We start from the raw sequence: 93,381 nt of genomic DNA on the forward strand, positions 1-93,381 counted from the left end.
ATCGCCGATGGTAGTGTGGAGTTTCTCCATGTGAGAGTAGGTCATCGTCAAGCTCCTATCCCAAGACCCCTGGTCAGCATCGCTGGCCGGGGGTTTTGCTTTTGCGCGCGGAAAGATGGCTGGCAGCGGCGAAGGGCGCAGGAATAGGGTTCGCTCCTACGAGAGCGGCCGGGCATGCTTGCTGTTGCTGGAGTATCGTGGAGAGGGGCACCCTGGCAGGTTTCTCCAGGATATTCGAGGCCCGGACTGGGCACCGAAGATGTGCTTTCGTCGTCTACAATAGCTGCAAATTTTCCCTGAGTTTCTACATGCCCGATATCGAAGGACATGCCTTGCGGGATCTCCCTCTGGATGAGCTGATGGCTTGCCATGAGTGCGACCTGCTGATGCGACGCGAGCCCGTTCCCCTCGGGCACCGATCGGTTTGCCCACGCTGCGGATACGAACTGGAAATCCATCGGCCCCATATGGTCCGGCGTGCCCTGGCGTTGGTGCTGACGGCGCTGATCCTGTATATCCCGGCGAATTTCCTGCCGATCATGCACATCACTATCCTGGGGCAGACCAGCAAGGATACCGTCTGGAGCGGCGTCGTCGGTCTCTATCACTCGAACATGGCCGGTGTCGCCGTCCTGGTGTTCCTGTGCAGCATGGTGATTCCACTAGCCAAGCTGCTGTGCCAGCTGTTCGTGCTGGTGTCCATCCGCTACAAGGCGCTGCGCGAGCACGGCATGCTGTTGCTGCGCGGCTACCAGCACCTGCGTGAGTGGGGGATGCTCGAGGTCTACCTGATGGGCATCCTCGTATCCATCGTCAAATTGATCGGCATGGCGGAGCTGCATGTCAGCATCGGCTTGGCCTGTTTCGTTGGCCTGCTGTTCACCCAAATCTGGCTGGAAGTCACCATGTCCCACCATCAGGTCTGGGGCGAGCTGTCTGGGGAGTTCGACGATGCGAGCCATTGATGCCGGGATCGTGGTTTGTGGCGAGTGCCACCAGATCAACCGGCGCGAGGAAAACGAGGAGACCCATTGCAGCCGCTGTGGCGCAGTGGTGCACGAGCGCAGGCCCAACAGCATCGTCCGCACCTGGGCGTTGCTGATCACTGCGGCGATCCTTTATATCCCCGCCAACCTGCTACCGATCATGACGGTGAACTTCCTCGGCAACGGCATGCCGGCGACCATCATGGAAGGCGTGGTCGAGCTGATCAACGCGGATATGGTGCCCATTGCCGCCGTGGTGTTCCTCGCCAGTATTCTCGTGCCTACCTTCAAGCTCGTTGGCATCGCGTTGCTACTGTATTCAGTACAGCGGCGACAGCCGCTTTCCGCCCTGCAACGGAATGTGATGTACCGCTTCATCGAGTGGATCGGCCGCTGGTCGATGCTCGACATCTTCGTCATCGCGATCCTGGTGACGCTGGTGAACTTCGGCAACCTGGCCAGTATCGAGGCGAACCTTGGTGCGGCTGCTTTCGCCAGTGTGGTGGTGCTCACCATGCTGGCTGCTGTGACTTTCGATCCCCGGCTGATCTGGGATAACACGGACGCGGAAAACGACGATGAGTGACCTCCCAACACCCAAGATGCGCAAGACCACGAACTGGTCGGCTATCTGGATTCTGCCGCTGATCGCACTGGCGATCGGCGCTTGGCTCGCGTGGCGGGCCTATGACCAGGCGGGGATCATGATCCAGATCCAGTTCGAGAGCGGCGAGGGTATCCAGGCCAACAAGACCGAGGTGATCTTCAAGGGGATCGGCGTCGGCAAGGTCGTCGATCTGCACGTGAACAAGCCGACCCTGGGCGTGACCGCCATGGTCGAAATGCGCAAGGAGGCCGCGGAGTACCTGAGCAAAGGCACCCGCTTCTGGTTGGTCAAGCCGCGGGTATCCATTGCTGGGGTGACGGGACTGGAGACACTGGTTTCGGGCAACTACATCGCGATCGACCCGGTGAAGGGTGAGCAGCAGAAGGAGTTCGTCGCGCTGAAGGAGCCGCCGCCGCTCTCTGACAGTCTGCCTGGCCTGCACCTGACACTGAAGGCTGACCGCCTGGGCTCCCTGGAGCAGGGCAGCCCTATTTATTACCGGCAGATTCAGGTCGGCCAGGTGAAGAGCTACCGGCTGGCGGAAGACCAGAAGACCATCGAGGTGAAGGTCCACATCGAGCCGGCCTACGCCAATCTGGTGCGCAAGCACTCGCGTTTCTGGAATGCCAGCGGCATTACCCTGTCCGGCAGTCTCAGTGGCCTGAAGCTGCGTACCGAGTCGCTGGCCAGCATCGCAGCCGGCGGTATTGCCTTCGCCACGCCGGAGAACTATCCCGACAGCCCGCCTACCGACCCGACCAAGCCCTTCCGCCTGTACGAAGACTTCGACGCCGCCCAGGCTGGGCTCAGCGTCAAGGTCAAGGTCAGCGACGTGAGCGGCCTCACCCCCGGCAGCACTCCGGTGATGTACAACGGTGTGCAGGTCGGCACGGTGAAGAGCATCGACATGGACAAGGACTTCAACGGCGCCACCGCCACGCTGTCCATGGACCCGCGTACCGAGGACTTCCTCAACAGCAAGACCGAGTTCTGGATGGTCAAACCCAGCATCTCGCTGGCGGGCATCACCGGGCTCGAGGCGCTGGTGAAGGGGAATTATCTCAGCGTCCGATTCGCCAGCGATGGCGAGCCGACCCGTGATTTCGTCATTCGCCCGAAAGCGCCCCCGTTGAATCTCGATGCACCCGGATTGCATCTGGTGCTGACCACGGATCAGCTGGGATCGCTGGAAGTCGGCACGCCGATTCTCTACCGCCAGATGAAGGTCGGCAGCGTGCAGAGCTACCAGCTCTCCCGCCGTGATCCCTCGCGCCTGGTCATCGGTGTGCACATCGAGCCGGAGTACGCCAATCTGGTCAACACCTCTTCGCGGTTCTGGAATATCAGCGGCGTCACCATCAGTGGCGGGCTGGATGGGATCAAGCTGAAGAGCGAGTCGCTGCAGACATTGATTGCCGGTGGCATTGCCTTCGATACGCCTGATCCCAAGGCCGCGGCCATCACCAAGGTGCGGCGCTTCGTGCTGTTCGACAGCGAGGATGATGCGCACCTCAAGGGCCAGGTGATCGAGTTACGTGCCGACACTGCCGATGGTCTGAAGGAGGGGACCGTGCTGCGCTTCAAGGGCCTGGAGGTCGGGCGAGTCGAGCAGGTGGAGCTGAGCAAGGACCTGCAGACCGTGCAACTGAAAGCGCGCCTTACCCGTGGGGCGGATCGTATCGCTCGCCAAGGTACACGCTTCTGGGTGGTGGGGCCGCAAGTGGGCCTGTCGGGTGTCAGCAACCTGGGCACCATTGTCAGCGGCCAGTACATCGAGGTGCTGCCGGCGCCCGCAGCTGGGCAGGCGCAAACCAGCTTCAGCCTGCTGGGTGGCGAGCCGAATCGCCTGCTGGATGCCGATGGCCTGCGTCTGACGCTCAGTGCTGCCCGGCGCGGTTCGTTGAAGGCCGGCGTGCCGGTGACTTATCGCGAAGTCCAGGTGGGCAAGGTGACCTCTTTCGAGTTGGGCGAAACGGCGGATCGCGTGCTGATCCACATCCTCATCGAGCCGCGATATGCGGCGCTTGTGCGGACTGGCAGCCGGTTCTGGAACACCAGTGGTGTCGGGGTGGATGCCGGGCTGTTCAAGGGCGTCAAGGTGCGCACGGAGTCTATGGAGACCATCCTCGCGGGCGGCGTTGCCTTCGCCACGCCAAACAATGCCGAGATGGGCTCGCCGGCCAAACCTGGGCAGACCTTTGCGCTGTTCGACGAGGCCAATGACGAGTGGCTGGATTGGGCGCCGAAGATCCCGCTAGGCAAGGCGAAGTGAGTTGAAGTCAAACACGAAAAGGGCCGCTATTGTGGCCCTTTTTCATTGCAGTGGTGGGGGTAGGAGCGAGCTTGCTCGCGAAACCGCCGGCCTCGGTGCAGAGAGGTTCGCGAGCAAGCTCGCTCCTACAATGAACGGGGGCGGTCGGAAAGAAAAAGCCCCGCATGGCGGGGCTTTTTCATTAACGCCGAGAAAGCGTTACGCCGGTTCGGCGCTGGCTTCCACATCGTTGTGCGCAGCCTTTTCGGTATCTCGGCGGCGGATGTACTTCCAGTCCGCCTCGTCGATGTAGATACCGTTGGGGCCGCTGCCGCCTTCCAGGTCGATGGCCACCTGGGCCGAGACCTGCGGCTTCACGCTCGCCAGGATCGGCACGAAGCCCAACTGCAGGCTGGTCTCCAGCAGTGCCGACTGGTTGCGTTCGTCGATGTCCGCCGCCTCGTCGAGGTAGTAGGGCAGACGCACGCGGCCGGCCTGCTCGCGGTCCATCAGGTGCAGCAACAGGTACATGTTGGTCAGCGCCTTGATGGTCATGGTGGTGCCGTTGGATGCAGCGCCGTCGATATCGGTGTGCATGATCGGCTGGCCGCCCATCTTGGTGATCTCGAACGCCAGCTCGAACAGGTCCTTGAGGCCCAACTGGTTGTTGTTCGCCGCCACCAGGCGCGACAGGTAGTCCTTGGCTTCCTCGTTCTTCGCATCCTGCTCGGCGCTCTGGGTCAGGTCGAAAACCGAGAGGTTCTCGCCTTCTTCGTACTGGCCGGCACTGTGGATGATCTGGTCGATGTGCTTGAGCGCGTCCTTGTTCGGCGCCAGCACGATGCGGAAGCTCTGCAGGTTCGATACCTGGCGCTTGTTGATCTCGCGGTTGAACAGCGCCAACTGGTGTTCCAGGTTGTCGTAGTCGCTGCGGATGTTGCGCAGGGTCCGGGCGATGTCGGTGACTGCCGCACGGCGCGCCTTGGCCAGGGTCATGGCCTCGTCGGTGCGGTGCGCATAGGCGTTGATCAGCAGTTGCAGGCGACGCTCCGGATCATCCTCGCTGTCGAACTTGGCCACGCCCTTCAGGCGCACCTGGGCGTATAGCGCTTCGATCTGACCGTCCACGCGTTGCAGCGATTGCCAGGTGTCCTGGTAGTCATTGAGCAGCGGCAGCAGGTTGTCCATGGAGTCGTCGACCGGGTCCATGAACGGGATGCCGAAGGGCAGGTTGGCCGGCAGCAGCTGGCGGCGGCGCAGGGCGTCGTCGAGGGTGCGCTGCTTGGCTTCCATGTCGGCCAGCTGGCGGCCGATCAGCTGCAGCTTGGCGGACAGTTGCTGGACGCGTTCGGTGAAGGCGTCGGCGGAGCGCTTGAGTTCGTCCTGGGTGGCTTCGAGCTGGGCGAGCTGTTCCAGCTTGCCCGGCTCCTCGGCGTTCAGGGTCTGGCTGCGGCGGAAGTCTTCCAGCGCCTTCTGCGCATCGAGCACGTCCTGATAGAACTTGTCCGCCTGCGCCTTGCTGGCATTGCGGTCGGCGGCGACGGCCTGCTGGGTCTTGAGCTGTTTGAGCTCCTTCTCCAGGCGCTCCTTCTGGTCGCGCAGGGCCGCACGGTCGGCCAGGGCCTGCAGGGCTGGCGGCTCGATGGTGGAGATATCGATGGAGAGGCCAGGTACTTCGAAGCGCTCGCCCTTGAAGGCATCGAGGATCTTCTCGACGCTGCCGACCCACTGGCCGGCTTCGTCCAGGTCCACGCCTTTTTCACCCAGCGGGAGGCTGAACAACGCACCGTTGAACAGGCGCATCAGGCGTTCCACGTCCTGCTGGGAGAATTCCTCGCGCAGGCGGGCGTAGCTGTTGTTGTCGGCGTGTTCGAGTTGCTGGCGAACGCCCTTGAGGCGTTTTTCTAGGTCGCGCATGCGTTCTTCCAGGTCTTCGCTGGAGAACTGCCGGGAGTGCGCCAGGGCGCCGGCCAGTTCGTCGTGGGCGTCCTTGGCGGCGAGCAGTTGCTGCTCCAGTACCTTGACGTCGTCGACCAGCGCGAAGCGGTTCTTCAGCACGGCGAGTTCGCCCATCCAGCGCTGGATTTCGCTGATCTCGCGCTCCAGGCGCATCAGCTCGGCGGTGCTGCCGCGCTGCTCGTTCTGCAGGCCGTCCTGCTCGCGCTTGTAGTGCTCGGCCTGGATGACCAGCTCTTCCTTGCGCGCGCCGGAATAGTCTTCCCAGGTGCCCAGCAGGTTATCCAGCAGCGGCGAGAGGCGGTGCATCTTGCCGCGCAGCAGTTCGCGCTGCTGCACGCCGTTGGCCAGGGCCTCGACCAGCGGGCCGGCGGCGACCAGCGCCTGGTAGTCGCCTTCCATGCGGCGTACGTCGCGGAAGGCTTCTTCGCAGGCGGCGATGTAGTCGACGCTGCCCGAGCGCAGGCTGTGCTCGAAGGCATCGAGGAACAGCTGCTTGAGCTTGGCCGCGGTGATCTCGCGCATGTGCAGCAGGTTGATGAACAGCGAGCGGAAGGTCTTCAGGCTCTGTTCACTGGTGGAGCGCAGCGGGATCAGGGTGAGGTCCAGCGGGATCGAGGTGTGGCCGCCAACCAGCAGGCGGCGCAGCTCGTCAGGCTTCAACTCATAGGATTTGATGCCCTCGCGCTCGAGGTTGGCGTACAGCTCGCGCAGGCGCAGGCAGGTGCCGTTCTTCTGGTAGTGCTCCAGGTCCAGCTCGCCCTGGTAGGCGAAGAACTGGTGGCCGAAGCCGCCGCCCGGGCCGCGACCGCCGACCCCAATCACGTGGCGGCCGTTGGGCAGGTCCAGCTCGATGAGGATGTAGCTGGTGTCGGTGGCGAAGTAGAACTTGCGCGAGGCTTCCAGGCTGTACTTGCCGAAGCTCATGTCGGACATGCGCGCGAGGATCGGGAACTGCAGCGCGTTGATTGACGCCGATTTGCCGAGGTTGTTCGCCCCGTACACCGACAGCGGCTGTTCCAGCGGGAAGATGCCGAGGCTGTAGCCGGCGGTGTTGAGCAGGGCGAAGCGGCGGATGCCGTAGCGTTCCTGGGTCATGCCTGGGCCTCCTGTTCTTCGGCGATGGCGCGGGCGAGGGCGTCTTCTTCGCTCTCTTCTTCTGCGGTGGTGGCCGGTTCGTCGATGATGACGATGGCATCAGCGGGGTCATCGCTCGGCTCCTCGGCATAGGACTCGAGGATCACCACCGGTTCGTCGTCCTCTTCCATCAGCACTGGCGCGCTGAACTGCATTTCGCTGGCGTGCAGGTTGCTGGCCAGGTCGCGGTCCTGCTGGACCGACAGGCAAACGTCGAGGAAGCGGTGGATCGGCGGCAGGAAGCGATACACACCGTTGTCCTCGGCGGCGAAGCCGAGCTGGGTGAGGCGGCGCATCACCTTCTCTTCCAGTTCTTCCTGGGTGGTCACTTCGGCCTGCAGGAACAGGTCGCGGTACTTCTCCAGCAGCGGCGGCAGTTCGTCGCGGCCGATGCTGCCGCCATCGAGTACGGCCAGCGGGTCGCGGCCCTGGTCGGCGAGGTGCTCGACGAGGATGAAGGTGAACAGTGCCAGGCGTTGGGCGGTCTTGTTCACCTGGGCGCCGACCTGTTCGGGCACGAAGTAGTAGAAGCCGCGGGTATCGCAGACCAGTTCGTAGCCCAGGCTGCGGAACAGCGCGCGGTAGGCGTCCTGCTGGTTGGACAGCTGGCTGTACAGCTCCGGGTCGCGGCGGCTGATGTGGAAGCCCTTGAACAGTTCGCGGAAGATCGGCGCGAGCTGGGTCATTTCGGTGAGATTAATCTGCATGCTGTTCGCTCTTGGTGTCCTTGCCAGTCGGGCCGGCGATCAGGGCGAAGGAGCACAGGCTGACGCTGTGCTGGAGAGTGTCGTATTGGGCCCGCTCAAGGCGGTCGCGCTGGAAGCGGGCGTCACGGGAGAGGCGCGAGAACCAGTAGAGCAACTCGTCGGTGGCGCCTTCGGGCTCCTGTTCCAGCAGCCACTGCATGAGGTCCGGCAGCGGCAGCGCGGCCTGGCAGCGGTCGAGCATTTCCCGCGCGGTGCGCGGCGAGCGCTGCGGGCCGTCGCTCTTGCGATTGCCACTGGCCTTGGGGAAGTGCGCCGGTTTTGGCTGGAAGTTGGCCAGCGCGAAGACATAGCTCTCGACCTGGGACGCGGTGCCCAGGAAGTTGCTCTGCGGCCGGGTGAACATCGGCATTGCAGCCTGCGGCACGGCGTCGATCCCCTTGCGGCGGATGACCGACAGCGCCAGGGCGGCGCCGCGGGTGATCGCGTTGTGTCGACGGGCTTCCTCACGCAACGGCAGCAACAGTTCGCGGGCGCGGCGCAGGGTGAGCTGGGCGGTGGTCTGCATTTCCAGGATGCGCGCGTGGGTGCGCAGCAGTTGGTCGTCGTCCACCAGTTGGCCGAGCCGTGCCTGTTCGCTGAGCAGGCGCAGCAGCACCTGTTCCACGCGATGCACGCCCTGTTCGAAGGCGCCATCGGCGGAGACCAGCTGGATCATCGGTTCGACGTATTCGTCCCAGGTCGCCAGCACTTCCGCGTAGCGCTGGCGCAGCGGAATCTGCCGATCCTGGGTCTTGGCCCGGTCGGCCACAGCGACCAGTGCCTGTTCGTCGTTGGCGAGCTTCTTCAGCACGTCGCGCACGCGCATGTCGAGCAGGCGCAGCTGGCGGGCCAGATCGTTGCCGTCGCGCGCCTCGAAGGCCTCGCGGATGTAACCGGCCAGGCGCTCGAGGTGGCGCAGGTAGGCTTCGATCTCCAGGCACAGGCCCAGTCGGTGCTCCTGGCGCAGGTAGGCGAGGAAGTCGTGGATCTGCGCGTTCAGCTCGAAGCGGTTGGGGCTCTTGGCCACCGGGACGAGGATGTCCAGGCGCACCCACTGGTCGAGCAGGGCGGTGATGTCCACCGGCGTGCTGTCGGGCAACTGGCTGGTGAGCTGAATACGCAGCTCCACCAGGCTCAGGGTGCCGGCGTCGAAGCGCTCGCACAGCGGTTCGAGCAGCACCCAGTGTTCGGCGAGGGCGCGTAGTACGCGTCGTGGATCGATCATCGGCTTGGTTGGGCCCGGAATGAACAAAGGGGGCGATTGTACTGCAAAGGTCTACCCCTGGCCGACAGGGTGACGAAACGCGTCAGTTTGCGACTGCACGAGCAGCGTCCTTGTGACGTAACTCACGGAAAATCTGGCCTAAATGGCTGAATTTTCTGGCAAGTTTTTTGCCAAAGTCTGTATCAGAGACCTAGATATCAGAGTCTGATTTACGCCGATGACTTACGACGCCGCACTCGCCAAAGCCCGTTGGGCCGAACTGGAACGCCAGAACGACCTCGACTGGGACCTGGATGCGATCACTGATCGCAACGAAGCCATTGCCTTCCTGCAACGCTTCGAAAATCGCTTGTGCATCTATTCGTCGTATGTCGAAAAGCTCTACAGCAACTACAGCTTCGTGATTCCGGAGAGCCAGGAAGGCGGTATCACCATCCTCCCTGACGAGCAGGCCTGGTTCGACACCTTCCATGACATCCCCGGTGATGCGGTGGAGCCCACCGGCATCCACATCCTGCCCGGCGAGACCATGGGCTACAGCGGCCTGTACCTGAAAATCCCCGGCGAGCACCGGCTGGTGGCCTCGCGTGAGTTGCCCTTCCAGGACGGACTGAAGCTGCTGATCAACCGTTACCGCATGCGCGGGGACATCTTCCTGCCGGTGCTGGTGAAGGGCGATCTGCGCGAGTACGAGGCGCGCATGCCCTCGCTGCACCTGCATCGCCTCAACACCGCCAAGCTGCAGGCTCATTCGCGGCTGAACCTCGACGCCATCAAGGGCGCGATTGCCGAGCATCTGATCGGCCTGTTCCGCCATCAGTAAGCCGGCCGCTGTCACCCGGGTGTGACGATGGGTAACAACCGGCCCCTGACTTTCCTTTCTTCGTCTATCGTTCGGAGCGATTTACTCGACTATGGGTCGGCCCGCCGTGGCGGGTGAATTCCTATAGTGGCATCACGGCGCCGAGTCTCGACCTGTTTCCTGACCCGATACGCCCGACGAATAACAACAGGCTTCCGCCAACAGGGGGCCAGGAAAGGAGAGTGCCATGCGTCAGTCCTCCGGTCCGCTCATGCGTGCCCTTGCCTTGCTCTGCGGCGGCCTGCTGGCCTTTTCCGCCCAGGCGCGCATGCAATCGATGGACGATGAAGAGCTGTCCGCCATCTCCGGCCAGGGCGCGATGCTCACTGTCGATGCCTCCACTTACCAGAACTACCAGTACACACGGCTCAATTTCGGTGCCGATGTCAGCCTGCTGACCAACATTGATCAGTTGAGCCTGGGCAACTACAGCCGCACTGGTTCGACCACTGTTTCCGGCCAGCCGGCGGACATCCTGATCAATAACTTCGCCCTGGGGCGGGTGGACAACGCCAACTCTCCCGATGCCAAGGTGGTGCCGTTCCAGATCCGCGACCCCTACGTCGAATTTGCCTTCCAGACCAACAACGGTGTTCGCCAGCTGGTAGGCGCGCGTGTCGGCTTCGGCAAGGCGCAGGGCGACCTCTCCGGCGACATCCTGTCGATCACCGGCAACCTGCAGGGGCAGATCTACGGCCCGGCGTCCATCGCTTACGACTACTACACCCGCAACGGCTGCCCGAACATCATCAACTGCCTGGCGCTGGCCGTGGCCGGCGATACCCCGGTATACGCCGACGTGGTACTGCTCAAGGCCGGTACCGGCGAGGCCACCATCAACGGCCAGCCGATCAACCGCGCCGAGCAGATCGGTATCGCCAAGGGCGACTCGCTGCACTCGGATGCCGGCGGCCTGATCGCTTCGCTGATCCCGACGCTGTCGACCACCAGCAACTGCCAGGCATTGGGCCTGACGACCTGCTTCGACCTGACCAACTACAAGACCATTTATATCGGCAAGCCGGGCTCCACCGACATCAACACCGGCGCCCAGGGCATCTTCTTCTCTCTGCAGAACCAGAACGTGCCCTGGCAGGACCTCGCCAACGCCGGCAATTTCGTCAACACCCAGTCCGGCGCTTTTGCCAACTTCCCCAAGGTGGGCAGCGGCGCGGACGCGGTGTATCCCATCCTGATCAACCTCTACGACGCCCTGCGTGGTCTGCCCCGGCAGTCCACCTGCATGGGTTCGCAAGCGGCGGGCTGCTGACATGAGCTGGCGCGCAGCGGTAGCTGCCTGTCTCGCCGGATGTCTGGTCAGCCTGCCGGCGCTGGGCATGAAGGCCCTGGATGATGATCAACTGGAAGAGGTCAGCGGCGCCGGTCTTGGCTTCTTCATCGATGGCTTCAGCTACGACCAGGCCACTGCCACCTCGAAGATCACCGGGGTGAAGAACAGCGCCAACCAGGACGTGCAGGTGGATATCACCGGCGCGTACATCAAGGGCGCCGGCAGCCAGCGCGGCACCCTCGACACCAAGGCCTACCTCGGTACGCCCATGCACCCCTTCACCCTCGGTCCGGTGAAGTACAAGGCGGGGCTGAACATCCCGGCCAACCAGGAGGCGCTGCAACTGATGACGCCGACCTGGACCGACCCGATCAACGACACCCACAAGTTCGGCCTCTGGTCCTACTACCAGGGCTGCCTGTATGGCGACGCCGGTTGCACCAACCCGGCCCAGGCGACCAACAAGATCAACGCCGAACTGAGCGCTTTGAAGACCCAGCGCGACACATTGCTGACCACCTATTCGAACAACATGGTGACGCTCAAGTCCGGCATAGACGCCGACATGGTCGTGGTCAACCAGCGCGAGACGCAGGTCGATGCGGCCCAGGCGGTGCAGAAGACCAACTACAACACCATGAGCGCTCGTTACAACGAAGCGCCCGCGCAGATATGCGGTCTGTTCTGCGCCAATCGCCCGGACATCGGACAGAAGTACGATTGCGGCGTGGTCATCTCCTGCAACAACAGCACGGCAGTGAAGAACTACAACGCCTCGGTGGATGCCTATAACAGCAGCACCGAGAACCTGACGGCCGCCCAGCAGAACCTCAGCGCCGCCTGGAACGTCAGCCGCAACGGCGTCACCCTGAGCCAGCGCGCCAGCGACTACGACAAGTTCGTCCAACTCTGCGGCGCGCAAGGCGGCAGCGCCACCACCTGCGTCAGCGGCACCATTACCCGCACCGAGAAGAACGTCTCCACGGTGCAATTGGTTGCAGGTGCCATGCAGAATTCATCCGGCACCCGCATCCAGGGCCTGGATATCGGCATTGCCACCAAGTTCACCCTGCCCAGCACGGCGTACAACAGCAACGGCAGCGCTGGCGCCACCACCACCCGCACCGACTTCTTCTCCATCGCCCTGGAGAACTTCACCCTCAACGGTTCCTACCTGAACCTGTGGGGCGACGCCGCTGGCCTGAAGGCCTCCATGAGCCTGCAGATGTACGCCGACAAGCTGATCATCGCCGGCTGCGAGAACTGTGCGGACACCAACAAGGTGGTGGCCAAGAACGTCTACTTCGACCTCAACCTGGGCGACGCCAACTACCAGCCGGCGACGCTCTCGGTGGCCAGCAACGGCGACCTGATGCTCAGCGCGCCGGGCGTTACCTGGGCCAACCACGAGGCCTTCTACCAGAACGTGCAGAAGAGCAATATCAGCATCGGCAACCTGAACATCAGCGGCACCGATGTCGGTTCCCAGGCCATCCGCGGCCTGCGCATCGACTACCTGAACGTCCGCACCGTGAACCTGCCGCGCTAGCGCATGAGGAGACTCGCCGTGAAAACCGCACGCCTTTCGAGCCGACTCCTGGCCCCCGTGTTGCTGCTGGCCGCCGCGACCGCCCACGGCGAGATGCGCGGCCTGGATGACAGCGAAATGGCCGATGTCAGTGGCCAGGACGGCGTCAGCCTGAGCGTCAACTTCAACCTCGCCGCCAATACCGCCGATACCCGCTGCACCGGCGGCTGCGGCGCGCGCCTGGCGATCCAGCCGCTCAACAGCACCGGTTACATCGTGCTGGACAACATCAAGGGCACCTTCAGTTTCGACGGCATGTCCATCGACATGGTGACCATCAACAACGGCTTCAATGGCGACGGTGCTCTGTTCAATCGCCAGGCCATGAAGATCGGCCTGACCAACGCCAGCGCCACCAACCTGCAGTTCACCCTGGGCGGCGCCAACCAGGGCAAGGTATCCGGCAGCGGACTGCAGCAGACCAACCTGCTCACCTACCAGGCTACCGGCGCAGTCAAGCTCACCGGTAACGTCTACGTCTTCGGTACTCCGTAAGCGATTCACACAGGCGCTCTGCCCGCCGGCCTTTCCCCCCGGCGCGTTTCACGCGACAATCCCGCCTCGTCGTGTCGGCCTGCCCGTGCAGGCACCACCCACAGGTAATCGCCCCTTGATCGAAGAAGCCCGTCGCCGCGCCTACCTTGGCGCCATGCAGGTCGCCAGTTGGCTGCCGCGCGTGGTGCTGCCGTTCGCCGCCCCGTCGCGCCCGGAGCTGCTGGAAACGCCCGCGCCCATCGTCGCCGAGCCCGTGGCTCCTGTGCCCAGCGCCGTGGCCCGCGAGTCTGCTGTACCGGCGGCTGCACCCTCGGCAGCGCCGGTCACCGCCGGAGAGCCCGGCTCGATTGCCGCGCGGCTGCTGCCCAAGGTCGCTGCTCCGACCAAGCCCTCGCCGATCAAGGCTGAAGAGCCGGCCGAAGCGCAAGACGAACCCGTTGCCCGCGCTCCCGTCGCACCGCCGCCACGCTTCGCCCTGCAACTGCTGCGAGCCGGTGAATGCATCCTGCTGGTCGAACTGCCCACCGGCGAACCGCTGGCCAGTCGTGATCCGGCCTACCTGCTGCTGAAAGACCTGCTGCGCGCCGCCGGCCTGCCGGATAGCCCGCAATTGATGGGTGAGCCGGTACGCTGGCCGCTATTCTCCCGCGGCAACATGGACCAGGGCCCGCAAGCCGCCCGCGAATTCGTCCAGGGCTTCGTCGCCGCGCGGCTGGAGGAAGGCGCCCCGTGCTCCTGCCTGTGGCTGGTCGGCATGCCCGCCGTGCGCTTCGCCGGCGAAGGCGATGAAGAATCCCTGCTGCGCGAGCTGCAGGTCGAAGGCCTGGGCGTAGCCTGGGCGCTGCCGGGCCTCGAACGCCTGGCCGAAGAACCCACCTTGAAAGCCGACCTCTGGCGCGCCATGCGCCGTGTGCGGCAACGCTGGATGAGTCAGACCCCTGCATGAGCGACGCCGTTTCCTTCCGCCCGATGACCGAGGCGGACCTCGATGCTGTACTCAAGATCGAATACGCCGCCTTCAGCCACCCCTGGACGCGCGGCACCTTCGCCGACGGCCTGAAAAGCTACGAATGCTGGGTGATGTTCGAAGGCAGCCAGCAGGTCGGCCACGGCGTGATCCAGCTGATTCTCGATGAAGCGCATCTGCTCAACATCACCGTCAAGCCGGAAAGCCAAGGCCGCGGCCTCGGACTGGCGCTGCTGGAACACCTGATGAAGCGCGCCCACGAAAAGGGTGGTGTGGAATGCTTCCTCGAAGTCCGCGCCTCCAACGGCCCCGCCTACCGCCTCTATGAGCGCTATGGCTTCAACGAAATCGGCCGCCGCCGGGATTACTACCCGGCAGTCGGCGGTCGTGAAGACGCGCTGGTGATGGCCTGCACGCTGGTCGATTGACCGGCGCAGGGGCCCATAGCGGCAAACCTTGCCCGCGACCGCCTGAAGCCAAGTTCCGGGAAGGATTTCGCGGATGAGATCCGCTCCTACTGTTGAATCTCTGCACCATTGGCCACGACTAGCAATCGGCTGAGACGTCAGGGTTACATAGGAGATGGCTCTGTCCGCGATCGCATTCCCTTTGGCCTCTCCTCGCCCCCGCGCCGGCGCGCTTTTTTGTAGGAGCGAGCTTGCTCGCGAACTCCCGTCGGTGATGAGCTCCCAGCCGTCAACAGCACTCTTCGCTAGGCTCGCGTCGCGATAGCCCAGCCTAGAGCCCTCAATGCGTCATCCCCCGCAAAGCCTGGAAAATTCTCGAAATTCGGGTTTTTCCTAGGCCGATTCCTGGCTTACCCTTAAGACCAATAACAACAAGAACATAAGGTCGCAAACATGAATCGCAGCGATGTGATCGTGGTGGGCGCCGGTATTTCGGGGCTGACTGCGGCCTGGCGTCTGGCGCAAGCCGGGCGGCGGGTGAAAGTGATCGAGGCCAACAAGCGCGTCGGTGGGCGCACCCTCAACCATCGCTTCGCCAGCGGCGAAGTGGTCGAGGTGGGCGGCCAGTGGGTCGGGCCGACCCAGGAGCGCATCCTTTCTCTGCTGGCCGAGCTCGGCCTGTCGACCTACCCGCAATGGAACCAGGGCGACAATCTCACCCTTTTCGGCGGCCGGCTCAGGCCATATCGCGGCACCATCCCGAAGTTTCCTCCACACGTACTGCTCGATGTCCTTCAGGCCCATGTCCGCCTGGACCGCATGGCGCGGGAAATCCCGCTGGGCGACCCCAGCCTGCACCCCAAGGCTCCCCAATGGGACAGCCTCACCTTCGCCGAATGGCTGCGGCGCAATGTGCGCACCTCCACCGGGCGCAAGGTCTTCGAGTTGATGTGCGGCGCTGTATTCGCCGCCAGTCCCCATGACCTCTCGTTCCTCCATGTCCTCTTCTATATCCACGGGGGCACCAACCTCGACACCGTCCTCGGCGTCGAAGGCGGCGCCCAGCAGGACCGCATCCTTGGTGGCTCCCAGCGGGTCAGCGAAACCCTGGCCGAGCGCCTGGGCGACGTCCACACCGGCGAACCGGTGCGAGCCGTGCGCCAGGACGGCAGCCGTGTCGAACTGGTGACCGACCGCGGCACCCACCAGGCCAGCCATGTCATCTTCGCCATCCCGCCGACTCAACTGCTGCGCATCACCCAGGAACCGCTGCTGCCGAGCTGGCGTGACCAACTGCTGCAGCGTCTGCCCCAGGGCGCGGTGATCAAGTGCATGGCGCTCTACGACAAGCCATTCTGGCGTGACAAGGGGCTGTCCGGGCAGGCTACCAGCGAGACCGGCCCGGTACGCCTGACCTTCGACAACAGCGTCCCCGACTCCGGACGCGGCGTGTTGCTGGGCTTCATCGAAGGCGACGAGGCGCGGCAATGGAACGCGCGGCCCGCGGGTGACCGTCGTGGCGAGGTGCTGGGCTGCTTCGCCCGCTACTTCGGCGAACAGGCACTGCAGCCGGTGGACTACGTGGACAAGTCCTGGGCCGAGGAACCCTTCGCCCGGGGCTGCTATGCCGCGCTTTTCCCGCCGGGACTGTGGAGCAGCGGTGCGGCGCGCCTACGCGAGCCCTACGGGCGTCTGCACTTCGCCGGCACAGAAACGGCGACGCGCTGGATGGGCTATTTCGATGGGGCCGTTGAGGCCGGGGAGCGCGCCGCGCGGGAAGTGCTCGGCGCGCGGGAAGATCACGGGGAGGAAGATTATGTGCGACACCTTGGTATTGCGTAGCGGCGGGGCTACCTGGTTCGCCAAGAACAGCGACCGCGAACCCGCCGAAGCGCAACGTCTGATCCGCCTGCCCGCGGTCAGCGGCGACAGCGCGGCCAAGGTGCGCACCAGTTATCTGGAGATTCCTCAGACCGCCAATCGGCACGGCGTCATCCTCAGCCAGCCGGCCTGGTTGTGGGGCGCCGAGATGGGCGTCAACGACAAGGGCGTGGCCATCGGCAACGAAGCCGTGTTCACCAAACTTACTCAGCGCGAAGGCGAAGCCCTGCTCGGCATGGACCTGCTGCGCCTGGGCCTGGAGCGCGGCGCCAGTGCCCGCGAGGCCTTGGCAGTGATTACCGAACTGCTGGAACGCCACGGCCAGGGCGGCCCGGCCGGTTACCGCAACAAGCGCATGCGCTACGACAACAGCTTCCTGATCGCCGACCGCGACGAAGCCTGGGTGCTCGAAACCGCCGGGCGCCTGTGGGCGGCGAAGAAGGTCGAGCGCTGGGCTATCTCCAACGCCCTGAGCCTCGGCCACGAGTACGACCTCGCCAGCCCCAACCTGGAAACCCAGGCGCGCCGTTTCGGGTGCTGGAATGGGCGGGGCGATTTCCACTTCGCCCGCGCCTTCGATGGCCTCGTGCTGCCCTGGGTAGCTGGCGCTCACCAGCGTCGCCAGCTCAATGAGGACTTTCTCGCCCACTGTCCGGCCCAGGTCGACTGGCTGGCGCTGGTGGTCGCCCTGCGCAGCCACGGTCATCGCGGGCACCGCTTCAACCTGCACGACAACCGGCAGGTCTGCCTCCACGCCGGCAGCTTCTGGCGCCCTTCGCAGACTACCGCCAGCCTGATTGCTCGGCTCGACGGTGGGGCCCCGCGCCTGGCCGCTACCGCCACCTCCGCGCCGTGCCTGTCTATGTTCCAGCCGCTGGGTTTCGACGAGCGTGCCGGAGAAGGGCTGTTCAGCCGCGAGACCGACGCGGTGGAAGATTCCCTCTGGTGGCGTTTCGAGACCGTGCACCAGCGCGCGCTGGCCGATCCCGGTTTCGCCGATGCCCTGCGCGCCGGCCACGGCTGGCTGGAAACCGAGTTGCTCAGCGCCCTGGATCGGCGCACGCTGGATTGGCCGCGCCTCGCCGCCGAAGGCCAGGCCTGGCACGACGCCTGGCACCAGCTGGCGCTGCAACAGGCGCCGCGCCCGCCGCGCTGGTGGCGGCTCAACGCTGTGCGTTGATGCGGCTTGTCAGTCAAGCCCGCCCTGCGTAAGGTGCGGCCAGCCAATGATGAGGAGCCGGACATGAGCGATCTGCAGGAACTGTTCGATAACAACGCCCGCTGGGCCGAAGCCATCAAGCAGGAAGACCCCGACTTCTTTGCCAAACTGGCCCGCCAGCAGACTCCCGAATACCTGTGGATCGGCTGCTCCGATGCACGTGTGCCGTCCAACCAGATCGTCGGCTTGCTGCCGGGCGACCTGTTCGTCCACCGCAATGTCGCCAACGTCGTGCTGCACACCGACCTCAACTGCCTGTCGGTCATCCAGTTCGCCGTCGACGTGCTCAAGGTCAAGCACATCCTGGTCACCGGCCACTATGGCTGCGGTGGCGTGCGCGCTGCACTGCATCACACCCAACTCGGCCTGATCGACGGCTGGCTGCGCACCATCCGCGACCTGGCCTACGAATATCGCGACCACCTCGCCCAGTTCGAGAAGGAAGAGGAGCGCGTCGACCGCCTCTGCGAGCTCAACGTCATCCAGCAGGTCGCCAACGTCAGCCACACCAGCATCGTCCAGAACGCCTGGCACCGTGGCCAGAAGATATCCGTGCATGGCTGCATCTACGGCATCAAGGACGGCATCTGGAAAGACCTCAACGTCACCGTCAGCGGCCTCGACCAACTGCCGCCGCAGTACCGCCTGCGCCCGCTCGGCCAATCTTGAGCCAACGTCTGTGCGTCATCCCCGGTGACGGTATCGGCCGCGAGGTCGTGCCGGTCGCCGTGGCGGTTCTGCAGCGTCTGCTGCCCGATCTGCAGGTAGAAGAAGCCGAAGCCGGCTGGGACTGTTTTCAGCGCCACGGCACCTCCGTTCCCGCCACCACCTACGAACGCCTGCGCGCCTGCGGCGCCGGGCTGTTCGGTGCCGTGTCCTCACCCAGCCACAAGGTCGAGGGTTACCGCAGCGCCATCCTCAGCCTGCGTCAGACACTGGCGCTGAACCTCAACATGCGTCCCGTGCGCTCGCGCCCGGTGGTTTCGCCGCGCGCCGGCATCGACCTGCTGGTCCTGCGGGAAAACAGTGAAGGCCTCTACAGCGGCCGCGAGCACTGGGAAGCCGACGGCGTCGCCATCGCCGAACGTGTTATCAGCCGCGCGGCCTGCGAACGCCTCGCCGCTGGCGCCGCCGAACTGGCCCGCGCGCGCCATGCCCGGCGCATCACCCTGGTGCACAAGGCCAATGTCCTGCCGTTGACTTGCGGCCTGTTCCGCGATACCTGCCGCGACCGGCTGGCCGAAGACGGCTGGAGCGACGTGCTCGACGAACGCCTGGTCGACGTCGCCGCCCTGCAACTGGTCGAGCGACCGGAAGCCTTCGACCTGATCGTCACCACCAACCTTTTCGGCGACATCCTCTCCGACCTCGCCAGCCACTGGGGCGGCGGCCTGGGGCAGGCGCCCTCACTCAACCTCGGTGCCGGTCTAGCCCTGGCTGAACCCGTCCATGGCAGCGCGCCTGATATCGCCGGCACTGGCCGCGCTAACCCACTCGCCGCCATCCTCAGCGCCGGCATGTTGCTGCAGCACCACTGGCAACTCCCCGAACTGGCCGACCGGATCGATGCGGCGGTGGATGGCTTCCTGACGGAGGAGGGGAGTGTGGACTTCGGTGGGAAGACCACCAAGGTGATCGGGCAGGGCGTGTTGCAGCGGCTGGACTGATTGACCGATCTCGCCGGTCGCCATGATGTCCGGTGGCCACCGCCGGGAACTACGCTGAAAGCACCATCCTCCCCAAGGTGCCCGGCATGTGCGGACGCTACGTCAGCCCCGAAGAGGCCGCCATCGAACGCTACTGGCATATCGGCGCTTGCACGCCACCGCGCTGGCTGGAAGCCTGCTACAACGTCGCCCCGACCATGGCCGTGCCCATCCTGCGCTACGACGAAAGCGGCCAGCTTGAACTGCTACCCGCCCGCTGGGGCCTGATCCCCACCTGGTGGAAGGAGTCCACTCCTCCTCGTATCTCCTTCAACGCCCGCAGCGAAGAAGCCGCCGGCAAACCCCTCTGGCGCCAAGCCATGCGCAGCACCCGCTGCCTGATGCCCGCCCTGGGCTGGTACGAGTGGAACGAGAAGGAAACCCTGCGCAACGCTGCCGGCCGCCAGGTCCATCAGCCGTACTTCATCCACAGCTCCACCGACCCCATCATCGCCATTGCCGGCCTCTGGTCCCTGTGGATAAACCCCAACGGCGAGCCCGTTCTGACCTGCGCCCTGTTGACCAAGTCCGCTGCGCCGAGCATCGAACATATTCACCACCGCATGCCCGTGGTGCTGGCGCCGGAGAACTTTGAGGAATGGTTATCCGCGGCTACGCGCGGCGAAGCGTTGGGCGACTTGATTCATCATGCGCGGGAAGACTTTGCAGGACATCGGGTGTCGTTAAAGGTGAATGATGCGAGGAGCGATTTCTTGGAACTTATCGAGGACGTTGATTGAGTGGCGTAAGCGGGTTCTTTCGGGGGCAAAGCCTTGGAGATTGGCGGGCCTTCGAGATTGCTTCACTCGCATGAGCACGCTAGCGGCAACGCTGGCTGACCGAAGTTGAACCCGAGACGGTCAGCCGGGAGCAACGTTACCTGCCGGCCATCTTCTCCGAGCTGATCCGCCTCCGCTCATGGCGCGCAGAAAACCCACTGGCCAACGTCCGGCAGATCAAGACCGATCAGGTCGAACTGACCTTCCTCACCCTGGATCAGGTCGCCCAGCTCCTCGAGGAGTGCAAGGCCAGCACGAACAACCACACGTACCCGGTCGCTCTCCTATGCCTCGCTACAGGTGCCCGCTGGGAAGAGGCCGAGAGCATCGCCCGTGGGGCCGTGCATGGGGGAAAGGTCCACTACCACCGGACGAAGAACCGCCAGAGCCGCTCAGTACCGATCCCGGCCGAGCTGGAGCAATTGATGTTCAAGGTGGGCATGCCTGGAACTGGCCGCCTGTTCATGTCGTGCCGCGCCGCCTTTCGTTGCGCCTATGAGCGCTGCGGATTCCAGACGCCGGGACAGCTCACCCACATTCTCCGCCACACCTTCGCGAGCCATTACATGATGGGAGGAGGGGACATCCTCACGCTGCAGCGGATCCTGGGACACTCGTCGATCACGATGACCATGCGGTATGCGCACTTATTGCCTGAACACCTGGAGTCGGCGATGCGTTTATCGCCAGTTGCACAGGGTAAAATTTACTTGGGTCATTAGAGCAGTGGATATAGGTTATGGTCGAATAGATTTCTATTCAGAAATTCTATAGTAAAAAGCCATGTGGTTTGGTGGTAATAAATTCAGCATCGCTCTGAATGAAGAGGGTTCCCATAGGCTGATATAACCGGAAAGAAAAGCCCAGGTAAACCCGGGCTTGGTTGGAAATTAAGGTCCCTCAAAATAGGTCTTCAGAAAAATTTGGTTGTGTAAGCATTATAATTATGCAGAACATATCAAGTCCCACCTCGTCTGATTGCTTTAAGTCTGAACCAATTGGAGTGGCGGGGTTTTTAACTATTTCTCCGTTCTTATCCATAATGCTGCTGTAGTAGGGGGGCAGAGGAGACCATCTTATGGTTTTGTGATATTTATTGGCTTTGACCCCCTCCAACTGCCATAGCGCGCCGTCTAGTCCATTTTTCCCCGCATGCTCAGGAAGTCTCCAGAATTGGGAGGCAGCCTCGAAGTTTACAAGATTGGAAACTTGCCCCGGATTAAGCTTGTAGTTGATTTCTTTGCCGGATGAGGTGTTCCGAACATTCAGATACGAGCCGGCCTCGTTGTTGTTAAGTATTAATGTAAAAATCGATGAGTCAGCTTTTTCAACCCCGGTCCGACTAAATTGATAAACTCTAGACCCCTCTGGCTGGTTCTTTAGGATGTCGAGTAAGCTGGCATTTACTCCCTTTGTGTTCGCGTTGCCAGCAAAGGCGAGTTGAAATGATAAGAGAAGTAATGCTAAGGCTGAGCAGGTTGTTTTAAGGAATCTCATTGGATCTCCTTATGGAAGGGGGGTGCCATCTCTAGTTCCATGGAATCCTTTTTTTGCGGACTTTGGATAGTAAGTATAAATTTTTCCGTCATGAGTCACTACAGATACGGGGGTTCTGCTTTCTTCTGAGAACTTTTTATCGAGATCTGATGGTGGAGTGTTTCCAGGGTGATTATGTCCATGTTCATATATGGGATATTCAGAGCTCATTTGGCTTTGAGGCGTTACACGGTTTCTACTATTATCAGTGGTAGGCTCTGAATAAGCCCAAAATGTATAGCAGTCTTCCTTGAGTTTGTAAATGCTCGCAGTCCACTCAAATCCTGTGGAAATTCCCTTAGCACGCAGATCAATAAGCATTTCTCGTTGAGCAGTGCTAAAGGTTTCGTAAGGGGTATTAGGCTCAAGGCCGTAGAGGTCGATATTTTTTACTGGATTTCCTTCGACATAGCCATAAGTATTCAGACCACCATTAAGCCCAATTGGATCGCTCTTCACATATCGCCCAGTCTCCGGATCGTAATCGCGGAGGTAGTTGTAGTGCAGTCCGCTCTCTGTGTCGTAGTACTGACCGGCAAAACGAAGATTCAGCACCGTCTGATGCCCACTTCCCTGAGGATCTTCATTAGGTGCTCCATTGCCGAAAGCATCCGACTGCCACTGCCATACGAGATCCCGGGTCCCAGAGGTTGCCAATCGGGGGGTATTCAGGTGATCACTATGCAGGTAGAGGACGCGCGATGTCCCATTGCCCTGCTTCTCTACGCTGGCTATCGGCATGCCGTCCAGCCACAGGTATACCTGGCCCCGCTGAGGTGTGCCGATGCCGTCGTAGCCTTTTTCCGCCAGCAACTGGCCGTCCGGCCCGTACAGGTAAGTTGTGAATCCCTGTCCGGTGAGCTTGGCCACACGCTGGCCGAGGCTGTTGTAGCGATACTCCGCCACCTGCTGACCATTGATCTTCACTGTGGCCAAGCGATTCTGCGCGTCGTAGCCGAGCAGTCGGCTGGCGCGGTCCTGGGTCAGGTTGCCGGCGGCGTCGGTGCTGACGGTCTGTCCGTCGATGGCGGTCAGGCGGTTGCTGTCGCTGGCGTATTGATAGGCTGTGGTCGCTGTTGCGCCATTCTCGGTGACTTGGCGCTGTGTGCGGTTGCCTACGCCATCGTAGCTGTAGCTGCCTTGCTTGCTGGCGGTATTCTCACTGGTCAGGCGATCTAGCGCATCGTAGCCGTAGCTCAGCGTGCCCCAGATGTTGGTGGCCAGTTCGGTGATGTTGCCGTTCGCGTCACGCTGGTAGTCGTTACGCCAAATGCCGACGTCCTGGCGGGTAAGTTGGTAGTCCTGGTCGTACTGGCGGTTGAGCTGGATACCATTGGCCCAGGTCAGTTGCTGCAACGGGCCGAAGGGCAGGTAGCTGATGCCGCTGGCCACATTGGTGATGCTGCCGCCATCGAGGGCGAGGGTCACGCTGGCGACCTGTCCGCCCGCATTGCGGGGATATCCCACTTGCACAGCGCCCGGATACCCGATGCCCACTAGCTGGTCAGCGGCGTCGTACTGGAAGGTCACGGTGTCTGCCAGCGTCTGGTCGTTGATGCTCAGGCTGCGAGCCTGCTCGATCAGGTTGCCGCGAGCGTCGTAGCGGTAGGCGAGGGTGCCGCTACCGTCCTGGATAGCGGTCAAGCGGCCGATGCCGACGTTGCCACCCGCCGTGGCGTCGTAGCTGTAGCTGGCATCCAGTGCCGGTGTGGCCGGATAGTGACGGGCTGTCAGTCGGTTCAGCGCGTCGTAGCTAAAGGTCACGACTACACCACGGGCATCTGTCTGCTTGGTGACGTTGCCGGCGGCATCGTACTCGAAGGTGCTGGTACCGCTGTCCGGGCTGATCAGCTTGGTCAGGTTGCCCAGGGCGTCATATTCGTAGCGCGTGGTGACGCCGCGCGGATCCTGCACCTTGGTCAGGTTGTCCTGGGCGTCATAGCCCAGTTGGGTGACGCCATTCAGGGCGTCGGTCTGGCTGACCAGTCGATCCAAGGCGTCGAAGCTGCTGGAGCTGCTGAACTGGCGCGGATTGGTATGGCCAGTGGGGTTGTCGTTCAGGTCGTACTGGTAGTGATCGGTTTGCGCGCCGGCGCCGACCGAACGCAGCAGGCGGCCCAGTTCGTCGTAGACCCAGCTTTGTTGCTGCTTCAGCGTGCCGGTGGCGTCTTTCAGGCGCTGCGCAGTGCGCTTGCCGGCCACGTCGACGTCGTACTCCACACGCTCGCCAAGGTTGTTGGTGATCGCAGTCAATCGACGCGCCGGGTCGTAGGTGTACTGCAGCCAACTACCGTCAGCACGGGTGATCTTGGTCAGTTGCCCGACCGCATCGTGCTCGAAGCTGGTGGTGCTGCCGGCGGTGGTGATACTCGCAAGCTTGGGATCGACGCCGCTGTAGGTCAGGGTGCTGACCACTCCGTTGGCATCGGTGATGGTGCCGGGGTTGCCACGATCATCGTAATTGCCCAAGAGGGTTTCCTGACCCAGAGCGTTGGTGACCTTGGTGAGGTTGCCCTTGGCGTCGTAGGTGTAATGGGTGACGTCCTGCACGTCGGTGCGTGGGCCGTCGGCTGTTTCGATCAGTCCTTGGGCGGTGTAGGTGTAGTTCCAGCTACGCTCTGCCGCTGTCGCGGACATAGCGATGCCGCAGGCAAGGGCGAGCGCGCCCAGCCTGTACATGGGATGTACCTGCATGATGACTTCCTTGGTATTTAGCGGGGGGTGACGATCTGGCCGGTCTGGCGGCCCTGGGCGTCGTACTGGTAGGTGGTGATGCGGTCTGGTTCGGTGACTTTGGTTTTCAGGTAAAGCGTTGGGTGCCATTCGGTGGTAATGGTGCGTGCCTGCGGGGTGCCGGACGCTTCTGTGCGGCTAGTTTCTAGGCCGCGATCGTTGTAGTCATAGGTGGTGAGGTTGCCTTTGGCATCCTTATCAGTTTGGAGTAGGCCATTGGAGTTGTATGTAAAGCTTGTTTTGCTGTATGGGCAATTGGATGTCGGCTCACCTTCAATTGAAGAGACCTTTTGAATTCCCTTGATCAATTGGAATCGGTAAGTTCTCCCTTTTCCATACTCGTTGATGACAGTAGTGGAACCGTCAGCGTTGTAGGTATAGCTAATTTTGTTCGATCCACTAGCTCTTTCGCTTGAAGTTGCGCGGCCTTGGTCATCATAGGTCCAGTTGTCTACTCGATTACCACTCTGATCCAGTACGCCAGTCAATAGTCTGGTGTTGTTGGAGTTTTCATAAAGCATCTGATGCTGCTGAGACGTTCCGCCGGCGGTGCGTGTTATTGTCATGAGACGGTCAATGTTATCGTAACTGTAAACTACAGAAAGCCCCGGAGCATTCAGTGTTGATGGTTGGTGTTTGCTGTCCTCAGTGAAGTAAAGGCTATTCCCAGACTCATCTGTCACAATGAAATTGCCATTGCTGTAGTCAATATTGACTGTTCGGCCGAAACTAGTCTTTTGCTCTAGTGGAATTCCATTTTTATCAAAAATGAATCTCTCGTTGTTGGGGGTTGAAAATTCCCATCCAATGTCGGTTTTAATTAGACTCCCTTTCGAGTTTGAAACAGGAGTTATCACGTCGTTGAAAGTTGTGAAGTATGCCTCTTTGCTGTCCGCGAGAACTACAGTAATTGATTGCCCGCTTATAATTCGTAGGCGCGACGAGTAAGTGTGCCGCCAGTAGCCGTCCACGCTATTGTAACTACGAGTGAATTCTAGGCCGGAGCTTGCAGAATAATAGTCATTAGACTCATAGAATCTGTTACCTATCGAGGGGCTTGCTGGGTAGCTCGAGCAAGTGTTTATTGAGGTTTTTCCTTTTTGTTCACCAAAGCTGCAGCCGCCGATCGATGGATCGATTGTTTGTCCATTGGTACATTCGTTACCATAGCGATTAATTTTTAACGCGTTAAGACTATGATTGTTTATTACTTGGCCTGAGCGAGCGACGTAGGTGGAAGTGCATTGAGCTTGTACCGGGTAATAGGTGTATCCATAAATGCCACCGCTTAGCCATGTATATCCGTTGGCGCTAGTGTAGTACTTCGTAGCAGCCAAACAGGCAGACTCCATGTCACCAAATTTAATATTTTGACCAAAAGGATACGTCCAGTAATAATCAACGGCAAAGGACGGTGCGGAAGGTAGCAATAAGGCTAAGCAGAAATAAATTTCTTTGAGGGTAGTATTTTTGTGGGGGGGGCTCATGGGTAGCAGGGGTGTGATTGGAAGCCCTGGTGTTTTTCATGGTCATTGTCCGTGAAGTTAAAAGTTTTCGATCCCAGCTGTTAATTTATTGGGTTCTTGATAAGGCAAATCTAAGAGTTGATACGGCCGAATGGATCGGTAATAGAATTCAATATCTTTGCTTTGCACGACCGTATGCTGATGGCTATAGATCCGGCTGCGCACACCAGGCTGTCACGGGAAACGCGAGGCCGCAGGTAAAGGCGAGCGCGCCCAGCCTGTACATGGGATGTACCTGCATGATGACTTCCTTGGTGTTTAGCGGGGGGTGACGATCTGGCCGGTCTGGCGGCCCTGGGTGTCGTACTGGTAGGTGGTGATGCGGTTCGGTTCAGTGACCTTGGTTTTCAGGTAAAGCGTTGGGTGCCATTCGGTGGTAATGGTGCGAGCCTGCGGAGTGCCGGAGGCCTCGGTCCGACTGGTTTCAAGACCCCGAGCGTTGTAGTCGTAGGTGGTAACATTGCCTTTTGCGTCAGTTTTGGTTTGCAGTAGACCGCGCGCATCGTAGGTAAAGGTCGAGTTACTGCTGGCGCAGTTGGGAGACGGCTGCCCTTCAATATCTGTGATGCGCTTTATACCTTGGATCGCTTGGAACCGGTAGGTAGTTTCTTTGCCGTGTTCGTTGGTTACAGTCGTTGAACCATCAAGATGGTAAGCCAACATCATCTTTGCGGTGCCATTGATGTGTTCATTAGAAAGAGTCCGCCCCTGATCATCATAGGACCAGGTCGCATAACGAACACCATTTTCGTTCGTGATACCTGTTAGTAACTTGCTGCTTAGTGTGTCTTCATAATGATATTGGCGTAGAGAGGTTTTCCCTTTGCTGGACGTGACACGAGATTTTAGGTGATTTTTATTGTCGTACTCATAAATTATCTGTGCGCTTGTAGTGCTCAAGGTAAGGGGTTGGCTGTGCTGGTCTTCAATTAGACTGAGGCTGTCGCCAGAGTTACTGATGATCGTGATTTGATTATCAGAGTATGACAACTGAACGGCAGTACCAGTGGACATCGTCCATTGAGTAAGCTTGCCGGTATTGTCGAACTGGAAGATTTCGTTGTTAGTCGACAGATAGTTCCACCCATTCAAGACCTTGCTAAGTGTTCCTGAGGCGGGCGTATCAGAAGTTACGGTGGCTCCATCTATGATGAAAAAATGCTCACGTCCATCATTCATTACGACAGAAGCGTATTTGCTTCCCGCAAACCGCAAGTGTGTTGAAAAATTATGACGCCAAAGGCCATCACTACTGTTGTAGCGCCTAATAAAAGTTAACGGCAAAGATTTTCCTGACGAGTAGTCTGTTTCAGATAAATAGTTATTTCCAATGGAAACATTGATTGGCTCAGCTTCGCAGGATTTAAGGTCTGCTGAGCCTTTTTGGTTGTCGTTGGCGCACTCGCCGGTGGTTTGGTTGTACACACGGTCCGGAGGGCAGCCATTTCCGCCTCGGAGATATATCCTGCTTGTAGAGAATGTTTGTCCTTTCGGTGCGGTTAGCTTGACTCTACATTGATAATTGCTTTCGCTGAAAAAGTATGAGCCGTCATCTTTTGCGATCGTGTAAAAGCTGTTGTTGTTGTGGACTTCAGCTCTGAAATCTATACAGGCAGGAAGTGGGGAGGTGTAGCGAGGAGCACTTCCTGAGTTGTAGGTCCAGAAATAATAATCGGCGCTAAAAGCGGGTGGGAGGATGGATATGGTTAGAAATAAGGTGAGAGTAATGCGGTGTGAGATTAATATTTTATTGTCCATTAAATTATTCCTTTATAGATGGCATTGCGTGGCTTTGCGTAAAAACAAAGTCGCGCTTAGTTTTCTGAGATAAAGCTCTCGTATATTAGGTATGGGATTAAATAAACCTAGAAGGCTGTTCTTATGGGTTTGTTCAGCTTGATTTATTTGTATAGGTCGATTCCTATCAGAGCAATCGATAGTGAGCGATGTACTGCAATATGAGGGTGATCAACAAGCAATATGAGGGGATTGCACGGCTTGAGCGTTACTGTGCGAGCGGTGCTGTCGGGATCAATTCGACATCTTGGCAATTGAACTGGGAGGCGGGCAGCTCATCCTGTTCGAAGTGAAGCTGGGAAGCTGGGAAGCTGGGAAGCTGGGAAGCTGGGAAGCTGGGATGGCTTAGGTGCTGCGTCCGTAGTTGTATTGCGAGAACCCCAAGGATGAATCCTCGTACGGTGCCAAGCATGAAATCTGTGTATTCGCTCACGGTAGCGAATACATCTCTTCCAGAGAGCGGTGGCCGCTTCTTTCCCGGAAAAAGTCACGGATGTAGATCGTTACCGGCTCCTCGATTTTCGTATTTACAAGATGAGCCAAGTGTTTCGCAGCTATGTCATCGCGCGGCAATCAGTGAAGTTTGGCTTGACGTTGAGTACCTGATTGCGTCCTTACCGAAGCGCGCTAGGGCGAGAAGGAAGCCATCAATCTTTCCCGTAAGGCTGCTTTCGACACATGTGTCTTCTGAGCCTTCCTGCACCCCCTCCACTTCCTTGGGGCTTTTGCCCAGCCGACGTATCGCGAATAGGACCTGATCTGGCATAGGAAGGATAGGAAGCGCGAACAGCTTGGCCGGGCGTCTGCCTGCGCTCGCATAGCCATCTCCACTTCTCATATGATATCAATGATTGCATTGATTCCGCTTGGAGGGCTCTATGGCCAGCATCACGATTAGAAACCTAGATGAAGACCTTAAAGCCAAGCTCCGAGTGGTAGCCGCGAATCATGGCCGCTCGATGGAAGAGGAGGTCCGAGTGATCCTCGCCCAGGCGCTCTTTCCGAAAGAAAAGCAAGGTGGTTTGGGAAGCCGTATTCATGCCCGCTTTGCGTCGGTTGGCGGGGCAGAGATTGAGCTGCCAACACGTAAGGCTGAGGCTCGGGCTGCGGACTTTGACGAATGATTCTGCTCGACACCAATGTCTTGTCGGAACTCATGAGAGCCAAGCCGGATCCGGCGGTGGTTACCTGGATCGATACTCAACCTACCCAGGATCTGCTGATCTGCTCGATCACGGTGGCTGAGATCTTTTATGGCATCGCCAGGATGCCGGAAGGCAAGCGCAGGCAAGCGCTACAGGATGTGGCCATTGCAATGTTCGAAGAGGACTTTGCCGGAAGGATCCTGCCATTCGATGCGGATGCAGCAGTGCACTACGCAGAGTTGGCGGCAGACAGTGAGGCCAAGGGAAAGATTGCCGATATGGCGGATGGGCAGATCGCTGCAATCGCCAAGCTTCACGGCCTGCAGATCGCTACACGGAATGTCCGCCACTTCGAGGGCTTCGGGGTTGCGCTGATTAATCCCTGGAATGGTTGATACCAACCGCGAGCAAGGAGGCTCAATAGATGAAACTGGTCGCGCTAGTAGCGATCCTGGGGATTCCAATGCTATTGGAGGCAGTATCGACCTACACCACCTATCAGAGAATGATAGGGCGTCCGGTGGGGAGATTTCTGTCGTGGTTCGAGAGGCTGGTAATCGCCTTGGCCGCGCTGCTGGTTGCAGCTGTGGTCTATACGATGCTTTAGCTTTGGTAGACAGGGTGTAGTCACTTCGTAGTCACTACCCCAGAAAGCACAAAGGGCTAGCTTTCGCTAACCCTTTGTTTTGTATGGTGGCTACACCGGGACTTGAACCTGGGACATCAGCATTATGAATGCTGCGCTCTAACCGACTGAGCTATGTAGCCGAGTGGCGCGCATTTTCCGCAGATCGAGGGGGGGTGTCAACCCCTTTTCTTGAATATTGTTCTGATCTATCAATCGTTTAGCCGGTACTGCGGAAATTTCGCGATGAGCGGCAGGGCGGGGTGGACATAAAAAAGCCCCGGCACGTGGCCGGGGCTTTTTCGGGTCTGGCGGGCGCTTAGACGTTGAAGCGGAAGTGCATCACATCGCCGTCCTTGACGATGTAGTCCTTGCCTTCCAGGCGCCATTTGCCGGCTTCCTTCGCGCCCTGTTCGCCCTTGAACTGGATGAAGTCGTCGTAGGCGACGACTTCGGCACGGATGAAGCCTTTTTCGAAGTCGGTGTGGATCACAGCGGCGGCTTGCGGGGCAGTTGCGCCGACGCGGACGGTCCAGGCGCGGACTTCCTTTACTCCAGCGGTGAAGTAGGTCTGCAGGTGCAGCAATTCGTAGCCAGCGCGGATCACGCGGTTCAGGCCGGGCTCTTCGAGGCCGAGGGATTCGAGGAACATGTCCTTCTCTTCGCCATCGTCCAATTCGGCGATCTCGGCTTCGATCTTGTTGCACACCGGCACGACCATGGCGCCTTCTTCCTCGGCGATGGCACGCACGACGTCCAGGTGCGGGTTGTTCTCGAAGCCGTCTTCGGCGACGTTGGCGATGTACATGACCGGCTTGCTGGTCAGCAGGTGGAAGCCGCGTACGACGCGCTTCTCGTCATCGCCCATGTTCTTCATCAGCGAGCGGGCGGGTTTGCCTTCGGTGAAGTGGGGGATGAGCTTTTCCAGCAGGGCTTTCTGCACTAGGGCGTCCTTGTCGCCACCCTTGGCGTTGCGCGCGACCTTTTGCAGTTGCTTCTCGCAGCTGTCGAGGTCGGCGAAGATCAGTTCGAGGTCGATGATCTCGATGTCGCGCTTGGGGTCGACGCTGTTGGAAACGTGGATGACGTTCTCGTCTTCGAAGCAGCGTACGACGTGGGCGATGGCGTCGGTCTCGCGGATGTTGGCGAGGAACTTGTTGCCCAGGCCTTCACCCTTGGACGCCCCGGCGACCAGGCCGGCGATGTCGACGAATTCCATGGTGGTCGGGATCACGCGCTCGGGCTTGACGATCTCGGCCAGCGCATCGAGGCGGGCGTCGGGCATCGGTACGATGCCGCTGTTCGGCTCGATGGTGCAGAAGGGGAAGTTTTCCGCCGCGATGCCGGATTTGGTCAGGGCGTTGAACAGGGTGGACTTGCCGACGTTGGGCAGGCCGACGATGCCGCAGTTGAATCCCATGCTAGGTCCCTCGCGCCACGTGGCGGAAATAGAGGTGTAATCAGGCCTTCTGGCTGTGCAGCTTCTGCATCGCGCGGGTCCAATCCCCGTCGAGCATTTCCGGCAGCACGCCGAGGGCGGAGTCGATGCTGGTGTCGAGCAGTTCCTGTTCGGCGCGCGGGGCGCGGCCAAGAACGAAACCGGAGACCAGGCTGCTGTGCCCCGGATGGCCGATGCCAAGCCGCAGGCGATGGAAACCGTTCTGGTTGCCGAGCTGGGCGATGATGTCGCGCAGCCCATTGTGCCCGCCGTGTCCGCCGCCCTTCTTGAGCTTGGCGACGCCGGGAGGCATGTCGAGTTCGTCGTGGGCCACCAGGATGGCTTCGACCGGAATGCGGAAGAATCCGGCGAGCGCCGCCACGGCCTGGCCGCTGCGGTTCATGTAGGTGGTGGGGATGAGCAGACGAACGTCGCGGCCCTTGTGGCTGAACTTGCCAACCAGGCCGAAGTACTTCTTGTCGAGAGACAGGTTCGCGCGTTGCGCGTCCGCCAGTCGCTCAACGAAAAGGGCCCCCGCGTTATGCCGGGTCTGGTCGTATTCAGGGCCTGGATTTCCCAGGCCAACGATCAGTTGTACGGCAGTCACGACGGGGGCCCCTTCCTTAAAGGCAATGGTGCGCGCGATTACTCGGCAGCAGCTTCGCCTTCACCTTCTTCTTTCACTACGCGGGAAGCGTGGATGTTGGCGACGGCCAGGTCGTTACCGTGGGCCAGTTGCACCAGCTCTACGCCTTTCGGCAGTTTCAGGTCGGACAGGTGAACGATCTGACCCAGTTCTACCTTGGCCAGGTCGACTTCGATGAATTCCGGCAGGTTGGTCGGCAGGCAGGAAACTTCGACTTCGGCGATCACGTGGGAGATCTCGCCGCCACCAACTTTTACGCCAACAGCAGTGGCTTCGTTGATGAAGTGCAGCGGTACGTGGGCGGTCAGTTTCTGGCCGGCAACGACGCGCTGGAAGTCAGCGTGCATGACGAAACCCTTGGACGGGTGACGCTGCAGGGCCTTGATCAGTACGGTTTCCTTGGCGGCACCGACGTTCAGGGTGATCACGTGGCTGAAGGCAGCCTCGTTTTCCAGCAGCTTGGAAATTTCACGCAGTTCCAGGGTCAGGGATTGCGGGGCTTTCTCGCCACCGTAGACCACAGCCGGGATCAGGCCGGCGTTACGACGCAGGCGGCGGCTCGCACCTTTCCCCAGGTCGGAACGCTCTTGTGCATTCAGTACAAAATCAACCATTTCACTATCTCCAAAATGACAAGATCGCCCGGACGCTTGCGACCAGCGTTCGGGCGATTTTGCTAATGCCCCATCGACGTGACGGGGCGCTTTACGTCAGCTCTGTCCCGCCTTAGCGGAACATGGCGCTGATCGATTCTTCATTGCTGATGCGGCGCATGGCTTCAGCCACAACCGGAGCGATGTCCAGCTGGCGGATACGGCCACAGGCTTGTGCAGCAGCGGACAGCGGAATGGTGTTGGTCACCACCAGCTCGTCCAGTACGGAATTTTCGATGTTCTCGATGGCACGGCCGGACAGCACCGGGTGGGTGCAGTAGGCGATGACCTTGGCGGCGCCGTGCTCTTTCAGAGCCTTGGCGGCGTGGCCGAGGGTGCCGGCGGTATCGACCATGTCGTCGACCAGTACGCAGGTACGGCCTTCGACATCACCGATGATATGCATGACTTCGGACTGGTTGGCCTTCGGACGACGTTTGTCGATGATGGCGAGGTCCACGCCCAGGGACTTGGCGACGGCGCGAGCGCGCACCACACCACCGATGTCCGGGGAGACGATCATCAGGTTCTCGAAGCGCTGGTCTTCGATGTCGTCGACCAGTACGGGCGAGCCGTAGATGTTGTCGACGGGGATATCGAAGAAGCCCTGAATCTGGTCGGCGTGCAGGTCAACGGTGAGAACACGGTTGACGCCTACAACGGTCAGCATGTCGGCAACGACTTTGGCGCTGATGGCCACGCGAGCGGAGCGCGGACGGCGATCCTGGCGGGCGTAACCGAAGTAGGGGATGACTGCCGTGATACGAGTCGCCGAGGAGCGGCGGAAGGCATCGGCCATCACTACCAGTTCCATCAGGTTGTCGTTGGTCGGCGCGCAGGTCGGTTGAATCAGGAAGACGTCCTTACCACGAACGTTTTCGTTGATCTCAACGCTGATCTCGCCGTCGGAGAATTTACCGACAGAAACGTCACCGAGGGGGATATGCAGCTGCCGTACGACACGGCGTGCCAGATCGGGGTTGGCGTTCCCCGTGAAAACCATCATTTTGGACACGCTGCGGTACCTGTGTCGGCTTGAGGGTAGGCCCGGTTGAGCCAGAAGAAAATGGCAGGGGCGGCTGGATTCGAACCAACGCATGGCAGGATCAAAACCTGCTGCCTTACCGCTTGGCGACGCCCCTGTAGCTTACAACTTGCGGAGCAATGTGTTCGTTGACGCTGTACGTTAAACCCTGTGGGTTAATGGCAGGGGCGGCTGGATTCGAACCAACGCATGGCAGGATCAAAACCTGCTGCCTTACCGCTTGGCGACGCCCCTGTATCGTACAACCGATTACATTGCTGCTTCTCAGACCAGGTTTTGCAGCTTTCGGTGCAACATCGAGATGTTACGGCCCTGGGCAACAAAACTCGGCAGAGTGGCCGGAAGTTGGCGGCGAACTTTATCAGCATCGCCCTTGTTTGGGAAGCTCCCAAACACACAAGCTCCGGTGCCGGTCAATCTCGCTTCGGTAAATTTACCTAGCTGGATCAGTGCGTTACGTACATCCGGGTAACGCTTCTCGACGACCGGCTGGCAGTCGTTATGACCGTCCACCCCGAGAAGGCTGCGAACTTTAATGGGCGGAGTATCCCGTGTCAACTCGGGATCGGAGAAAACTTCTGCTGTGGAGACAAAGACTTGCGGCACGACGACGAGGAACCAGGGCTCCTCCAGTTCGACGGGCGTGAGTCGTTCGCCGACGCCTTCGGCAAAGGCGGCGCGGCCGCGTACGAATACCGGGACGTCTGCGCCCAGGCTCAGGCCCAGCGCGGCAAGGCGGTCCTGGCTCCAGTCCAGCTGCCACAGGTGATTCAGCGCGAGCAGGGTAGTCGCCGCGTCAGAACTGCCGCCGCCGATACCGCCGCCCATGGGCAGGCGCTTGTCCAGCCAGATGTCGGCGCCCAGTGTTGAGCCTGATTGTTCCTGCAGCCGGCGGGCGGCCTTGATGATCAGGTTGCTGTCGTGGGGAACGCCGTCGATCTCGGTGTTCAGGCGGATTTCGCCGTCCTCGCGAGCGGCGAATTGCAATTCGTCGCCGTGGTCGAGGAATTGGAAGAGAGTCTGCAGCTCGTGGTAGCCGTCGGCCCGACGGCCGGTGATGTGCAGGAACAGGTTGAGCTTGGCCGGTGCCGGCAGGGTCAGGCGGTCTTGCATGGTTTTACTGGCTCGCCTGGCCTGCGCCCAATTGACGCGGCTGCCAGGTTTTCACCACCAGGGTGACGTCCAGGTCCTGGCCGTGCAGCTTCAGGCGCTCGGGCAGCCAGTAGCCGTTCTGTTCGCTGTAGCGGGTGTATTCCACGTCCCAGCCATCCTGCTGCAGTCTGGCCAGACGGCTATCGCTGTCGAGGGTCAGGCGGCTCTTGCTGTCCGGCGCGGGCAGGCCACGAATCCACCAGAGCAGATGGGACACCGGCAGGCGCCAGCCCATCTGCTGTTCCAGCAGTTCTTCGGGGGAGGCTGCCTCAAAGCGACCCTGGCCGGCGACTTCCAGGGTCACCGCGCCTTCACGCCCGGTCAGGCGTGCGGCTCCGCGGCCGAGCGGGCCGGAGAGGCGAATGTCGTAGTAGTCCTGGCGCTGCAGCCAGAAGAGGGTACCGCTGCCGGAGTCCTTGGGCGCGCGGATGCCGACCTTGCCGTCGATCTGCCAGCCGTCGAGGGTGGCGATGCGCGCCTTGTGGGCGTTCCAGGCGGTGGCGTTGCCCTGGCCTTCCAGGGCTTCGTGAGTGCCGAAGCTGGAGCAGCCGGCAAGCAGGGCAAGCGCGGCGGCGCCGATCAGGTGACGTAAACGCATAAATCAGAGGGTTCCGGAGCCGGTCAGGCGCTGCATGGTGTCGCGCAGGACGGCGCTGTCGGGCTGGCTTTGCAGGGCGGTGGCCCAGACTTTGCGGGCTTCGCTCTGCTTGCCCTGGGCCCAGAGCACTTCGCCCAGATGCGCGGCTACTTCGTGGTCGGGGAAGCGTTCCAGCGCCTTGCGCAGGTAGGTTTCCGCTTCGCTGAGGTTGCCCAGGCGGTAATTCACCCAGCCCAGGCTGTCGAGGATCGCGGGGTCGTCCGGGTTCAGCGAGTGGGCCTTCTGGATCAGGTCGCGGGCTTCGCTGTAGCGGGTGGTGCGGTCGGCCAGGGTGTAGCCCAGCGCGTTGAGCGCCATGGCGTTGTCCGGCTCGCGCTGGATGATCAGGCGCAGGTCCTGCTCCATCTGCGCCAGGTCGTTGCGCTTTTCGGCGAGCATGGAACGGGTGTAGAGCAGGTTGAGGTCATCCGGGAACTGCTTGAGGCCCTGCTGGATGACGCTCCAGGCGCGGTCCACCTGGTCGCGGTTGGACAGGCCTTCGGCTTCGATCAGGTACAGCTGGATGGCGTAGTCCGGCTGGCGATCGCGGGTTTCAGCGAGGCGGCGCGAGGCTTCGTCGAAGCGTTTCTGGTCCAGCAGGATTTCGGTCGAGCGCAGCTGGGCCGGAAGGAAGTCGTTGCCCGGGCCGACCAGGGCGTATTCCTTGAGCGCGGTTTCCGGATCCTTCTGCTCCTCGGCCAGGCGGCCCAGGTTGAAGTGGGCGGAGTCGACGTGGCTGTCGCGCTCGACCAGTTCCTGCAGGTAGACCTTGGCTTCGTCCCACGCCTGGGCTTCGAGGCAGACCAGCGCCAGGGAGAAGCGCAGGTCGTCGTCGTCGGGGAATTGCTCGACCAGTGCGGAGAACTCGGCCTTGGCGTCTTCCAGGCGGTTCTGTTCCACCAGCAGGCGGGCGTAGGCGAGGTGCACGCGCTTGTCGTCCGGGTGTTCCTTGATGCCAGCCTTTAGCAGCGGCAGCGCTTCGTCGCTGCGCTTCATGCTCTGCAGCAGGCGGGCGCGCAGCAGCAGTGGGGCGACGTCATGCTTGCTGGCGGAGTTGTCCTCCAGCAGGTGCAGGGCTTCCTGCGGGCGGCCGTCCTGTTGCAGCAGCAGGGCCTTGCCGAAGAGCAACTGGCCGTTGTCGGGGTACTTCTTCAGCAGGCGGTCGAAGCTCTGCAGCAGGCCGGCGCGGGTATCCGGGTCGGTCTCGGCGGCGGACAGCGCGAGGAAGTCGAAGTGGGTGTCGCCCTGGCCGTTGAGGACTTTCTCCATGTAGACCATGGATTCGTCGTACTGGCCGGTCCGTGCGAGCTGGATGGCGGCGGCGCGCTGGGCGTCGAGGTTGTCCGGTGCGGCCTTGGCCCAGATCAGCGAGGTGTCGAGGGCTTCCTGGTCGGCGCCGAGGTACTCGGCGATTCGGAATGCGCGCTCGGCAACGCCTGGATCCCGCGTCTCACGCGCCTGTTCGACATAATTGGAAAGTGCGATGTCGAAGCGGTTGCGCTGGCCGGCGATCTCGGCGGTGAGCAGCGAGAACATGGTGTCTTCGCTGAAGGATCCGTACTTCTGGTTCTTCTGCGCAGCCGCGGCTTTGTCCTTCTCCGCGGAAGCACTGTCGGAATTTTTCTGTGTAAGAGACTGGCAGCCGCCGAGCAGCAGCAGAGCAGTCAGCAGCGCAAGAGACTTGTTCATAGAGGAAGGACGAGGGCCTGACCTGCGAAATGGGACCATCATGACATAAGGAAAGTGCCAATCCCATGGGCAAGCGCCGCTGGAAGGCCTGTATACGATTTGCAGTGTGCGATCCGTCGCGGGTGGTTGTCCTTCACTGGGCTAAGTAGGACAATTGCGGGCTTTCCGATCAGCATCAGCGATTCTGCATGGCCTTCATTGCCCTCGGCATCAACCACAAGACCGCGTCCGTGGCCGTCCGCGAGCGCGTGGCTTTTACTCCCGAGCAGATGGTCGAGGCCCTGCAGCTGCTGTGCAGGCTGACTTCCAGCCGCGAAGCCGCGATCCTCTCCACCTGCAACCGCAGCGAACTCTATCTGGAGATCGAGCATCCGGACGCCGGTGACGTACTGGCCTGGCTGGCCGATTACCACAACCTGGGGATCGACGACCTGCGCGCCTGTGCCTACGTCCACCAGGATGAGGAAGCCGTGCGCCACATGATGCGCGTCGCCGCCGGCCTGGATTCCATGGTGCTGGGCGAGCCGCAGATCCTCGGGCAGATGAAGTCCGCCTACGCGGTTGCCCGCGAGGCCGGTACTGTCGGGCCGATGCTGGGGCGCCTGTTCCAGGCTACCTTCAGCACCGCCAAGACCGTACGTACCGACACTGCCATCGGCGAGAACCCGGTGTCCGTGGCCTTTGCCGCGGTGAGCCTGGCCCGGCAGATTTTCAGCGACCTGAGCCGCAGCCAGGCACTGCTGATCGGCGCCGGCGAGACCATCACCCTGGTTGCTCGTCACCTGCACGAGCAGGGGGTGAAGCGTATCGTCGTCGCCAACCGTACCCTGGAACGCGCCAGCCAGTTGGCCGAGCAGTTCGGCGCTCGCGCCATCCTGCTGGCGGACATGCCGGACGAACTGGTCAACAGCGACATCGTCATCAGTTCCACCGCCAGCCAGTTGCCGATCCTTGGCAAGGGCGCGGTGGAACGCGCACTGAAGCAGCGTCGGCACAAGCCGATGTTCATGGTCGATATCGCCGTGCCGCGCGACATCGAGCCGGAAGTCGGCGAGCTGGAGGACGTCTACCTCTATAGCGTCGACGACCTGCACGAAGTGGTCGCCGAGAACCTCAAGAGCCGCCAGGGCGCCGCCCAGGCCGCCGAAGAACTGGTGGGCGACGGTGTCCTCGAGTTCATGCAGCGCCTGCGCGAGCTGGCCGCGGTCGACGTGCTGCGCGCATACCGCCAGCAGGCTGAGCGCCTGCGCGACGAGGAAACGCAGAAGGCCCAGCGACTGCTGGCCAACGGCGCCGACCCGATGGAAGTCATCGCCCAGCTCAGCCGTGGCCTGACCAACAAATTGCTGCACGCCCCCAGCGTGCAGATGAAGAAACTCTCCGCCGAGGGCCGCATCGATGCGCTGGCCGTCGCGCAGGAACTGTTCGCCCTCGAGGAGGGCTCTGACAAGCGATGAAAGCTTCCCTCCTGAAAAAGCTGGATATCCTCAGCGACCGCTTTGAGGAGCTCACCGCTCTGCTGGGCGACGCCGAGGTGATCAGCGACCAGACCAAATTCCGCGCCTATTCCCGTGAATACGCGGAAGTGGAGCCGGTCATCCTCGCCTTTCGCGAGTTCCGCAAGGTGCAGTCCGATCTTGAAGGCGCCCAGGCGCTGCTCAAGGACAGCGATCCGGACCTGCGCGAGATGGCCGAGGAGGAAGTCGGGCAGGCCAGGACCGCGCTGATCGGCCTGGAGGATCGCCTGCAGCGCATGTTGCTGCCCAAGGACCCCAACGACGGCCGCAACGTCTTCCTGGAAATCCGCGCGGGCACCGGCGGCGACGAAGCCGCGATCTTCTCCGGCGACCTGTTCCGCATGTACTCGCGCTACGCCGAGAAGCAGGGCTGGCGCGTGGAGATCATGTCCGAGAACGAAGGCGAACACGGCGGCTATAAAGAGGTGATTGCTCGCGTCGAGGGCGAGAGCGTCTACGCCAAGCTCAAATTCGAATCCGGCGCGCACCGGGTACAGCGCGTGCCGGCCACCGAATCCCAGGGGCGTATCCATACCTCCGCGTGCACCGTGGCGGTGCTGCCCGAGCCGGATGAACAGGCGGCCATCGAGATCAACCCGGCTGACCTGCGCGTGGACACCTACCGCTCCTCCGGCGCCGGCGGCCAGCACGTGAACAAGACCGACTCGGCGGTGCGCATCACGCACATCCCGTCGGGCATCGTGGTCGAGTGCCAGGAGGAGCGCTCGCAGCACAAGAACCGCGCCAAGGCCATGGCCTGGCTGGCGGCCAAGCTCAACGACCAGCAGCAGTCCGCCGCCCAGCAGGCGATCGCCAGCACGCGCAAGCTGCTGGTCGGGTCGGGTGACCGCTCCGAGCGCATCCGTACCTACAATTTCCCCCAGGGGCGCGTCACCGATCACCGCATCAACCTCACCCTCTATTCCCTGGGTGAAGTGATGGAGGGCGCGGTGGAACAGGTGATCGAGCCACTGCTGCAGGAATTCCAGGCCGACCAGCTGGCCGCGCTCGGCGATTAAAAGAGCGAAAGACCATGGCAACCATCATGACCCTGCTCAACGAGGCGCAATTGCCGGACTCGCCCAGTGCGCGCCTGGATGCCGAGCTGTTGCTCGCCGCCGCGTTGGGCAAACCGCGCAGCTTCCTGCGCACCTGGCCCGAACGCGTGGTCAGCCGTGAAGCCCACGACCTCTTCGACCGCTACCTGGCGCGCCGCGTGGCCGGCGAGCCGGTGGCCTATATCCTTGGTCGCCAGGGCTTCTGGAGCCTGGACCTGGAAGTCGCACCGCACACCCTGATCCCGCGCCCGGACACCGAACTGTTGGTGGAAACCGCGCTGGCGCTGCTGCCGGCTTCGCCATCGCGCGTGCTCGACCTGGGCACTGGTACTGGCGCCATCGCCCTCGCGCTGGCGTGCGAACGCCTGAGCTGGCACGTGCTGGGCGTCGATCGCATTCCCGAGGCCGTCGCCCTGGCCGAGCGCAATCGCGAGCGCCTGCGCCTGGCCAACGTCGCCTTCCGCGCCAGCCACTGGTTCTCTGCGGTAGAGGGCGAGCGCTTCTCGCTGATCGTCAGCAACCCGCCCTACATTCCCAGCACCGACCCGCACCTCAAACAGGGCGACGTGCGCTTCGAGCCGTCGAGCGCATTGGTATCCGGGCAAGACGGGCTGGACGACATCCGCCTGATCATCGACCAGGCGCCGAACCACCTGGAAAGTGGCGGCTGGCTGATGCTCGAACACGGCTTCGATCAGCCTGACGCCGTGCGCGACCTGCTGCTCAGTCGTGGCTTCAGCGCGGTGGAAAGCCGTCGCGACCTCGGCGGCCACGAGCGCATCAGCCTGGGGCGCTGGACATGCTGAGTGACAACGAACTGCTGCGTTACAGCCGTCAGATCCTGCTCTCGCAGATCGACGTCGACGGCCAATTGCGCCTGAAAGAAAGCCGCGTGCTGATCGTCGGCCTCGGCGGGCTGGGCACGCCGGTGGCGCTGTACCTGGCCGCGGCCGGCGTCGGCGAGCTGCACCTGGCGGACTTCGATACGGTCGACCTGACCAACCTGCAGCGGCAGATCATCCACGACAGCCAGAGCGTCGGCATGAGCAAGGTGGATTCCGCCATCAGCCGGCTTACCGCGATCAATCCGGACGTGAAACTCGTTGCCCACCGCCACGCGCTGGACGCCGACTCTCTCGACGCTGCCGTGGCGGCGGTCGATCTGGTGCTGGATTGCTGCGATAACTTCGGCACCCGCGAGGCGGTCAACGCCGCCTGCGTAGCGGCGAAGAAGCCGCTGGTGAGTGGCGCCGCCATTCGCCTGGAGGGGCAGCTCTCGGTGTTCGACCCGCGCCGCGAGGAAAGTCCGTGCTACCACTGCCTTTATGGTCACGGTAGCGAAGCCGAACTCACCTGTAGCGAGGCCGGCGTGGTCGGCCCGCTGGTGGGCATGGTCGGCAGCCTGCAGGCGCTGGAGGCTTTGAAGCTGCTGGCCGGTTTTGGCGAGCCGCTGGTGGGCCGCCTGCTGCTGATCGACGCGCTGGGTTCGCGCTTCCGCGAGCTGCGCGTCAAACGTGATCCGCAATGTGCCGTGTGCAGAGCCGCGCATGGCTGATGCCGCGCCGATCGGCGTGTTTGACTCCGGTGTGGGCGGCCTCAGCGTCCTCCACGAAATCCGCGCGCGGCTTCCCCACGAATCCCTGATCTACCTCGCCGACTGCGGCCACGTGCCCTACGGCGAGAAGACTCCCGAGTACATTCGCGCACGCTGCCGCGCCATCGCCGCGTTCCTCCTGTCCCGTGGCGCCAAGGCGCTGGTGCTGGCCTGCAATACGGCCACCGCCGCAGCGGCGGCCGACCTGCGCGAGCTGTATCCGCAGCTACCCATCGTGGCCATGGAGCCGGCGGTGAAGCCGGCTGCCGAAGCGACCCGCAGTGGCGTGGTAGGCGTGCTGGCCACGACCGGCACCTTGAAGAGCGCTCGATTTGCCGCGCTGCTGGACCGCTTCGCCAGCGACGTGCGCGTCATTACCCAGCCTTGTCCCGGGTTGGTGGAGCGCATCGAACTGGGCGACCTGAACGGTCCGCAGACCCGTGAACTGCTGCAAGGCTACGTTGCGCCGCTGTTGGCTGAGGGCTGCGACACCCTGATCCTGGGCTGCACCCATTACCCCTTCCTGCGCCCGTTGCTGCGAGAACTGGTGCCGGCGGATGTTTCGCTGGTCGATACCGGTGCCGCTGTAGCCCGCCAGTTGGAGCGGATGCTGGCTGCCCGCCAGCTGCTGGCCGGGGGCCATGCAAAAAAGATTGAGCTATGGACCAGTGGTGCAGTCGAAGGCCTTGAACGCGTACTACCGGTGCTTTGGGGGAGCGACGAGCCCGTCAGTTTCTTCCCAGGCTGATCGAAAAATAGCGAGCGACCCACTTTGGTCTGTCAGCAGATACTGACAAATGGCCTTATAATCGCCAGCTATTCGCGGGGATTTTTCATTCAGCTTTCTAATAAAGGATGTTTCGATGAAGAAACTACTCTCGCTCGCCGCCGTGGCAGCTTTGACAGTGGGGCATCTGGTCTCCGCACAGGCCGCTGGCCTGACTGGCGCCGTTGGCGTCACTGGGCAGAACACCATGACCTACCGCCTGGGCCTGGGCTTCGACTGGGACAAGAGCTGGTGGGAAAGCTCCACTGGGCGTCTGACCGGCTACTGGGATGCCGGCTACACCTATTGGGAAGGCGGTGATGAGGCCAGCGGCCGCCACTCGCTGTCCTTCAGCCCGGTGTTCGTCTACGAGTTCTCCGGCGAGAAGGTCAAACCTTTCGTCGAGGCCGGTATCGGCGTGGCCGTATTCAGTGGCTCCCGCGTGAGCGACCAGAACCTGGGTGGCGCCTTCAACTTCGAAGATCGCCTGGGCGTTGGCCTGCGCTTCGGCGAAGGCCAGGCACTGGGTGTGCGTGCCATGCACTACTCCAATGCCGGTATCAGCCAGCCGAACGATGGCATTGAGTCCTACAGCCTCTATTACACGCATCCGCTGTAACGGGTCGCTGACAAAGAAAGCCGGGCCTGAGCCCGGCTTTTTTGTGCGTGAGATGAATGTAGGAGCGAGCTTGCTCGCGAACAGGGCGGGAGCGTTCGCGAGCAAGCTCGCTCCTACAGAAAAGCCAAGCCTCAACGCGCGGTGGCGAGGCTCTTGAACGCATCGAGTGCCCGTTCCCGCGTGGCCGACAGGTCGCACATTGGCTGTGGATAACCTTCTGCTCCGAACAGCCCGAGCTTCGATGGATCGTGCATCGCGCGTCCCTGAAGGCCAGCGAGCTCCGGCACCCAGCGGCGGATGAAACGGCCGTCCGGGTCGAAGCGTTCTGACTGCGAGATGGGGTTGAAGATGCGGAAGTAAGGCGCCGCGTCGGTGCCGGTGGAGGCGCTCCATTGCCAGCCGCCGTTGTTCGCCGCGAGGTCGCCATCGATCAGATGGCGCATGAACCAGCGTTCGCCCTCGCGCCAGTCGATCAGCAGGTTCTTGGTCAGGAACATCGCCACCACCATGCGCAGGCGGTTGTGCATCCAGCCGGTGGCGAGCAACTGGCGCATGGCGGCGTCGATGATGGGGAAGCCGGTGCGGCCCTGCTGCCAGTCTTCGAGATCCTTCTTGTCCTGGCGCCACTTGAGCTTCTCGGTGTCCTCGCGGAAGGCGCGGTGGCGGCTGACGCGTGGAAAGCCGACCAGGATGTGCTTGTAGAACTCGCGCCAGAGCAGTTCGTTGATCCAGCTGACCGCGCCACTGTTGCCGGTTTCGAATTCGCCATGGTTGTTCGCCAGTGCCGCGTGCAGGCATTGGCGGGGCGACAGCACGCCGGCAGCCAGGTACGGCGAGAGACGGCTGGTGCCGTCGCGGGCGGGGAGGTCGCGGGTGTCCTGGTAGGTCTTGAGGATTTCGTCGGTGAACAGTTCGACGCGCTCGTGTGCCGCTTCCTCACCGGCGGGCCACTCCTCGCGCAGTTCGGCCGGTGGCGTCTCGAATCCTTTGACCTGCTCGGGCACCTCGTCGCTGGCGATGTCCAGTTTCTGCTGCGGGCGAGGCGCCGGCACGAGACTGGGGACGCCGAGGCTCAGGCGTTCGTAGCAGACCTTGCGGAACTGGCTGTAGACCTGGAAGTAGGTGCCGCCCTTGGTAAGGATGGTGCCGGGGGTGAAGAACAACTGGTCGAGATGGCTGCGCAGGCGGATGCCGTCGTGCTCCAGCGCCTGCTCCACGGTGGCATCGCGGGCGGCTTCGTTGACGCCGTATTCCTCGTTGACGTGGACTGTCTCGATGCCCAGCTCGCGGCAGAGCTGTGCAATGACTTTTGGCGCTTCGTGCCAGTGATTCGCCGTTCGGATCAGCAGCGGGATGTGCAACGGGTCGAGGCTCGCGCGCAGTTCGCGCAGATTGCGCAGCCAGAAGTCGACCTTGCACGGCGCATCGTCGTGGTGCTGCCATTGGCCGGGGCTGAGCAGGAAGAGGGCGATCACCGGGCCGCGTTCGGCGGCGGCGTGCAGGGCGCTGTTGTCGCGCAGGCGCAGGTCGGTGCGCAGCCAGACGAGTTGGCGCTTCATGGGGTTTCCCCGTTGAGCAGGTGCAGTTCGCGCAGGAGGTTGAATGCAGCGACCGGGTCGCTGGCCAGGTGCAGCGGCGGCTCGGCGATGGCCAGTTCCTGGAGTGCATCAGGGTGGATGGCGGTGGCAGGGCCTGCCAGCAGGCGCGGGCAGTCGACGCCGGCCAGCAGCCGGGGCAACTGCAACAGGTTCAGCGTGCGGCTGGAGTAGAGCAGCACGGCGCGCGGTTGCAGGCGCTCCACCGCCAGGGCCAGCTCGCCCGGCGGCAGTGGCCAGTCGAAGATTTCCAGCGGGCAACCGGCACTGCTGGCCAGCCACGCGGTGAGCCACAGGCCCGGCTCCAGCGGCAGGCCGGACTGGTTCACCAGCAGCAGCGGGGCGCCGCGCTGCTGGCGGTTGTGGTGGTACAGGCGGGTGCCAAACTTGGTGCGCAGCCAGGTGTGGAAGAACACCCGTTCCAGCTGTGCGCCGAACTGGCCTTGCCAGCGCCGCTCCAGCTCCTCCAGCAACGGCAGCATCAACTGCTCGCAGAGGGTTTGTGCCGGATAGATCGCCAGCGCGCCGTTGAACAGCTCGTCCAGCTGGCGCTCGTTGATCCGGCCGATGGCGGCGATGCACTGCTGGCGCAGGTCGTCCCAGGGCGAGGTAGCGCTTTCCGCCGGTGGCGGTGCGTCATCGTCGAGCAGCGCGCGGATCTTGCTCACCGCCACGCCGCGGCCGAGCCAGGTGAGGATGGCCTGGATGCGCGCGATCTGTGCCTCGGAATACAGGCGATGGCCCTTGGGTGTGCGCTGCGGCACGACCAGGCCGTAGCGGCGCTCCCAGGCGCGCAGGGTGACCGGATTGACGCCGGTGCGCCGGGAGACTTCGCGGATCGGCAGCCAGCCTTCGGCCAGGGCCTGACGGTAGTCGTCGTCCGATTCGCGGTGAGGGTGGTCGGGATTCATGGGCGTCCTGTCGGTACGTCAGATGGCATTGCGCAGGCTCAGGTCTTCGGGGTGCGGTTGCAGGTAGGCCTGGGCATCGATGTAGGGGTGCGGGTGCCGACGGAAGTGGTGCTTGAGCAGGGTGAGCGGCACCACCAGCGGAATCACGCCTTCGCGGTATTGGTCGATCAGGCGCTGCATCTCGGCCTTCTCGGTCGTCGGCAGGTCGTGCTTGAGATAGCCGGCCAGGTGCTGCAACACGTTGCTGTGGGTGCCGCGGGTGGCGCAGGCGCCCAGTGCCTGCATGAAGTCGCGGAAATAATCCGGGGCGAAGTCTTCCAGCGGTTGCTCGCCGATCTTCGCCAGGCGCTGGCCGAGGGCGCTGTACTGGCGCGGGTTGTGCGCCATCAGTTGGTACTTGTAGCGGGAATGGAAGCCGATCACCGCGTGGCGTGTCAGGCCGTTCTCGCAGAGCTTCTGCCAGGCGGTGTAGGCGAACACGCGGGTGAGGAAGTTCTCGCGGATCACCGGGTCGTTGAGCCGGCCTTCCTCTTCCACCGGCAACTCCGGGCGCGCGGCGCAGAAGGCTTCTGCATAGAGCCCGCGCACACCCGGCGGACGCAACTGGCCGTCGAAGCGGTAGAGCTTCACCCGCTGCAGACCGCAGGATGGCGACTGCTGCATGAAGATGTAGCCGCAGATGTCCTGCAGCAGCGCGGCCTGCTTGCGGCCGAAGTCGCGCAGGGCGTCGCTGGCGTCGCGGCCGCCTTCTCGCAGAATCAATGCGCGGGGATCTTCGCGGTCGCCCACCAGTCGCAGCGTGGGACGCGGCACGCCAAGACCGATGGCAACTTCCGGGCATACCGGGATGAAGTCGAAGTGACGGCTGAGCACGTCCAGGCACAGGCGCGAGGCCTTGTGTCCGCCGTTGTAGCGCACCGGTTCGCCCAGCAGACAGGCGCTGATGGCGAGCTGCGGGCGTGAGGGGCTGGCGGGCTGAACAGTGGACATGGCGGCAACCGATTTCTTGTACAGGATGAATTTATTGTACAACTATTGCTCAGGATAGACGCAGGCTTGTACAAGTGCAAAGGCTTGTACAAGGGCGTGAGGCGGGCGCAGGCGTTGCGCGGCCCGCTCCGAACGGAGAGGGCCGTGTGCGATCAGAGGTGTTCGAGCAGGCGGCGTGCGGCTTCCAGGCCGCTCAGCCAGGCGCCTTCGACGCGGCCGGAGAGGCACCAGTCGCCGCAGGCGTAGATGCCCAGGTCGGCGTCGGCGAGCGCGCCGAACTGATGCGCTTCCATGGGACGGGCGTAGAGCCAGCGATGGGCGAGAGCGAAGTCTGGCGCGTGCACGGCACAGCCGATCAGCTCGGCGAAGGCGCCGCGCAAGTGCTCGATCACGCTTTCCTTGGGCAGGTCGATGTGCTGTTTGCTCCAGCCGCTGGCAGCGTGCAGCACCCAGGTGTCCAACTGCTCGTCGCGGCCTGGTTTGGAATGGTTGCTGGCCAGCCAGGACAGCGGCCCTTCATGTACGAAGCAGCCCTGCACCGGGGTATCCAGCGGCTCGCGGAAAGCCAGCGCAACGGCCCAGGTGGGTTCCATGGGAATGCTCGCGGCAGCGGCCGCCAGCTTCGGCGCACTGGCCAGCAACGCCGCAGCATGTGGCGCCGGGGTGGCGACCAGTACGCGGCTGAAGGGGCCGTGGGTCTGGCCTTCGGAATCCTGCAGGTGCCAGTGCTCCTCGCCGCGATACACCTCGGTGATTCGGCAGGTGAAGGTGACGACCTGGTCCTGCAGCAGCGCGCGGGTGATTGCGCTCATGCGCGGGGTGCCGACCCAGCGTGGCTGCTCGTCGGGGGAGGGGCTCAGCTCACCGTCGCGGTACTGGTAGAGGGCTGGGTCCCATTCGGCGACCCAACCGCGCTCGCGCCACTTCTGCACGGCGTCGAGGAAGCGTCGGTCACGGGCGGTGAAGTACTGCGCACCAAGGTCCAGGGCACCGGCCTCGCTGCGCTTGCTGGCCATCCGGCCGCCGCTGCCGTGGCCCTTGTCGAACAACTGGACGACCTGTCCGGCGTCGCGTAGGGCGTGGGCGGCCGAGAGTCCGGCGATACCGGTGCCAATGATGGCAATGGGGGCGCTCATGGCATGCCTCGTTATCTGTCTGCTTTCAGCGTAACGAGCGGGATGTTCTTGTACAAACGAAACTATCTGTACAATTGAGTTTCAGCTGTCCGCGCTCGTCAACGATAGGAGTCCGATCATCGGAACCTTCGGCGCCGCATCGGTTCATTCAGAGATGAGCCCGGCTTTGGTTCCGGCACTTACAGCGTAGACCTCGCCGCAGAGGGAGTGTCAATGCAATCGCCTCCCTCTCGTCCAGACTGATGGAAGGTGGAACAACGCAACAAGGAGTTCGCCATGCATATTCTCTTGACCGGCGGCACCGGCCTGATCGGCCGCCGCCTTTGCCGCCAGTGGAGCGCCGAAGGGCACCAGCTCACCGTGCTGAGCCGCCAGCCGCAACGCGTCCCGTCGCTGTGTGGCGAGACGGTGCGCGGCATTGCCGACTTCGAGGCCTATGGTGACGGACCGCTGGATGCGGTGGTCAACCTGGCCGGCGAGCCCATCGCCGACAAGCCCTGGAGCGCCCGGCGCAAGGCCCTGCTGTGGGACAGCCGGGTGCGCCTGACCGAGCGCCTGGTGACCTGGCTGGAAGGTCGCAGCCAGCGCCCGGCGGTACTGATCAACGGCTCGGCGGTCGGCTGGTATGGCGATGCCGGCGAGCGTCCGCTGGAAGAGAACAGCGCGGCGGCCGGCGAGGATTTTGCCAGTGAGCTGTGCCTGGCCTGGGAGCAGATCGCCCGCGAGGCGGAGGCGCTGGGCATTCGCGTGATGCTGGTACGTACCGGACTGGTGCTGGCGCCCGAAGGCGGTTTCCTCAAGCGCCTGCTGCCGCCGTTCCGCCTGGGCGCTGGCGGGCGGCTGGGGGATGGTCGGCAGTGGATGTCCTGGATCCATATCGAAGATCAGATCGCCCTGATCGATTTTCTTTTGCGCAAGGACGACGCGGCCGGTCCTTATAATGCCTGCGCGCCACAGCCGGTGCGCAACCGCGACTTCACCCAGGAACTGGGCCAGGCGCTGCACCGGCCGACGCTGATGCACGTGCCGGGCTTTGCCCTGCGACTGTTGCTGGGTGAGATGTCGACCCTGTTGCTGGGTGGCCAGCGCATCGTGCCGCGTCGACTGCTGGACGCCGGCTTCGAGTTCCGCTTCCCGGAGTTCAAGCAAGCGCTGGCCGATGTGTTGAAAGAGAAGCGCTGAGCCCCTGCGACATCGGCAACAGCCTTGGAACATTTGGACAGCGCGGGCTGCGTGTAAACTGCGCAGCCCGCACGACGACCTCCTACCGTACCGGTTTAAGGACACTGCATGACCCAAAACGCCCTCCTGCTGGTCAACCTGGGATCACCGGCCTCCACCCAGGTCGAGGACGTGCGCCGCTACCTCGATCAGTTCCTCATGGACCCATACGTGATCGACCTGCCCTGGCCGATCCGCCGGCTGCTGGTGTCGCTGGTGCTACGCAAGCGTCCGGAGGAGTCCGCACACGCCTACGCATCGATCTGGTGGGACGAGGGCTCGCCGCTGATCGTGCTGAGCCGCCGCCTGCAGGAAGCCGTCCGGCCGTTCTGGCCGCATGGCCCAGTGGAACTGGGCATGCGCTATGGCGAACCGTCGATTGAAAAGGCGCTGCTGCGCCTGAGCCAGCAGGGCATCACCCAGGTGACCTTCGCGCCTCTCTACCCGCAGTTCGCCGACAGCACCACCACCACCGCCATCGAGGAAGCCCGCCGGGTAATGCGCGAGCACAACCTCAAGCTGGAGCTGAAGGTGCTGCCGCCGTTCTACGCCGAGCCCGAGTACCGCCAGGCGCTGGTGGACAGCGTGAAGCCGTACCTGGAGCAACCCTACGATCACCTGCTGCTGAGCTTCCACGGCCTGCCCGAGTCGCACATCCGCAAGCTGGTGAAAGACAAGGGCCATGACCTCACTGCCAGCTCCAGCCGGGGCGTGCACGAGGACGTCATGGCCGTCTGTTACCGCAGCCAGTGCCTGCGCACGGCCGAGGACTTCGCCGCGGGCGCGGGGCTGGAAGACGGGCGCTGGTCGGTATCGTTCCAGTCGCGCCTGGGCCGCAATAAGTGGATCGAACCCTACACCGAGGCGCAGCTGGACAAGCTCGGCAAGCAGGGCGTAAAGCGCCTGCTGGTGATGTGCCCGGCCTTCGTCGCCGATTGCATCGAGACCCTGGAAGAGATCGGCCAGCGCGGCAATGAGCAGTTCCGCGCGGCGGGTGGCGAGGAACTGGTGCTGGTGCCTTGCCTGAATGATCAGGAGCTGTGGGCGCGGGCACTGGCCAAGCTGTGTGAGCGGACGCCTGCTGCGATCTGATCAAATTGGCTGCTCGGGCTTCCCCTCACCCTAACCCTCTCCCAGAGGGAGAGGGGACCGTTCGGCGCAGGGTGGCAGCAAGGCGTCAGCCGGCACGGACAGCTCCCTTCCCCTCCGGGAGAGAGGAGGGGGAGGGCACCGATATGGATGTGTAGGGCGTACAACGCCTAAAGCGTTATGCGTCCTACTGCGCTGCTGCGATCTTTCGTAGGAGCGAGCTTGCTCGCGAACCTGCCCAGCGCTGGAGCTGCAGGCAAGTTGTTCGCGAGCAAGCTCGCTCCTACAACTGCCCCGGTGAAACCCGTGGGCCAACCTTTGACCACCCATTCATCAGCCAACGGCCGCCGCGCGCATTCAGAGACCTGATAGTGCGCGCGCGACTCGTTCGCAATGCCTACTCTGCGGGTTCTCCCCTTCGCCTTCGCCGCGATTGGCGGCGTTTCAGGAGCCCGGCATGAACAACAACAATAACGGCTACCCCTCCAGTGCCGTGGCCTGGTCCACGGTTGCGATCCTCATGGTCGCCTACGTGCTGTCCTTCATCGATCGACAGATTCTCAACCTGCTGGTCGGCCCCATCCGTCGCGATCTGGAGATCAGCGACACGCAGATGAGCCTGCTGATGGGCCTGTCCTTCGCGCTGTTCTACACCCTGTGCGGCATCCCCCTCGGGCGCATGGCCGACAGCCGCAGCCGCCGCGGGCTGATCACCGTCGGCGTGCTGATCTGGAGCGCCATGACCGCCGCTTGCGGCCTGGCGCGCCAGTACTGGCACTTCCTGCTGTTCCGCGTCGGCGTCGGCGTGGGCGAGGCGGCCTTGTCGCCGGCTGCCTACTCGCTGATTGCCGACAGCTTCCCGGCCAATCGCCGCGCGACTGCCATCAGTGTCTATTCCATGGGCATCTACCTCGGCTCGGGGCTGGCCTTCCTGCTCGGCGGGCTGGTGATCAAGTTCGCTTCCGCCCAGGGCGACGTGCACCTGCCGATCCTCGGGGAAGTGCGCCCCTGGCAACTCATCTTCCTGATCCTCGGCGCCGCCGGCGTGCTCTTCACCCTGCTGATGCTGGCGGTGAAGGAACCGACCCGCCGCGGCGTAGGCGCCGGCGTGGTAGTGCCGATGAGCGAAGTGGGGGCCTACCTGCGCGCCAATCGCAAGACCGTGCTCTGCCACAACTTCGGCTTCGCCTGCATCTCCTTCGCCAGCTACGGCAGCGGCGCCTGGGTACCGACCTTCTTCGTCCGCACCTACGGCTGGGATGCCGGCCACGTAGGCGTGGTGTACGGCAGCATCGTTGCCGTGTTCGGCTGCCTGGGCATCGTCTGCGGCGGGCGCCTCGCCGACTACTGGGCCAAGCGCGGGCGCACCGATGCCAACATGCGCGTGGGCCTGCTGGCTGCCTGCCTGGCGATTCCGCTGAGCCTGGTCTATCCACTGCTGGACAGCGGTAATGCCGCCGCGGCGATGATGGCGCCCATCGTGTTCTTCCTCAGCATGCCCTTCGGTGTCGCGCCGGCGGCGATCCAGGAAATCATGCCCAACTCCATGCGCGGCCAGGCCTCGGCGATCTACCTGTTCGTGGTCACGCTGCTGGGCCTGGGCATCGGTCCGACCGCCATTGCCCTGGTGACCGACTACGTGTTCGCCGACGACATGGCGCTGCGCTACTCGCTGCTGATCGTCAGCGTCGTTGCCCTGGTCGCCGGCGCGTTGCTGCTGGCCAGCGGACTGAAGCCCTACCGCGCGAGCCTGGAGCACCTGAAGAGCTGGAGCCTGAAAGGCGAAAGCGCCAACGGCGCGATGCAACGCCAGCCGGCCTGATCGTTCAATCGCACGATCGAGCCCCCGCGCAGTGATGCGCGGGGGCTTTTCTTTGCGCGTGGCACAATGCAGCGGAACACGGATTCGAGGAGAGGTTTCCAGCATGGAAGGAAAGGGCATTGGTGCATGGCTGGCAGCCTTCGGAGCGCTGGCTCTGAGTGCTTCGGCGGCGGGCGAGCCCTGGGTGGCCTTCACACAGAACGACCTGATCGGCTTCAAGGATGTACAGGGCAGCGTGAAGGTCCCGCCGAAGCTCAGCCCGATGTTCACGATGGCCCGGCGCTTCGAGCACATCATCGCCACCGGTGAGGAAACCGCCGACGGCTACCGCAGTTATTACCTGTTGCGTGATGGCCGCCAGGTTGCACCGGACTCGGTGTATTTCTTCGACAATGCGCCGATCTGCGAGAGCGAGAACAGCATCCGCTTCCGCGACCGCGTGCGTGACAAGGTTGGCTTCCTCGATGGCGATGGCCAGGTGCTGATCCCGGCCGAGCTGAGTGACGCCATGGCGATGCGCAACGGCATGGTAGTGGCGCTGAAAGGCGCAACCCGCAGCTGCGCCGAACCGGGTGTGAGCCTGGAACAGTGCGAGCACAAGGGCTGGAGCGGTGGCAGCGAAGTGCTGCTCGACCGTCACGGCAACACGCTGGTGGAGAACTTCGATAGCACCCACGCCGGCGCGCTGGACTGGTTTACGCGGCAGGTGAACGATCAGCCGTCCAGTGATCCGCGCCGCGTTTCGTTCAAGGGAGTCGACGGTCGCTACGTCAGCTTCGTCGACATCGAGAAGGAGTTCGCCGCCTGGTTCCGCGATGAGTTCCTACCCCATCTCGACGAGGTCTCACTGAAATCCCACAGCTACCCGCGAATCTGGAGCGGGCACGGCAGCGAGCCGCTGGATGACTGGAAGGCCGTTGCGCAGGACGACATGCTGAGCCAGCACGGCGCGCCACTGCGCGCGCGTCTGGAGGCGCTGAGAATCTCCGGCGGCTATGGCGTGCGCCAGGATGACATGGGCTGGCCGTTCGACCCGGAGCGCGAGCCGCAGTACTTCGACAATTGCGGCGATTTTGCCCAATGGAAGACACCGAAGGTCTCAGCGATGGAGCACTGGCAACTGGGTTCGTTCGAGCCAGCCAAACACGCCAGCTTCGACTTCATCCGTACTGCGGATGGGTATCGGTTGGTGGCGTTTTCAATTCCTGATTCCAAGTGATGCACAGGCTTCGTAGGAGCGGACTCCGTCCGCGATTGGCTTCCGGCGCGAGTCGGACCTATCGCGGACAGAGTCCACGCCTACGCGAGTGTTTGGCTACGGCATTCTTCGCGGAGATCGCCGGCCCCCGGTAGGAGCGAGCTTGCTCGCGAACGCGGGTTCGCCTGACGCATGGGCATCCGGCGGTTCGCGAGCAAGCTCGCTCCTACAGGGGGCGTTGTGTGGGGAGGGATAAAAAGCCCCGCAGGTGCAGGGCTTTTTCCTCAGTGCGCCGTTGCCGGTGCGGGTCTTCAGCCGGCTTCTTGTGAATGGTCTGTCAGGTGATGCTGAAAGGGAGCGATTTTGTAGGAGCGGACTCCGTCCGCGATGGCTTCCGGCGCGAGGTGGACCTATCGCGGACAGAGTCCACGCCTACGCGAGTGTTTGGCTACGGCATTCTTCGCGGAGATCGCCGGCCCCCGGTAGGAGCGAGCTTGCTCGCGAACGCGGGTTCGCCTGACGCATGGGCATCCGGCGGTTCGCGAGCAAGCTCGCTCCTGCAGAGGGCGTCGTGTGGGGAGGGATAAAAAAGCCCCGCAGGTGCAGGGCTTTTTCCTCAGTGCGCCGTTGCCGGTGCGGGGGCTTCAGCCGGTTTCTTGTCCGGCTTGGCCAGCAGCGTGTACACGCAGGGCAGCACGAACAGGGTGAACAGCGTGCCGACGCTCATGCCGGTGGCAATCACCACGCCGATGTCGAAGCGGCTCACTGCACCGGCGCCACTGGCGAACAGCAGTGGGGTGACGCCCAGTACCATCGCGGCGGTGGTCATCAGTACCGGGCGCAGGCGGATCGCCGCGGCTTCTTCGACTGCCTCGCGCACCGACAACCCGCGCTCGTGGCGCAGCTGGTTGGCGAACTCGACGATGAGGATGCCGTGCTTGCTGATCAGCCCGATCAGCGTCACCAGCCCCACCTGGGTATAAATGTTCAGGCTCGACAGGCCGAGGAACAGCGGGATCAGTGCGCCGCAGATGGACAACGGTACGGTGACCATGATCACCAGCGGGTCGCGGAAGCTCTCGAACTGCGCCGCCAGCACCAGGAAGATCACTGCCAGTGCCAGGGCGAAGGTGATCATCAGCGCGCTGCCTTCCTGCACGAACTGCCGCGAGGCGCCGGCGTAGTCGAAGGAGAAGCCGCGCGGCGATTCCTGCTCGGCGATACCGCGCACTGTCTCGATGGCCTCGCCCATGCTGACCATGGGCACACCGGAGATGATCGCCGAGTTGAGCTGCTGGAACTGGTTGAGCTGGCGCGGGCGCGCGCGCTCGTGGAAGGTCACCAGGGTGGACAGCGAGATCAGTTGGCCGCTCTGGCTCTTCACGTAGTAGTTGTTCAGCCAGCTCGGGTTGTCGCGATAGGCGCGCTCGACCTGGGCAATCACCTTGTAGCTGCGCCCGTCGATGGTGAAGCGGTTGATCTCGCCTTCACCCAGCAGCGCCCCCAGGGACACACCCAGGTCCTGCATGCTGACGCCCATCTGCGCGGCCTTGGCGCGGTCGATGTCGACCACCAGTTCAGGCTTGTCGAAGGCCAGGTCCAGATCGAGGAAGGCGAACTTGCCCGACTCTTCCGCGCGCTTCTTCACTCGCTCGGCCACCTGCAGGAGTGACTGGTAGTCGCTGGCGGTGTTGATCACGAACTGGAACGGCAGGCCCTCGCCAGTGCCCGGCAGCGACGGCAGGTTGAAGCCGAAGATCTGCAGGCCGGGAATCTTGTCCAGCTCGCCCTGCACCGCGTGCAGCAGTTCCATCTGGCTGCGCTCGCGCTCGTCCCAGGGCTTGAGCAGCATGCCGCCGATACCGGTCTGCACGCCGTTGTAGCCGTTGATCTGGAACGCCGAATAGTACTCGGGGAACTTGCGGAAGATGCCCTCGAACTCGGCGGTGTACTTCGACAGGTAGTCGAGGTTCGCCGTCTGCGGCGCGTTGGCCATGATGAAGACGATGCCCTGGTCTTCCTCCGGCGCCAGTTCCTTGTGGGTGAACATCAGCAGCAGCGGGATGATCGCCAGGATCAGCAGGGCGAAGACGATGACCACGGGACGGCTGTTCAGCGTGCCATGGAGCATGCGTTGGTAGCGCTGCTTGAGGCCTTCGAAGATCAGGTCCAGGCGATGGGCCAGGCCGCTGGGATTCTCGTCGTGGCGCAGCAGGCGCGAGCACATCATCGGCGACAGGGTGAGGGCGACGATGCCGGAGATGATCACCGCGCCGGCCAGGGTAAAGGCGAACTCCTTGAACAGCGCGCCGGTCAGGCCGCTGAGGAAGCCGATGGGTGCGTACACGGCGGCCAGGGTGATGGTCATGGTCACCACTGGCACGGCGATCTCCCGCGCGCCCTCGATGGCGCCCTGGAACGGCGACTTGCCCTCTTCGATGTGGCGGTGGATGTTCTCCACCACCACGATGGCGTCGTCCACTACCAGGCCGATGGCGAGCACCATCGCCAGCAGGGTCAGCAGATTGATCGAGTAACCCATCATCTGCATGAAGAACAGCACGCCGATCATCGACAGCGGGATGGTCACCACCGGGATGATCACCGAGCGGAACGCGCCGAGGAACAGGAACACGACCACTATGACGATCAGGATCGCCTCCGCCAGGGTCTTCACCACCTCGTCGATGGAGGCCTGGATGAAGCGCGTGGCGTCGTAGGCGATGGATACCTGCAGGCCCGGCGGCAGCTGCTCTTCCAGCTCCGGCATCTTGGCGCGGACTTCCTTGATCACGTCCAGCGGGTTGGAGCTGGGCGTGCCCTTGATGCCGATGTACACCGAGGGGATGCCGTTGAACGAGCTGACCGCGTCGTAGCTCGCCGCGCCCAGTTCGATACGGGCCACGTCGCCCATCAGCACGCGGCGGTCGCCGGCGGTCTTCAGCGGAATGGCGGCGAAGGCTTCCGGGGATTTCAGATCGGTGGTGGCGTTCACCGAGGTGACCACCAGTTCGCCCTTCACCTCGCCAGCGGCGGAGAGGAAGTTGTATTCGCGCACTGCGCTGGCCACGTCGCCGGCAGTGACGCCGTAGGCCGCCATCTTCACCGGGTCCAGCCACAGGCGCATGGCGAACACCTGGTTGCCGAGTATCTCGGCCTCGGCGATACCCGGCAGGGTGGCGAGCTTGGGCTGGATCACCCGTGACAGGTAGTCGGTGATCTGCGGGTTGCTCATCTGCTCGCTGAAGAAGCTGATGTACATCAGCGCCGAGGCGTCCGCCGCTTCCTTGTCGAGGATCGGGTCCTCGGCGTCGGGCGGCAGTTGGGTCTTCACCTCGCCGATCTTCGACAGCAGCTCGGTGACCAGGCGATCGGTGTTGGCGCCGATGTGCGCGTAGATCGAGATCACCGAGTAGTTCTGCCGGCTCACCGAGGTCATGTAGTCGATGCCTTCGGCGCTGGCAAGGCTCTGCTGCAACGGCTGAGTGATATAGCCCTGGATGGTTTCGGCGTTGGCGCCGGCATAGAAGGTGGTGACGGTGATCAGCGCGTTTTCCATCTGCGGATACTCGCGGATCACCAGCTTGCTGAAGGCCTGCATGCCGAGCAGGACGATCAGCAGGCTGACCACGGTCGCCAGCACGGGGCGACGAATGAACGGATCGGTGAACATAGCTCAATCCCTTAATGCGGACCCTGCCGGATGAGAGCGGGGTCTGTTGGCGCGCCGCATCGAGCGGCGCGCCGGCTATGCAATTACTGCGGGTCCTTGACGATGGCGACGGCGGTGCCGTTGTCCAGCTTGAGCTGGCCTGAGGTCACCACTTCTTCGCCGGCCTTCAGGCCCTCGAGGATCACCACGCTGCCTTCGCGGCGCTCGCCGGTCTTCACGAAGCGGCGTTCGACTTCCAGCTTCTTCTGCGACGATTCCGTAACCTGGGTCTGGCTGGTGCTTGCTACGTCGGCGTCCTTGTCATCCGCTTTCTTCTTCTGCGGCACCACCACGTACACCGAGTTGCCGTACAGGGTGAAGGCCACGGCGGTCTCGGGGACCACGACGCGCGGTGCGCTGTCCGGCAGTTGAACTTCCAGGTTGGCGAACATGCCCGGCAGCAACTTGCCGTCGGGGTTGGCCATGCTGGCGCGAACCAGCAGGTTGCGCGTCTGGTTGTCCACGCGGGGGCTGATGGCGTCGATCTGTGCGTCGAAGCTCTGGCCCGGATAGGCCGCCACGCGCACCACCACCTTCTGCCCGCGTTTGAGCAGCGGGAAGTCCTGCTCGGGCAGGAAGAAGTCCACCTGCAGGGTCGAAAGATCCTGCAGGGTGACGATCTCGGTGCCGGGAGACACGTAGTCGCCGACGTCCACCTGGCGAATGCCGATGGTGCCGGAGAAGGGCGCGAGGATGCGCTTCTTGTCCAGGCTCGCCTTGAGCTGCGCGACGGTCGCGGTGGAGCGGTTCAGCTGGGCGGCGAGGCGGTCGTACTCGCTCTTGGAAATCGCCTGGCGACCCACCAGGCTCTTGCCGCGTTCGTACTCGACCTGGGCCAGGCCGAGGTCTGCCTCGGCGGTACGCAGGGTGGCCTGCTCGACGTTGGATTCCAGCTGTACCACCGGCTGGCCGACCTTGACCTTGTCGCCGGAGACGAACTGCACCGCGCTGACCGTGCCGGAGACTTCGGCGGTCAGGGTCACGCCCTGGATCGCGCGCAGGGTGCCGATGGCCGCCAGGCGGCTTTGCCAATCGCGCTGCTCGGCCTGGGTGGCGTTCACGCTCACCGGCGGACGCGGTGCCGAGAACATGGCGATCTGTTTGGTGATGGAGAGGTATTTCGAGCCGGCGAGCACCGCAACGATGACGGCAACTACGCCCAGCATGATCAGCATGCGGCGCAACATCTTCCTGTTCCTTGGTACGTGCCTGGCAGCAATCGGGCGCGATCGCTCGCCCGGCAATTCAACCGGACAGCCTTCCGTTCGCGCAGATGTCGATCAGGCTCTGAAGCCGATACGTGGGACGCCCCATTGCGGGGCGGAATTGCGCACCTTATGCCTGAATGCCCGGCGAGTCAAAGGGCTGCGATTACAAGAGGTTTCCCACGAAAAGTAAGGTTGTTTGCGGTAGATATGCGCCGGATCAGTGCAGCGGGCAACTCAGGGGCGGAAGCCACGTCCATGTGGCAGAAGGGATCAGGCGCTGAGCTTGCGGGTGACGTCGGCGATCTCGCCGGAGAGGCCATGCAGGTGGCGGCTGGCGCCCTGGGTGCGTACCACGTTCTCCTCGTTGGTGGCGCCGATGGCGGTGATCTCGGTGAGGTTGCGCGAGATGTCCTCGGCAACCGAGGTCTGTTCCTCGGCGGCGGTGGCGATCTGCCGGTTCATATCGCGGATCGCTTCCACGGCCAGGGTGATGCTGCGCAGCACTTCGCCGGCCTGGGTGACGCGCTCTACGCCCTGTTCGCTGCGGGTCTGGCCGTTCTCGATGGCACGCAGGGCGTTCACCGAGCCGGTCTGCACGGTGTCGATGATCTGGTGGATCTCGGCGGTGGACTCGGCGGTGCGCTGGGCCAGGGTGCGCACTTCATCGGCGACCACGGCGAATCCACGGCCAGCTTCCCCGGCGCGGGCAGCCTCGATGGCAGCGTTGAGCGCCAGCAGGTTGGTCTGGTCGGCGATGCCGCGGATCACTTCGAGCACCTTGCCGATGCGCCCGCTGTCGCTTTCCAGGCGGCGGATGACGTCGGCGGTGTTGGCGATCTCGTTGCTCATCTCGGTGATGGTGACGATGGTGGTCTTCATCACTTCGCCGCCTTGCTGGGCGTGCTGGTCGGCGTCGTCGGCGGCGCGCGCGGCATCGGAGGCGTGGCGGGCGACTTCCTGGGCGGTGGCGGACATCTCGTGCATCGCCGTGGCCACCTGGTCGGTGCGCGAGAACTGCTCGCGGGTGCCTTCGGCCATCAGGGTGGCGATGGCATTCAGCTCGCCGCTGGCGGTGTCCAGTTCGGTAGTGCTGTGTTTCAGGCGGGTGAAGGTCTCGGCCAGGAAGTCGCGCAGAGTGTTGGCGGCGCGGGCCAGGCGGCCCAGTTCGTCGCGGCGGCTGGCGTCGACGCGCTCGCCGAAGTTGCCTTCGCTGAGCTGGGCGATGTGCTCGATCAGGCGCGCAATCGGGCCGATCAGGTTGCGATTGACCAGCCACAGGCTGAGCAGGCCCAGCACCAGGCCAGAGATCAGCAGGATCAGGCTGCCGCTGATGACGGTGCTGTGAGCACTGGCGGAAATGCTCCTGGCTTCTTCCTGGGCGTCGCGGTGCAGGCTGTCCACCAGGGCGGCCATCTGCTCGCTGGCGGCGCGGTCGATGCCCTTCACGGCGGCGTCGCCGGCGCGCGGGTCGCTGCCGGCGGCGAGGTAGGCGTCGCGGCCTTTGCGATAAGCCTGGCCGAGCTGGCGGTGCTCGTCGCGCAGGCGCGTTACCTGAGTCTTGAGCTGCGGATCGTCGCTGGCGCTCTGCTCCAGGCGGCCGAGGACTTCCTGCACGGCGCGTTCCTGGTCTTCGAACTGGCTCCAGTATTTGTTCAGATCGACCGGCTGCTGGCCGCGCAGGAGGACGTTCTTCCATTCCTGCACCTGGACCTTGAAGGCCAGGTTGGCCTGGTCGACCAGTTGCGAGGATTGCAGCGGGCCGTCCAGCAAGCGCTGGTAGGCGACGACGCTGCCGGAGAGGAAGTGGAAGCAGGCAAGGGCGATCAGCAGCACGAGCAGCAGGCTGCCGCCCAGCAGCGAAAGGATCTGGGTACGCAGGGAAGTGTTGGGGGACATCGTGGGTACGCCTCTAAGACGCAGGGTGGGAATCGGTCAGTCTTTGCATCGGCCGCGCGGGCGCGTATTTGAGCCCGAGCAGATGAGTGGTAGCGCCGTCGGCCGCTCTGGGACGGGCGTTCAGCTGGATGTCGTGAGGTTGAGGATCACGTAGGAGCGGACTCCGTCCGCGATCGTTTCCCGGCAGCTCGGCTTGTGGGCTAGGCACATCGCGGACGAAGTCCGCTCCTACGCTCGCCGGGTGTATGGACTCAGGCCAGGTGCAGGTGGTTGTCCCAGAAGGCCGGGGGCAGGTCCAGCGGCGTGCCGGCGATGCGCTCCTGGCGGCAGTCATAGACGCGGCAGCGGCCCTGGCCGGAAGTGACGACGAAGCCGTCCTTCACCGCGCCGACGCCGGCGCAGTCGGGCAGCGGCGCGTCCAGGCGCACGGCGCCGGTATCCAGGTCCCAGATGAAGAAGCGGTTGCCGCGCGGCGCGGTGAGCGCGACCAGGCGCAGTTCGTTGTGTACGGCGACGCTGGCGGTGTACTGGGTCATGGCCAGGCGCTGTTCGTCGGCCAGCGGGAATGGCTGGAATGGCTGCCCCGGCCGCTTGATGGCGAGCAGGTCGGCACGGTCGTGGGAGTCGCCCATGTATTGCTGGCCGGCGACGATGGTACCGTCCTGGGCGATGGCCAGGTGGCGCACGCTGTTCATCTGTTGCGGCAGGGTTTCCTTGGAGATCAGGCTGCCGTCACGGCGCATCAGCACCAGGCTCGGTTCCATGGCATCAAGGTTCATCTCCACGCGGCTTTCGGCTTCGGTGCGGATGCCGCCATTGGCCACGACCAGGGTCTCGCCGTCGGGCATCCAGGACACCTGGTGCGGGCCGAGGCCGTGGGTGGAAATCTCGCCGGTGTGGCTCAGGCGCTCGCCGTCGAAACGGTACACGCCGAGCATGCCGCGCCCCGGGTCGGTGGTGTCGTTCTCGGTGGCGTAGAGCCACTCGCCGTCCTTGTGCCACACGCCATGGCCGTAGAAGTGGCGGTCGGTTTGCGAGTCGAGGGTCTGTAGCAGGCGGCCGTCGTTCAGGTCGATCAGGTAGCTTTGCCGCCCTGGACGCCTTGCCACGAACAGCGCCAGCGGCAGGCTGGGATGCTGCACCACGTCGTGGCAGCGCAGGCCGACTTCGGTGGCGAACGCACAGCTGCCGTCCAGGCGATAGCCGACGGCGTAGTGCTTGCCATCCGCGTCGTCACGGGCGGACAGCACCAGGGGCTCCTTGCCCTTGCGTGACAGCGTCCAGCCGCCGAAGGTCAGGGCGCCGAGCAGCAGGCTGCCCAGGCCGATCACGTGACGTCGCAACATGGCGTTCACCTCTATTACTTCTGGTATTCCATCGATCTTGCGAGCTAGAGCCAGGCTGGGCGGAAAGATACGTCACCTGGCCGACGCGCAGCAGACCGAATCAGTCGCCGTCGTTGGCGTTGAAGCCGAGCTGCACCCCGAGGGCCTTCGCCAGATCGCTTTCGTGCAGGCGGTGGACGACATTGAGGCTGTCGTACAGCTCGTTCAGTTGCTTGATGCCGGATTCGTCCTTGAGCAGCTCGCTGAGGGGTTTATCGATGGCCTTCAGCTTGCCGTGGACGTCGGCGTAGGCCGCATCGATCTTGCCGGCCAGTTCTTTCTGCTCCGCCGGCAGCAGGGCGCGCAGGCCTTTCTTGTCGGTGCCGTCCCACAGCGCCTGGGCGCCGGTCAGGCTGGAGTCCAGGCTCGCCAGCGACATGTCGCTGCGCCAGCCTTCGGCCTGGAAGGGCTGCGGGATGCCCTTGCTTTGGCGGCCCAGCGGGGTGCCGAGTTTTTTCTTCAGCATGTCCAGCGCGGTGACCTGCACGCGCAGCAGCTCGGCGATGGCCTCGTGGGCATCGGCGTAGCGCTCGTTGGGGAACTTGGAGAGCTGGGCGAGCATGCCGCCGTCCTGCTTCCACTGCGCCAGAATGTTCTCCGCCAGCGCTTGCTGGTGGCTGCCGATGGCCTCCAGCAGCGGGCAGTAGCGCGCCTTGGTTTCGGCATTGGCGAGGTCGATCTTGGCGTCGAAGAGAATGTACTCGTAGGCGGTCAGGCCCTGGACCACGACGCTGGATTTATCCAGGGTCGCCGGGGAAATCGCGTTGCCGCTGCTCAGCAGTTGTTCGACCTGGCGCGCGACAAGGTTCTTCTTGTCCGGCCAGAACTGCACCTGCCAGGAGCGGTTGCCCTCGGCCAGCGGGCCGACCAGCAGCGGCTGCAGCTCGGCCCAGGCCTTCTGCGCGGCCATGAAGTCGGCGCGCGCCTTGGTCAGGTCTTCCTTGCCCTGGCAGTAGGCCAGGGCACTGGCCGCCAGCGCGCGGTCGGCGTCGACCCAGCGGCTGTAGGTCGGCAGGATCACTTGCTGGGCCAGCGTGGCGCTGGTGGTGGCCTGCGGGTCGGTGGGCGAGCAGGCGCCCAGGGCGATGGCGAGGCTGGTGATCAGCAGTCGGGGGCGGAACATGGTGGGCTCGGCTCCTTAGAGTGAGTTCAAGAACGCCAGCAGGGCATCGCGCTGCCCGGCGTCGAAATTCAATACGCGTTGCTTGGCCGCTTCGGCTTCGCCGCCATGCCAGAGCACGGCTTCGAGCAGGTTGCGGGCGCGGCCGTCATGCAGGAACTGGGTGTGGCCGTTGACCGTCTCGGTCAGGCCGATGCCCCACAGCGGCGCCGTGCGCCAGTCGCGGCCGCTGGCGAGAAATTCCGGGCGATTGTCCGCTAGTCCCTCGCCCATGTCATGCAGCAGCAGGTCGCTGTAGGGACGGATGACCTGGTTGGCCAGCTCCGGTTCGGCGGCGTTGGCGCCGGTGGTGAACTTGGGCGTGTGGCAACTGGCGCAGCCGCTGTCGAAGAACAGGCCCTTGCCGGTGAGCACCTGCGGGTCGTCGTGCTTGCGCCGTGCCGGCACCGCGAGGTTGCGGGCGTAGAAGGCAACCTGGTTGAAGATGTGCTGGCTGACTTCCGGCTTGCCGCCATCGATGGCGTTCTTGCAATCGGTCTGCGCCGCCGTGCAGTCGTCGCTGGGCAGCAGGTCGCTGGTCAGGCCCATGTCGCCGGAGAAGGCGTGGGCGTTCTGCTGGGCGACGTTGGGTTGCCCGGCCTTCCAGCCGAAGCGGCCGAGGACCGTCTGCTGCGTGGCATCGTCCCAGACGCGGTTTGGGCGGCCCTGCACGCCATCGCCACCCTTGGCCTGGAGCTCGGCGTTGGCGAGGATGTCCGCTTCGCTGATGGACTCCAGCAGGCCCAGGCCGATCATCGGCGGGGCGATGCGGGCGGAGAACATCGTGTCCGCATGCATCGGGCCGTAGCCCAGGTCGCTGATGCGCAGCTTGGGTTTGCGCAACTCGACCACGGTGCCGTCCTTGAAGGTCACCGGCATGGCGTCGTACTCGACGCGGACCTTGCCTTCGGGCGCGACGCCGGGGATTGCCGAGTCCTGGAACTGTCCGCCATACACCGGCTCGGGCACCACGCCCAGGCGCTTGATGGTCTCGACGTCGGCGGAGCCGGCGGGGATCGACAGGCGCACCAGCATCGACACGGCGTTGACGTCGTTCAGCTCCGGCGGATGGCCGCGGCCGTCCTTGATGTGGCAGTTCTGGCAGGCGTTGGTGTTGAACAATGGGCCGAGGCCGTCGCGCGCGGTGGTGGTGGTTGGCGCGATCACCCAGGGGTTGCGGAAGAAGCTGTTGCCCACGGCGAAGTCCAGTCGGCGGCTTGGCGTGAGGTTGGCCGAGGGCATGGAATAGGCGTTGCGGTCGCTCTGCTTGACCGTGGTGGCGCCGCCGGACAGTGCTTCGCCAGGTTCGGCCACGGCGTGCTGGGAGGTCTCCGGCTTGCACGCGGCAAGGGCGAGGGCAGACAACAGCGGCACGAGGTGCAGGGCGGTACGGCGGTGGAGCATCGACGGGTTCCAGGCGGTGACATGGCAGCGCGCCATGTTATCAGGGGCGTCAAATGCAAATATGAAAAATTTGTATTTGCGAACGACATCGTTTGCCGTCCGGAAACGACAAAGCCCCGCAGTGCGGGGCTTTGCCTTTGCCACTTCAGTAGCTGCGGCCTGGAGCCGCAGTCACTTCAGGATGTGCGGATCAGAACTGGTGATCGGCGTTGTCCGGCTTCAGGTCCTGAACGCCGACCGCGGTGGCGGCCTTCTCGATGGCGCCGGTCTGCTTGACCAGCGAGGCGATGGCGTCGCGGATCTTCTGCTGATCGTCCTTGTCTTCCGGAGCGATCATCTGGTCGAAGTGCACACCGTCCTTCTCGGCACGGTCGACGATGACCTGCATCTTGGCTTCGGTATTGGCCAGGTCATTCTTCAGCTCGGTATCGGCGGCGGCGTCGACCTTGGCGACCAGGTCGGACAGGCTCGGGCCCTTCACGACACTGCCGTCGGTACGCTTGTATTCGCCGGTGTAGATGTTGCGGATGCTCTTGGCGTTGAAGAACAGGGTGTTGTGGGTGTTGTCGCTGAAGCAGTCGTGCTCGTCTTCGGTGGAGTTGGCTTCCAGCGCGACCTTCATGCGCTCGCCAGCCAGCTCGCCCAGGGACAGGGAGCCCATGCCGAAGAACATCTTGCGCAGGTTGTTCTCGGCGGTGTCGGCCTCGACCTTGGCGCGGTAGTTGTCGGCGACACCGGACTTGAAGTTGCCGGCCATTTCTTCCAGGTCAGCCACCAGCAGGTCGGTAGCGGCCTTCAGGTAGGCGGCGCGACGGTCGCAATGGCCGTTGGTGCAGTCCTTGCCCTGGGCGTAGTCGGTGTACTTGCGGTCGCCGGCGCCGGGCTTGGTGCCGTTCAGGTCCTGGCCCCAGAGCAGGAATTCGATGGCGTGGTAGCCGGTGGCAACGTTGGCTTCGGAGCCGCCCAGCTCGTTCAGGCCCTTGAGCTTCTCGCCAGTGATTTCCTTGACGTCGATCTTGTCTTCGCCGACCTGGATCTCGGTGTTGGCGATGATGTTGGCGGTGGCGCCAGCGTTGCCTTCGGCGTGCTGGTAGTCCTTGGCGACGTAGTCGATCAGGCCTTCGTCCAGCGGCCAGGCGTTAACCGCGCCTTCCCAGTCGTCGATGATCGAGTTGCCGAAGCGGAAGGCTTCGCTCTGCGAGTAGGACGGGCGGGAAGCGATCCAGGCTTCGCGGGCAGCTTTCAGGGTTGCTTCGCTGGGCTTGGCGATCAGCGCGTCGACGGCGGTCTGCAGGGCCTTGGCGGTGGTCAGGGCGTCGCCATAGGTGGCCTCGGCGATGTCGAGGTAGTTCTTCACCACGGCCTTGACCGCGGCCTCGTCGACCTTGGCAGCCGCTGCCGGGGCAGTGCTCTGGGTGCTGGCAGCCGGAGCGGCGGGGGCTTCGGCTTTCTTGTCATCGCCGCAGCCGGCGAGGGAAATGGCGATGGCGAGCAGGCTGGCAGTGGCCCAGGGCATACGAGTCATGACGGGTTCCTTTGCATGGAGAGGAGGCGCACGTAAAAAGGACTGCGCAAGAAAATCCGCAACATAATGCGAAAGATTTGCATTTTTGAAAAGAGAGATCGGTGGCGCGGTTCGATCACGGGGCCAGCACGGCGCCAGCAACGCGCAGGGAGAGTCGTTTTTGGGTAGGAGCGAGCTTGCTCGCGAAGAGCCCCAGCGCCGGTGCCATGCGGTTCGCGAGCAAGCTCGCTCCTACAGGCGAATCGTCACGCGCCGGGCGCGCGTCAATGACGCTCGACGGACCCGCCGGGATTGCCGCCGGCCGCTTCGGCCAGGCGTCGCGCCTGCTTGAGGTAGAGCGTCAGCTCGCGTGCCGGCAGCGGTTTGCTGTAGAGGTAGCCCTGACCTTCGTGGCAGCCCTGGGCGATGATGTAGGCCTCCTGCTCGACCGTCTCCACGCCCTCGGCGATCACCTGCATGCCCAGGCTCTTGCCGAGCTGGATAATGGCGCGAACGATGGTGGCGTCGTCGTCATCCAGCAGCAGGTCCTGGACGAAGCTCTTGTCGATCTTGATCTTGTCCAGCGGCAGGCTCTTCAGGTAGCTCAGCGACGAGTAGCCGGTGCCGAAGTCGTCGATGGCGATCAGGGCGCCGGCACGGCGCAGGCTGAGCAGGTGCTGGGCGGCGGTGGAGATGTCTTCCATCAGGCCGGTCTCGGTGACTTCCAGCTCCAGCGAGCGCGGCGGCAGGCGGTGCATCTGCAACAGGTTGCTGACCACACGCGGCAGGGCGTTGTGGCGCAACTGCACGGTGGACAGGTTGACCGCCAGGCGCAGGTCATCGAAGCCCTGGTCGTGCCATTCGCGCAGCTGGCGGCAGGACTGGTCGAGCACCCACTCGCCGATGCTGAAGATGCTGCCGTTCTGCTCCGCCAGCGGGATGAACAGGTCCGGAGCGACCCAGCCCTGGGTCGGGTGTTGCCAGCGTAGTAGCGCCTCGACGCCGACCACGCGGTGATCGCGGTAGTCCACCTGCGGCTGGTAAACGAGGTGCAGTTCGTTGCGCGCCAGGGCTTCGCGCAGGTCCTTCTCCAGTTCGCGGCGGCGGCGCATCTCGCTGTCGACGCTGGCAATGTAGAACTGGTAGCGGTTGCGCGAGCGACTCTTGGCCAGGGTCATGGTCTGCTCGGCTTTCTGCAGCAGCTTCTCGGTGGTCTCGCCGTCCTCGGGGAACAGGGTGATGCCGATGGTGGCGCGCAGGTGCACCAGATGCTGGTCGAGTTCGAACGGCGCTTCCAGGTCGTCGAGAATCTGCTGGGCGAGCTCCGCCGCTTCGTAGGGTTGTTCGATGTCGGCCTGGACCAGGGCGAACTGGTCGCCGCCCAGCCGCGCCAGGGCGCCGAGGTGTGCGCTGCGGGTGCGCAGGCGGTCGGCGAGGGCGATCAGCAACTGGTCGCCGAACTGGTAGCTGTACTGTTCGTTGATGCCCTTGAAGTCATCCAGGCCCAGGCAGAGCACGGCGACGCGGCGCTGCAGGCGCGAGGCGCCCTCGAGAATCTGGTCCAGACGCTGTTGCAGCAGCTTGCGGTTGGGCAGGCCGGTGAGGAAGTCGTACTGGGAGATGCGCAGCAGGCTGTCTTCGGCTTCCCGGCGCAGGTGGCCGTTGCGCTCGATGGAGGCCAGCAATTGGTTGGCGGTATTCACCCACAGGCCCAGTTCGTCCTTCTCGTGGCCGTCGGGCATGGGCAGTTTGTGCTGGCTGGGGCGGTCCGGGTTGATCGAGGCCAGGTGCTCGATGATCTTCGACAGCGGCTTGGTCAGCAGCCAGTGGTAGACCATGAACAGCACCAGGCTCAGGGCCATGGCGCGCAGGATGCCGGAGATGAAGATGATTACCGAGGTGGCGACGAAGTCATCGCCGTAGGGCGCGGTGTCGAGGGTGATCTTCAGGTCGCCGTAGTACTCGTTGGAGCCGCCACGGCCGGCGAGGCGGATGGAGTAGTTCTGCTCGGCGCCGAGAATGGGGTCGGTCAGCCAACGGGTGTTGGACTCCAGCAGCGGGCGGGATTTCTCCGCCAGCATGGGCTCGTCGGGATGGCCGATGGCGGCGTAGCGCACGGCTTCATGCTGGAACAGGCCTTCGAGGACCTGCATCGCCATGTCGCGGTCGAGGCTGTAGACGGCCTGGGTAGAGGGATCGCGGACCATCGCCAGGATGCGCTGGGCATCGCTGTGCACGGCCAGGCGCGCTTTGTGGGCGTCGTACACGATCTGGGCACAGCTGAGTACCACCCCGACCACGAGGGCCGCGAGCAATACCATTCGCAGCAGCTTGAGGGAGAGGCTGTGCCGGGGATCCAGTTTCAAGGGCTTTCCTTGTTTCTCGCCAGGGGCGAACGACTGGGGCTGAGTATTGGCAATTGGCGCAATGACGTCAAAGGGCCATCGTTGTGTTTCGTGACTGTACCGGCCTTTCAGGTTAGCTGACACGAAGGTGTTACGCGCCCCTTACGAAAAAACCCGGCACAAGGGCCGGGTTTCTTCAGATCAAGCGGGGTGCGATCAAGCAGCGAACTGCTCGGCCACGAAGTCCCAGTTGACCAAGTTCCAGAACGCCTCGACGTACTTCGGACGCAGGTTGCGGTAGTCGATGTAGTAGGCGTGTTCCCAGACGTCGCAGGTCAGCAGCGGGGTGTCGCCGCTGGTCAGCGGGCAGCCGGCGCCGATGGTGCTGGCCAGGGCCAGGGAGCCGTCAGCTTTCTTCACCAGCCAGCCCCAGCCGGAGCCGAAGGTGCCGATGGAGGTCTTGCTGAACTCTTCCTTGAACTTGTCGAAGGAACCGAAGGCAGCGTTGATCGCGTCAGCCAGGGCGCCGGTGGGCTGGCCACCGCCGTTGGGGCTCAGGCAGTTCCAGTAGAAGGTGTGGTTCCACACCTGGGCGGCGTTGTTGAAGATGCCGCCGGAAGAGGTCTTGACGATGTCTTCCAGGCTCTTGCCTTCGAACTCGGTACCCGGAACCAGGTTGTTCAGGTTCACGACGTAGGTGTTGTGGTGCTTGTCGTGGTGGTATTCCAGGGTTTCCGCGGAAATGTGCGGCTCAAGGGCGTTCTTCGCGTAAGGCAGCGGCGGCAATTCGAAAGCCATGGTCTCTCTCCTATCTCACTCAGTCTGGGCTAGCGCGACGAGCGCGCGACCGGTACACGGGGCCGGTTCGATGTTTGTCGCGGCATCCGGGCGTAGCTGCAATGCGCCCCGTCAAGGGACAGGCAGCGCGCCAGTTGCGTCCGGAGGGCTCAAGGCCCGCCGGCGCCGCGAAGGTCCGATCATAGCACCCGACCTGCGGCATATCCACGCAGCAACTGTAAGGGCAAAGGCCCTGCACAGCGGTCTGCGCCGGAGCGCGACGCTCACTATGCACAGACCGGGATGACGGAACGTCGTTCGGATTTGTTCTGTGGCCGGCTCGGGATCAGTTGGCGAATACCAGCTGCGCGGCCATGCCCAGCATCATCACCGCGACCATCAGGTCCACCAGTCGCCAGGTCGCCGGCCGTGCCAGCCAGGGCGCAAGCCACGCGGCGCCGAAGGCCAGCGTGAAGAACCACAGCAGCGAGGCGCTGGCCGCCCCCATGGCGTAGGCGCCGGGCGCTGCCTGCTGGGCACCGAGGGAGCCGATCAGCAATACGGTGTCGAGGTACACGTGGGGGTTGAGCAGGGTTACCGCCAGCGCTGCCATGAGCACGGTGCGTCGCGAACGCGGCCCGGTCTGCGTGATGTCGGCCATGGCTTCGGGTGCGACTGCACGACGCAGCGCCTTGAGGCCGTACCAGACCAGGAAGGTGACCCCGCCCCAGCGGGCGATTGCCAGCAGGGTCGGGTTCTCGACGAGGATCTTTGCCAGGCCGAAGACGCCAGCGCTGACCAGGATGGCGTCGCACAGCACGCACAACGCTGCCACCGAAAGGTGGTGCTCGCGGCGCAGACTCTGCGCGAGAACGAAGGCGTTCTGCGCGCCGATGGCGATGATCAGGCCGGCGGCGACGAGCACGCCATTGAGGTAGCTCTGCCACATGGCTCAGACCTCCGGATTCAATGCGAGGGCGCGCAGGACATCGAGTGCGCGCGGGCCGTCGGCGTGGGCGACGAACAGGTGGTCGTGGTACCAGGCGGCGATCACGTTGCAGCTGATCCCGGCCTTGGCCAGGGCCGTCGCCACGGCGGCAGTCAGGCCGACCGCCTGCAGTGCCGAGTGCACTTCGAGGGTCAGCCACGCGGCGACGTAGTCGAAGGCCAGCCCGGCCTGTTCTGCCTCGGCGCGGGGCAGGATCAGCGTCAACCCTTCGCTTTCGCGGAAGCTGCCCAGCGGCTGGAGACCGGCCGGAAGCTGGCCGTCTGGCAGAGTGCAGAACACGTACTCGCCGTCGTTGAGTACCGGGGTCATGTCGCGCAGCAGCGCAGCCAGGGAAGTTTCGCCAGCCATGGGGCAGTCCATCTGTGAGAGTGGGAATGCTGGCGATTGTCCGGCTTTGGCCTGTATAAGAAAAACCAATACTGCTGATATCTCATTAGGGAAACTGATCATGTTCGACTACAAGCTGCTTGCTGCTCTGGCCGCCGTGGTGGAGCAGGGCGGTTTCGAGCGAGGCGCCCAGGTGCTGGGGTTGTCGCAGTCGGCGATTTCCCAGCGCATCAAGTTGCTCGAAGCGCGGGTCGGCCAGCCGGTGCTGGTGCGCGCGGCGCGGCCGCAGCCGACCGATCTCGGCCAGCGTCTGCTCAACCATGTGCAGCAGGTGCGTCTGCTGGAGGGCGATCTGCAGCAATGGGTTCCCGCACTGGACGACGGCGCGGCCCCCGAGCGCCTGCGCCTGGCGTTGAACGCCGACAGCCTGGCCACCTGGTGGGCCCATGCGGTCGGTGATTTCTGCGGCGAGCGCCATGTGCTGCTGGACCTGGTTGTGGAAGATCAGGAGGTCGGCCTCAAGCGGATGCGCGCGGGCGAGGTGGCTGGCTGCGTCTGCGCCAGTCCGCGACCCGTTGCCGGCGGTCGCTGCGAGCCGCTGGGTGCCATGCGCTACCGCGGGCTGGCCAGCCCGGAGTTCATCGCCCGGCACTTCCCCAGGGGCGTGACGCCTGCCGGGCTCGTTCGCGCACCGGCCATCGTCTACGGCCCGGACGACCAACTGCAGCACCGTTATCTGAAGGAGCTCGGCGTCGACGGCCACTTCAGCTATCACCTGTGCCCGTCCTCCGAAGGCTTTGTGCGCATGACCAGCGGGGGCCTTGGCTGGGGCCTGGTCCCCGAGCAGCAGGTACGCGGCGAACTGGAACGCGGCGAGCTGGTGGATATGCTGCCGGGGCAGGTGATCGACGTGCCTCTTTATTGGCACCACTGGCGCAACGGCGGCGAATTGCTCGCCGCGCTGACCCGGCACCTGCTGGCAAAAGCGCCGGGGCTGATGGTGCCGATCAGCCGCGAATGACGATGCTGCCGCTGCCCGGCAATTGCTCGATGCAACGTGCGCCGAAGAGTTTCGACGGGGTGAAGTAGCCGACCGTGTTGGGGTTGGCCAGCAGGTGACGCACGGCGAAGAGCACGCCGTGGAGGGTCACGTCGTAGCCGTTGGCGGTTTCCAGCCGCGCGGTGCGGCGTTCGCCACGGGCGTTGCGCACCTCGCCCCAGACCCAGGTGCGCAGCTTGCTGCGGGCCAGTTCGTCCGGGCCGTGGACGCGCCTCTCGACTTGCTCCTTGAGCCAGCTCTGCACGCGGTCGCGGCCCAGCAGCGGGCGGAAGCTGTCCATCACCCGCATGCCGATGGCAGCGGCCGGCGGCACCGGCAGATAGACCTCGATATCGCCGATGCCGGTGGAGTAATAGGCCGTCGCCACGTCTCCCCAAGGAATGGTCACGGCGTGTTTGAGGCCGCGGCCGAAGTCGATGTCGCGGCGCTTGTAACCCAGCGGCACATCGCGCAGACGCCCGGCTTCACGGACCTTGCCGCCCAGCTTGAGGCCTTCCACGGTGGTCTTGGCGGTGCCCGGCGACAGGCCGCTGCCGCTGTCGAAGCCCAACGCCAGGTGTGCGGCGTCGGGCATGGCTTCCTTGAGGCAGGCGGCGACGCAGTCAGTGGGGATTACGTCGAAACCGACGCCGGGGCAGATCACCACGCCCGCCGTGCGCGCCACTTCGTCCAGGTTGTGAGCGTATTCGAAGACGGAAATCTCCCCGGTGATATCCACGTAATGCGCGCCGCTGGCGATGCATGCTTCGATCATCGGCGCGGCGGTGGCGGAGAAAGGCCCGGCGCAGTTGGCGACCACGCCGACATCCTCCAGCGCAGCCAGGGCGGCGGCGCTGTCGTTCAGGTCGAAGACCCGGCATTCCAGCCTCAGCGTGCTGCCCAGCGCATGCAGGCTGGCCGGGTTGCGACCGCCGAGGATCGGTTTCAGGCCCTCGCGCTGCGCCTGCTCGGCCACCAATCGGCCGGTGTAGCCGTTGGCGCCGTAGATCATCCAGTGCGTCCTGCTCATGATGCGGCCTCGAGAGAAAGCGAAGAGTGCATCAAGGGTAGTCGCAACCGCCCCGGGCATGTCGCCGATCGCAAGTCGTGCAACCCTGGCCGACCAGCGCGGTCTGCAAGGATTCGTTTCTGGCGTACAAGGCCAGGGTGGTGCGGTGCGGCGCCTGCTAGAGTCGCCGCATTACAAGAACAGGAGTGGCGTGCATGAAGATTCTGGTCACCGGAGCCAGCGGGTTCATTGGCGGGCGTTTTGCCCGTTTTGCCCTGGAACAGGGGCTGGCGGTACGGGTGAACGGACGGCGCGAAGAAGCGTTGCAGCCGTTGGTGGCGCGCGGTGCCGAGTTCATGGCTGGCGACCTGTCGGACCCGACACTGGTGCGTGCGCTGTGCAGCGATGTCGATGCCGTGGTGCATTGTGCCGGCGCGGTGGGTGTATGGGGCAGCCACGACTACTTCCACCAGGCCAACGTGGTGATGACCGAGTCCATCGTCGAGGCGTGCCTGAAGCAGAAGGTGCGCCGCCTGGTACACCTGTCGTCGCCGTCGATCTACTTCGATGGCCAGTCCCATGTCGGCATCACTGAGCAGCAGGTGCCCAAGCGCTTCGCCAACCACTATGGCTCGACCAAGTACCAGTCCGAACTGGTCGCCCTCGGTGCCCAGGAGTTCGGTCTGGAAGTGCTGGCGCTGCGTCCGCGCTTCGTTACCGGCGCGGGCGACACCAGCATCTTCCCGCGGATGATCGCCGCGCACCGCAAGGGCCGCCTGCGCATCATCGGCCAGGGCCTGAACAAGGTGGATTTCACCAGCATCCAGAACCTCAACGACGCCCTGTTCGCCAGCCTGATGGCCGGCGACGAGGCGCTCGGCCAGGCCTACAACATCAGCAACGGCCAGCCGCTGCCACTGTGGGACGTGGTGAATTACGTGCTGCGTCGGTTGGACATGCAGCCGGTGGAGCAGCACATGCCCTACGGGCTGGCCTACAACCTGGCGCTGCTCAACGAGGGCGTGTGCAAGGTCTTGCCCGGCCGCCCGGAGCCGACCCTGCATCGCCTGGGGATGGCGGTCATGGCCAAGGACTTCTCCCTGGACATCTCCCGCGCTCGCCAATACCTCGACTACGACCCGCAGAACAGCCTGTGGGATGCGCTGGACGAGTTCTGCGACTGGTGGAGATTGCGCGGCGCTTAGGGGCTGGCGTCGTCTGTAGGAGCGAGCTTGCTCGCGAACCGCACGGCACGGAAGCTGAGGCTGTTCGCGAGCAAGCTCGCTCCTACACGCAGCAAGCTCAGCGCGGCGCGCGGGCACCACCACGCAACGGCCCGGAATACTGCTGGTCGCCGCCGCCCTGCATCGGCAGGAAACTCGGCTCCTGCACCACGCGCGGCAGTTGTACGCCGCTCAGCTGGCTGAGACGTTCGCCCATCTGGCGGGTCTCCTCGCAAATGGACTCCGCGCAGGCGCGCAGCATCCGTTCGATGGCGTCGCTCTGCTGGTACTGGATCTCCAGTGCCTGTTCTTCACGCAGACGGCGGCGCAGTTCGCGCATGCAATCCAGGATGGCCTTGTTGAGTTCGATCACCCGACTTCCTCCCCCGCGAAGGGCGCCAAAGCGGCGCCAAGTACTGGGAGCGGGAGCAAGCGGCGTGCCACGATATCGCAAAGCCACTATTGGTGGGCTGCGTAGGGAACTGCGACCTCCGTCACGGGTCTTCTGTGCGCCGACGAGGTGCGTGACGCCCTGTGATGGCACGCTGCTCCCAGAGTCATGCGAACAGATATACTGCGCCCAGCGCAGGCAACACGCCGCTTTATCCCCACAGGTTCATTCCATGCGTAATGACACGTTCGACGAATTCGATGATGTGCCCCATCTTTCCACCGACGCTGCCGACCGCGATGAGTTCGGTCATCACCCGCGCCGCGTGGTCGAGCCCAACGGTCGTCCGCTGCCCCAGCCGGTGAAACGCGGCGGCGGTACCGGCGCGCTGTGGGCTCTGGTTGCAGCCATGGCAATTGCCCTGGCGGGCGTCGGCTGGTGGAGCCACCAGCAATTGATGCTCATGGAACAGCAACTGATCGCCACCCAGGAAAGCTTCGCCAAGATCAGCGAAGAAGCCGCCGGTCGCCTGGATGACATCCGCGGCAAGTTCGTCGCCAATGAGTCCAACGGCATGACCGACCGTGAAGCCCTGAAGCTGCAGGTCAAGCAACTGCAGGGCCGCCTGGTCGAGCAGGCCAAGGCGCAGCAGACCTCCCTGTCGGAGTTCGACGGCGCCCAGGGCAAACGCCTGGCGCAGGTCAGCGCCGACCTCAAGGCCCAGCAGGAAAGCGCCGCGCTGCTGATGTCGCAGCTCGACGTCAAGCTCAAGTCCATCACCGACGAACAGGCCAAGTACAAGAACCTGCAGACCGACCTGGCCGCCGCCAACCAGCAGATCCAGGCGCTCAACACGGAAATCGCCAACCTGAAGAAGGACGGCAGCCAGGCCAAGGCGATCAAGAGCATCCAGGACGATCTGTTTGTGTTGCGCTCCGAAGTCGACGGCCGCCAGGGTCAGGCCAGCAGCGATACCAAGGAGTTCGACGTGTTCCGCATCCAGGTGATGCGCAACATCAACACCCTGCAGCAGCAGATGCAGAACCTCCAGCAGCAGATCAGCACCCGCTGATTGCCCTGCCGAAGAAGAGCCCCCGCGCCGACAGGTCCGGGGGCTTTTTTCTGGCCATCCCTCTTTTGGGGTAGTAACGGCAATTCTTGTCTTGAATCAGTTTCACGGGCGGCTTCGAGGCGAATAATCGCTAACAAATGAGAGTCATTCTGATTCTCTCCTTGTTCGATCATTCGCCCGGAGGCTTCCCATGCACGATCTTCAAGCGCAACGCCGGTACCGCATCGCGGGTTACCGGCCCGGGATCGGCGCCGCCTTCCGCCAGCGGCTGTTCTCCATGGGATTGTTGCCGGGCGCCGAACTGAAGGTGCGTCGCGTAGCGCCGCTGGGTGATCCAGTGCAGGTGGATACCCGCCAGTGCAGCCTGGTGTTGCGTCGCCGCGACCTGGCGTTCCTCCAGCTTGAAGCGCAGGACTGATTCACCATGATAGAGCTGCGCATCGGCCTGATCGGCAATCCCAACGCGGGCAAGACCACCCTGTTCAACCAGCTCACCGGTTCTCGCCAGCGCGTCGGCAACTGGGCTGGCGTCACCGTCGAACGAAAGGAGGGGACCTTCCGCACGGCGCTCCACAACGTGCGCCTGGTGGACCTGCCCGGCACCTACTCGCTGACCACGCTGTCGACCCAGGCCTCGCTGGACGAGCAGATTGCCCGGCGCTGCATCGTCGATGGCGAGGTCGACGTGCTGGTCAACGTGGTCGACGCCACCAATCTGGAACGCAACCTCTACCTCACTGTGCAATTGCGCGAGATGGGGCTGCCCTGCGTGGTCGCGCTGAACATGCTCGATATCGCCCGTACCCAGGGACTGAACATCGACCGCGACGCATTGGCGCGGGAGCTGGGCTGCCCGGTGGTACCGCTGGTATCGACCCGTGGCGAAGGCATCGACGAGCTCAAGCAGGCTATCGATGCCGTGACGGCGCAGCCTCCGCTACAGGTGCCGTATCCCGCTGCGCTGCGCAACGCCGTCAGCCAATTGCTGCCCGCCGATGCGCCGCCAACACTGGCCTGGATGGCACTGCTGGCGCTGGAAGGTGACCTGCACAGTGCCCGTCAACTCAAGCTCGACCCGGCGAGCCTGCTGGCCGCCCGTGACGCAATCCGCTGCGCCTGCGGCGAAGACCCGGAACTGCTGCTGGTGGACGCGCGCTACCGGCTGATCGGCGAACTCTGCGAGCGCGCCAGCAACCATCGACAGGCCGCACCGCATCGCCTGACCCAGATGCTGGACAGCATTGCGCTGAACCGCTGGCTGGGCATTCCGGTGTTCCTGTTCGTGATGTACCTGATGTTCTTCTTCGCCATTACCCTGGGCGGTGCGCTGCAGCCGATCTTCGACCAGGGCTCCTCGGCGCTGTTCATCGATGGCATCCAGTGGCTGGGTGCTCGCAGCGGTGCGCCGGACTGGCTGACCGCGCTGCTGGCCCAGGGGCTGGGCGGCGGCATCAACGCGGTGCTGCCGCTGATCCCGCAGATCGGCCTGATGTACCTGTTCCTCGCCCTGCTCGAAGACTCCGGCTACATGGCCCGCGCGGCCTTTGTCATGGACCGCCTGATGCAGGCCCTCGGCCTGCCGGGCAAATCCTTCGTGCCGCTGATCGTCGGCTTCGGCTGCAATGTGCCGTCGATCATGGGCACCCGCACCCTGGACAACCCGCGCGAGCGGCTGATGACCTCGATGATGGCGCCGTTCATGTCGTGCGGTGCGCGGCTGGCGATCTTCGCCGTGTTCGCCGCCGCTTTCTTCGGTCAGAACGGTGCGCTGGCAATCTTCTCGCTGTACCTGCTGGGCATAGTCGTGGCGGTGCTGACCGGGCTGCTGCTCAAGCACACGCTGATGCGTGGCGAAGCCTCGCCCTTTGTCATGGAGCTGCCGCTGTACCACGTGCCGCACCTGCGCAGCCTGCTGCTGCAGACCTGGATGCGCCTGCGCGCCTTCATCGTCCGCGCGGGGACGGTGATCATCCTGGTCAGCCTGGTGATCGGCGGCCTCAACAGCGTCACCCTCGACGGTCGCCCGGTACAAGGCGACATCGCCGATTCGGCCCTTTCCAGTCTCAGTCACAAGGTTACGCCGCTGCTCAAACCCATGGGCGTGCACGAGGACAACTGGCAGGCCACTGTCGGCCTGGTGACCGGCGCGCTGGCCAAGGAAGTGGTGGTCGGCACCCTCAACACCCTGTACACCGCCGAACACATCCAGGGCGAGGCCTTCGATGCCGATGCGTACGATCTCTGGGGCCAACTGAAACAGGCCGGCGCGGATACGCTGGATGGCCTGCGCGATGCCTTCAGCCTCAGCGTGCTGGCCAACCCGGTGGCCGCGAGCATGGCCGACGGCGAGATGGAAGAGGGCTCCATGGGCACCTTCGCCGCCAAGTTCGGCAGCCCGCTGGCCGCCTACAGCTACCTGGTGTTCGTGCTGCTCTACGTGCCCTGCGTGGCGACCCTTGGCGCGCTGACCCGCGAAAGCGGCCGCGGCTGGATGACCTTCGCTGTGCTCTGGGGTCTGAACGTCGCGTATTCGCTGGCAACCCTCTGCTATCAGGTATTCAGCTTCGCCGAGCATCCGCAGTACAGCGCCGTGACGATCGGCGTGGTGCTGGTGTTCAACTTGGTGCTGTTCCTGATCCTGCGCTGGGTCGGTCGGCGCGGCCTGGAGCTGGACGGCGAGCGCGAATTGCGCGCGGCCCCGGCGGGGAGCTGCCACTGATGGCCACGGCAATCGCGGTGCGCAACCTGCTGGGTGAGATGGGCGAGGCGGATGTGCCGACGCTGGCCCAACGCCTCGGCGCTTCGAAGGCTCTGCTCGAAGCATTGCTGGAGCGGCTGCTGGCGATGGGCGTGGTGGAAAAAATCGCACCCGAGCCGGCGACCTGCGGGAGCTGCAAGGGCTGCGCGGAGACAACACGGTGTGCGACGACGGGGTATCGCCTTTCCCGTCATGATAGAGCCACTCCTTTGCACTGGATCAGCTCTTCGTAGGAGCGAGCTTGCTCGCGAACCGCCGCTCCGGGTGGACCGTTGTAGGAGCGGACTCTGTCCGCGATGTGCTACAGGCCTACTCGGAGCTGTCGGTAATCGATCGCGGACGGAGTCCGCTCCTACGCAAGGTTGTTGCCTGGCGCTGACAATGAAAAGGGCGCCCTCAAATGAAGGCGCCCCTTTTCGTTGGCGCTGAAACCGACCCTTACAGGCGCGGGTAATCCAGATAGCCGACCGGGCCCTTGGCGTAGAAGGTTTCCGGATGTGGTTCGTTCCAGGCGGCGCCTTTCTGCAAGCGGGTCACCAGGTCCGGGTTGGCGATGAACGGGATGCCGAAGGCTACTGCGTCAGCCTTGCCGCTTTCCAGCCACTCGCTGGCGGTTTCCTGGGTGAAACGCTCGTTGGCGATGTAAACGCCACCGAAGATTTCCTTCAGTTTCGGGCCGATGCTGTCGTCAGCGGCTTTTTCGCGGGTGCAGATGAACGCCACGCCACGCTTGCCCAGCTCGCGAGCCACGTAGCCGAAAGTGGCCAGCGGATCGGCGTCGCCCATGTCGTGGGAGTCCATGCGCGGTGCCAGGTGCACCCCGACACGGCCGGCGCCCCAGACGCCGATCACGGCATCGGTGACTTCCAGCAGCAGACGGGCGCGGTTCTCGACGGAGCCGCCGTACTGGTCGGTGCGCTGGTTGGTGCTGCTCTGCAGGAACTGGTCGAGCAGGTAGCCGTTGGCGCCGTGTACTTCCACGCCATCAAAACCGGCGGCCTTGGCGTTCTCGGCACCGATGCGGTAGGCCTCGACGATGTCGGCGATCTCTTCGGTTTCCAGGGCGCGCGGGGTGACGAATTCCTTGATCGGACGCACCAGGCTGACGTGGCCGGCCGGCTTGATCGCGCTCGGCGCCACCGGGGTTTCGCCGTTCAGGTACAGCGGGTCGGAGATGCGGCCCACGTGCCACAGCTGCAGCATGATGCGACCGCCGTTGGCGTGCACGGCCTTGGTGATGTTGGTCCAGCCGCGCACCTGGTCATCGGACCAGATGCCGGGGGTGTCCGGGTAGCCCACGCCCATCGGCGTCACCGAGGTGGCTTCGCTGAGGATCAGGCCGGCATCGGCGCGCTGGGTGTAGTACTCGGCCATCAGCGCGTTGGGCACACGGCCTTCGTCGGCGCGGCAACGGGTCAGCGGGGCCATGATGATGCGGTTGGGCAGTTCCAGGTCACCGATGACGATGGGATCGAAAAGCATGGTCATTGCATTACTCCGGGGCGTGAGGGGGAGGTTCAATCGAGGACGGGTTGCGTCTGGTTGGGCTTGCCGCTGAAGGCGATCATTACCGCGATCAGCGCGAGTACGGAGAGCACGGCGCCGGCCAGGGGCACTCGGGTCAGGCCCAGGCCATGGTCGATGACGCTGCCACCGACCCAGGCGCCGATGGCGTTGCCGACGTTGAAGGCGCCGATGTTCAGGGTGGCGACGAGGTTCGGTGCGGCACCGCCGACACGCACCACGTTGACCTGCAGGGCCGGCACGGCGGCGAAGGCGGCAGCGGCCCAGATAAAGAGGGTGATTTCGGCCGGGATCAGCGACACGCTGGTCCAGCTCAGCACGGTGGAAACCACTGCCATGGTGGCGAACACACCGGCCAGGGTGGTGCCCAGGCGCCAGTCGGCGAGACGGCCGCCGAGGATGTTGCCCAGGGTCAGGCCGAGGCCGATCAGCACCAGGCTCCAGGTGATGCCGCGCGGCGAAACCTGGGTGACTTCGCCCAGTAGCGGCGCGACGTAGGTGAACAGGGCGAAGACGGCGGCGGAGAACAGCACCGTGGTACCCAGCGCCAGCCACAGCGGGCCGTTGCGCAGTGCGGCGACTTCCTTGCGCATGTCCACCGCTTCTTCATCGTGCTTCTTCGGCAACACGCTCCACAGGCCGATCAACGCGAAGACGCCAATCAGCGTCACTGCCCAGAAGGGCGAGCGCCAGCCGGCGATCTGGCCCAGCGCGGTGCCGGCCGGAACGCCGAGCACGTTGGCCAGGGTCAGGCCGGTGAACATCAGGGCCACGGCGGACGCCTTGCGGTTGGCCGGCACCAGGCTGGCGGCGACCACCGAGCCGATGCCGAAGAAGGCGCCATGGCACAGGGCGGTGATGATCCGCGCCAGCATCAGCAGGCCGTAGTTGGCGGCCACCGCGCAGAGCAGGTTGCCGAGGATGAAGATGCCCATGAGCATCAGCAGCGCAGTCTTGCGCGGCAGACGGGCGGTGAGCAGGGCCATGATCGGCGCGCCGATGGCGACGCTGAAGGCATAGCCGCTGACCAGCCAGCCGGCGGCGGGAATGGTCACCGAAAGATCGCCCGCGACCTCGGGCAACAGACCCATGATCACGAATTCCGTGGTGCCGATGGCAAACGCGGACAAAGCGAGGACGAGAAGCGAAGTGGGCATGTGCCTGCTCCTGGAAGTAAAAATTGTCTTGGCTGGCAGTAGCCGGGTTACAGCGCTTCGCTCAGGTGGCGAACAAAGGCCTGGATGGTTTCTTCATTGCGTTTGAAGAAGTTCCACTGGCCGACTTTTCGACTGGTTACCAGACCCGCGCGCTGGAGGGCGGCCAGATGCGCGGAAACGGTGGATTGCGACAGACCGGTACGCTGGTCGAACTTGCCGGCGCAGACGCCGATCTCGAAGGATTGGTGTTCCTGCTCGACGAAGAACTGCTCCGGGTCCTTGAGCCAGTGCAGCATGTCGCGCCGCACCGGATGGGCCAGGGCCTTGAAGATTTCGTCGACGTCGAGATTGTGTTGTTCAGTCATGGGCGTATCGGTATATCGCGTTGAGACGAACTATATATCGGTCAAAAACGATATGAATTCGTTTGGGGCGATAGTAATGATCGACACCGATGATATTGGCCGTAGGAGCGGACTCTTCCCGCGATGGTTTCGCCCTCGCACCGATCCTGCTCTTGTAGGAGCGAGCTTGCTCGCGAATCGCATGGCACCGGGGCAAAAGGCGTTCGCGAGCAAGCTCGCTCCTACAGGTTGAGGTAGGCAGGACACTTGTAGGGGCGGACTCCGTCCGCGATGCGCTCGCCCCCGCGCCGGCCTTGCTCTTGTAGGAGCGAGCTTGCTCGCGAATCGCACGGGACCAGGGCAAAGAGCGTTCGCGAGCAAGGACTGGGCGTCCCCCTCGGTCCTACAGGTTCGCTGCGATTCCGCGCTACTCTCTGCCCATGAACTACCTCGCGCACCTCCACCTGGGCGGCGACCGCCCGGCCCAACTGCTCGGCAGCCTCTATGGCGATTTCGTCAAAGGCCCGCTGGCCGGCCAGTGGCCCGCCGAGATCGAAGCGGGTATCCGCCTGCATCGGCGTATCGACGCTTTCACCGACAGTCATGCCTTGATACACACTGCCAAGCTGCGCTTCCCCAGTGAGCGCCGGCGCATGGCCGGCGTGCTGCTGGACGTGTTCTTCGACCACTGCCTGGCGCGTGACTGGGCTCGTTTCTCCGGCGAGCCGCTGGAGCACTTCACCCAGCGGGTCTACGGTGTACTGGGCCGCACGCCCGGCCTGCCGGAGCGTCTGGCGCGCATTGCACCGCGCATGGCCGAGCAGGACTGGTTGGGCAGTTATCGGGAGTTCGAAGTGTTGCAGGACGTGGTGGTCGGGATGTCCCGGCGCCTGTCGAGACCGTCCCTGCTGGACGGCGCCTGGGAGGAGCTGGAGCGGTTGTACGAGCCCTTGAGCGACGACTTCCGTGAGTTCTATCCCGAACTGCAGAGCTTCGTCAGAAATCCGCCGAAATCGATGGACGGTCCGGCCTCACTTGATATGTGTCAACCGTCCGGCGGCCCATAGCGTGTGCAATAGATACATCTGAAGGACGACGAGAGGAGCAGCATGATGAAGTCGTTAATGGTCGCAACGGATCTGTCTGGCCGTTCCGAAAAGGCTTTGCACCGTGCGGCGGCGCTTGCCAAGCGCTACGCCTGTCCCTGGACCGTGCTCTACGTGGTCGATGAAGACCAGCCCTCAGCCCTGGTCGAGCAGGAAGTCACCCAAGTGCGTCTGATGCTCGAGGCGCGGCTGGTGGAGCTCACCGAACTGGGCGGCACCTGCCCGAAGCTGCTGGTGGAGCGGGGCGACCCGAATCAGCAGATCCTCGCCGCCGCGAAGAAGCAGGATTGCGAGATGCTGGTGATGGGCGCGCACCGCAAGAGCGTACTGCGCGACATCTTCGTCGGCACCACGGTCGAACGAGTGCTGCGCGCCGGGCAATTGCCGGTGCTGGTGGTCAACCAGCCTGCGGGCGGCCAGTACCGTGACCTGCTGATCGCCCTCGACACCTCGCCGGCGTCCGCTCACGCAGTGGAAGTGGCCGATGAGCTGGGGCTGCTCGAAGGTGCCGTGCGCCGTGGCGTCTACGCCTTCAGCCCGCTGGCCAAGGGCATGATGCAGTACTCCGGGGTGAGCGAGGAGCGCATCGACGAATTTGTCGGCAGCGAATCGCGCCAGGCGGTGGAAGAACTGAAGAAATTCCTCCACGACTGTCACCTGGAAGAACGCATCGATGAACAACTGGTGGCCGTCGGGCTGCCGGGCAACGTGTTGCAGCGGATGGTCGACAAGCATCGGCCGGATCTGCTGGTCATGGGTACTCGGGGTATGGGCGGAATCAAGCGTGCCCTGATCGGCAGTGTTGCCGACTACGCTCTGCGCGAACTGGATTGTGACATCCTGGTCGTGCCGCCGGAGGCTTGAGCCTGCGGCGTCGGGAGACTGTTTTCAGGCTTCACCGGGCGGCTCGAGGGTGCCGCCCGGCGCAGTTTGAAAGCTGTTTCGTCAGAGTGGGAACCCGCCGGCCGTAGGTTACGGCGGGCTCCAAACCTTTCTCGCGTCAGGCCGCGATGGCCGACGCTTCCTGAGCTTCACACACCACTGCGTGGATTGCCGCGTGCGCTTGCCGGGCCAGCAGGTTGCGGTCCTGATGGGCGCTGGACAGCGCCTGCAGCAGGTGGATTTCCACCACACCACGATCATGATCGAACAGACGTTTCAGGTGGCTGACCAGATCATCGTCACCGATGAAAGGCGCCAGTTCGCATGCCTGCCCGTTGCGGCGATAACGCAGCGCCACCGGTTGCACCGGCACGCCAGCCTCGATGGCGCTGGCCATCAACCGACCGTGGAAGGTGCGCAGGCCCTGGCCGTCGGTGGTGGTGCCTTCAGGGAAGACCAGCAGCGAGCGGCCGCGCGACAGGTGCGTGGCGAGCTGTGCGTTGATCATTCTTGCGTCGCCCGAGCCGCGGCGAATGAACAGCGTGCCGGCCTTCTCTGCCAGCCAGCCGGCCACCGGCCATTGGCGCACCTCGGCCTTGGACAGGAAGGTCAGCGGTAGCAGCCCGCCCAGCAGCGGAATATCCACCCACGACACATGATTGGCGACCCACAGCATCGGCTGCTCGGGCAGTTCGCCGTGCACTTGCAGTTCGAAGGGCAGGGCGCCGGACAGACGCGCCAGGAACCAGCGCGTCAGGCGTTGGCGCAGGGGCATCCGGTCGCCGCCGGGCAGGCGCTCCAGCAGGCTGACGAAACTGGCCAGTGCAAGGCCCACCAGCAGCAGTGACAGCAGGCGGGCGACGCGCAGCCAGGCACGCAGGCTGCGCATCAGACCGCGGCCTTGAAGTGGCGGGCGTAGCGCGGGCAGAGCTCATCGCGCTTGAGCAGGATGAACACGTCGGCGACGCCGAAGTCCGGGTCCCAGCAGGGCTCGCCGCAGATCTTCGCGCCCAGGCGCATGTAGGCCTTGAGCAGCGGCGGCAGTTCGGCGGTGAGGTTATCCGGCACGTCCATGGGCGGCAGCGGGGTCTTGGGCTCGGCGCGCAGGTTTTCCTGGCACAGATAGCGGTCGCGCAGGCGCTGCATCACGGCGCGGGCCTGGATGCCGCCATCGCGCATGGGGATGCTGGCGCAGCCCATCAGGTAGCGGTAGCCGCCTTCGTTGAGGACTTCGGCCAGCTCGCTCCAGAGCACGGCGATGGTGCCGCCGTTGCGGTAGTCCGGATCAACGCAGGTGCGGCCGATTTCCAGCACCGGGCCCTGCAGGTCGCCAAGACCGTCGAGGGCGAATTCCTCTTCGCTGTAGAAGCGGCCCAGTCGCTGCGCGGCACGGTGGTCGAGCAGGCGGGTGGTGGCCACCAGCGCACCGGTGTTGAGGTCGCGCACGCCGATGTGGGCGCAGTGGCGGTCGTAGTCGTCCATGTCCAGCCCCTGGTCCGCACCCTTTAGCTGGGCATCGAACTCGCTGCTGAACACGCGGTAGCGCAGGGCCTGGGCTTCGCGCAGGGCGCGGGCGCCGCGCAGACGCACGGCCTTGAGACGGCGTTCTGCCGGGGTGTCACAGGAGAGGGCGATCTGACTCATGCGAGTGCCTCCGTGAACCGGCCATGCGGGTTGCGGCCGGTCGGCTTTGTTGTGCAAGCTCAGGCTAGGAATGACCGGTGTCACGCCCATGACGGTGCGGTGATGCTTGTATGACAAGAACAACGACCTCGAAGGAAGGAGCGCCGCGATGCCCTGGAAATGCCTGCTCGGCCCGCAGGAGCGGTTACCGTCCGGACTGCCACTGGACGACTGGTACGCCGAATTGCTTACTCGTGCAGGCTGCGCCGGCAGCTTCGAACTGGCGGTGCTCGGCGGACGCCTGGCGACCTCGCCGGGGCTGGCCTTCCTCGCCGGCTACCAGGCGGCGCTGCGCGCGCTCTGGCCCGCTGCCCCGCTCAGCCTTGGCGCGTTGTGCGTGACCGAGAAGAAGAGCGTGCGCCCGGCCGACCTGCAGACCCGCCTTGAAGGGCTGGTGCTGCACGGCCGCAAGGATTTCGCCACGGCCGCGGACAGCGCCGCCTGGTGGTTGGTCGCTGCGCGCGACGAGGAGGAGGGCGAGCCCCCGCGCATCGCCATGACCGTGGTGCAGGCCGGCGCCCCCGGCGCGAAGCTGGAGGCGCTGCCGGCCCTGCCGCTGATGCCCGACATTCCTCACGCGCGCCTGCTGCTCGATGGTGCCCATTGCGAGCGTCTGCCCGGCGACGGCTGGGAGGCCTACAGCAAACCTTTCCGCACCCTGGAGGACACCCATGTGCTGGCGGCGGTCTGCGCCTGGCTCTATGGCCTGGCGCTGGAGCGACAGTGGCCGGCGGAACTGAGTCTGCGCCTCACCGGCGTGCTCGCCGGTTGCGCGGAGGTCAGCCGGCAGCCCGCTTCGCTGCCGGAAACGCACCTGCTACTGGCCGGCGTGTTCAGCCTGTTCGAAGGCCTTGCCGCTGCACTGGACGGCGCGTTCGCGTCCGGCGATGCAGAGTTGGCAGCGGTGTGGAAACGGGACAAGGGCGTGCTGGCCATCGCTGGCTCCGCGCGGGCCAAGCGCCTGGAGAAAGCGAGGGTGGCAATAGGCCTTGACCCACGTCAGTGAGGGTTCGGGGAGGGGGCGTTAGCCTTACAGAAGTTTCTGAGATACCTAGAAATTTCCGCAGGGCTACCCACTGTTTTCCCTCCCACTGCTTTAGGAAATCCCCTCATGCGACGCGAACCCATCGTGCTGTTCGACGACGGTAAACACCAATGCCTGTGTTTCGACGATCTGGTCAGTGGCGATGGTGTGCAATCCAACCAGTTCCTCATCGTTGACCACGACAAGCGCCTGCTGCTCGATCCGGGCGGCGACCTGACCTACACCCCGCTGTCACTGGAACTCTCCAAGCTGTTCCCGCTGCAGGACCTGGACTTCATCTTCGCCTCGCACCAGGACCCGGACATCATCGCCGCCCTGGACAAGTGGCTACTGCATACCCGCGCCAAGGTCATCTGCTCCAAGCTCTGGGCGCGCTTCCTGCCGCACCTCACGGCCAGCTACCTGGCGATCAGCCATGGTATCTCCACCTATGACCGCGTGATCCCGCTGCCGGACCGCGGCGAGTCGGTGCAACTGGGCCGTTGCCAGTTGAAGATGATCCCCGCGCACTTCCTCCACTCGGTGGGCAACTTCCAGGTCTACGACCCGGTCAGCAAGATTCTCTTCTCCGGCGACATGGGCGCCTCCCTGGTGGACGACGCCAGCCCGGTGCAGGACTTCGCCGCCCACGTGCCGCACATGGAAGGCTTCCACCACCGCTACATGGCCTCGAACAAGGTCGGCCGACTGTGGGCCAACATGGTTCGCGGCCTGGATATCGAGATGATCGTCCCGCAGCACGGCCGGCCCTTTGTGGGCAAGGCCATGATCGGTGCCTTCCTCGACTGGATCGCCGACCTGCAGTGCGGCATGGACCTGATGGGGCCGGACGACTACCAGGTGCCACGCTGACAGGCTCCGTGCTGACCGATTGCGCCAATCGTCCTTGATTACGGCACGATCGGCGCTTAATCCGTCATCTTCACCGTGCTAGGGTGCGGGCCGACCTGATAACAAGAGGCCCGCCGATGCCCTTTACTCCCTTCCGCACCGCGCTGCGTGCGCTGGCCCTGGCCACCTGCCTACTGAGCAGCCACGCCCACGGCGCCGAAACCTGGCCCGAGGCCGACTGGCCCCACGGCGCCACGCCCAGTGGCACGGCTGTCGAAGCCTTCGAAAGCTACGCCTTTCCCACCCGTGACGATGGCACCCGCAAGGGCGTGCGCACCGATGCGGTGGTGGTGATTCGCGACGGCCAGTTGATCTACGAGCGCTACGCCGGCCCCACTCGCGCCGAGACTCCGCACCTGGCCTGGTCGATGAGCAAGAGCGTGATGGCCAGCGTCCTCGGCGTGGCCTTCGGTGAGGGCAAGTTCCGGCTCGACGACCCGGTCGCCCAGCATTACCCGGCCTTCGCCGAACACCCCGAGATCAAGATGCGCGACCTGCTGCACTGGGCTTCCGGCCTGGCCTGGCAGGAAGAGTACGAGTACGCACCGGTGCGCTCGTCGGTGGTGGCGATGCTCTACACCCGTGGCCGCGACGACATGGCGAAATTTACCGCCGGCTTCCCCGCCGATGCCGAGCCGGGCAAGCGCTTCCGCTACTCCAGCGGCGACAGCAACGTGCTCGCCGCCACGCTCAAACAGATGGTCGGCAAGGACTACGCGAACTACCCCTGGACCGCGCTGTTCGAGCCGCTGGGCATCCAGTCCGCGGTCTGGGAGCGTGACGCCAGCGGCACCTTCGTCGGCTCCTCCTATGCTTACATGACCGCCCGCGACCTGGCGCGCATCGGCCTGCTGATGGAACGCGGCGGACGCTGGAAGGAGCGCCAGTTGCTGCCGCAGGACTGGCTGAAATTCGTCCTCGCGCCGTTCCCCGAGTACCAGCCTGATCCGAAGAAGCCCAACGAAGCGGTGCCCGGCGGCCAGTGGTGGCTCAACCGCGCTGTAGCGGGCGCGCCCGCGCCCTGGCCGGGTGCCCCGCAGGACACCTTCGCTGCCCTTGGCCACTGGGGCCAGGCGCTGTACGTGATTCCTGGACAGAAGCTGGTGATTGTCCGTTACGCCGACGACCGTGACGGCAGCTACCAGCACGACGCCTTCCTCAAGCTTGCCCAGGCGGCCTTCGCCCACGGGGAGGTGCAGCCATGATCCGCCGTCATCCGATCCTTACCGCACTCGTTCTGCTGCTGCTTGCCCTGGTGACCACGGCCTGGCAGAACCGCATCCATCTCGCCGCCTTCCCCGGCATCATCGGCGCCTACACCGCCAAGGAGTACTGCTCCTGCCGTTACGTTATGGGGAACTCGGCGGACTATTGCCGGGCCTATACCAAGCAGTACGTGCCGACCAGCGCCTTCCTCGACGACGAAGCGCGCAAGCGGGTAACCGCCCGCGGCCTTGGCAGTACGCAGACAGCCGCCTGGCTCGGTGTGCGTGAGGGATGCCAACTGATGCCCCAGGCGGATGAATTGCCCGAATCGGGCAACCACTGACGGGCGCGTTCCACGGAGCGGGGCGACCCGCTTCGGAGGATCGATGCATTCTTTTGTAACAGGAGCTGTGTGCGCGTTGCTGGTACTGGCCAGCCCCCTGGCTCTGGCCGAGTGGCAACTGGACGGCGACACCTCGCGGATCAGCTTCGTCTCGGTCAAGCGCGGCAAGATGGCGGAGGTGCAGCGCTTTGACCGCCTCTCCGGGCAGATCGACGACAAGGGCGCTGTGCGTGTGGTGGTGCCGCTGGAGTCCATCGACAGCGGCCTGGCGCTGCGCGATGAGCGCATGCGCAATTCCTTTTTCGAGATCGAACGCTTCCCCGAGGCGATCATCAGCAGCCAACTGGACCTGAGCCGCTACGAGGACCTGCAGGTCGGCCAGTCGCGCCAGGAGACCGTGGACTTCAACCTCGACCTGCACGGCCAGCAGCGCCGGCTCAAGTCCGAGGTGCTGGTCAGCCGGCCCAGTGAGAGCCGCATCGAAGTGACGACCATGGAGCCGCTGGTGCTCAAGCTGATCGACTTCGACCTGGAAGAGAAACTCGAGCCGCTCAAGGAAGTCGCCAACGTGCCGTCGATCACGCCCGAAGTGCCGGTGTTTGCGGTGTTGGGGTTCAGCCAGGTGATAAAGCAGGCGCCGTGATCGGTGTGGATCGACACCTTCGTCGGTGCCGATCTTCTCTGCGATTCGCCGGCCTGGTCGGCGTTGGGCGGGTTCGCGAGCAAGCTCGCTCCTACAGGTCAGCTGCTCTTCGTAGGAGCGAGCTTGCTCGCGAACCGCACTGCACGGATTCACCGCGCAGCAGCCAAACGCCTATGAAAGCGCTGAGGTACCGAATTCCATCGCGACGGCGGGCGCTTCGTGCTGAAAGCGAAATCCGGAGCCCACGCTGCAACTGGACGCGCCGATGATCACGAAGGTGAGCAGCAGGATGGTTTTCATGGCGACTCTCCTGTCATTCAGGATTGGACAGCCTCCAGTCTAGGCCGCGCCGCGCGATGCGCGCCGAAGGTCAGGAAGCTGCCTGCCGCGAACAGCCACGCGCTCGCCCCGCCGTAGCCGAGAACCCAACTGAACCCCTGAACCAGTGCCGCGCGAGCGCCATCCGGATCATCCGCACTCAGCCGGCCGCTGGCGATACTGGCCGCCAGTTGCAGCTTCTGGCCGCCATCTACACCGTGCAATGCGGCAGCGACGCCGGTGAGGAGGAGCAGCCCCATCACCGCGATGTTGATCGCCAGGGAAATCATCCGCGCGCTCATGTCGATACCCGAGGCCATGCCCGCGCGGCCGGCGGGTACGGCGGCGGTGGAGGTGTTGGTCACCGTGGTATTGGTCATCCCCAGGCCGACGCCGGCCAGCACGCAGCCGGGCAGCAGGGTCAGCCAGCTGGCGTGGTCCACGCTGGCGCCCCAGAGCATCAGGAAGAAGCCGGCGCCGATCACGAACATGCCGCCGGGGATCACCCAGCCCGGCTGGAAGCGATGCGCCAGGCGCTCGGCGACCGGCGGTACCACCAGTGTTGGCAGGGTGTAGGCGAGCAGCGACCAGCCGGCCTTCACATCGTCGTAACCGAGTACACCGTGGTAGTAGACCGGCAAGTAGATCATCAGTGGCCAGAAGCTCACGTTCATGCCCGCCGAGGCGAACATCGCACCGGAGAAGGCGCGGATGCGCAGCACGGAGAAGTCGAACATCGGGTGGTCGACGCGACGCTCGATGAGGACGAAGGCGACCAGGCAAGCGATGCTGAGCAGCAGGATCGCCAGCGCAGCGGGGCTGGCGAAGCCCATGTCGGCGCCCTGGGTGATGTAGAACACGCTGCCGAGCACCGCCAGTGACAGCGTGAGCATGCCGCCGATATCCAGCCGCTCGGCGTCCGGATCGCGCGACTCCACCGCGCCGTACTGCGCCAGCGCCAGGGTGAGCAGGGCGAGCGGCCCGTGGATCAGGAACACCCACTGCCAGCTGGCCAGGGCGACGATGGCGCTGCCGATGATCGGCCCGAAGCCCAGGCCGATACCAAACACCACGCCCCAGGCGGCGAAGGCGCGCACGCGCTCGGCGGGATCGCTGAACTGGCTGGTCAACACGGCCACCTGGCAGATCAGCATGACCCCGCCAGCGGCGCCCTGCAGGAAGCGCCCGGCGATCATGGTCGGCATGTCGCCCGCCAGCCCGCAGAGCAGCGACGTGGCGCCAAACAGCGCCAGGCTGATGACGAACAGGCGCTTGCGGCCGAAGCGATCTGCCAGCGTACCGGCGGCCATCAGCACGCTGGTGACGGCGATGGTGTAGGCGTTCATCACCCATTGCAGGTCCTGGAAGTCGCCGTGCAGCACGCGCTCCAGGGCGGGCAGGCTGGCGGGAACGCTGGAGATTTCCAGGCCGAACATCATCGAGGAGAGGCACACCGCCGCGAGGGCGATGAGGTTTCTGGGATTGTGATGGGCAGTCATGGGGGTGGGCTCCGTGGGACGAGCCACCATTGTCGAAAAGAACAGGGTTCCCCATTGGCTCCATTTGGTCCCATCATTGGGTCTTTTCAGGATTCAAAGGGGAAAGGCGATGGATGACCGACTCGATGGCATCGCCACCTTCGTCCAGGTGGTGGACGCCGGCAGCTTCGCTCTCGCGGCGGAGCGCCTGAACCTCACGCGCTCGGCGGTGGGCAAGACCATCGCCAGGCTAGAGGCGCGGCTTGGCGTACGGCTGCTGCAGCGGACCACGCGCAGCCAGAACCTCACCGATGACGGCCAGGTATTCTACGACAGCTGCGTGCGTGCCCTGGCCGAGCTGGACGCTGCGCACACCGCGCTGGAAGGCGGGCGCATGGAGCCACGCGGGCGCTTGCGGGTCAGCGTGCCGATCTCCTTCGGCCACTTGTGCGTGGTGCCTCTGATGCTGGCGCTGGCGCGGCAGTACCCGTCGCTGAAGATCGACCTGTCGTTCACCGACCGTCGCGTTGACCTGGTGGAGGAAGGCTTCGACCTGGCCGTGCGCATCGGCCCGCTGGGCGACAGCGCCACCCTCGCCGCGCGCAAGCTGGGCGTGCAGTACACCAGTATCGGCGCGGCGCCCTCGTATATCGCCGAGCGCGGTATGCCTGAAGACCTGGACGATCTTGCCGGCCACGCCGCCATCAGCTATTCCGTCGCCGGCGTCACCTCGCCCTGGGACCTGCGCGACGACGACGGCCTGGCGAGGCGCATCGACATCGACCCACAGCTGAGCATGGACGACCTGCAGGCCATCACCGCCGCGGCCGTCGCGGGTTTCGGCCTGGCACGCCTGCCGTCCTGGCTGCTGGCGCGGCACGTGAAGCTGGGCGAACTGGTGGTGGTGAAGGGCCGCTGCAACCTGCCGCCGCTGGATATCCACGCGGTGTGGCCAAAGACCCGCTACATGCCGTCGAAGATACGCTGCGCCATCGATGCGCTGGTGGCCGGGATTCCCACGCTGCTTGCCGACTGAACCATTGGCGCTGGCGCCTGCCCAATGGGCTCGACGGTCGGCTGGTTTGCAAGCCGACGGCGGGCCGCTATCGTTGGCCGTTGATCCATCCGTTTTTCATGTAAGGGATTTCATGCGCTCGCTGTTCGCCTTCCTCTTTGCGGCCTGCTTCGCCGCCTCCGCCCAGGCTGCCTGGTACCTCGATTACGAGTCCTCGCGGCTGACCTTCGTCACCACCAAGAACGCCGATATCGCCGAGGTGAACCGCTTCCTGGTGATGCACGGCAAGGTGGAGGAGCAGGGCCAGGTGGAACTGCGTATCGAGATGGATTCACTGAGCACTGGCATCCCGCTGCGCGATGAGCGCCTGCGCGACCAGCTGTTCGATACCGAGAAATTCCCCGAGGCGCGCATCACTTCGCGCATCGACCTGCGCCCCATCACCGATCTCGCCAGCGGCGTGCAACTGGAGACGCGCCTGCCACTGCGCCTGGAACTGAACGGCCAGGCGAAGGACTACCGTACCGACGTGCTGATCACCCGCCTGGATGAGCACCGCTTCCAGGTGGTCACCCTGCAGCCGCTGGTGATCAACGCCGCCGACTTCGGCCTGGCGCCGGGCGTCGCGCAGCTGCGCAAACTGGCCGGGCTCAAGAGCATCGGCCTGTCGGTGCCGGTGGGCGCCGTGCTGATCTTCGCCTCGCGGTGAGCGGGCCGATCTTCCCCTGGCGGACGGGCAACCGTTTCGCCCTGCTCTGCGATGGCGAGCGCTTCTTCCCGCGCATGTTCGAAGCCATCGACAGCGCCGAGCGGCAGATCGAACTGGAGCTCTACCTGGTGGAAAGCGGTAGCTGCGCCGAAGCGCTGCTCGACCGCCTGCTGGCCGCCCGTGCGCGCGGCGTGAAGGTGCGCTGCCTGTTCGACGCCTTCGGCAGCCTGAAGCTCTCCAGCGCCTGGACTCGCCAGTTGCTGGAGGCGGGCGGCGAACTGCGCCACTACAACCCGCTGAACTGGAAGGCCGGCCTGCGCAACCTGTACCGCGACCACCGCAAGCTGCTGCTGGTGGACGAGCGCATCGCCTATGTCGGCGGCACCGGTGCGACCGATGAGTTTTGGTCCGCGCGGGAGAGTCGCAGCGACTGGCACGAAGTGATGGTGGAAATGACTGGCACCATCGTCGCCGACTGGCAGCGCCTGTTCGAACGCCAATGGAATGCCTGCCTGGGCGTGCGGGCGTGGAAACCGCGCGAGGAAGTCCTGCTGACCCGCCTGCCGCCGATTCCCAACTACGGCGAAGGCCTGGCGCGGGTTGCCTATGCCGACGCCGGCCAGCACCGCGACATCCTCCAGGCGCTGGTGCGTTCGCTGCGTGGCGCGCACCAGCGCGTCTGGTTGGCGACGCCGTATTTCCTGCCGACCTGGAAGGTTCGCCGCGCTTTGCGAAAGGCCGCTCAACGCGGCGTCGACGTGCGCCTGCTGCTGACCGGCCGCCTCACCGACCATGCACCCGTGCGCTACGCTGGTCAGCGCTATTACCCGGGGCTGCTGCGCGCCGGGGTGAAGATCTTCGAATACCAGCCGCGCTTCCTTCATCTGAAGATGGTACTGGTCGATGACTGGGTCAGTGTCGGCTCATGCAACTTCGATCATTGGAACCTTCGGTTCAATCTGGAGGCCAATGTAGAAGCGTTCGATCCGCAATTCACCGCGGCGGTGGCCGACTGCCTGGCCGCCGACTTCGCCCAGAGCCGCGAGATCGACCTGGGTTTCTGGCGCGCCCGCCCCTGGTGGAAACGCCTGCGCGAGCGATTGTGGGGCTCGCTGGACCGACTGGTGGTGAACTTTCTCGACCGCCGCCGATGACGTTGCCGAGTAGTCTGTCGAGTAGGAGATAGGCGTGGAAAAGCAAACCAAGGAGCGTTTCATCGGGCTGGAATGGTTGCGCTTCCTGATGGGCCTTTACGTGGTGATCTACCACACGCTGCACAGCTACCCGGCGGAGCAGAAGTTCGCCGGCCTGGATGACCTCACCGCCCTCGGCTTCTTCGCCACCAGCACCTTCTTCGTGCTCTCCGGCTTCCTGCTCTGCCACGTCTACGTCACCGATGGTCAACTGCGTGAAAGTCCACGCAGCTTCTTCACCAAACGCCTGTCCAACCTCTACCCGCTGCACATCTTCTCGATCCTGCTGACCATCGCCGTGCTGCTGGTGGTAAGCGGGCTGGGCATAGGCCCGGACCTGGACCAGGCGACGCCGCGCTTCGTGATCTACGACACCAACGAGGCCATCGGCCGCCTGCAGCCGGAGCTGTTCCATCACTGGATGAGCGACCGCGAACTGCTGTTCAACAGCATCCTCCAGCTCACCATGCTGCAGGCCTGGAACCCGTATTACCTGACCTTCAACGCGCCGCTCTGGTCGCTGTCGACGCTGTTCTTCTTCTACCTCTGCTTCCCCTTCGTCGCCCCGCGCCTGGCGCGCCTGCAGAACAAGTGGAAGTGGCTACTGGTGTTGTGGGTGGTCTACCTGATCCCGCCCGTTCTGGTGGTCGCCAACGAGCAGTACGGCATGCCCTGGACCGGCCTGCTGCACCGCAACCCGCTGCTGCGCTTGCCGGAGTTCCTCGGCGGCATCCTCGCCTACGGGCTGTTTCGCGAGTACAAGGACGCCGGACGCCTGCCGGGGCGAGGGATGCTGGTGGCGATGGGCGCCTTCGTGCTGGGCAACTTCCTGGTCGCCGATTACCTCTACACCCACGGCGCCAAGTTCTGGTACTTCCTGCTGCACAACGGCCTGCTGCTGCCGGCGCAACTGGTGCTGGTGACCCTGTGCGCCTTGCCGCGCGACCCCAGGAGCAGTTTCATCCGTCACTGGTCGCCTCGGCTGGGGGCGGCGTCCTTGTCGCTGTTCGCGCTGCACGTGCCGCTGTTCACGCTGTTCTCGCGCACCGAGAAGCTGATTCGCGCACCGGGAGATTGCCTGGCCGACTGGGCCTTCTGCGTCGAGTCGGCGACCCATCAGCAGTTGTCGATCTGGCTGTATCCGTTGTTCCTCTTGTTCATGGTCACCAGCTGTGTAGTGGTGCAGGAGCGCTGCGTGGTGCCGGTGCGCAAATGGCTGGTGCGCCACCTGTTGCCGGCCCCGCCCGCGCGGCGGCGAGTGGTTACCGAGTCGTAATCCGTCGTTGGGCGGTTCGCGGGCAACCGCGCGCCGACGAAGAGCGAGCGAGCGTGCTCGCGCACCCCGCCCCCCCATTACGGCGTGTGCCGACCAGCGCGGCCCCGGG

82 protein-coding genes, 3 tRNA genes and 1 pseudogene are annotated in these 93,381 nt (G+C 63.8%); 45 read left to right on the forward strand and 41 right to left on the reverse strand.

Features of this window, described 5'->3' with window-relative positions:
* Window positions 1-308 precede the first annotated feature (308 nt).
* Genes ACNFH5_RS29285 through ACNFH5_RS29295 form a run of 3 tightly spaced genes read left to right on the forward strand, consistent with a single transcriptional unit; the run spans window position 309 to window position 3,865 of the window.
* Entirely contained in the window at window positions 309-965 is a 657-nt protein-coding gene (locus ACNFH5_RS29285; protein WP_416752246.1) for a paraquat-inducible protein A, read from the forward strand.
* On the forward strand, window positions 952-1,572 hold the full coding sequence (locus ACNFH5_RS29290) for a paraquat-inducible protein A (RefSeq protein WP_416752248.1): 621 nt from the start codon (window positions 952-954) through the stop codon (window positions 1,570-1,572). Before ACNFH5_RS29285 ends, ACNFH5_RS29290 begins: the two co-directional genes overlap by 14 nt.
* Complete coding sequence (locus ACNFH5_RS29295; protein ID WP_416752250.1) at window positions 1,565-3,865, forward strand: intermembrane transport protein PqiB; 2,301 nt, start codon at window positions 1,565-1,567, stop codon at window positions 3,863-3,865. The genes ACNFH5_RS29290 and ACNFH5_RS29295 overlap by 8 nt, the downstream gene beginning before the upstream one ends.
* Before the next feature lie 198 nt (window positions 3,866-4,063).
* Here the strand turns inward: ACNFH5_RS29295 and mksF are convergent, their stop codons facing one another.
* The 3 genes from mksF to mksB are packed head-to-tail and all read right to left on the reverse strand — an operon-like array spanning window position 4,064 to window position 8,908.
* Window positions 4,064-6,898 carry an Mks condensin complex protein MksF gene (gene mksF / locus ACNFH5_RS29300; RefSeq protein ID WP_416752252.1) on the reverse strand — a complete coding sequence of 945 codons (2,835 nt, stop codon included), beginning with the start codon at window positions 6,896-6,898 and terminating at the stop codon, window positions 4,064-4,066.
* Entirely contained in the window at window positions 6,895-7,644 is a 750-nt protein-coding gene (mksE, locus tag ACNFH5_RS29305; RefSeq protein WP_416752254.1) for an Mks condensin complex protein MksE, read from the reverse strand. The genes mksF and mksE overlap by 4 nt, the downstream gene beginning before the upstream one ends.
* Complete coding sequence (mksB, locus tag ACNFH5_RS29310) at window positions 7,634-8,908, reverse strand: Mks condensin complex protein MksB (RefSeq protein ID WP_416752256.1); 1,275 nt, start codon at window positions 8,906-8,908, stop codon at window positions 7,634-7,636. Before mksB ends, mksE begins: the two co-directional genes overlap by 11 nt.
* Window positions 8,909-9,125: 217 nt before the next feature.
* Between mksB and ACNFH5_RS29315 the strand changes: the two genes are divergently transcribed.
* The 12 genes and pseudogenes from ACNFH5_RS29315 to ACNFH5_RS29370 all read left to right on the forward strand — a co-directional run.
* Window positions 9,126-9,731, forward strand: coding sequence for a hypothetical protein (locus ACNFH5_RS29315; protein ID WP_054911231.1), 606 nt, complete (start codon window positions 9,126-9,128; stop codon window positions 9,729-9,731).
* A 226-nt stretch (window positions 9,732-9,957) separates the two neighbouring features.
* Window positions 9,958-11,040, forward strand: a complete 1,083-nt coding sequence (locus ACNFH5_RS29320; RefSeq protein ID WP_416752258.1) for a hypothetical protein — start codon at window positions 9,958-9,960, stop codon at window positions 11,038-11,040.
* A 1-nt stretch (window position 11,041) separates the two neighbouring features.
* On the forward strand, window positions 11,042-12,610 hold the full coding sequence (locus tag ACNFH5_RS29325; protein WP_416752260.1) for a hypothetical protein: 1,569 nt from the start codon (window positions 11,042-11,044) through the stop codon (window positions 12,608-12,610).
* Between the two features lie 18 nt (window positions 12,611-12,628).
* Window positions 12,629-13,144, forward strand: coding sequence for a DUF6160 family protein (locus tag ACNFH5_RS29330; RefSeq protein WP_416752262.1), 516 nt, complete (start codon window positions 12,629-12,631; stop codon window positions 13,142-13,144).
* Between the two features lie 115 nt (window positions 13,145-13,259).
* Complete coding sequence (locus ACNFH5_RS29335) at window positions 13,260-14,090, forward strand: energy transducer TonB (RefSeq protein ID WP_416752264.1); 831 nt, start codon at window positions 13,260-13,262, stop codon at window positions 14,088-14,090.
* Window positions 14,087-14,539, forward strand: a complete 453-nt coding sequence (gene rimI / locus ACNFH5_RS29340; protein ID WP_081516411.1) for a ribosomal protein S18-alanine N-acetyltransferase — start codon at window positions 14,087-14,089, stop codon at window positions 14,537-14,539. Before ACNFH5_RS29335 ends, rimI begins: the two co-directional genes overlap by 4 nt.
* 432 nt (window positions 14,540-14,971) lie before the next feature.
* Entirely contained in the window at window positions 14,972-16,360 is a 1,389-nt protein-coding gene (locus ACNFH5_RS29345) for a flavin monoamine oxidase family protein (protein ID WP_416752266.1), read from the forward strand.
* Window positions 16,335-17,579, forward strand: a complete 1,245-nt coding sequence (locus ACNFH5_RS29350) for a C69 family dipeptidase (RefSeq protein ID WP_416752268.1) — start codon at window positions 16,335-16,337, stop codon at window positions 17,577-17,579. The genes ACNFH5_RS29345 and ACNFH5_RS29350 overlap by 26 nt, the downstream gene beginning before the upstream one ends.
* A gap of 63 nt (window positions 17,580-17,642) precedes the next feature.
* Complete coding sequence (can, locus tag ACNFH5_RS29355; RefSeq protein WP_416752271.1) at window positions 17,643-18,287, forward strand: carbonate dehydratase; 645 nt, start codon at window positions 17,643-17,645, stop codon at window positions 18,285-18,287.
* Window positions 18,284-19,285 (forward strand): isocitrate/isopropylmalate dehydrogenase family protein, encoded by a 1,002-nt coding sequence (locus tag ACNFH5_RS29360; RefSeq protein ID WP_416752273.1) that lies wholly within the window; start codon window positions 18,284-18,286, stop codon window positions 19,283-19,285. The genes can and ACNFH5_RS29360 overlap by 4 nt, the downstream gene beginning before the upstream one ends.
* Window positions 19,286-19,317: 32 nt before the next feature.
* Window positions 19,318-20,064 carry an SOS response-associated peptidase gene (locus tag ACNFH5_RS29365; RefSeq protein ID WP_416752275.1) on the forward strand — a complete coding sequence of 249 codons (747 nt, stop codon included), beginning with the start codon at window positions 19,318-19,320 and terminating at the stop codon, window positions 20,062-20,064.
* An 83-nt stretch (window positions 20,065-20,147) separates the two neighbouring features.
* A pseudogene (locus ACNFH5_RS29370) lies at window positions 20,148-20,825 on the forward strand (tyrosine-type recombinase/integrase); the annotation flags it as partial.
* A gap of 178 nt (window positions 20,826-21,003) precedes the next feature.
* Here the strand turns inward: ACNFH5_RS29370 and ACNFH5_RS29375 are convergent.
* The 4 genes from ACNFH5_RS29375 to ACNFH5_RS29390 all read right to left on the reverse strand — a co-directional run bounded on the left by ACNFH5_RS29375 (window position 21,004) and on the right by ACNFH5_RS29390 (window position 27,656).
* Complete coding sequence (locus ACNFH5_RS29375) at window positions 21,004-21,600, reverse strand: hypothetical protein (protein WP_416752277.1); 597 nt, start codon at window positions 21,598-21,600, stop codon at window positions 21,004-21,006.
* Between the two features lie 9 nt (window positions 21,601-21,609).
* Window positions 21,610-24,333, reverse strand: coding sequence for an RHS repeat-associated core domain-containing protein (locus ACNFH5_RS29380; RefSeq protein ID WP_416752279.1), 2,724 nt, complete (start codon window positions 24,331-24,333; stop codon window positions 21,610-21,612).
* A gap of 17 nt (window positions 24,334-24,350) precedes the next feature.
* Window positions 24,351-25,859 (reverse strand): RHS repeat protein, encoded by a 1,509-nt coding sequence (locus ACNFH5_RS29385; protein WP_416752281.1) that lies wholly within the window; start codon window positions 25,857-25,859, stop codon window positions 24,351-24,353.
* Between the two features lie 297 nt (window positions 25,860-26,156).
* On the reverse strand, window positions 26,157-27,656 hold the full coding sequence (locus ACNFH5_RS29390) for an RHS repeat domain-containing protein (RefSeq protein WP_416752283.1): 1,500 nt from the start codon (window positions 27,654-27,656) through the stop codon (window positions 26,157-26,159).
* Window positions 27,657-28,573: 917 nt separating this feature from the next.
* Between ACNFH5_RS29390 and ACNFH5_RS29395 the strand changes: the two genes are divergently transcribed.
* Genes ACNFH5_RS29395 through ACNFH5_RS29405 form a run of 3 tightly spaced genes read left to right on the forward strand, consistent with a single transcriptional unit; the run spans window position 28,574 to window position 29,447 of the window.
* On the forward strand, window positions 28,574-28,819 hold the full coding sequence (locus tag ACNFH5_RS29395) for a FitA-like ribbon-helix-helix domain-containing protein (protein WP_416752285.1): 246 nt from the start codon (window positions 28,574-28,576) through the stop codon (window positions 28,817-28,819).
* On the forward strand, window positions 28,816-29,235 hold the full coding sequence (locus tag ACNFH5_RS29400; protein WP_416752287.1) for a type II toxin-antitoxin system VapC family toxin: 420 nt from the start codon (window positions 28,816-28,818) through the stop codon (window positions 29,233-29,235). Before ACNFH5_RS29395 ends, ACNFH5_RS29400 begins: the two co-directional genes overlap by 4 nt.
* Before the next feature lie 29 nt (window positions 29,236-29,264).
* Window positions 29,265-29,447, forward strand: coding sequence for a hypothetical protein (locus ACNFH5_RS29405; RefSeq protein ID WP_416752289.1), 183 nt, complete (start codon window positions 29,265-29,267; stop codon window positions 29,445-29,447).
* An 84-nt stretch (window positions 29,448-29,531) separates the two neighbouring features.
* Here the strand turns inward: ACNFH5_RS29405 and ACNFH5_RS29410 are convergent.
* The 10 genes from ACNFH5_RS29410 to ACNFH5_RS29455 all read right to left on the reverse strand — a co-directional run bounded on the left by ACNFH5_RS29410 (window position 29,532) and on the right by ACNFH5_RS29455 (window position 36,767).
* Window positions 29,532-29,608 (reverse strand) — tRNA-Met (locus tag ACNFH5_RS29410).
* Between the two features lie 176 nt (window positions 29,609-29,784).
* Window positions 29,785-30,885, reverse strand: a complete 1,101-nt coding sequence (gene ychF, locus ACNFH5_RS29415) for a redox-regulated ATPase YchF (protein ID WP_088419110.1) — start codon at window positions 30,883-30,885, stop codon at window positions 29,785-29,787.
* Window positions 30,886-30,925: 40 nt separating this feature from the next.
* The gene (gene pth / locus ACNFH5_RS29420; RefSeq protein ID WP_193452056.1) at window positions 30,926-31,510 is read right to left on the reverse strand and encodes an aminoacyl-tRNA hydrolase; all 585 of its coding nucleotides are present in this window, start codon (window positions 31,508-31,510) and stop codon (window positions 30,926-30,928) included.
* Window positions 31,511-31,548: 38 nt separating this feature from the next.
* On the reverse strand, window positions 31,549-32,163 hold the full coding sequence (locus tag ACNFH5_RS29425) for a 50S ribosomal protein L25/general stress protein Ctc (RefSeq protein WP_416752292.1): 615 nt from the start codon (window positions 32,161-32,163) through the stop codon (window positions 31,549-31,551).
* 112 nt (window positions 32,164-32,275) lie between these two features.
* The gene (locus ACNFH5_RS29430) at window positions 32,276-33,217 is read right to left on the reverse strand and encodes a ribose-phosphate pyrophosphokinase (RefSeq protein ID WP_015478849.1); all 942 of its coding nucleotides are present in this window, start codon (window positions 33,215-33,217) and stop codon (window positions 32,276-32,278) included.
* Between the two features lie 52 nt (window positions 33,218-33,269).
* Window positions 33,270-33,344 (reverse strand) — tRNA-Gln (locus ACNFH5_RS29435).
* 62 nt (window positions 33,345-33,406) lie between these two features.
* A tRNA-Gln gene (locus tag ACNFH5_RS29440) sits at window positions 33,407-33,481 on the reverse strand.
* Window positions 33,482-33,511: 30 nt separating this feature from the next.
* Complete coding sequence (gene ispE / locus ACNFH5_RS29445) at window positions 33,512-34,360, reverse strand: 4-(cytidine 5'-diphospho)-2-C-methyl-D-erythritol kinase (RefSeq protein WP_416752294.1); 849 nt, start codon at window positions 34,358-34,360, stop codon at window positions 33,512-33,514.
* 4 nt (window positions 34,361-34,364) lie between these two features.
* Window positions 34,365-34,997: a lipoprotein insertase outer membrane protein LolB gene (lolB, locus tag ACNFH5_RS29450; protein ID WP_416752296.1), complete on the reverse strand. Its 633-nt coding sequence runs from the start codon at window positions 34,995-34,997 to the stop codon at window positions 34,365-34,367.
* Window positions 34,998-35,000: 3 nt separating this feature from the next.
* Entirely contained in the window at window positions 35,001-36,767 is a 1,767-nt protein-coding gene (locus tag ACNFH5_RS29455; protein WP_416752298.1) for a tetratricopeptide repeat protein, read from the reverse strand.
* Between the two features lie 146 nt (window positions 36,768-36,913).
* Here ACNFH5_RS29455 and hemA point away from each other — a divergent pair, with 146 nt between their 5' ends.
* The 6 genes from hemA (at window position 36,914) to ACNFH5_RS29485 (ending at window position 42,279) form a co-directional block, all read left to right on the forward strand.
* Window positions 36,914-38,182 carry a glutamyl-tRNA reductase gene (gene hemA / locus ACNFH5_RS29460; RefSeq protein WP_416752300.1) on the forward strand — a complete coding sequence of 423 codons (1,269 nt, stop codon included), beginning with the start codon at window positions 36,914-36,916 and terminating at the stop codon, window positions 38,180-38,182.
* Window positions 38,179-39,261: a peptide chain release factor 1 gene (gene prfA, locus ACNFH5_RS29465; RefSeq protein WP_416752302.1), complete on the forward strand. Its 1,083-nt coding sequence runs from the start codon at window positions 38,179-38,181 to the stop codon at window positions 39,259-39,261. Before hemA ends, prfA begins: the two co-directional genes overlap by 4 nt.
* A gap of 14 nt (window positions 39,262-39,275) precedes the next feature.
* On the forward strand, window positions 39,276-40,106 hold the full coding sequence (gene prmC / locus ACNFH5_RS29470; protein ID WP_416752304.1) for a peptide chain release factor N(5)-glutamine methyltransferase: 831 nt from the start codon (window positions 39,276-39,278) through the stop codon (window positions 40,104-40,106).
* The gene (locus tag ACNFH5_RS29475) at window positions 40,100-40,855 is read left to right on the forward strand and encodes a molybdopterin-synthase adenylyltransferase MoeB (RefSeq protein WP_416752306.1); all 756 of its coding nucleotides are present in this window, start codon (window positions 40,100-40,102) and stop codon (window positions 40,853-40,855) included. Before prmC ends, ACNFH5_RS29475 begins: the two co-directional genes overlap by 7 nt.
* Window positions 40,848-41,642 (forward strand): glutamate racemase, encoded by a 795-nt coding sequence (gene murI, locus ACNFH5_RS29480; protein WP_416752308.1) that lies wholly within the window; start codon window positions 40,848-40,850, stop codon window positions 41,640-41,642. Before ACNFH5_RS29475 ends, murI begins: the two co-directional genes overlap by 8 nt.
* Before the next feature lie 115 nt (window positions 41,643-41,757).
* Window positions 41,758-42,279 (forward strand): acyloxyacyl hydrolase, encoded by a 522-nt coding sequence (locus tag ACNFH5_RS29485; protein WP_416752310.1) that lies wholly within the window; start codon window positions 41,758-41,760, stop codon window positions 42,277-42,279.
* Window positions 42,280-42,410: 131 nt separating this feature from the next.
* On the opposite strand, the gene phrB is transcribed toward ACNFH5_RS29485, so the two are convergent.
* The 4 genes from phrB to ACNFH5_RS29505 form a co-directional block, all read right to left on the reverse strand.
* On the reverse strand, window positions 42,411-43,838 hold the full coding sequence (gene phrB / locus ACNFH5_RS29490) for a deoxyribodipyrimidine photo-lyase (protein ID WP_416752312.1): 1,428 nt from the start codon (window positions 43,836-43,838) through the stop codon (window positions 42,411-42,413).
* The gene (locus tag ACNFH5_RS29495) at window positions 43,835-44,785 is read right to left on the reverse strand and encodes a MerR family transcriptional regulator (protein ID WP_416752314.1); all 951 of its coding nucleotides are present in this window, start codon (window positions 44,783-44,785) and stop codon (window positions 43,835-43,837) included. The genes phrB and ACNFH5_RS29495 overlap by 4 nt, the downstream gene beginning before the upstream one ends.
* 18 nt (window positions 44,786-44,803) lie before the next feature.
* Complete coding sequence (locus ACNFH5_RS29500) at window positions 44,804-45,775, reverse strand: YbgA family protein (RefSeq protein WP_416752316.1); 972 nt, start codon at window positions 45,773-45,775, stop codon at window positions 44,804-44,806.
* Window positions 45,776-45,927: 152 nt separating this feature from the next.
* Window positions 45,928-46,911, reverse strand: a complete 984-nt coding sequence (locus ACNFH5_RS29505; RefSeq protein WP_416752318.1) for an NAD(P)/FAD-dependent oxidoreductase — start codon at window positions 46,909-46,911, stop codon at window positions 45,928-45,930.
* A 276-nt stretch (window positions 46,912-47,187) separates the two neighbouring features.
* On the opposite strand from ACNFH5_RS29505, the gene ACNFH5_RS29510 reads away from it, so the two are divergent.
* From ACNFH5_RS29510 to ACNFH5_RS29525, 4 genes are all read left to right on the forward strand, one after another.
* A complete protein-coding gene (locus tag ACNFH5_RS29510; protein ID WP_416752320.1) occupies window positions 47,188-48,093 on the forward strand; it encodes a TIGR01777 family oxidoreductase in 906 nt (301 codons plus the stop codon).
* Between the two features lie 108 nt (window positions 48,094-48,201).
* A complete protein-coding gene (gene hemH / locus ACNFH5_RS29515; protein ID WP_416752322.1) occupies window positions 48,202-49,224 on the forward strand; it encodes a ferrochelatase in 1,023 nt (340 codons plus the stop codon).
* Window positions 49,225-49,678: 454 nt separating this feature from the next.
* Entirely contained in the window at window positions 49,679-51,043 is a 1,365-nt protein-coding gene (locus tag ACNFH5_RS29520) for a spinster family MFS transporter (RefSeq protein WP_416752324.1), read from the forward strand.
* 103 nt (window positions 51,044-51,146) lie between these two features.
* Window positions 51,147-52,262 (forward strand): hypothetical protein, encoded by a 1,116-nt coding sequence (locus ACNFH5_RS29525; protein WP_416752326.1) that lies wholly within the window; start codon window positions 51,147-51,149, stop codon window positions 52,260-52,262.
* Window positions 52,263-52,857: 595 nt separating this feature from the next.
* Here the strand turns inward: ACNFH5_RS29525 and ACNFH5_RS29530 are convergent.
* The 11 genes from ACNFH5_RS29530 to ACNFH5_RS29580 all read right to left on the reverse strand — a co-directional run bounded on the left by ACNFH5_RS29530 (window position 52,858) and on the right by ACNFH5_RS29580 (window position 68,988).
* Window positions 52,858-55,914 (reverse strand): multidrug efflux RND transporter permease subunit, encoded by a 3,057-nt coding sequence (locus ACNFH5_RS29530; RefSeq protein ID WP_416752328.1) that lies wholly within the window; start codon window positions 55,912-55,914, stop codon window positions 52,858-52,860.
* 83 nt (window positions 55,915-55,997) lie between these two features.
* Window positions 55,998-57,140: an efflux RND transporter periplasmic adaptor subunit gene (locus tag ACNFH5_RS29535; RefSeq protein WP_416752330.1), complete on the reverse strand. Its 1,143-nt coding sequence runs from the start codon at window positions 57,138-57,140 to the stop codon at window positions 55,998-56,000.
* Between the two features lie 291 nt (window positions 57,141-57,431).
* Window positions 57,432-59,057 carry a methyl-accepting chemotaxis protein gene (locus tag ACNFH5_RS29540; protein WP_416752332.1) on the reverse strand — a complete coding sequence of 542 codons (1,626 nt, stop codon included), beginning with the start codon at window positions 59,055-59,057 and terminating at the stop codon, window positions 57,432-57,434.
* A gap of 251 nt (window positions 59,058-59,308) precedes the next feature.
* Window positions 59,309-60,403 carry a DUF1513 domain-containing protein gene (locus ACNFH5_RS29545; protein WP_416752334.1) on the reverse strand — a complete coding sequence of 365 codons (1,095 nt, stop codon included), beginning with the start codon at window positions 60,401-60,403 and terminating at the stop codon, window positions 59,309-59,311.
* A gap of 100 nt (window positions 60,404-60,503) precedes the next feature.
* A complete protein-coding gene (locus tag ACNFH5_RS29550) occupies window positions 60,504-61,565 on the reverse strand; it encodes an imelysin family protein (protein ID WP_416752336.1) in 1,062 nt (353 codons plus the stop codon).
* Between the two features lie 15 nt (window positions 61,566-61,580).
* Window positions 61,581-63,005, reverse strand: a complete 1,425-nt coding sequence (locus tag ACNFH5_RS29555) for a di-heme oxidoredictase family protein (protein WP_416752338.1) — start codon at window positions 63,003-63,005, stop codon at window positions 61,581-61,583.
* A gap of 190 nt (window positions 63,006-63,195) precedes the next feature.
* Window positions 63,196-64,530: an imelysin family protein gene (locus ACNFH5_RS29560; protein WP_416752340.1), complete on the reverse strand. Its 1,335-nt coding sequence runs from the start codon at window positions 64,528-64,530 to the stop codon at window positions 63,196-63,198.
* A 263-nt stretch (window positions 64,531-64,793) separates the two neighbouring features.
* Window positions 64,794-66,875 carry a putative bifunctional diguanylate cyclase/phosphodiesterase gene (locus ACNFH5_RS29565; RefSeq protein WP_416752341.1) on the reverse strand — a complete coding sequence of 694 codons (2,082 nt, stop codon included), beginning with the start codon at window positions 66,873-66,875 and terminating at the stop codon, window positions 64,794-64,796.
* A 195-nt stretch (window positions 66,876-67,070) separates the two neighbouring features.
* Window positions 67,071-67,652: a superoxide dismutase [Fe] gene (gene sodB / locus ACNFH5_RS29570; protein WP_024762591.1), complete on the reverse strand. Its 582-nt coding sequence runs from the start codon at window positions 67,650-67,652 to the stop codon at window positions 67,071-67,073.
* A 325-nt stretch (window positions 67,653-67,977) separates the two neighbouring features.
* Window positions 67,978-68,580, reverse strand: coding sequence for a LysE/ArgO family amino acid transporter (locus tag ACNFH5_RS29575; protein WP_416752344.1), 603 nt, complete (start codon window positions 68,578-68,580; stop codon window positions 67,978-67,980).
* Window positions 68,581-68,583: 3 nt separating this feature from the next.
* Window positions 68,584-68,988 carry an ACT domain-containing protein gene (locus ACNFH5_RS29580; RefSeq protein WP_416752346.1) on the reverse strand — a complete coding sequence of 135 codons (405 nt, stop codon included), beginning with the start codon at window positions 68,986-68,988 and terminating at the stop codon, window positions 68,584-68,586.
* A gap of 94 nt (window positions 68,989-69,082) precedes the next feature.
* On the opposite strand from ACNFH5_RS29580, the gene ACNFH5_RS29585 reads away from it, so the two are divergent.
* Window positions 69,083-69,988: a LysR family transcriptional regulator ArgP gene (locus tag ACNFH5_RS29585; protein ID WP_416752393.1), complete on the forward strand. Its 906-nt coding sequence runs from the start codon at window positions 69,083-69,085 to the stop codon at window positions 69,986-69,988.
* On the opposite strand, the gene ACNFH5_RS29590 is transcribed toward ACNFH5_RS29585, so the two are convergent.
* Window positions 69,975-71,036 carry a saccharopine dehydrogenase family protein gene (locus ACNFH5_RS29590; RefSeq protein ID WP_416752348.1) on the reverse strand — a complete coding sequence of 354 codons (1,062 nt, stop codon included), beginning with the start codon at window positions 71,034-71,036 and terminating at the stop codon, window positions 69,975-69,977. The genes ACNFH5_RS29585 and ACNFH5_RS29590 overlap by 14 nt on opposite strands.
* A gap of 194 nt (window positions 71,037-71,230) precedes the next feature.
* Here ACNFH5_RS29590 and ACNFH5_RS29595 point away from each other — a divergent pair, with 194 nt between their 5' ends.
* Window positions 71,231-72,220 carry an NAD-dependent epimerase/dehydratase family protein gene (locus ACNFH5_RS29595; protein ID WP_416752350.1) on the forward strand — a complete coding sequence of 330 codons (990 nt, stop codon included), beginning with the start codon at window positions 71,231-71,233 and terminating at the stop codon, window positions 72,218-72,220.
* Between the two features lie 97 nt (window positions 72,221-72,317).
* Here the strand turns inward: ACNFH5_RS29595 and ACNFH5_RS29600 are convergent, their stop codons facing one another.
* Window positions 72,318-72,608: a hypothetical protein gene (locus ACNFH5_RS29600; protein ID WP_416752395.1), complete on the reverse strand. Its 291-nt coding sequence runs from the start codon at window positions 72,606-72,608 to the stop codon at window positions 72,318-72,320.
* Between the two features lie 253 nt (window positions 72,609-72,861).
* On the opposite strand from ACNFH5_RS29600, the gene ACNFH5_RS29605 reads away from it, so the two are divergent.
* The 4 genes from ACNFH5_RS29605 (at window position 72,862) to ACNFH5_RS29620 (ending at window position 76,692) form a co-directional block, all read left to right on the forward strand.
* Window positions 72,862-73,701 (forward strand): ATPase, encoded by an 840-nt coding sequence (locus tag ACNFH5_RS29605; protein WP_416752352.1) that lies wholly within the window; start codon window positions 72,862-72,864, stop codon window positions 73,699-73,701.
* Window positions 73,702-73,891: 190 nt separating this feature from the next.
* The gene (gene feoA / locus ACNFH5_RS29610; RefSeq protein WP_024762599.1) at window positions 73,892-74,119 is read left to right on the forward strand and encodes a ferrous iron transporter A; all 228 of its coding nucleotides are present in this window, start codon (window positions 73,892-73,894) and stop codon (window positions 74,117-74,119) included.
* A gap of 6 nt (window positions 74,120-74,125) precedes the next feature.
* On the forward strand, window positions 74,126-76,420 hold the full coding sequence (feoB, locus tag ACNFH5_RS29615) for a Fe(2+) transporter permease subunit FeoB (protein WP_416752354.1): 2,295 nt from the start codon (window positions 74,126-74,128) through the stop codon (window positions 76,418-76,420).
* On the forward strand, window positions 76,420-76,692 hold the full coding sequence (locus ACNFH5_RS29620) for a FeoC-like transcriptional regulator (RefSeq protein WP_416752356.1): 273 nt from the start codon (window positions 76,420-76,422) through the stop codon (window positions 76,690-76,692). Before feoB ends, ACNFH5_RS29620 begins: the two co-directional genes overlap by 1 nt.
* 205 nt (window positions 76,693-76,897) lie before the next feature.
* On the opposite strand, the gene ACNFH5_RS29625 is transcribed toward ACNFH5_RS29620, so the two are convergent.
* The 3 genes from ACNFH5_RS29625 to ACNFH5_RS29635 are packed head-to-tail and all read right to left on the reverse strand — an operon-like array spanning window position 76,898 to window position 79,505.
* Complete coding sequence (locus ACNFH5_RS29625; protein WP_416752358.1) at window positions 76,898-77,947, reverse strand: alkene reductase; 1,050 nt, start codon at window positions 77,945-77,947, stop codon at window positions 76,898-76,900.
* 29 nt (window positions 77,948-77,976) lie between these two features.
* Window positions 77,977-79,140: an MFS transporter gene (locus ACNFH5_RS29630; RefSeq protein ID WP_416752360.1), complete on the reverse strand. Its 1,164-nt coding sequence runs from the start codon at window positions 79,138-79,140 to the stop codon at window positions 77,977-77,979.
* A gap of 47 nt (window positions 79,141-79,187) precedes the next feature.
* Entirely contained in the window at window positions 79,188-79,505 is a 318-nt protein-coding gene (locus ACNFH5_RS29635; RefSeq protein ID WP_416752362.1) for an ArsR/SmtB family transcription factor, read from the reverse strand.
* A gap of 419 nt (window positions 79,506-79,924) precedes the next feature.
* On the opposite strand from ACNFH5_RS29635, the gene ACNFH5_RS29640 reads away from it, so the two are divergent.
* Both ACNFH5_RS29640 and ACNFH5_RS29645 read left to right on the forward strand, forming a co-directional pair.
* Window positions 79,925-80,551 carry an ACP phosphodiesterase gene (locus tag ACNFH5_RS29640; protein WP_416752364.1) on the forward strand — a complete coding sequence of 209 codons (627 nt, stop codon included), beginning with the start codon at window positions 79,925-79,927 and terminating at the stop codon, window positions 80,549-80,551.
* A gap of 42 nt (window positions 80,552-80,593) precedes the next feature.
* Window positions 80,594-81,454 carry a universal stress protein gene (locus ACNFH5_RS29645; RefSeq protein ID WP_416752366.1) on the forward strand — a complete coding sequence of 287 codons (861 nt, stop codon included), beginning with the start codon at window positions 80,594-80,596 and terminating at the stop codon, window positions 81,452-81,454.
* Window positions 81,455-81,590: 136 nt separating this feature from the next.
* Here the strand turns inward: ACNFH5_RS29645 and ACNFH5_RS29650 are convergent, their stop codons facing one another.
* Window positions 81,591-82,361, reverse strand: a complete 771-nt coding sequence (locus tag ACNFH5_RS29650) for a lysophospholipid acyltransferase family protein (protein ID WP_416752368.1) — start codon at window positions 82,359-82,361, stop codon at window positions 81,591-81,593.
* A complete protein-coding gene (olsB, locus tag ACNFH5_RS29655; RefSeq protein WP_416752370.1) occupies window positions 82,361-83,116 on the reverse strand; it encodes an L-ornithine N(alpha)-acyltransferase in 756 nt (251 codons plus the stop codon). The genes ACNFH5_RS29650 and olsB overlap by 1 nt, the downstream gene beginning before the upstream one ends.
* Window positions 83,117-83,264: 148 nt before the next feature.
* Between olsB and ACNFH5_RS29660 the strand changes: the two genes are divergently transcribed.
* The 5 genes from ACNFH5_RS29660 to ACNFH5_RS29680 all read left to right on the forward strand — a co-directional run bounded on the left by ACNFH5_RS29660 (window position 83,265) and on the right by ACNFH5_RS29680 (window position 87,283).
* On the forward strand, window positions 83,265-84,161 hold the full coding sequence (locus tag ACNFH5_RS29660; RefSeq protein WP_416752372.1) for an acyl-CoA dehydrogenase: 897 nt from the start codon (window positions 83,265-83,267) through the stop codon (window positions 84,159-84,161).
* Window positions 84,162-84,266: 105 nt separating this feature from the next.
* On the forward strand, window positions 84,267-85,052 hold the full coding sequence (locus tag ACNFH5_RS29665; protein ID WP_416752374.1) for an MBL fold metallo-hydrolase: 786 nt from the start codon (window positions 84,267-84,269) through the stop codon (window positions 85,050-85,052).
* 116 nt (window positions 85,053-85,168) lie between these two features.
* Entirely contained in the window at window positions 85,169-86,296 is a 1,128-nt protein-coding gene (locus ACNFH5_RS29670) for a serine hydrolase domain-containing protein (RefSeq protein ID WP_416752376.1), read from the forward strand.
* Window positions 86,293-86,640 (forward strand): amidase, encoded by a 348-nt coding sequence (locus tag ACNFH5_RS29675; RefSeq protein ID WP_416752378.1) that lies wholly within the window; start codon window positions 86,293-86,295, stop codon window positions 86,638-86,640. Before ACNFH5_RS29670 ends, ACNFH5_RS29675 begins: the two co-directional genes overlap by 4 nt.
* A 43-nt stretch (window positions 86,641-86,683) precedes the next feature.
* Window positions 86,684-87,283, forward strand: coding sequence for a YceI family protein (locus ACNFH5_RS29680; protein ID WP_416752380.1), 600 nt, complete (start codon window positions 86,684-86,686; stop codon window positions 87,281-87,283).
* Between the two features lie 171 nt (window positions 87,284-87,454).
* Here the strand turns inward: ACNFH5_RS29680 and ACNFH5_RS29685 are convergent, their stop codons facing one another.
* The gene (locus tag ACNFH5_RS29685; protein ID WP_416752381.1) at window positions 87,455-87,583 is read right to left on the reverse strand and encodes a hypothetical protein; all 129 of its coding nucleotides are present in this window, start codon (window positions 87,581-87,583) and stop codon (window positions 87,455-87,457) included.
* A 17-nt stretch (window positions 87,584-87,600) separates the two neighbouring features.
* Window positions 87,601-89,100, reverse strand: a complete 1,500-nt coding sequence (locus ACNFH5_RS29690) for an MFS transporter (protein ID WP_416752383.1) — start codon at window positions 89,098-89,100, stop codon at window positions 87,601-87,603.
* 109 nt (window positions 89,101-89,209) lie between these two features.
* Between ACNFH5_RS29690 and ACNFH5_RS29695 the strand changes: the two genes are divergently transcribed.
* The 4 genes from ACNFH5_RS29695 to ACNFH5_RS29710 all read left to right on the forward strand — a co-directional run bounded on the left by ACNFH5_RS29695 (window position 89,210) and on the right by ACNFH5_RS29710 (window position 93,272).
* Window positions 89,210-90,115, forward strand: coding sequence for a LysR family transcriptional regulator (locus ACNFH5_RS29695; protein WP_416752385.1), 906 nt, complete (start codon window positions 89,210-89,212; stop codon window positions 90,113-90,115).
* Window positions 90,116-90,227: 112 nt separating this feature from the next.
* Window positions 90,228-90,803, forward strand: coding sequence for a YceI family protein (locus tag ACNFH5_RS29700; protein ID WP_416752387.1), 576 nt, complete (start codon window positions 90,228-90,230; stop codon window positions 90,801-90,803).
* Window positions 90,800-91,957 (forward strand): phospholipase D-like domain-containing protein, encoded by a 1,158-nt coding sequence (locus tag ACNFH5_RS29705; protein ID WP_416752389.1) that lies wholly within the window; start codon window positions 90,800-90,802, stop codon window positions 91,955-91,957. Before ACNFH5_RS29700 ends, ACNFH5_RS29705 begins: the two co-directional genes overlap by 4 nt.
* A gap of 34 nt (window positions 91,958-91,991) precedes the next feature.
* Window positions 91,992-93,272 carry an acyltransferase family protein gene (locus ACNFH5_RS29710; protein ID WP_416752391.1) on the forward strand — a complete coding sequence of 427 codons (1,281 nt, stop codon included), beginning with the start codon at window positions 91,992-91,994 and terminating at the stop codon, window positions 93,270-93,272.
* Window positions 93,273-93,381: the final 109 nt, after the last annotated feature.

This window comes from Pseudomonas sp. NY15435, assembly GCF_048068295.1.
Classification (GTDB): Bacteria; Pseudomonadota; Gammaproteobacteria; order Pseudomonadales; family Pseudomonadaceae; genus Pseudomonas.

Bases quoted from the DNA above. Each gene is read 5' to 3' on its own strand.
- ACNFH5_RS29285 (WP_416752246.1), top strand. From the start codon at position 309: ATGCCCGATATCGAAGGACATGCCTTGCGGGATCTCCCTCTGGATGAG.
- ACNFH5_RS29290 (WP_416752248.1), top strand. From the start codon at position 952: ATGCGAGCCATTGATGCCGGGATCGTGGTTTGTGGCGAGTGCCACCAG.
- ACNFH5_RS29295 (WP_416752250.1), top strand. From the start codon at position 1,565: ATGAGTGACCTCCCAACACCCAAGATGCGCAAGACCACGAACTGGTCG.
- mksF (WP_416752252.1), bottom strand. From the start codon at position 6,898: ATGACCCAGGAACGCTACGGCATCCGCCGCTTCGCCCTGCTCAACACC.
- mksE (WP_416752254.1), bottom strand. From the start codon at position 7,644: ATGCAGATTAATCTCACCGAAATGACCCAGCTCGCGCCGATCTTCCGC.
- mksB (WP_416752256.1), bottom strand. From the start codon at position 8,908: ATGATCGATCCACGACGCGTACTACGCGCCCTCGCCGAACACTGGGTG.
- ACNFH5_RS29315 (WP_054911231.1), top strand. From the start codon at position 9,126: ATGACTTACGACGCCGCACTCGCCAAAGCCCGTTGGGCCGAACTGGAA.
- ACNFH5_RS29320 (WP_416752258.1), top strand. From the start codon at position 9,958: ATGCGTCAGTCCTCCGGTCCGCTCATGCGTGCCCTTGCCTTGCTCTGC.
- ACNFH5_RS29325 (WP_416752260.1), top strand. From the start codon at position 11,042: ATGAGCTGGCGCGCAGCGGTAGCTGCCTGTCTCGCCGGATGTCTGGTC.
- rimI (WP_081516411.1), top strand. From the start codon at position 14,087: ATGAGCGACGCCGTTTCCTTCCGCCCGATGACCGAGGCGGACCTCGAT.
- ACNFH5_RS29345 (WP_416752266.1), top strand. From the start codon at position 14,972: ATGAATCGCAGCGATGTGATCGTGGTGGGCGCCGGTATTTCGGGGCTG.
- ACNFH5_RS29350 (WP_416752268.1), top strand. From the start codon at position 16,335: ATGTGCGACACCTTGGTATTGCGTAGCGGCGGGGCTACCTGGTTCGCC.
- can (WP_416752271.1), top strand. From the start codon at position 17,643: ATGAGCGATCTGCAGGAACTGTTCGATAACAACGCCCGCTGGGCCGAA.
- ACNFH5_RS29375 (WP_416752277.1), bottom strand. From the start codon at position 21,600: ATGAGATTCCTTAAAACAACCTGCTCAGCCTTAGCATTACTTCTCTTA.
- ACNFH5_RS29380 (WP_416752279.1), bottom strand. From the start codon at position 24,333: ATGCAGGTACATCCCATGTACAGGCTGGGCGCGCTCGCCCTTGCCTGC.
- ACNFH5_RS29385 (WP_416752281.1), bottom strand. From the start codon at position 25,859: ATGAGCCCCCCCCACAAAAATACTACCCTCAAAGAAATTTATTTCTGC.
- ACNFH5_RS29390 (WP_416752283.1), bottom strand. From the start codon at position 27,656: ATGGACAATAAAATATTAATCTCACACCGCATTACTCTCACCTTATTT.
- ACNFH5_RS29395 (WP_416752285.1), top strand. From the start codon at position 28,574: ATGGCCAGCATCACGATTAGAAACCTAGATGAAGACCTTAAAGCCAAG.
- ACNFH5_RS29400 (WP_416752287.1), top strand. From the start codon at position 28,816: ATGATTCTGCTCGACACCAATGTCTTGTCGGAACTCATGAGAGCCAAG.
- ACNFH5_RS29405 (WP_416752289.1), top strand. From the start codon at position 29,265: ATGAAACTGGTCGCGCTAGTAGCGATCCTGGGGATTCCAATGCTATTG.
- ychF (WP_088419110.1), bottom strand. From the start codon at position 30,885: ATGGGATTCAACTGCGGCATCGTCGGCCTGCCCAACGTCGGCAAGTCC.
- ACNFH5_RS29425 (WP_416752292.1), bottom strand. From the start codon at position 32,163: ATGGTTGATTTTGTACTGAATGCACAAGAGCGTTCCGACCTGGGGAAA.
- ispE (WP_416752294.1), bottom strand. From the start codon at position 34,360: ATGCAAGACCGCCTGACCCTGCCGGCACCGGCCAAGCTCAACCTGTTC.
- lolB (WP_416752296.1), bottom strand. From the start codon at position 34,997: ATGCGTTTACGTCACCTGATCGGCGCCGCCGCGCTTGCCCTGCTTGCC.
- ACNFH5_RS29455 (WP_416752298.1), bottom strand. From the start codon at position 36,767: ATGATGGTCCCATTTCGCAGGTCAGGCCCTCGTCCTTCCTCTATGAAC.
- hemA (WP_416752300.1), top strand. From the start codon at position 36,914: ATGGCCTTCATTGCCCTCGGCATCAACCACAAGACCGCGTCCGTGGCC.
- prfA (WP_416752302.1), top strand. From the start codon at position 38,179: ATGAAAGCTTCCCTCCTGAAAAAGCTGGATATCCTCAGCGACCGCTTT.
- prmC (WP_416752304.1), top strand. From the start codon at position 39,276: ATGGCAACCATCATGACCCTGCTCAACGAGGCGCAATTGCCGGACTCG.
- ACNFH5_RS29475 (WP_416752306.1), top strand. From the start codon at position 40,100: ATGCTGAGTGACAACGAACTGCTGCGTTACAGCCGTCAGATCCTGCTC.
- murI (WP_416752308.1), top strand. From the start codon at position 40,848: ATGGCTGATGCCGCGCCGATCGGCGTGTTTGACTCCGGTGTGGGCGGC.
- ACNFH5_RS29485 (WP_416752310.1), top strand. From the start codon at position 41,758: ATGAAGAAACTACTCTCGCTCGCCGCCGTGGCAGCTTTGACAGTGGGG.
- phrB (WP_416752312.1), bottom strand. From the start codon at position 43,838: ATGAAGCGCCAACTCGTCTGGCTGCGCACCGACCTGCGCCTGCGCGAC.
- ACNFH5_RS29495 (WP_416752314.1), bottom strand. From the start codon at position 44,785: ATGAATCCCGACCACCCTCACCGCGAATCGGACGACGACTACCGTCAG.
- ACNFH5_RS29500 (WP_416752316.1), bottom strand. From the start codon at position 45,775: ATGTCCACTGTTCAGCCCGCCAGCCCCTCACGCCCGCAGCTCGCCATC.
- ACNFH5_RS29505 (WP_416752318.1), bottom strand. From the start codon at position 46,911: ATGAGCGCCCCCATTGCCATCATTGGCACCGGTATCGCCGGACTCTCG.
- ACNFH5_RS29510 (WP_416752320.1), top strand. From the start codon at position 47,188: ATGCATATTCTCTTGACCGGCGGCACCGGCCTGATCGGCCGCCGCCTT.
- hemH (WP_416752322.1), top strand. From the start codon at position 48,202: ATGACCCAAAACGCCCTCCTGCTGGTCAACCTGGGATCACCGGCCTCC.
- ACNFH5_RS29520 (WP_416752324.1), top strand. From the start codon at position 49,679: ATGAACAACAACAATAACGGCTACCCCTCCAGTGCCGTGGCCTGGTCC.
- ACNFH5_RS29525 (WP_416752326.1), top strand. From the start codon at position 51,147: ATGGAAGGAAAGGGCATTGGTGCATGGCTGGCAGCCTTCGGAGCGCTG.
- ACNFH5_RS29530 (WP_416752328.1), bottom strand. From the start codon at position 55,914: ATGTTCACCGATCCGTTCATTCGTCGCCCCGTGCTGGCGACCGTGGTC.
- ACNFH5_RS29535 (WP_416752330.1), bottom strand. From the start codon at position 57,140: ATGTTGCGCCGCATGCTGATCATGCTGGGCGTAGTTGCCGTCATCGTT.
- ACNFH5_RS29540 (WP_416752332.1), bottom strand. From the start codon at position 59,057: ATGTCCCCCAACACTTCCCTGCGTACCCAGATCCTTTCGCTGCTGGGC.
- ACNFH5_RS29545 (WP_416752334.1), bottom strand. From the start codon at position 60,403: ATGTTGCGACGTCACGTGATCGGCCTGGGCAGCCTGCTGCTCGGCGCC.
- ACNFH5_RS29550 (WP_416752336.1), bottom strand. From the start codon at position 61,565: ATGTTCCGCCCCCGACTGCTGATCACCAGCCTCGCCATCGCCCTGGGC.
- ACNFH5_RS29555 (WP_416752338.1), bottom strand. From the start codon at position 63,005: ATGCTCCACCGCCGTACCGCCCTGCACCTCGTGCCGCTGTTGTCTGCC.
- ACNFH5_RS29560 (WP_416752340.1), bottom strand. From the start codon at position 64,530: ATGACTCGTATGCCCTGGGCCACTGCCAGCCTGCTCGCCATCGCCATT.
- sodB (WP_024762591.1), bottom strand. From the start codon at position 67,652: ATGGCTTTCGAATTGCCGCCGCTGCCTTACGCGAAGAACGCCCTTGAG.
- ACNFH5_RS29575 (WP_416752344.1), bottom strand. From the start codon at position 68,580: ATGTGGCAGAGCTACCTCAATGGCGTGCTCGTCGCCGCCGGCCTGATC.
- ACNFH5_RS29580 (WP_416752346.1), bottom strand. From the start codon at position 68,988: ATGGCTGGCGAAACTTCCCTGGCTGCGCTGCTGCGCGACATGACCCCG.
- ACNFH5_RS29590 (WP_416752348.1), bottom strand. From the start codon at position 71,036: ATGAGCAGGACGCACTGGATGATCTACGGCGCCAACGGCTACACCGGC.
- ACNFH5_RS29595 (WP_416752350.1), top strand. From the start codon at position 71,231: ATGAAGATTCTGGTCACCGGAGCCAGCGGGTTCATTGGCGGGCGTTTT.
- ACNFH5_RS29605 (WP_416752352.1), top strand. From the start codon at position 72,862: ATGCGTAATGACACGTTCGACGAATTCGATGATGTGCCCCATCTTTCC.
- feoA (WP_024762599.1), top strand. From the start codon at position 73,892: ATGCACGATCTTCAAGCGCAACGCCGGTACCGCATCGCGGGTTACCGG.
- feoB (WP_416752354.1), top strand. From the start codon at position 74,126: ATGATAGAGCTGCGCATCGGCCTGATCGGCAATCCCAACGCGGGCAAG.
- ACNFH5_RS29620 (WP_416752356.1), top strand. From the start codon at position 76,420: ATGGCCACGGCAATCGCGGTGCGCAACCTGCTGGGTGAGATGGGCGAG.
- ACNFH5_RS29625 (WP_416752358.1), bottom strand. From the start codon at position 77,947: ATGACCATGCTTTTCGATCCCATCGTCATCGGTGACCTGGAACTGCCC.
- ACNFH5_RS29630 (WP_416752360.1), bottom strand. From the start codon at position 79,140: ATGCCCACTTCGCTTCTCGTCCTCGCTTTGTCCGCGTTTGCCATCGGC.
- ACNFH5_RS29635 (WP_416752362.1), bottom strand. From the start codon at position 79,505: ATGACTGAACAACACAATCTCGACGTCGACGAAATCTTCAAGGCCCTG.
- ACNFH5_RS29640 (WP_416752364.1), top strand. From the start codon at position 79,925: ATGAACTACCTCGCGCACCTCCACCTGGGCGGCGACCGCCCGGCCCAA.
- ACNFH5_RS29645 (WP_416752366.1), top strand. From the start codon at position 80,594: ATGATGAAGTCGTTAATGGTCGCAACGGATCTGTCTGGCCGTTCCGAA.
- ACNFH5_RS29650 (WP_416752368.1), bottom strand. From the start codon at position 82,361: ATGCGCAGCCTGCGTGCCTGGCTGCGCGTCGCCCGCCTGCTGTCACTG.
- olsB (WP_416752370.1), bottom strand. From the start codon at position 83,116: ATGAGTCAGATCGCCCTCTCCTGTGACACCCCGGCAGAACGCCGTCTC.
- ACNFH5_RS29660 (WP_416752372.1), top strand. From the start codon at position 83,265: ATGCCCTGGAAATGCCTGCTCGGCCCGCAGGAGCGGTTACCGTCCGGA.
- ACNFH5_RS29665 (WP_416752374.1), top strand. From the start codon at position 84,267: ATGCGACGCGAACCCATCGTGCTGTTCGACGACGGTAAACACCAATGC.
- ACNFH5_RS29670 (WP_416752376.1), top strand. From the start codon at position 85,169: ATGCCCTTTACTCCCTTCCGCACCGCGCTGCGTGCGCTGGCCCTGGCC.
- ACNFH5_RS29675 (WP_416752378.1), top strand. From the start codon at position 86,293: ATGATCCGCCGTCATCCGATCCTTACCGCACTCGTTCTGCTGCTGCTT.
- ACNFH5_RS29680 (WP_416752380.1), top strand. From the start codon at position 86,684: ATGCATTCTTTTGTAACAGGAGCTGTGTGCGCGTTGCTGGTACTGGCC.
- ACNFH5_RS29685 (WP_416752381.1), bottom strand. From the start codon at position 87,583: ATGAAAACCATCCTGCTGCTCACCTTCGTGATCATCGGCGCGTCCAGT.
- ACNFH5_RS29690 (WP_416752383.1), bottom strand. From the start codon at position 89,100: ATGACTGCCCATCACAATCCCAGAAACCTCATCGCCCTCGCGGCGGTG.
- ACNFH5_RS29695 (WP_416752385.1), top strand. From the start codon at position 89,210: ATGGATGACCGACTCGATGGCATCGCCACCTTCGTCCAGGTGGTGGAC.
- ACNFH5_RS29700 (WP_416752387.1), top strand. From the start codon at position 90,228: ATGCGCTCGCTGTTCGCCTTCCTCTTTGCGGCCTGCTTCGCCGCCTCC.